88 protein-coding genes, 1 other RNA gene, 2 pseudogenes and 1 riboswitch (1 of these 92 running past the window's edge) are annotated in these 88660 nt (G+C 73.2%); of the genes and pseudogenes, 49 read left to right on the top strand and 42 right to left on the bottom strand.

Annotated features, from left to right (window positions below):
- On the bottom strand, positions 1-1006 hold a 1006-nt coding region (locus IG86_RS0105310), incomplete at its 3' end, for an AfsR/SARP family transcriptional regulator (protein WP_167751134.1).
- Positions 1007-1079: 73 nt separating this feature from the next.
- On the opposite strand from IG86_RS0105310, the gene IG86_RS0105305 reads away from it, so the two are divergent.
- Together IG86_RS0105305 and IG86_RS0105300 are read left to right on the top strand one after the other, a co-directional pair.
- The gene (locus IG86_RS0105305) at positions 1080-1880 is read left to right on the top strand and encodes a site-2 protease family protein (protein ID WP_030819700.1); all 801 of its coding nucleotides are present in this window, start codon (positions 1080-1082) and stop codon (positions 1878-1880) included.
- A 51-nt stretch (positions 1881-1931) separates the two neighbouring features.
- The gene (locus IG86_RS0105300; RefSeq protein WP_030819698.1) at positions 1932-2549 is read left to right on the top strand and encodes a DUF7691 family protein; all 618 of its coding nucleotides are present in this window, start codon (positions 1932-1934) and stop codon (positions 2547-2549) included.
- 20 nt (positions 2550-2569) lie between these two features.
- Here IG86_RS0105300 and IG86_RS0105295 read toward each other — a convergent pair whose 3' ends face one another.
- Positions 2570-2758 (bottom strand): hypothetical protein, encoded by a 189-nt coding sequence (locus IG86_RS0105295; RefSeq protein WP_030659233.1) that lies wholly within the window; start codon positions 2756-2758, stop codon positions 2570-2572.
- A gap of 98 nt (positions 2759-2856) precedes the next feature.
- Positions 2857-3561, bottom strand: a complete 705-nt coding sequence (gene npdG, locus IG86_RS0105290) for an NADPH-dependent F420 reductase (protein ID WP_030659234.1) — start codon at positions 3559-3561, stop codon at positions 2857-2859.
- Between the two features lie 84 nt (positions 3562-3645).
- Between npdG and IG86_RS0105285 the strand changes: the two genes are divergently transcribed.
- Positions 3646-4251: a hypothetical protein gene (locus IG86_RS0105285; protein WP_030894968.1), complete on the top strand. Its 606-nt coding sequence runs from the start codon at positions 3646-3648 to the stop codon at positions 4249-4251.
- A 15-nt stretch (positions 4252-4266) separates the two neighbouring features.
- Here the strand turns inward: IG86_RS0105285 and IG86_RS0105280 are convergent, their stop codons facing one another.
- Complete coding sequence (locus IG86_RS0105280; protein ID WP_030819694.1) at positions 4267-4509, bottom strand: hypothetical protein; 243 nt, start codon at positions 4507-4509, stop codon at positions 4267-4269.
- A gap of 93 nt (positions 4510-4602) precedes the next feature.
- Between IG86_RS0105280 and map the strand changes: the two genes are divergently transcribed.
- Positions 4603-5460, top strand: a complete 858-nt coding sequence (gene map, locus IG86_RS0105275) for a type I methionyl aminopeptidase (protein ID WP_030819692.1) — start codon at positions 4603-4605, stop codon at positions 5458-5460.
- A gap of 127 nt (positions 5461-5587) precedes the next feature.
- Positions 5588-6235 (top strand): biliverdin-producing heme oxygenase, encoded by a 648-nt coding sequence (locus IG86_RS0105270; RefSeq protein WP_030819690.1) that lies wholly within the window; start codon positions 5588-5590, stop codon positions 6233-6235.
- Between the two features lie 82 nt (positions 6236-6317).
- Here IG86_RS0105270 and IG86_RS0105265 read toward each other — a convergent pair whose 3' ends face one another.
- The 5 genes and pseudogenes from IG86_RS0105265 to IG86_RS0105245 form a co-directional block, all read right to left on the bottom strand.
- Entirely contained in the window at positions 6318-6638 is a 321-nt protein-coding gene (locus tag IG86_RS0105265) for a hypothetical protein (protein ID WP_030894965.1), read from the bottom strand.
- 71 nt (positions 6639-6709) lie between these two features.
- Positions 6710-7375, bottom strand: a complete 666-nt coding sequence (locus IG86_RS0105260) for a PhzF family phenazine biosynthesis protein (RefSeq protein WP_107051835.1) — start codon at positions 7373-7375, stop codon at positions 6710-6712.
- Positions 7376-7394: 19 nt separating this feature from the next.
- Positions 7395-8816, bottom strand: a complete 1422-nt coding sequence (locus IG86_RS0105255; RefSeq protein WP_030894960.1) for an HtaA domain-containing protein — start codon at positions 8814-8816, stop codon at positions 7395-7397.
- Positions 8817-8875: 59 nt separating this feature from the next.
- Positions 8876-9103, bottom strand: coding sequence for a hypothetical protein (locus tag IG86_RS39700; RefSeq protein ID WP_051784964.1), 228 nt, complete (start codon positions 9101-9103; stop codon positions 8876-8878).
- Between the two features lie 520 nt (positions 9104-9623).
- A pseudogene (locus IG86_RS0105245) lies at positions 9624-11048 on the bottom strand (HtaA domain-containing protein); the annotation flags it as partial.
- Between the two features lie 61 nt (positions 11049-11109).
- Here IG86_RS0105245 and IG86_RS0105240 point away from each other — a divergent pair.
- From IG86_RS0105240 to efeU, 6 genes are all read left to right on the top strand, one after another.
- A complete protein-coding gene (locus IG86_RS0105240) occupies positions 11110-12177 on the top strand; it encodes a heme/hemin ABC transporter substrate-binding protein (RefSeq protein WP_045937258.1) in 1068 nt (355 codons plus the stop codon).
- Between the two features lies 1 nt (position 12178).
- Positions 12179-13468, top strand: coding sequence for a FecCD family ABC transporter permease (locus IG86_RS0105235; protein ID WP_030894951.1), 1290 nt, complete (start codon positions 12179-12181; stop codon positions 13466-13468).
- A 68-nt stretch (positions 13469-13536) separates the two neighbouring features.
- Complete coding sequence (locus tag IG86_RS0105230) at positions 13537-14391, top strand: heme ABC transporter ATP-binding protein (protein ID WP_051784972.1); 855 nt, start codon at positions 13537-13539, stop codon at positions 14389-14391.
- A 186-nt stretch (positions 14392-14577) separates the two neighbouring features.
- Positions 14578-15726 (top strand): iron uptake system protein EfeO, encoded by a 1149-nt coding sequence (gene efeO / locus IG86_RS0105225; RefSeq protein ID WP_030659253.1) that lies wholly within the window; start codon positions 14578-14580, stop codon positions 15724-15726.
- Between the two features lie 43 nt (positions 15727-15769).
- Complete coding sequence (efeB, locus tag IG86_RS0105220; protein WP_030819677.1) at positions 15770-17062, top strand: iron uptake transporter deferrochelatase/peroxidase subunit; 1293 nt, start codon at positions 15770-15772, stop codon at positions 17060-17062.
- 26 nt (positions 17063-17088) lie between these two features.
- On the top strand, positions 17089-17952 hold the full coding sequence (efeU, locus tag IG86_RS0105215) for an iron uptake transporter permease EfeU (protein ID WP_030819675.1): 864 nt from the start codon (positions 17089-17091) through the stop codon (positions 17950-17952).
- A 4-nt stretch (positions 17953-17956) separates the two neighbouring features.
- Here efeU and IG86_RS0105210 read toward each other — a convergent pair whose 3' ends face one another.
- From IG86_RS0105210 to IG86_RS0105200, 3 genes are all read right to left on the bottom strand, one after another.
- Positions 17957-18520 carry a GNAT family N-acetyltransferase gene (locus IG86_RS0105210; protein WP_030819673.1) on the bottom strand — a complete coding sequence of 188 codons (564 nt, stop codon included), beginning with the start codon at positions 18518-18520 and terminating at the stop codon, positions 17957-17959.
- Between the two features lie 76 nt (positions 18521-18596).
- Entirely contained in the window at positions 18597-19460 is an 864-nt protein-coding gene (locus tag IG86_RS0105205) for a PhzF family phenazine biosynthesis protein (RefSeq protein ID WP_030894943.1), read from the bottom strand.
- Positions 19461-19519: 59 nt separating this feature from the next.
- Positions 19520-20281, bottom strand: a complete 762-nt coding sequence (locus tag IG86_RS0105200; RefSeq protein WP_030819669.1) for an SDR family oxidoreductase — start codon at positions 20279-20281, stop codon at positions 19520-19522.
- A 109-nt stretch (positions 20282-20390) separates the two neighbouring features.
- Between IG86_RS0105200 and IG86_RS0105195 the strand changes: the two genes are divergently transcribed.
- On the top strand, positions 20391-21707 hold the full coding sequence (locus IG86_RS0105195; RefSeq protein WP_030819667.1) for a Bcr/CflA family multidrug efflux MFS transporter: 1317 nt from the start codon (positions 20391-20393) through the stop codon (positions 21705-21707).
- A 69-nt stretch (positions 21708-21776) separates the two neighbouring features.
- Complete coding sequence (locus IG86_RS0105190; protein WP_030894939.1) at positions 21777-22790, top strand: small ribosomal subunit Rsm22 family protein; 1014 nt, start codon at positions 21777-21779, stop codon at positions 22788-22790.
- A gap of 3 nt (positions 22791-22793) precedes the next feature.
- Here IG86_RS0105190 and ddaH read toward each other — a convergent pair.
- Positions 22794-23621: pseudogene (gene ddaH / locus IG86_RS0105185) on the bottom strand (dimethylargininase); the annotation flags it as partial.
- A gap of 139 nt (positions 23622-23760) precedes the next feature.
- Between ddaH and IG86_RS0105180 the strand changes: the two are divergent.
- Positions 23761-24366, top strand: a complete 606-nt coding sequence (locus tag IG86_RS0105180) for a TetR/AcrR family transcriptional regulator (RefSeq protein ID WP_030894937.1) — start codon at positions 23761-23763, stop codon at positions 24364-24366.
- 170 nt (positions 24367-24536) lie between these two features.
- Positions 24537-25286 (top strand): bifunctional DNA primase/polymerase, encoded by a 750-nt coding sequence (locus tag IG86_RS0105175; RefSeq protein WP_030894935.1) that lies wholly within the window; start codon positions 24537-24539, stop codon positions 25284-25286.
- Between the two features lie 61 nt (positions 25287-25347).
- Here the strand turns inward: IG86_RS0105175 and yaaA are convergent, their stop codons facing one another.
- From yaaA to IG86_RS0105160, 3 genes are all read right to left on the bottom strand, one after another.
- Entirely contained in the window at positions 25348-26151 is an 804-nt protein-coding gene (yaaA, locus tag IG86_RS0105170; protein WP_030894932.1) for a peroxide stress protein YaaA, read from the bottom strand.
- Positions 26152-26229: 78 nt separating this feature from the next.
- Positions 26230-27066 (bottom strand): hypothetical protein, encoded by an 837-nt coding sequence (locus IG86_RS0105165; protein ID WP_030894930.1) that lies wholly within the window; start codon positions 27064-27066, stop codon positions 26230-26232.
- On the bottom strand, positions 27063-27797 hold the full coding sequence (locus tag IG86_RS0105160; protein ID WP_030894927.1) for a MerR family transcriptional regulator: 735 nt from the start codon (positions 27795-27797) through the stop codon (positions 27063-27065). The genes IG86_RS0105165 and IG86_RS0105160 overlap by 4 nt, the downstream gene beginning before the upstream one ends.
- Positions 27798-27874: 77 nt before the next feature.
- Here IG86_RS0105160 and rnpB point away from each other — a divergent pair.
- The 3 genes from rnpB (at position 27875) to IG86_RS39695 (ending at position 29369) form a co-directional block, all read left to right on the top strand.
- An RNA gene (gene rnpB, locus IG86_RS39705) (RNase P RNA component class A) lies at positions 27875-28278 on the top strand.
- An 86-nt stretch (positions 28279-28364) separates the two neighbouring features.
- Positions 28365-28553 carry a hypothetical protein gene (locus tag IG86_RS0105155; RefSeq protein WP_030819649.1) on the top strand — a complete coding sequence of 63 codons (189 nt, stop codon included), beginning with the start codon at positions 28365-28367 and terminating at the stop codon, positions 28551-28553.
- A gap of 465 nt (positions 28554-29018) precedes the next feature.
- Positions 29019-29369 (top strand): hypothetical protein, encoded by a 351-nt coding sequence (locus tag IG86_RS39695; RefSeq protein WP_157854768.1) that lies wholly within the window; start codon positions 29019-29021, stop codon positions 29367-29369.
- Positions 29370-29421: 52 nt separating this feature from the next.
- Here the strand turns inward: IG86_RS39695 and IG86_RS0105140 are convergent, their stop codons facing one another.
- Genes IG86_RS0105140 through IG86_RS0105130 form a run of 3 tightly spaced genes read right to left on the bottom strand, consistent with a single transcriptional unit; the run spans position 29422 to position 32344 of the window.
- Complete coding sequence (locus tag IG86_RS0105140; RefSeq protein ID WP_030894924.1) at positions 29422-30747, bottom strand: bifunctional RNase H/acid phosphatase; 1326 nt, start codon at positions 30745-30747, stop codon at positions 29422-29424.
- Positions 30747-31490 (bottom strand): zinc ribbon domain-containing protein, encoded by a 744-nt coding sequence (locus IG86_RS0105135; protein ID WP_030819645.1) that lies wholly within the window; start codon positions 31488-31490, stop codon positions 30747-30749. The genes IG86_RS0105140 and IG86_RS0105135 overlap by 1 nt, the downstream gene beginning before the upstream one ends.
- A complete protein-coding gene (locus IG86_RS0105130; protein WP_030819642.1) occupies positions 31487-32344 on the bottom strand; it encodes a Nif3-like dinuclear metal center hexameric protein in 858 nt (285 codons plus the stop codon). Before IG86_RS0105130 ends, IG86_RS0105135 begins: the two co-directional genes overlap by 4 nt.
- A gap of 224 nt (positions 32345-32568) precedes the next feature.
- Between IG86_RS0105130 and IG86_RS0105125 the strand changes: the two genes are divergently transcribed.
- Positions 32569-33663, top strand: coding sequence for a hypothetical protein (locus IG86_RS0105125; RefSeq protein ID WP_030819640.1), 1095 nt, complete (start codon positions 32569-32571; stop codon positions 33661-33663).
- A gap of 72 nt (positions 33664-33735) precedes the next feature.
- Here IG86_RS0105125 and IG86_RS0105120 read toward each other — a convergent pair whose 3' ends face one another.
- From IG86_RS0105120 to IG86_RS0105110, 3 genes are read right to left on the bottom strand one after another with little or no spacing between them, the layout of a single operon-like run.
- Positions 33736-34677 carry a 3-oxoacyl-ACP reductase gene (locus tag IG86_RS0105120; RefSeq protein ID WP_030894921.1) on the bottom strand — a complete coding sequence of 314 codons (942 nt, stop codon included), beginning with the start codon at positions 34675-34677 and terminating at the stop codon, positions 33736-33738.
- A gap of 42 nt (positions 34678-34719) precedes the next feature.
- Positions 34720-35796 carry a Zn-dependent alcohol dehydrogenase gene (locus IG86_RS0105115; RefSeq protein WP_030819635.1) on the bottom strand — a complete coding sequence of 359 codons (1077 nt, stop codon included), beginning with the start codon at positions 35794-35796 and terminating at the stop codon, positions 34720-34722.
- 35 nt (positions 35797-35831) lie between these two features.
- Positions 35832-36686: a MaoC/PaaZ C-terminal domain-containing protein gene (locus tag IG86_RS0105110; protein ID WP_030819633.1), complete on the bottom strand. Its 855-nt coding sequence runs from the start codon at positions 36684-36686 to the stop codon at positions 35832-35834.
- 207 nt (positions 36687-36893) lie between these two features.
- On the opposite strand from IG86_RS0105110, the gene IG86_RS0105105 reads away from it, so the two are divergent.
- The 4 genes from IG86_RS0105105 (at position 36894) to IG86_RS0105085 (ending at position 38774) form a co-directional block, all read left to right on the top strand.
- Positions 36894-37247 carry a response regulator gene (locus tag IG86_RS0105105; protein WP_045937326.1) on the top strand — a complete coding sequence of 118 codons (354 nt, stop codon included), beginning with the start codon at positions 36894-36896 and terminating at the stop codon, positions 37245-37247.
- 157 nt (positions 37248-37404) lie between these two features.
- Positions 37405-37956 carry an RNA polymerase sigma factor gene (locus IG86_RS0105095; RefSeq protein WP_030659285.1) on the top strand — a complete coding sequence of 184 codons (552 nt, stop codon included), beginning with the start codon at positions 37405-37407 and terminating at the stop codon, positions 37954-37956.
- Positions 37937-38215 (top strand): hypothetical protein, encoded by a 279-nt coding sequence (locus IG86_RS0105090; RefSeq protein WP_338116723.1) that lies wholly within the window; start codon positions 37937-37939, stop codon positions 38213-38215. Before IG86_RS0105095 ends, IG86_RS0105090 begins: the two co-directional genes overlap by 20 nt.
- Positions 38216-38348: 133 nt before the next feature.
- Complete coding sequence (locus IG86_RS0105085; protein ID WP_030894913.1) at positions 38349-38774, top strand: hypothetical protein; 426 nt, start codon at positions 38349-38351, stop codon at positions 38772-38774.
- A 70-nt stretch (positions 38775-38844) separates the two neighbouring features.
- On the opposite strand, the gene IG86_RS0105080 is transcribed toward IG86_RS0105085, so the two are convergent.
- Together IG86_RS0105080 and IG86_RS0105075 are read right to left on the bottom strand one after the other, a co-directional pair.
- Positions 38845-40035, bottom strand: a complete 1191-nt coding sequence (locus tag IG86_RS0105080) for a lipid-transfer protein (RefSeq protein WP_030894910.1) — start codon at positions 40033-40035, stop codon at positions 38845-38847.
- A gap of 15 nt (positions 40036-40050) precedes the next feature.
- Entirely contained in the window at positions 40051-42183 is a 2133-nt protein-coding gene (locus tag IG86_RS0105075) for an acyl-CoA dehydrogenase family protein (protein WP_030894907.1), read from the bottom strand.
- A 108-nt stretch (positions 42184-42291) separates the two neighbouring features.
- On the opposite strand from IG86_RS0105075, the gene IG86_RS0105070 reads away from it, so the two are divergent.
- Positions 42292-42633 (top strand): hypothetical protein, encoded by a 342-nt coding sequence (locus IG86_RS0105070; protein WP_030894904.1) that lies wholly within the window; start codon positions 42292-42294, stop codon positions 42631-42633.
- 37 nt (positions 42634-42670) lie between these two features.
- Here IG86_RS0105070 and IG86_RS0105065 read toward each other — a convergent pair whose 3' ends face one another.
- From IG86_RS0105065 to IG86_RS0105060, 3 genes are read right to left on the bottom strand one after another with little or no spacing between them, the layout of a single operon-like run.
- Positions 42671-44251 carry a serine/threonine-protein kinase gene (locus tag IG86_RS0105065; RefSeq protein ID WP_030894900.1) on the bottom strand — a complete coding sequence of 527 codons (1581 nt, stop codon included), beginning with the start codon at positions 44249-44251 and terminating at the stop codon, positions 42671-42673.
- 35 nt (positions 44252-44286) lie between these two features.
- Positions 44287-44553, bottom strand: coding sequence for a DUF397 domain-containing protein (locus tag IG86_RS40830; RefSeq protein WP_078905802.1), 267 nt, complete (start codon positions 44551-44553; stop codon positions 44287-44289).
- Positions 44513-45361, bottom strand: a complete 849-nt coding sequence (locus tag IG86_RS0105060; protein WP_030894897.1) for a helix-turn-helix domain-containing protein — start codon at positions 45359-45361, stop codon at positions 44513-44515. The genes IG86_RS40830 and IG86_RS0105060 overlap by 41 nt, the downstream gene beginning before the upstream one ends.
- A gap of 111 nt (positions 45362-45472) precedes the next feature.
- Here IG86_RS0105060 and IG86_RS39690 point away from each other — a divergent pair, with 111 nt between their 5' ends.
- The 6 genes from IG86_RS39690 to IG86_RS0105025 all read left to right on the top strand — a co-directional run bounded on the left by IG86_RS39690 (position 45473) and on the right by IG86_RS0105025 (position 53969).
- Positions 45473-47275, top strand: a complete 1803-nt coding sequence (locus IG86_RS39690) for a serine/threonine-protein kinase (RefSeq protein ID WP_051784962.1) — start codon at positions 45473-45475, stop codon at positions 47273-47275.
- Positions 47276-47367: 92 nt separating this feature from the next.
- Positions 47368-48009, top strand: a complete 642-nt coding sequence (locus IG86_RS0105050) for a class I SAM-dependent methyltransferase (RefSeq protein WP_030894891.1) — start codon at positions 47368-47370, stop codon at positions 48007-48009.
- An 83-nt stretch (positions 48010-48092) separates the two neighbouring features.
- On the top strand, positions 48093-49088 hold the full coding sequence (locus IG86_RS0105045) for an N-acetylmuramoyl-L-alanine amidase (RefSeq protein ID WP_030819611.1): 996 nt from the start codon (positions 48093-48095) through the stop codon (positions 49086-49088).
- Positions 49089-49243: 155 nt separating this feature from the next.
- Positions 49244-50068 (top strand): hypothetical protein, encoded by an 825-nt coding sequence (locus IG86_RS0105035; protein WP_030894889.1) that lies wholly within the window; start codon positions 49244-49246, stop codon positions 50066-50068.
- A gap of 183 nt (positions 50069-50251) precedes the next feature.
- Positions 50252-52861, top strand: a complete 2610-nt coding sequence (locus IG86_RS39685; RefSeq protein WP_051784961.1) for a peptidoglycan recognition protein family protein — start codon at positions 50252-50254, stop codon at positions 52859-52861.
- 97 nt (positions 52862-52958) lie between these two features.
- On the top strand, positions 52959-53969 hold the full coding sequence (locus tag IG86_RS0105025) for an LLM class F420-dependent oxidoreductase (RefSeq protein ID WP_030819604.1): 1011 nt from the start codon (positions 52959-52961) through the stop codon (positions 53967-53969).
- A 33-nt stretch (positions 53970-54002) separates the two neighbouring features.
- Here IG86_RS0105025 and IG86_RS0105020 read toward each other — a convergent pair whose 3' ends face one another.
- The 3 genes from IG86_RS0105020 to IG86_RS0105010 all read right to left on the bottom strand — a co-directional run bounded on the left by IG86_RS0105020 (position 54003) and on the right by IG86_RS0105010 (position 55613).
- The gene (locus tag IG86_RS0105020; protein WP_030819602.1) at positions 54003-54434 is read right to left on the bottom strand and encodes a hypothetical protein; all 432 of its coding nucleotides are present in this window, start codon (positions 54432-54434) and stop codon (positions 54003-54005) included.
- A 159-nt stretch (positions 54435-54593) separates the two neighbouring features.
- Positions 54594-54887, bottom strand: coding sequence for a hypothetical protein (locus tag IG86_RS39680; protein ID WP_157854767.1), 294 nt, complete (start codon positions 54885-54887; stop codon positions 54594-54596).
- Positions 54888-55046: 159 nt separating this feature from the next.
- Entirely contained in the window at positions 55047-55613 is a 567-nt protein-coding gene (locus IG86_RS0105010; RefSeq protein ID WP_173429176.1) for a hypothetical protein, read from the bottom strand.
- Between the two features lie 178 nt (positions 55614-55791).
- On the opposite strand from IG86_RS0105010, the gene IG86_RS0105005 reads away from it, so the two are divergent.
- Entirely contained in the window at positions 55792-56094 is a 303-nt protein-coding gene (locus IG86_RS0105005) for a hypothetical protein (RefSeq protein WP_078658826.1), read from the top strand.
- Between the two features lie 92 nt (positions 56095-56186).
- On the opposite strand, the gene IG86_RS0105000 is transcribed toward IG86_RS0105005, so the two are convergent.
- The 3 genes from IG86_RS0105000 to IG86_RS0104990 all read right to left on the bottom strand — a co-directional run bounded on the left by IG86_RS0105000 (position 56187) and on the right by IG86_RS0104990 (position 59378).
- Positions 56187-57269, bottom strand: a complete 1083-nt coding sequence (locus IG86_RS0105000; protein WP_030819596.1) for a prenyltransferase/squalene oxidase repeat-containing protein — start codon at positions 57267-57269, stop codon at positions 56187-56189.
- Positions 57266-58000, bottom strand: coding sequence for a class I SAM-dependent methyltransferase (locus tag IG86_RS0104995; protein ID WP_030037395.1), 735 nt, complete (start codon positions 57998-58000; stop codon positions 57266-57268). Before IG86_RS0104995 ends, IG86_RS0105000 begins: the two co-directional genes overlap by 4 nt.
- A gap of 64 nt (positions 58001-58064) precedes the next feature.
- The gene (locus IG86_RS0104990; RefSeq protein WP_030819593.1) at positions 58065-59378 is read right to left on the bottom strand and encodes a glycosyltransferase family 4 protein; all 1314 of its coding nucleotides are present in this window, start codon (positions 59376-59378) and stop codon (positions 58065-58067) included.
- A gap of 217 nt (positions 59379-59595) precedes the next feature.
- Here IG86_RS0104990 and IG86_RS0104985 point away from each other — a divergent pair, with 217 nt between their 5' ends.
- The 3 genes from IG86_RS0104985 to IG86_RS0104975 all read left to right on the top strand — a co-directional run bounded on the left by IG86_RS0104985 (position 59596) and on the right by IG86_RS0104975 (position 62120).
- Entirely contained in the window at positions 59596-60231 is a 636-nt protein-coding gene (locus IG86_RS0104985; protein ID WP_030819590.1) for a TetR family transcriptional regulator, read from the top strand.
- An 842-nt stretch (positions 60232-61073) separates the two neighbouring features.
- Positions 61074-61664 carry a hypothetical protein gene (locus tag IG86_RS0104980; protein WP_244305770.1) on the top strand — a complete coding sequence of 197 codons (591 nt, stop codon included), beginning with the start codon at positions 61074-61076 and terminating at the stop codon, positions 61662-61664.
- Between the two features lie 84 nt (positions 61665-61748).
- Positions 61749-62120, top strand: a complete 372-nt coding sequence (locus IG86_RS0104975) for a VOC family protein (RefSeq protein WP_030894877.1) — start codon at positions 61749-61751, stop codon at positions 62118-62120.
- Between the two features lie 196 nt (positions 62121-62316).
- On the opposite strand, the gene IG86_RS0104970 is transcribed toward IG86_RS0104975, so the two are convergent.
- Both IG86_RS0104970 and IG86_RS0104965 read right to left on the bottom strand, forming a co-directional pair.
- Positions 62317-62550: a ferredoxin gene (locus tag IG86_RS0104970; protein ID WP_030819583.1), complete on the bottom strand. Its 234-nt coding sequence runs from the start codon at positions 62548-62550 to the stop codon at positions 62317-62319.
- Positions 62550-64013 carry an aldehyde dehydrogenase gene (locus IG86_RS0104965; protein WP_030894875.1) on the bottom strand — a complete coding sequence of 488 codons (1464 nt, stop codon included), beginning with the start codon at positions 64011-64013 and terminating at the stop codon, positions 62550-62552. Before IG86_RS0104965 ends, IG86_RS0104970 begins: the two co-directional genes overlap by 1 nt.
- A 184-nt stretch (positions 64014-64197) precedes the next feature.
- Between IG86_RS0104965 and IG86_RS0104960 the strand changes: the two genes are divergently transcribed.
- The 7 genes from IG86_RS0104960 to IG86_RS0104930 all read left to right on the top strand — a co-directional run bounded on the left by IG86_RS0104960 (position 64198) and on the right by IG86_RS0104930 (position 72104).
- Complete coding sequence (locus IG86_RS0104960) at positions 64198-65247, top strand: MBL fold metallo-hydrolase (protein ID WP_030894872.1); 1050 nt, start codon at positions 64198-64200, stop codon at positions 65245-65247.
- A gap of 63 nt (positions 65248-65310) precedes the next feature.
- A riboswitch (cobalamin riboswitch) is annotated at positions 65311-65412 on the top strand.
- A 158-nt stretch (positions 65413-65570) separates the two neighbouring features.
- Positions 65571-66845 (top strand): prenyltransferase/squalene oxidase repeat-containing protein, encoded by a 1275-nt coding sequence (locus tag IG86_RS0104955; protein WP_030894870.1) that lies wholly within the window; start codon positions 65571-65573, stop codon positions 66843-66845.
- Positions 66845-67510 (top strand): SCO2322 family protein, encoded by a 666-nt coding sequence (locus IG86_RS0104950; RefSeq protein ID WP_030819575.1) that lies wholly within the window; start codon positions 66845-66847, stop codon positions 67508-67510. The genes IG86_RS0104955 and IG86_RS0104950 overlap by 1 nt, the downstream gene beginning before the upstream one ends.
- A complete protein-coding gene (locus tag IG86_RS0104945) occupies positions 67507-68727 on the top strand; it encodes an energy-coupling factor transporter transmembrane component T (protein ID WP_030894867.1) in 1221 nt (406 codons plus the stop codon). Before IG86_RS0104950 ends, IG86_RS0104945 begins: the two co-directional genes overlap by 4 nt.
- Positions 68724-70559 (top strand): ABC transporter ATP-binding protein, encoded by a 1836-nt coding sequence (locus IG86_RS0104940; protein ID WP_030894864.1) that lies wholly within the window; start codon positions 68724-68726, stop codon positions 70557-70559. The genes IG86_RS0104945 and IG86_RS0104940 overlap by 4 nt, the downstream gene beginning before the upstream one ends.
- Positions 70556-71410: an ECF transporter S component gene (locus IG86_RS0104935; protein ID WP_030819567.1), complete on the top strand. Its 855-nt coding sequence runs from the start codon at positions 70556-70558 to the stop codon at positions 71408-71410. Before IG86_RS0104940 ends, IG86_RS0104935 begins: the two co-directional genes overlap by 4 nt.
- Positions 71411-71699: 289 nt before the next feature.
- Positions 71700-72104 (top strand): aggregation-promoting factor C-terminal-like domain-containing protein, encoded by a 405-nt coding sequence (locus tag IG86_RS0104930; protein WP_030819565.1) that lies wholly within the window; start codon positions 71700-71702, stop codon positions 72102-72104.
- Positions 72105-72275: 171 nt separating this feature from the next.
- On the opposite strand, the gene IG86_RS0104925 is transcribed toward IG86_RS0104930, so the two are convergent.
- A complete protein-coding gene (locus IG86_RS0104925) occupies positions 72276-73445 on the bottom strand; it encodes a steroid 3-ketoacyl-CoA thiolase (protein WP_030894861.1) in 1170 nt (389 codons plus the stop codon).
- Between the two features lie 242 nt (positions 73446-73687).
- On the opposite strand from IG86_RS0104925, the gene IG86_RS0104920 reads away from it, so the two are divergent.
- Positions 73688-74932 (top strand): cytochrome P450, encoded by a 1245-nt coding sequence (locus tag IG86_RS0104920; RefSeq protein ID WP_030894859.1) that lies wholly within the window; start codon positions 73688-73690, stop codon positions 74930-74932.
- A gap of 219 nt (positions 74933-75151) precedes the next feature.
- Here IG86_RS0104920 and IG86_RS0104915 read toward each other — a convergent pair whose 3' ends face one another.
- Entirely contained in the window at positions 75152-75667 is a 516-nt protein-coding gene (locus IG86_RS0104915; RefSeq protein WP_030819558.1) for a PaaI family thioesterase, read from the bottom strand.
- A gap of 108 nt (positions 75668-75775) precedes the next feature.
- On the opposite strand from IG86_RS0104915, the gene IG86_RS0104910 reads away from it, so the two are divergent.
- Positions 75776-76717, top strand: a complete 942-nt coding sequence (locus IG86_RS0104910) for a GlxA family transcriptional regulator (protein ID WP_030894856.1) — start codon at positions 75776-75778, stop codon at positions 76715-76717.
- Between the two features lie 22 nt (positions 76718-76739).
- On the opposite strand, the gene IG86_RS0104905 is transcribed toward IG86_RS0104910, so the two are convergent.
- On the bottom strand, positions 76740-78818 hold the full coding sequence (locus IG86_RS0104905; protein WP_078905797.1) for a bifunctional glycosyltransferase 87/phosphatase PAP2 family protein: 2079 nt from the start codon (positions 78816-78818) through the stop codon (positions 76740-76742).
- 107 nt (positions 78819-78925) lie between these two features.
- On the opposite strand from IG86_RS0104905, the gene IG86_RS0104900 reads away from it, so the two are divergent.
- Positions 78926-79267, top strand: a complete 342-nt coding sequence (locus IG86_RS0104900; RefSeq protein WP_030894852.1) for an antibiotic biosynthesis monooxygenase family protein — start codon at positions 78926-78928, stop codon at positions 79265-79267.
- Positions 79268-79451: 184 nt separating this feature from the next.
- On the opposite strand, the gene IG86_RS0104895 is transcribed toward IG86_RS0104900, so the two are convergent.
- Positions 79452-79847, bottom strand: a complete 396-nt coding sequence (locus tag IG86_RS0104895; RefSeq protein WP_030819550.1) for a nuclear transport factor 2 family protein — start codon at positions 79845-79847, stop codon at positions 79452-79454.
- Between the two features lie 107 nt (positions 79848-79954).
- On the opposite strand from IG86_RS0104895, the gene IG86_RS0104890 reads away from it, so the two are divergent.
- Complete coding sequence (locus IG86_RS0104890; protein ID WP_051784958.1) at positions 79955-80467, top strand: GNAT family N-acetyltransferase; 513 nt, start codon at positions 79955-79957, stop codon at positions 80465-80467.
- 26 nt (positions 80468-80493) lie between these two features.
- Here IG86_RS0104890 and IG86_RS0104885 read toward each other — a convergent pair whose 3' ends face one another.
- Positions 80494-82563 carry an MFS transporter gene (locus IG86_RS0104885; protein WP_030819546.1) on the bottom strand — a complete coding sequence of 690 codons (2070 nt, stop codon included), beginning with the start codon at positions 82561-82563 and terminating at the stop codon, positions 80494-80496.
- A gap of 950 nt (positions 82564-83513) precedes the next feature.
- On the opposite strand from IG86_RS0104885, the gene IG86_RS42135 reads away from it, so the two are divergent.
- Together IG86_RS42135 and IG86_RS0104875 are read left to right on the top strand one after the other, a co-directional pair.
- The gene (locus tag IG86_RS42135) at positions 83514-83687 is read left to right on the top strand and encodes a peptidoglycan-binding domain-containing protein (RefSeq protein WP_078958520.1); all 174 of its coding nucleotides are present in this window, start codon (positions 83514-83516) and stop codon (positions 83685-83687) included.
- Between the two features lie 180 nt (positions 83688-83867).
- Positions 83868-84569 carry an HAD-IA family hydrolase gene (locus tag IG86_RS0104875; protein WP_030894843.1) on the top strand — a complete coding sequence of 234 codons (702 nt, stop codon included), beginning with the start codon at positions 83868-83870 and terminating at the stop codon, positions 84567-84569.
- A 27-nt stretch (positions 84570-84596) separates the two neighbouring features.
- Here IG86_RS0104875 and IG86_RS0104870 read toward each other — a convergent pair whose 3' ends face one another.
- Entirely contained in the window at positions 84597-85118 is a 522-nt protein-coding gene (locus IG86_RS0104870; RefSeq protein WP_030894841.1) for a DinB family protein, read from the bottom strand.
- A 213-nt stretch (positions 85119-85331) separates the two neighbouring features.
- Positions 85332-85913 (bottom strand): TMEM165/GDT1 family protein, encoded by a 582-nt coding sequence (locus IG86_RS0104865; protein WP_030894837.1) that lies wholly within the window; start codon positions 85911-85913, stop codon positions 85332-85334.
- Positions 85914-86454: 541 nt separating this feature from the next.
- Here IG86_RS0104865 and IG86_RS0104860 point away from each other — a divergent pair.
- Both IG86_RS0104860 and IG86_RS0104855 read left to right on the top strand, forming a co-directional pair.
- Positions 86455-87099 carry an HNH endonuclease family protein gene (locus IG86_RS0104860; RefSeq protein ID WP_107051840.1) on the top strand — a complete coding sequence of 215 codons (645 nt, stop codon included), beginning with the start codon at positions 86455-86457 and terminating at the stop codon, positions 87097-87099.
- A gap of 151 nt (positions 87100-87250) precedes the next feature.
- Positions 87251-88660, top strand: the 5' portion of a protein-coding gene (locus IG86_RS0104855; RefSeq protein ID WP_030894834.1) for an alkaline phosphatase D family protein. 249 nt of this gene lie beyond the right edge of the window; 1410 of the gene's 1659 nt are visible here — the first part of the coding sequence; its start codon is at positions 87251-87253; its stop codon lies beyond the right edge, outside the window.

Raw genomic sequence — 88660 nt, 5'->3', positions numbered from 1 at the left:
GCGGGGATCCGGTGGCTCCGCCCGCATCGGGTCCGGTCTGCGGGCCGGGGGCCCGGGAGGCTGGACCACTGCCGACGGCAGGAGCGTGGCCCGCAGCCGGGCCGTGGGTCGGGGCCGGGGCGGGGGTCGGGGCCGGGGCGTGGGCACGGCCCGGAGCGTGGGCACGGCCCGGGGCCGGAACGTGGCCCGCAGCCGGGGCGTGGCCCGCAGCCTGGGCGCCGGCCGGGTGTTCCGGGCCGGCGGGATGCACGAACCTCGGCCCGGCGGCCGCGGGCCAGGTCACCGGGGCGGGGTCGGCCGGCTCCAGGAGTTCGGCGTGCAGGGCGCGCAGGGCCGGGCCGGGGTCCGTGCCGAGCCGGTCGGCGAGGTCCCTGCGGACCTCGTCGTAGGCGGACAGGGCCTCCGCCGGGCGGCCCGCGTCGCGCAGGGCGCGGATCCGCAGCGCCTGGAACGGCTCGTCCAGCGGCTGGCGCGCGCACAGCGCGGTCAGCTCCGGCAGGCACTGCTCGGCCTGGCCCAGGGCCAGGGCCGCCGTGAGCCGGCCCCGGCGCGCGTCCATCCGTACGGCCTCCCAGCGCGCGGCCTCCGCGGCCGGGTCGGGCAGGTCCGCGAGGGCCGGGCCGCGCCACAGGGCGAGGGCCTCCTCGTACCGGGCGGCGGCCTCGGCCGGGTCCCGTGCCTCGGCGCCGGCCCGGGCCAGCCGCTCGAAGCGGTACAGGTCGACGTCCTCCCGCTCGGCGGCCAGCTGGTAGCCGCCCTCGGCGGACAGCACGGCCGTGTGCCCCAGCGCCCGGCGCAGCCGGCCCACCAGGGCCTGCAGGGCGGCCACGGCATCGGCCGGCGGGTCGGCGTCCCACACCTCGTCGACCAGCAGCCGCACCGGCACCATCCGTCCCGGGCGCAGCGCGAGCGCCGTCAGGAGGGCGCGCAGACGCGCGCCGCCGACGGGTACGGGGGTCCCGTCGTCGCGGAGGGCCTGGGCGGAGCCGAGAATCGCATAGCGCACCGGCCCATTGTCCCCGGAGCCCGGCCCGGCCCCGAACCGTTTTCCGTACGCGGCCCGGGATAGGTTTCCCCGCATGGGTCATCAGGGTGCCCGCCACGAGCGGCGGATCAGTTCGGTATTCCTCGGCATCTTCGCCGTCATGGCCGTCACCGGCTGGGCGGTGTGGACGGGGTACTCGACGAGCACCGGGCTCGCGGTGTTCCTCTTCGTGACGTCGGCGTGGATCGTCTCCCTCTGCCTGCACGAGTACGCGCACGCCCGGACCGCCCTGCACGGCGGCGACCTCACGGTCGGCGCCAAGGGCTACCTGACGCTGAACCCGCTCAAGTACACGCACGCGCTGCTCAGCATCGTCCTGCCGGTGGTCTTCGTGATCCTGGGCGGGATCGGCCTGCCGGGCGGCGCCGTCTTCATCGAGCGCGACCGGATCCGGGGCCGCTGGAAGCACAGCCTGATCTCGGCGGCGGGACCGCTCGCGAACGTGGCCTTCGCGGTCGTCTGCACGGCCCCGTTCTGGCTGGACGCGCTGGACGGGGTGCCGCTCGCCTTCCGCTACGCGCTGGGCTTCCTCGCGATGCTCCAGGTGACGGCGGCGATCCTGAACTTCCTGCCGGTGCCGGGCCTCGACGGCTACGGGGTGATCGAGCCCTGGCTGTCGTACCGGGTGCGGCGCGAGGTCGAGCCGCTGGCGCCGTTCGGCCTGATCGCCGTCTTCGCGCTGCTGTGGATCCCGGGGGTCAACGCCGTCTTCTTCGACGCGGTGTACGGCGTGCTGTCGGCGCTGGGCGTGTCGGGTCTGGAGACCGACTGCGGCCGCGAGCTCTACCGCTTCTGGCAGGAGGGCAGCGGCTTCTGCGAGGTCCCGCAGGGCTAGAGGTGTCCGCAGTCGGCGATCATGAACGTCGACGACGGAGGGAATGGGTCCATGGGGAACCTGGAGATGAGCACCGGCGACATGCGGGTCGTGATCCGGCTGCTGACGGCGGTGGAGCGGACGCCCGAACAGGATCGCGTCCTCGCCATCGCGCGGGACCGGTGCGCGCGCACCGACGCCCGCCTCGCGGACCACGGCATCACGCTGGGCGTGCCGGTCGCCCGGGCACTGGAGGAACTGCTGGCCGACGGCCCCAGCACGGACATGGAGCCCGGCTACCGCTACGCCTTCCAGGCGCTGGTGGCGGTGAACTTCTCCGACACCTACGACCTCGGCCACTGGCGGCGGCCCTCCTGGTTCCACACCGTCGACGAGGAGATGACCCGCCACGGGGTCCCGGCCGACCTGGCGCCCGCCGAACTCCTCTTCTCGGGCCCGCCGATCCGCCTCCCCCACCCGGGCGACGCCCTCCCGGCCATGGGCACCTTCCCGGCCTCCCGGGCCGCAGAACTGGTCCGGGCGTACGAGGCGGTCCTGGACCGGCTCGACCCCGAGGTGCGCGAGACGGCGCAAGTGCTGCTGGAGCCCATGCGGGTGGAGGCCGGGGAGTGGGAGCGGACCAAGAAGGCCGGCCGCACCGAGGACACCGTCTTCTTCTGGCTCCACTGAGCGGCGGCGGCCGCCGCGGCTCAGACGTTGCGGGCGGTGGCGGCCTTCTCGGCCTTGGCCTTGCGCATGTAGTACCAGGCCATGTTGGACGTGAGGCCCGCCAGCAGCACCCACACGATCCCGAGGAAGCTGCCCTCCACGAAGGCGACGACGGCCGCGGCCACGGCGAGGGCGCAGACGACAACGGCGAAGACGGCAAGGCGGGGCATGGGAAGAGCTCCTCGGGAACACGGAAGGCGGTAGAGCCCCTCCAGTGTCCCCCATGCCCCGCAGTGCTGCCGTAAAGGACCCGGCCGGGGCCGGGTGGTCAGACGTCCGTCGTGCGGAGGCCCGCGTGGGCCTTGTAGCGGCGGTTGGTGGAGATCAGGTTCGCCACGAGGGCCTCGACCTGGTGGGCGTTGCGCAGGCGGCCCGCGAAGATGCCGCGCATGCCGGGGATGCGGGCGGCCAGGGCCTGGACGATGTCGGTGTCGGCGCGGGATTCGCCGAGGACCATGACGTCGGTGTCGATCTCGTCGATCGACTCGTCCTGGAGGAGGACCGCCGAGAGGTGGTGGAAGGCCGCGGTGACGCGGGAGTCCGGGAGCAGGGCGGCGGCCTGCTGGGCGGCGCTGCCCTCTTCGACCTGGAGGGCGTAGGCGCCCTGCTTGTCGAAGCCGAGCGGGTTGACGCAGTCGACGACGAGCTTGCCCGCGAGGTCCTCGCGGAGTGCTTCGAGGGTCTTGGCGTGGCCCTCCCACGGCACCGCGATGATGACGATGTCGCTGCGGCGCGCGCACTCGGCGTTGTCCGCGCCCTCCACTCCGTGCCCCAGTTCGTCGGCGGCGGTGCGGGCGCGGTCGGCGGCACGGGAGCCGATGATCACCTTCTGGCCGGCGCGGGCGAGCCGGTAGGCGAGGCCCCGGCCCTGGTCGCCGGTGCCGCCGAGGACGCCGACGACGAGGCCGGACACGTCCGGCAGGTCCCAGGGGTCCTTGGCCTGGGGCTTCTGCGTGCTGTCTGAGGAAGTCATGGGGGCGAGAGTACTGCCGGGTAGCCCAAGGTCGAAGAGCCGGGAACCGCCCCCCGTGTCGGCGTGATGCGGCAGGATGCCGCCATGGATGCCGTCAGGGTCGCCCTGCTGCGCGAGGTGCTCGCCGGTACGCAGTGGCCGGGCGACGCGCGCCGCTTCGCCGGCTCGCTGCGCCGGTCCGTCGTTCCGGCCAGCGGGAACCTCCTGCTGGTGGGGACCGAGGGCTACGAGCCCTGGCACCTGGCGGCGCACCTCGTGGACGAGGCCGCCTGGTCGGGCAGCCCGGAGCTGGCGCCGACGCTGGTGCGCCACCGGGTACGGCCCGGGGAGCCGCCGCACCTGTCGGTGGGGCTGGGCCGGCTGGCGGCGGCCGGGCGCGGGCACACCGTACTGGTGGTGGCGCCCCGGGAGCCCGGCGAGGGGCTGCTGGAGCGCGTGCACGACGCCCGGCGCGCGGGGGCGACCGTACTGTCCCTGGACGGCGGGGACCCGGACCTGGGCGCGCTCTCGCACGATGCGCTGTCGGTGCCGGAGGGCGGCGCCGAGCTGGATCTGGACACCGTGCAGCACCTGGTCAGCGCGGCGGCCGGGGAGAACGGCCCGCCGGCGCCGCGCGGGTCCCGCCGGCTGCGGGACCGGCTGGCGGGGCTGGCCGACCGGCTGACCGCGCCGCCCCCCAGCCGCTGGTAGTCGCCTGCGGGCCCGTCAGCCGGCCGTGCCCGTGCCCTCTTCTTCCTCGCGGGTCTTGTCGTTCCAGTTGGGGTCGTTCTGCCACTCGAGGTTGCGTTCCTGCGCCGTCTCCATGGCGTGGGCGGCCTCCTCGGGCGTTCCGTAGGGGCCGAACCGGTCCTTGGCCGGGCACTCGGGGCCTTCCTCGACCTTGTGGTGGACCAGGCAGTAGTACCACTCGCCGGCTTTGCCCACCTGGCGCTTCTTGAACAGGGCCATCGTCGTCCAGGCTCCTCTCGATGCCTCCGCAAGCCGCTGTGTGCCGCTCTATCCCGCCATGCTGCCCCATCCCCGCTGGATACACTCGCTTGCATGTCCGGTCAGTCGCTGCTCGTACCAGGCGAGCTCTCTCCCGCCCGTTCCGTTCCCGGAAACATCCGCCGTCCCGAGTACGTCGGCAAGCCCGCGCCCACTCCGTACACCGGACCGGAGGTGCAGACGCCCGAGACCATCGAGGCGATGCGCATCGCCGGCCGGATCGCCGCCCAGGCGATGGAGGAGGCCGCCAAGCTGATCGCGCCGGGGGTGACCACCGACGAGCTCGACCGGGTCGCCCACGAGTACATGTGCGACCACGGCGCCTACCCCTCGACGCTCGGCTACCGCGGCTACCCGAAGTCGCTGTGCTCCTCGGTCAACGAGGTCATCTGTCACGGCATCCCCGATTCCACCGTCCTGCGCGACGGCGACATCGTGAACCTCGACGTGACGGCGTACATCGGCGGGGTGCACGGCGACAACAACGCCACCTACCTGTGCGGCGACGTGGACGAGGAGTCGCGGCTGCTGGTGGAGCGCACCCGCGAGGCGCTGAACCGGGCGATCAAGGCCGTCAAGCCGGGCCGTCAGATCAACGTCATCGGCCGGGTCATCGAGTCGTACGCGAAGCGCTTCGGCTACGGCGTGGTCCGGGACTTCACCGGCCACGGCATCAACTCGTCCTTCCACTCCGGCCTGATCATCCCGCACTACGACAGCCCGCACGCCACCACGGTCATCGAGCCGGGGATGACCTTCACGATCGAGCCGATGCTGACCCTGGGCACCCACGACTACGACATGTGGGACGACGGCTGGACGGTCGTCACGAAGGACCGCAAGCGCACCGCGCAGTTCGAGCACACCCTGGTGGTGACGGACTCCGGGGCGGACATCCTGACCCTTCCCTAGCCGGTCCCCCGGCCGGATTTTTTACCGACAAGGCGTCGGGAACTCATTGACTTAGGCAAGCCTAAGTAGGAGTATCGGGCGTGGCGGCAATGCCGCCACGCCTGTTTCCTCTTCCTGGAGGTCCGCCTTGGACGCCTTCTCTACGGTCATCCGCGTCGCGTCGCACGAGCAGCACACCGAGGCCGAGACGTCGACCTTCATGAGCGACCTGCTGGGCGGACGGCTCGGGGTGGACGCGTACACGCGGTACACCGAGCAGCTGTGGTTCGTGTACCGGGCCCTGGAGGAGGCGGCCGAGTCCCTGAAGCACGACCCGGTGGCGGGCCCGTTCATCCGGCCCGAGCTGATGCGCGTCGCGGAGATAGAGCGGGACCTCGCCCACCTGCTGGGCCCGCAGTGGCGCGAGAACGTGGTGGCGCTGCCCGCGACCGAGGCCTACGCCGCACGGGTGGCCCAGTGCGCGGCCGAGTGGCCGGGCGGGTACGTCGCCCACCACTACACCCGCTACCTGGGCGACCTCTCCGGCGGCCAGATCATCCGCGACAAGGCGGAGCGCACCTGGGGCTTCGAGCGCAAGGGCGACGGCGTCCGCTTCTACGTCTTCGCGGACATCTCCAACCCGGCGGCCTTCAAGCGGACCTACCGCGAGCTGCTGGACGCGATCGCCGCGGACGACCTGGAGAAGCAGCGCATCATCGACGAGTGCAAGCGCGCCTTCGACTTCAACGGCGCGGTCTTCCGCGAGCTGGGCGAGGAGTTCCCCCTCAGCGCGTGACCCCGGGTGCGGGTACGAGTACGGGGCCGGGCCGGGCGCACAGTGCGCCCGGCCCGGCCCCGCGGCCGTTTCAGGGGCCGTTTCAGGGGCCTGCCGCGATCACCCAGAGGACGAGCCAGGTGACGAGCAGTACGTTCGGGTAGAAGAGGGCCATGAGGCAGCCCGCGCTCCCCAGCGCGAGGCGCCGCCGACGCTGCGCGTCCGTCCGCGGCGGGATCCAGGTGGTGGCCACCAGCGCCAACGGGATGACGTAGAACAGGGCGTAGGGGCCCCGGGCACCCGGCCCGTACGAAAGCGTCTGGCCGAGCCACACGGCGGCCGGCGCGAGCACGGTGAAGAGCAGTGCCACCGGCAGCCACGGCCGCCGCCCGTCGGGGTGCGCGGGCATCGAGTTCGACGTCATGGCGCCATTGCACCGCGGCACGCCGGTGCGCCGACAGCGCCCGCGTACTCAGCTTCCCGGGTGCGGGATACCTAGGCGGGGTGCGCGGGCGGGGCGAAGCGGACGCGGCCGCCGACCTCGATGGTGCCGTCCGCGCCGGGGGCGGTGAGGATCTGGGAGCCCGCGCCCTGGGTGATGTTCAGGGCGCGGTCGAGTTCGGCCGTCAGCAGGATCGCGGCCGAACCGGTGGCCTCGTCCTCGGCGATGACGCCGTCGGGGCGCCGCGGGAAGCCCCGGGCGCGGACGCGTCCCGCGGCCTCGTCCTCCCACGCCCAGGCGTAGAGCCAGCCCTCGCCCGGCGGCGGCGCGGGGAGCGCCTCGACCTCGGCGACGCTGTCGTACTGCCGGGTCCGCTTGCCCTCGACCCATTCGGGCCGGGCCGTGATCCAGGTGAACTCCCCGTCGTCACGGGCCCATACGGAACCGACGGGCGGCTGGAGCTCCTCGATGTCCAGCAGCCACGCGACCCCGACCAGCGGGTGTCCCGCGAAGGACATCCGCGTGCCGGGGGTGCGGATGTCGACGACCCCGCGCTCGGGGTCGTCGACGAACACCGTCTCGCTGTAGCCGAGTTCGGCGGCCAGCGCCTGGCGGGACGCGTCGTCGGGGCAGGTCCTGCCGTCACGCACGACACCGAGCAGGTTGCCGTACCGGCCGTCACCCGCGCAGAAGACCCTCAGCACATCGAGATCGTTCACGCGGGAATTCAAGCACGGTTCAGACCTGGGCCGTACGCCGCCTGCGCGCGAGGAGGACCGCGCCCGCGCCGGCCGCGATCACGACACCGGAGGTGGTGAGCAGGGCCCCGGCCGGGATCTCGGCGCCGGTGTTCGCGAGGTTGCCGCCGACGGAGCCGCCGCCCGCGGTGCCGCCCGTACCGCCGGCGGTGCCGCCCGTCGAGCCGCCCGTGGCGCCGCCGTCGGTGCTGCCGCCGGTGGAGGGCAGGGTGGCGTCCTTGTCCACCGCCACCGAGAAGGTGAGCGGGTCGATGGCGTCGCCCGCCTTGTACATGGAGCCGGTGGTGTCGTTGGCGAAGGCGGCCGCGCCGTCGGCGGTGAAGGCCGCCGGTACGGCGTTCAGCGCCAGCACGCCGTTCTTGGTCCTGTAGTCGGTTTTCGACAGGTCGAGCGTGGCGAAGGCGACGCCGGTCCTGCTGCCGGCGGCGTTCTTGACGTCGACGTAGAGGGTGCCGGACTTGCCGGTGGCGTCGACGCGGGGGTTGGCGAAGGTCATGTCGATGCCGTGGGCGGCGTACTGGAAGCGGAGGTTGCCCTCGAAGGAGGCGTTCAGCTTCTGCTTCTTCACGTCCAGCTCGCCCTTGCCGAAGGCGAAGTCGAAGAGGTCGCCGTTCTTGGCGGCGCCGCCGGCCGGGGTGATCGAGCCCGCACCCAGCACGTAACGGCGGAAGGACTCCTTCACGCCCCACGTCAGCTTGCCGTTCAGGACCTTCTGCGTTCCGCCGGCGGGAACGGTGGGGCTCGGGTCCTTGGTGGGGGCGGGGTCCTTGGTGGGCGTCGGCTTCGTCGGGGTCGGCTCGGGGGCCGGGGGCTCCTCGAACTTCAGGTTCGCGGTGAGCGGGTCGCCGGCCTTGCCCTCGTAGCCCGCGGAACCGAGCGCGTCCGCGGCCTCCTTGGTGAGGGTCGTCGCGAGGCCGGTCATCGACTGGCCGGCGAAGGCCACCGTGGCCAGCGGCACGTCCTGGGCCGTGGCGCCGGACTTGGTGACGTCGGCGGTCAGCTTCTTGGTACCGGTGTCGATCCGGATGTCCGAGAGCTTGACCTCGAAGCCGTGGCCGGTCGGCGGGGCGGGCGAGGAGAAGGTGACGCTGCCCTTGAAGGCGGCCTTCACGACGTGGCCGCCGGCCGGGTCGTACTGGCCGGTCGGCTCGACGAACCGCAGGGTGCCGTCCGCGTTCTGCTGGGCGCCGTCGGCGACGGTGATGGTGCCCTTGGCCATGCCGGTGACGTAGGCGCGGTAACTGGCGAGGACGCCCCAGTCGAGGGACCCTCCGACGATCTTCACGGGCCCGGTCGGGGGGCCGCCCGCGGCGGTGGCCGGCAGGGCGAAGGCGGTGGCGCCGAGGGCGGCGGCGGTCAGGACGGCTGCCGCGAGGGAGATCGGGCGGCGGATGGACGACATGGCGGGCAACTCCTGGGAGAGGGATGGGGGCAGGGGGCACAGGGGGCAGGGGTGGGGCACTACTTCGAGGCGTCGGCGGCCGCCTCCGAGGCCCGGACCGGGTGCTCCGCCCGGGCAGCGCCCGAGTCAGCGACAGCCACCGCGGGAGTGACCGGGTCCGGGCTCTCCACCCCGGCCGAAGCAGCCGCCCCACCGCCGTCCGGCTCGGCGGCCGCAGCCGGTGCGGGCTTCGCGGTGGCGGGAGCGGCAGCGGCCGGTGCGGGTGCCGTGGTCGTGCCGGTCGGCATCGACGGCTCCACGACAGCGGACGGCGCCTCAGCCGACGCCGACTCCGCGGTGGCGGCAGCGGCCGGGGTCGCGCAAGCAGAGCCGGAGGCCGGAACCGATGCCGAGGCCTGGGCCGAACCGGAGGCCGAAGCCGGAGCGGACGCCGGGGCGGCCGAGCTTGAAGCCGACGCCTGGGCCGCAGGGGCGGCCGAGCCCGAAGTCGACGCCTGGGCCGAACCGGAGGCCGGAGCCGGAGCGGAAGCCCGGGCCGAGGCCGGCATCGTGCCGGTGGCCGGGGCGGGCGCCGGGGCCGCGGAAGCCGGTGCCGAGCCCGAAGTCGACGCCTGGGCCGAACCGGAGGCCGGAGCCGGGGCCGAGGCCGGCATCGTGCCGGTGGACGGGGCGGGCGCCGGGGCCGCGGGCAGGGGCGGCCGAGCCCGAAGTCGACGCCTGGGCCGAACCGGAGGCCGGAGCCGGAGCGGAAGCCCGGGCCGAGGCCGGCATCGTGCCGGTGGCCGGGCCGGAGGCCGGGGCCGGGGCAGGGGCGGCCGGGGCCGGGGCCGCGGAGGGGGCGGGCTTGGGGGGTGTCTTGCGGCGCTTGCGCAGCAGGAGGGCTCCGGCGCCGGCCAGCAGCAGGACGGCCGCGGCCAGGCCGGCGTAGAGCCCGGGGTGCGAGGCCGAACCCGACTCCGCGGCGGGGGCGGGTCCGCCCGCCGACGGCGCGGTCGCGGGCGCCGCCGACGGCGGGGCCGTGGAGCCCAGGTCGGGCAGGGCCGGCAGCTTCGCGGTCGCGTCGAGGGCGACGGCGAGCGAGACGGGGTCCATCTCGGTGCCCGCCTTGTACATGGAGTTGAAGGCCTGGGAGCCGCCCTCGGTGAGGGTGGCCGGGGCCTCGGTCAGGGTGACCAGCGCCCCCTCGCTCGTGAGGCCCTTGGCGTCGAACTCGACCAGCGGGACGGCCCTCTTCGTCGTGCCCGCGGTCGTGACGTCCGCGGACAGCACGCCCTTGCCGCTCTCCACCTTCACGCCCACGGCGCCGAGCGTCAGGTCCAGATGGGCGCCGGTGAACCGGACGGCGCCGGCGAAAGCGGCCTCAAGGGTGCCCTTCCCGCCGTCGTACGCGCCCCTGCCCTGCGGGAAGCGGAACAGCGCGCCGCCGTCCTGGGCCCCTTCGGCCAGCGTCCACGCGCCCTGACCGATCGAGCCGGTGACGTACTCGCGGAAGGTGCGGCGCACCCCCCAGTCGACGGCGGCGTCGGCGAAGCCGCCGGGCGCCTGCGACGGCTGCGACGCCTGTGCCGTGGCGCTCGGCTGCGGGGCCACCGGCGGCGAGGACTGGGCGGCCGGGGCCGTCCTCACGTCGGCCGACAGGGAGAGGGGGTCGAGCTGCGCACCGGCCGCGTAGTAGCCGGCGAACGCCCGGGCACCCTGGGCGGTGAGGGTGACCGGGATGTTCGTGAGGGTCAACGGGGTCGCGCCGCCCGCCATGTTGATCCCGCCGACGCCCAGCGTCGCGAAGGGCACCTGGCTCTGGTTGCTGACCGTGCCGGTGTCCTTGGCCTTGCTGGAGACGTCCACGTACAGCGTCCCGCTGCCACCGCTGATCTTGACGGTGGGGTGGCTGACGGTCATGTCCAGCTCGTACACGCCGTCGGACTTCTGGTGGCCCTGGAAGGTGACTCCGCCTGCGTACGAGGCTTCGAACGCGCCGGTCCCGGGGTCGTAGGAGCCGATCGCCGAATGGAAGCGGAACAGGCTTGCGCCGACCGTGGCGGCTCCGCCCTTCAGCTTGAAACCGCCTTTCGCCACCGGACCGGTGACATAACTCTGGAAGGACGACTTGATGCCCCAGTCCAGCCGGCCCCCCTGCACGGCGCCCGCGTGGGCGGCGGTCGCCGGGAGCAGGGCCCCCAACAGGCCCGCCAGCAGGGCGATGGTGAGCGCACGGACGGGTCTCGCGGGCATGAATGCCCCCTCCAAGGTCTGGCAAGCAAGGTTAGGCTAACCTAAGCTAAGCCTCGGCCGGATGAAAACCCCCCGGTCCCCAGAACCTCAGTCGGACGATCAGGACGGTGCCTTCGTGCCTACGCCCGCCGCGTCACACCGCTTCCCCCGTCTCGCAGTTGCCGTGGCAGCACTGGCACTCGCGCTGACGGCTTGCGGAGGTACGGCCACCCCTTCGGGCTCATCCGCCCCCGCCCCCGCCCCCGCCCCGGACCGGGTGGAGCCCCTCGCCGCGACGCCGCGGCCCGCCCTGCCGGTGACCGTGGCCTCGGCCGACGGCACCCAGGTCACCGTCGCGTCCGCCGACCGGGTGATCCCGCTGACCGGCAGCCTCAACGAGATCGTCCACACCCTGGGCCTCGGCGAGCACGTCGTCGCCCGGGACATCACCGCCACGTTCGAACAGGCCGCCGCACTGCCGGTGGTGACACGTGGCCACGACGTCTCCGCCGAGAGCGTGCTCTCCCTCCGCCCGACGCTCGTCCTGGCGGAGGCCACCACGGGCCCCGCCGAAGCGGTCCAGCAGATCCGCGACGCCGGCATCCCGGTCCTCGTCGTGGCTCCCGCCAAGGGGCTGGACGACGTACCGAAGCGGATCGACACCGTGGCCGCCGCACTCGGCGTCGAGGACGCCGGTGCGCAGCTGAACCAGCGCACCGCGGACCGGATCGCCGCCGCCCGCAGGAACGTCCCCGCCGCCACGGCCGAGCACCCCCGGGTGGCCTTCCTCTACCTCCGCGGCACCGCCTCCGTCTACCTGCTGGGCGGCTCGGACTCCGGAGCGGCCTCACTCCTCGAAGCGGCCGGCGCCGTCGACACCGGCAAGGAGTCCGGCCTCGGCAAGGACTTCACCCCGATCACCAGCGAGGCCCTGGCGGCCGCCGCCCCCGACGCGATCCTGGTCATGTCCAAGGGCCTCGAATCGGTCGGCGGCATCGACGGCCTGGTGAAGATCCCGGGCGTCGCCCAGACCCCGGCCGGCATGGACCGCCGCGTGGTGACCGTCGACGACGGCGTCCTCCTCAACTACGGCCCCCGCACGGACCAGGTGCTGTCCTCCCTGATCACCCAGCTGTACGGCAAGGGCTGACATGACGCTCCCTCACGAGGCCGAAACGGCGGCGCCCGAAAGCGGACCGGAGCGATCCCCGGCCGGTCCCGGCGGGGCCGGGAGCGCGTCGCGGCGATCCCCGCAGGGCGCCGAACGCACCGCCGCCGCACCGTCCGACGCCGAGAACCGTTCGGCTCCCGAGGAGACGCCCCGGCGCGCGCCCGGCCCCGCCGAAGCCACCACGACCAAGGCCGACCCCGCCAAGCCCGCCAAGCCCGCCAAGCCCGCCGCAGGCGTACGGCGCGGCCGGAAGGCCTTCTGGCTCACCCTCACCCTCCTCGCCACCCTGCTCCTCCTCGCGCTGGTCTCGGCCGGCACCGGCGCCTACCGCATCCCCACCGCCGACGTACTCGCCTCCGCCCAGCACCGCCTGGGCCTCGGCGGGGCGCCGCTCGACCGCGTCGGCGAGAGCGTGCTGTGGAACGTACGCCTCCCCCGCGTCGTGCTCGCGCTGCTCGTCGGCGCCAGTCTCGGCTGCGCGGGCGCGCTCATGCAGGGCGTCTTCGGCAACCCCCTCGCCGAGCCCGGCGTCATCGGCATCTCGGCGGGCGCCGCGGTCGGCGCGGTCGCCGCCATCGGTCTCGGCCTCAGCTTCTTCGGCAACTGGACCATCACCGTCTGCGCGTTCGTCGCCGGGCTGATCACCGTCAGCTCGGTCTACCTCCTCTCCCGCAACGGCGGGAAGACCGAGGTCGTCACGCTCATCCTCACCGGCATCGCCGTCAACGCCTTCGCCGGCGCCCTCATCGGCCTGTTCGTGTTCTTCGCGGACAGCGGCCAGGTCAACCAGATCACCTTCTGGCAGCTGGGCTCCCTCGCCCAGGCCACCTGGCCCAAGGTGCTCGCGGTCCTCCCCTGCGCCGTCGCCGGCCTGCTCGTCGCCCCCTTCTACGCCCGTCGGCTCGACCTGCTCTCCCTCGGCGAGCGGCCCGCCCGCCACCTCGGCATCGACGTCGAACGGCTGCGCCTCGCCCTCATCCTGGTCGTCGCGCTGCTGACGGCGGCCGCCGTGGCCGTCGCCGGCGTCATCACCTTCATCGGGCTGCTCGTGCCGCACCTGCTGCGCATGGCCAACGGTCCCGGCCACCGCTTCCTGGTCCCCGGCAGCGCCCTGGCCGGCGCCGTGGTCCTGGTCGCCGGCGACCTCGCCGCCCGGACCCTCGCCCAGCCCGCCGAGCTGCCCCTCGGCGTCCTGACCGCCCTGATCGGCAGCCCGTTCTTCTTCTGGCTGCTGCGTCGCACCCGCCGCAAGCAAGGAGGCTGGGCGTGAACCGCACGACCGGCACGCCGACCCGCACCACCCGCACGTCGGCCCGCACCCCCCGCACGCCGGCCCGCCTGTTCGCCCGCGGCCGCCGCACCGTCCCGGCCCGGCCGGTCCCCGGCTCGGCCCTGGCCGAGGCCGTCGACCTGCACGTCCGGCTCGGGCAGCGCGACGTGCTCGCCGGCATCGAGCTGACCGCCCGCGCGGGGGAGGTGCTCGCCCTGGTCGGCCCCAACGGCGCGGGCAAGTCCACCCTGCTGGGCGCACTGGCCGCCGACCTGCCCGCCGCCTCCGGCGAAGTGCGGATCGACGGCCGCCCGGTCGGCGACTGGAGCGCCCCCGACCTGGCGCTGCGCCGCTCCGTCCTGCCCCAGTCGGCCGCGCTGTCCTTCCCCTTCCCGGTGGAGGACGTCGTACGGATGGGGCGCGCGCCCTGGGCCGGCACCCCCTTCGCCGAGGCGGACGAGGAGGCCGTGGCCACCGCGATGGCCGCCGCCGAGGTCACCGAGTTCGCCGCGCGCCCCTTCTCCGCCCTCTCCGACGGCGAGCGGGCCCGGGTCGCGCTGGCTCGCGTACTGGCCCAGCGGGCCCCGCTCCTGCTGCTCGACGAACCGACGGCCGCCCTCGACCTGCGCCACCAGGAACTCGTGCTGCGCATCTGCCGCGAGCGGGCCGCGGCCGGTGACGCGGTCGTCGTCGTCCTGCACGACCTGGGGCTGGCCGCCGCCTACGCGGACCGGGCCGCCGTCCTGCACGGCGGGCGGATCGCCGCGGACGGTCCGCCCGCCGAGGTGTTCGAGGACGCCCTCCTCAGCCTCGTGTACCGGCAGCCGGTCGAGGTGCTCCCGCACCCGCGCACGGGGGCTCCGCTCGTGGTCCCCGTACGGGCAGCGGGCGACGACCGCATACCGCGCGGTCTGCCCTCTTGACCCCCGCTTGACCGGCCCATGGGCTTGCCGTGGAACGTCCGTGACTCGGCTGTGTCCGTGGCCGGAACGTGAGAGCTGAATCACTGCACGAGGGGGTATGGGTCAAGTAAGGCTCGGTTAAGTTAGGTCCGCCTCACTGGCCTCTCCCCCTCGGGACGGCCCTCGCCCGACGCCCAGGAGCCCCCTATGCGCCCCGCCCGCCTCACCGTCGTCGCCACCTCCGTGGTGGCCGCCCTGACCGTCGTCACCGGCTGCTCCGAGAAGAGCGACAAGGGCGACGACGCGATCCGCGTGGCGGCTTCCGACAGCGCCTGCGACGTGTCGAAGACGGAGTTCCCGGCCGGCAAGGTGCAGATCGACGTCGAGAACAAGGGCTCCAAGGTCACCGAGGTCTACGTCCTCTTCCCGGACGCCCGCATCGTCACCGAGCGCGAGAACATCGGCCCGGGCACCAAGGCGTCCATCACCGCCGAGATCAAGGCGGGCGACTACGAGATCGTCTGCAAGCCCGGCATGAAGGGCGACGGCATCGCCAAGAAGGTCAAGGCGACCGGCGCCCAGGCCGGCGGCGAGAAGCGCAGCCCGGAGGCGGACGCCGCCGTCGCCGCCTACCGCGCGTACGTCGTCGCTCAGGCCGAGGAGACCCTCCCCAAGGCGCAGGCCTTCGCGGACGCGGTCAAGGCCGGCGACGTCGAGGCCGCGAAGAAGGCGTACGCGCCCTCCCGCATCGGCTGGGAGCGCACCGAGCCGGTCGCCGAGTCCTTCGGTGACATCGACCCCAAGGTCGACGTCCGCGAGGACGGCCTGGAGGCCGGCCAGGACCCGGCGAAGGACTGGACGGGCTGGCACCGCCTGGAGAAGTCCCTGTGGGCCGACAACAAGATCGACGACAACGACAAGAAGCTCGCCGACACCCTGATCGCGGACCTGACCGACTGGCAGAAGAAGGTCGGCCAGGCGGAGATCACCCCCACCTCGATCGCCAACGGCGCCAAGGAACTCCTCGACGAGGTCGCCACCGGCAAGGTCACCGGTGAGGAGGAGCGTTACTCCCACACCGACCTGGTCGACTTCAAGGCCAACGTCGAGGGCGCGCAGAAGGCGTACGAGCTGCTCAAGCCGATCGCCGAGAAGAACGACCCGGAGCTGTCCAAGCAGCTGGACACCCAGTTCGCCGCCCTGAACACCCTCCTGGACAAGTACCGCGCCGACAAGACCTCCTACGAGTTCACCTCGTACGACAAGGTCGGCGAGACCGAGCGCAAGGAGCTCTCGGACGGCGTGAACGCGCTCGCCGAGCCGCTCTCCAAGCTCGCCGCCGCGGTCGCCAAGTAACGGGCGCACCGGAAAGCAGACGGACAGCAGACGGGAGTAGATGATGACCGAGTCGGACGCGGCCTCCGGACAGCCGCAGCAGGACGGCGGCAACCCCGCCGCGGCCCCCGGGGCCGCCCCTTCCCGTCGTGCGGTGCTCGGCTGGGGCGGGGCCGGGCTCGCGCTCGGCGCCGCCGCGGCCGGCGGTGCGGCCGCGGCCTTCGGCGGCGGCACGGACATGGTGTCGGCGTCGGCCGCCGGCGCGGCCGTGCCCTTCCACGGCGAGCACCAGGCCGGTATCGCGAGCGCCGTGCAGGACCGTCTGCACTTCGCGGCCTTCGACGTGAAGACGAAGGACCGCGCGGAGCTGGTCAAGCTCCTGAAGGAGTGGACCGCGGCGGCCCGCCTGATGACGGCGGGCCTCCCGGTCGGCGACGTGTACGAGGGCCTGCCGGAGGCCCCGCCGACCGACACCGGCGAGGCCCTGGGCCTGAAGGCGTCCCGGCTCACCCTGACCGTCGGTTTCGGGCCCGGGCTGTTCGCCAAGGACCGGTTCGGGCTGGAGGGCAGGCGCCCCGAGGCGCTGGTGGACCTGGAGCTGTTCCCCGGCGACAACCTGGACCCGGCCCGTTCCGGCGGCGACCTGTGCGTCCAGGCCTGCGCCGACGACCCGCAGGTCGCCGTGCACGCCATCCGCCAGCTGGCCCGGATCGGCTTCGGCCGGGTCGCGGTGCGCTGGTCGCAGCTCGGCTTCGGAAAGACCTCCTCGACGACGCCCGACGAGCAGACCCCGCGCAACATGATGGGCTTCAAGGACGGCACCCGGAACATCTCGGGCACCGACCGGGCGGCCCTGGACAAGCACGTGTGGGTCGGCGCGGGCGACGGCAGCGACTGGCTGACGGGCGGCTCGTACCTGGTGGCGCGCCGGATCCGGATGAACATCGAGACCTGGGACCGGACCCCGCTGCAGGAGCAGGAGGACATCTTCGGCCGCGACAAGGGCGAGGGCGCCCCCGTGGGCAAGTCCAAGGAGCGCGACGAGCCCTTCCTGAAGGCGATGAAGCCGGAGGCGCACGTACGTCTCGCGCACCCGGACTCCAACAGCGGTGCGACGATCCTGCGGCGCGGCTACTCCTTCACCGACGGCACGGACGGCCTCGGCCGCCTCGACGCGGGCCTGTTCTTCCTCGCCTACCAGCGTGACGTCCGCAAGGGCTTCGTCCCGATCCAGCGCAACCTGGCGAAGTCCGACGTCCTCAACGAATACATCCAGCACGTGGGTTCGGCCGTCTTCGCCGTCCCGCCGGGCGTCCGCGACAAGGACGACTGGTGGGGCCGGACGCTGTTCGCCTGAGTCCCCGCCGGAGAGGAAGAACCAACGTGTTCGGCAACTATCTGATCGGCCTGCGCGAGGGGCTGGAGGCCAGCCTGGTCGTCTGCATCCTCGTCGCGTACCTGGTGAAGACGGAGCGCCGCGACGCCCTGCGTCCGGTGTGGCTCGGCATCGGGATCGCGTGCGCGCTCTCGCTCGCCTTCGGCGCGCTGCTCGAATTCGGCTCCCAGGAGCTGACCTTCGAGGCGCAGGAGCTGCTGGGCGGCAGCCTGTCGATCATCTCGGTGGGGCTGGTGACGTGGATGGTCTTCTGGATGAAGCGCACCGCGCGGCACCTGAAGGCCGAGCTGCACGGCAAGCTCGACTCGGCGCTCGCCATGGGCACCGGCGCGCTGGTCGCGACGGCCTTCCTGGCGGTCGGCCGGGAGGGCCTGGAGACCGCGCTGTTCGTGTGGGCGTCCGTACGGGCCAGCGGCGAGGGCTCCTCGGCGCCGCTGATCGGGGTGCTGCTGGGCATCGCGACGGCGATCGTGCTGGGCTACCTGTTCTACCGGGGTGCCCTGCGGATCAACCTGGCGAAGTTCTTCCGGTGGACCGGCGCGATGCTCGTGGTCGTGGCCGCGGGCGTGCTCGCGTACGGCGTCCACGACCTCCAGGAGGCCCGCTTCCTGAGCGGCCTGAACGACAGGGCCTTCGACATCAGCACGGCCGTCCCGCCGGACAGCTGGTACGGGACCCTGCTCAAGGGAGTCTTCAACTTCCAGCCGGACCCGACCGTCCTGCAGCTGACCGTGTGGGCGCTGTACCTGGTTCCCGTGCTGGTGTTGTTCTTCGCCGAACGCGGCGGCCGCCGCCGCCCGGCGAGCGCGGCCACGCCCTCCGACAGCCCGACCTCCGCTCCCGCCGCCTGACGGTTCACCAGAGCCGGTCGACGCTCCCGGGGTGGAGCGGGACGCGCACGCCGGTGAAGGCCTCGCGGTCCCCGGCCGGGTCGTCGGTGAAGAAGGCGGCCACCACCACCTTGTCGAAGCCGGGGGCGTCGGTGGCCAGCGGGTCCCCGGGGGTGCCGCCGACGAGGACCGTGCCGGGCAGCGGGGCGAAGCCGGCCGCCCCGTAGAACGGCACGAGGGGCCGGTCGCAGCTGAACAGCGCCAGGTCCACGGCCGGGTCCGCGGCCAGCTCGGCGCGGGCCGCCGCGACCAGTCGGCCGCCGAGCCCGCGGCCGCGCAGTTCCGGCAGGGCGACCACGGAGCTGAGTCCGGCGGCCCGGTACGTGCGGTCCGCGAGCGGGACCGGCTTGTACAGCAGCGACAGCGCGGCGGTCACCGTACCGACCGCGTCCACGAGCAGCATCGTCCTCGGGTGCAGCGCCGGGTCGTGGCCGGGAGCTGAGCCGGGCCACACCCGCGCCTCCAGCTCGGTGACCTGCCGCGCCAGCCGTGCCGGCAGGTCCGCCTCGGCGTATCCGATCACCCTCACGAATCCAGCCCCTCCGGCGTTCGAGGAGCGGGGTCCGGGGCGGAGCCCCGGGAGTCCGGGCCGATGGGTTCGCCGCTCACGGGATGCGGACGCCCTCGCCGCCCACGCGGACGCGGGGGTCGCCCTCGCGCAGTTCCACCGTGAGCACGCCGGGGCGGCCCATGTCCGCGCCCTGGTGGAGGGTCAGCTCGGCCTCCTCCGGGACCAGGCCGAGCTCCCGGGCGTACGCGCCGAAGGCGGCCGCCGCGGCCCCGGTCGCCGGGTCCTCGACGACGCCGCCGACCGGGAACGGGTCGCGTACGTGGAACTCCGCCGGGCCCGCGCGGTGCACCAGCTGGACCGTGGTGAGGTCCAGGCGCTGCATCAGCGCCTCCAGCCGGGCGAAGTCGTAGTCGAGGTCCGCGAGGCGGGCCCGGGTGGCGGCGCCGAGCACCAGGTGGCGGGCTCCGGCATAGGCGATTCGCGGCGGGAACGCCGGGTCGAGGTCGGCCCGCGGCCAGTCCAGCGCGGCGAGTGCCTCGGTGAGGTCGGCGTCGCCGATCTCCTCGGTGTGCGGTTCCACGCTGGTCAGCGTGGCGCGCAGGCGGCCGTCCTCGACGGTGACGGACACCGGCACGGTGCCCGCCGGGGTGGCGAGGAGGAGCTCACCGGGTCCGATCCGCTCCCCCAGCGCGACGGCCGTGGCGATGGTGGCGTGGCCGCAGAAGGGGACCTCGGCCTTCGGGCTGAAGTAGCGGGCGGTGAAGGAGCGGCCCTCCGGCCCGCCGAGCCCCTCCGGCGGTGCGGTGAGGAAGGCCGTCTCGCTGTAGCCCAGCCCGGCGGCGATCTCCAGCATCGCGGCGTCGTCCAGCCCGGCGGCGTCGAGCACGACCCCGGCGGGGTTGCCGCCGTTCGGGTCGCCGGAGAAAGCGGTGTAGCGCAGTACCTCGGTATCGGTCATGCGTTCATGATCGACGCCCGCCCCGCGCGGTGGCAACGGAGATCGGGAGGGGAAGGTGCTCAGCCGCGGCCGATGTACGGCATGGACGTGGCCATCACCGTCGCGAACTGCACGTTCGCCTCCAGCGGCAGCTCGGCCATGTGCAGGACCGTGCGGGCCACGTCGGCGGCGTCCATGACCGGTTCGACGGCCAGCTGCCCGTTGGCCTGGAGGATGCCGGTCTGCATCCGCTCGGTCATCTCGGTCGCCGCGTTGCCGATGTCGATCTGGCCGCAGGCGATCCGGTACGGCCGCCCGTCCAGCGACAGGGACTTCGTCAGGCCGGTCATCGCGTGCTTGGTCGCGGTGTAGGCGATCGAGTTCGGGCGGGGCACGTGGGCGGAGATGGAGCCGTTGTTGATGATGCGGCCGCCCTGCGGGTCCTGCTGCTTCATCTGCCGGAAGGCGGCCTGCGCGCACAGGAAGGCGCCGGTCAGGTTGACGTCCACGACCGAGCGCCAGGCCTCGTAGGTGATGTCCTCCAGCGCGACCCCGCCGGGCCCGAAGGTGCCCGCGTTGTTGAAGAGCAGGTCGAGGCGGCCGTACCGGGCGCGCACTGACTCGAACAGCCGAGTCACGCCGTCCGGATCGCTCACGTCGGCCGGCACGCACAGCACGTCGGCCCCGGTCCCGGCCGCGGCGGCGGTCTCCTCCAGTGGTTCGGACCGGCGGCCGGCCAGGGCCACGGCCCATCCCGCCGCGGCCAGGGCCAGCGCCACGGAGCGGCCGATTCCGGAGCCCGCGCCGGTCACCACGGCGATCTTCTTCGTACGTTCGTCCATGGGGCCGCAGGGTACGTCACAGCGCGCTCCGGTCCCGGGACGTTCCGATTGCTGAGAGCATGGGTCGGTCAGGGGTGCATAAAAGCAGATGAGAAGACTGGAGTTCCGCATGTCGGAGAGAGGCCCCGCGACGGCACCCTCGCACGACTCGTCGCCCGAATCGCCCTCCGCGCCCACCACCGCGCCCCTGAAGGCGGCACGCCGTACGAGCCTGCTCGTCACCTTCGTACTCGGCGGGCTCACCGCCCTCCCCCCGCTGTCCATGGACATGTACCTGCCGGCCCTGCCGCAGGTCACCGACGCCCTGCACAGCCCCGCCGCGACGATCCAGCTGACCCTCACCGCCTGCCTCGCCGGCATGGCCCTCGGCCAGCTCGTCATCGGCCCGATGAGCGACAAGTGGGGGCGCCGCCGGCCGCTGCTCGTCGGCATGGTCGTCTACGTCCTGGCCACCGCGATCTGCGCGCTCGCCCCGACCGCCGAGCTGCTGATCTCCTTCCGGCTGCTCCAGGGGCTGGCCGGGGCCGCCGGTGTCGTCATCGCGCGCGCCGTCGTGCGCGACCTGTACGACGGCGACGAGATGGCCCGCTTCTTCTCCACCCTGATGCTCATATCCGGGGCCGCCCCGATCGTCGCGCCGCTCATCGGCGGGCAGGTGCTGCGCTTCGCCGACTGGCGGGGCGTCTTCGTCGTCCTGACCGGCGTCGGCACGGTCCTCACCCTGATGGTCTGGCGCGGCCTCGGTGAGACCCTGCCTCCCGAGCGGCGGCACACCGGCGGTGTCGGCTCCGCGCTGCGGACCATGCGCGGGCTGCTCGGCGACCGGGTCTTCACCGGCTACACCCTGACCGGCGGCTTCGCCTTCGCCGTCCTCTTCTCCTACATCTCCGCCTCCCCCTTCGTGGTCCAGGAGATCTACGGGGCCTCGCCCCAGACCTTCTCTCTGCTCTTCGGCCTGAACTCCGTCGGCCTGATCCTCGTCGGCCAGATCAACGGCAAGCTGCTGGTCGGCCGGGTGCGCCTGGACAAGGTGCTGGCCGTCGGCCTCGCGGTCGTCCTGTCCTCCGCGGTGTCCCTGCTGCTGATGGCGACGGGCGTCTTCGGCGAGGTCGGGCTGATCCCCATCGCCACCGCGCTGTTCGTCCTCATGTCGGCGATGGGCATCGTGCTGCCGAACACGAACGCGCAGGCGCTGATGCGGACCCCGCACGCGGCCGGATCGGCCTCCGCGCTGCTCGGCACCTCCTCCTTCCTGGTCGGCGCGATCGCGTCACCGCTGGTGGGCATCGCGGGCGAGGACACGGCCGTTCCGATGGCCCTGGTGCAGCTGGTGTGCGCGGTGCTCTCCGCGAGCTGCTTCCTGGTCCTGTGCCGGCCGTGGCAGCAGCGCGACGCGCAGACCGCGCCCGCTCCGGCCGGCGACTGAGCCGAGGGGCCGGGGCCGGGTCGGCGCCTCGCTGACGGCGCCGGCCCCGGCTCGCCGTAAACTCGGCAGGTGAACGTCTCCGCCCCCACCACCGCCGAGACCCTCCGCAGCACGCTCGGCGGGCTGCTCGACGGTCTTCCGCCCAAGCAGGCCACGGCCGCCGTCGAGCGGCTCATCACCAACTACCGGGGGCGGACCCCCACCGACGCGCCCGTACTGCGCGACCGCTCGGACGTCGCGGCGTACGCGGCCTACCGCATGCCGGCCACCTTCGAGGCGGTACGGGCCGCCCTGGACGCCCTGGCCGAGGCGGCGCCCGACTGGGCGCCGGGCTCGCACGTGGACGTGGGCGGCGGCACGGGTGCGGCGACCTGGGCGGTGGACGCCACCTGGGAGGGCCCCCGCCAGACCACGGTGCTGGACTGGGCCGAGCCCGCACTTGCCCTCGGCCGGGAGCTGGCGGCGGCCTCCGGCTCGCCGGTGCTGCGCGGCGCCGAGTGGCGGCGGGCCGTCATCGGCGCCGGGATGTCCGTCCCCGACGCCGACCTGGTGACGGTGTCGTACGTACTCGGCGAGCTGAACCCGCAGGCCCGCACGGCCGTCGTCGCCGAGGCGGCGCGGGCCGGCCGGGCGGTGGTGCTGATCGAGCCGGGCACGCCGGAGGGGTACCTGCGCATCCGCGAGGCCCGCGACCAGCTGATCGCGGCCGGACTGCGGGTCGCCGCACCGTGCCCGCACGACGGGACCTGCCCCATCGAGGTCGGCCAGGACTGGTGCCACTTCTCGGCGCGGGTCAGCCGCTCCTCCCTGCACCGGCAGGTCAAGGGCGGCTCGCTCCCGTACGAGGACGAGAAGTTCAGCTACGTCGCCGCGACCCGCTTCCCGGTGGAGCCGGCCGCCTCCCGGATCACGCGCAGGCCGCAGATCCGCAAGGGCCTCGTCCTGCTGGAGCTGTGCGGCCCCGAGGAGGGCGACGGGGCGGGCCTGACCCGGGTCAACGTGACCAAGCGCCACGGCGGCCTCTACAAGGCCGCTCGGGACGCCGACTGGGGCCAGGCCTGGCCGCCGCCCTCCGAGGACTAGGCCCTACGGGCGCAGCTCCTGGGTGCAGCACTTCACGCTGCCGCCGCCCTTGAGCAGTTCCCCGAGGTCCATCGGGACCGGTTCGAAGCCCCGGTCACGCAGCGGGCCGAACAGCCCGGTGGCCCCCTGCGGGAGCAGCACGTGCCGGCCGTCGGACACCGCGTTCAGGCCGAGGGCGGCCGCGTCGCGGCCGTCGGCGATCAGCGCGTCGGGGAAGAGCCGCCGCAGCACGCCCTGGCTGCCGGGCGAGAAGGCGTCGGGGTAGTACATGACCTCGTCGCCGTCGAGGACGCTGAGCGCGGTGTCCAGGTGGTAGTAGCGCGGGTCCACCAGGTCCAGGCCGATGACGGGGCGGCCGAAGAACTCCTGGGCCTCGGAGTGCGACAGCGGGCTGGAGCGGAAGCCGCGGCCGGCGAGGACGAAGCTCGCCGTGACGGCGAAGTCTCCCTCGCCCTCGTTGACGTGGGCGGGCTCGTGGACGTCCTGGTAGCCGTGGTCGCGGAACCAGTCGAGGTGGATGCGGGCCTCGGGGCCCCGTTCCGGGTAGGCGAACCGGGCCCCGAGGACCCGGCCGTCGACCACCAGCGCCCCGTTCGCCGCGAACACCATGTCGGGCAGCGCGGGATCGGGTACGAGGGTCTCGACGGTGTGACCCAGGGACACGTACCGGTCCCTGAGGTCTTCCCACTGCGCCTGGGCCAGGGGCAGGTCCACCGGTTTCGTGGGATCCATCCACGGGTTGATGGAGTACGTGACCTTGAAGTGTGCGGGTGGGCACATCAGGTAGCGCCGGGGTGTGGCGTCTCTGCGCAAAGAAGGCTCCTCACGACTTTCACGACTCGGGACGAGTGCTGGAACGAATCGTCTCTCCTGGACCGGTACGACGCAGTGGACCGATGGGGTGGTTTACGAAATCGATGAACACCGGGCACGCCGAGGAGACGAGACGTCTCGCTGCGATACTTCGGGCATGACCAAGACCCCTGACGCCACGCGTCGCAGCGACCGCTCCCGGCGCGCCATCCTCGACGCCGCGCTCGCCCTGGTCGGGGAGGTCGGCTACAACAAGCTGACCATCGAGGCCATCGCCGCCCGCGCCGGCGTCGGCAAGCAGACCATCTACCGCTGGTGGCCCTCGAAGGCGGCCGTCCTCCTCGAGGCCTCCCTCGCCGGGGACGCGGAGACGGACGCCGAATGGACCGGCTTCCCCGACACCGGGGACCTCGCCGCCGACCTGAAGCACGTACTGCGGGCGACGGTCGACGAGTTCAACGACGAGAAGTACGAGGCCCCCGCGCGCGCCCTGACCGCGGCAGGAGCCACCGACCCCGAGCTGGGCGCCCGCTTCACCGAGCAGCTGCTGGAGCCGCAGCTCGCCCTGTACGAGGCCCGGTTGCGGACGGCCCGCGAAGCCGGCCAGCTCGCGCCCGACACCGACCTGCGGCTGACCGTCGAGATGCTGGTCGGGCCGCTGACGTACCGCTGGCTGATGCGCACCGCGCCCCTCACGCACGCGTACACCGACGCGCTCGTGGACAGGGTGCTCGGCGGGGTGGCAAACGTCACCGCCCGCTAGCCGCCCGACAACCTGCGTTCACCCGGGAATGTTTGCCCTGATTCTGTGGGTATGTTGGGGTTGGCGCTCACCCGTCCCCGGCCCCCCGGTCGTCGAGAGCGGTCACCCGGGGCGCAGGATGGTGGGACCATGTGAAGGTCTGCCGGGGCAACGGTGAGGTGAGGGGATAGATGGGGTCTGATTCCGGCCGCGTCAAACGCGGCGAGCAGAGCAGGATTTCCCAGTGGCTGCGCCGGCGGCAGAAACCCACCGCCGAGGACCCCGCACGAGAGCGCGAGGCGCTCCTCCTGGCCGTCGCCGCCGCCGGTATGCCGCTCGCCCCCGCCGCCCATCCCGTCGGCTACCGATGTTCGTGCGACCGCATCGGCTGTCCGACCCCGGCCCGACATCCGGCCTCCTTCGCCTGGCAGACGCAGTCGACCACCGACCGCGCACAGATCGAGCGGTGGGCGCGCAACGAGCCCCAGGCCAACTTCATCACCGCGACCGGCATGGTCCACGACGTGCTCGACGTCCCGCTGGAAGCCGGCGCCGCCGCCCTCGCGCGGCTCCTGGAGGCCGGCATCAAGGTCGGCCCCGTCGCCGAATCGGGCGGCAGCGGCGACCAGGCCCGGATGCTCTTCTTCACCGCCACCCGCGGCACCCCCGAGGACGAGGACGAGTGGTGGCCGTGTGCGCTGGACTGCCACCCCGAGACGATGGACGAACACCCGGGCCTGCGCTGGCACTGCCGCGGCAGCTACGTCCTGGTCCCGCCGGCGGCCCTCCCCGGCGACCAGGCGGTGACCTGGGTCCGCGGCACGGAGCACCCCCTCCCGGACCCGCTCACCCTCCTGGAAACCCTGACCGACGCCTGCGCCGCGTACGCGGACACCTCCGAGCGCACCCCGGCAACGGTGGCCTGGCCGCTGGGGCGTTGAGCCGCGGGGCGCCGGGACGGGAGGCACCGGGGGCCGTGCCCCCGGCCACGATCACGGCGCGTCAGTGGTGGATCTGCGTCACGACGACGTCGAGGGACCAGGCCCGGCCCGCCTTCGCGGGGGCTTCCGTCTCGACGACGTAGCCCAGGTCCCGCAGGGCCGTCACCAGCTCGGCCGGCGAGCCGGGCACGGCCCCCGCCACCAGCAGGTCCCGGACCAGCCGGCCCTTGGTCGCCTTGTTGAAGTGGCTCACCACGGACCGCTTATCCACGCCGTCCACCATCTGCGAGTGCAGCACCCGCACGGTCGCGGTCCGGCCCGCGACCTCACCCTTCGGCTTCCAGGCGGTCGCGTACGCCGCCGAACGAAGGTCCAGCACCAGCCCGTCCCCGGCGGCCGCGGGCAGCACCTCGGCCATCGGCCCGCGCCAGTACGCGCCGAGCGCGCCCAGCCCCGGGAGCTTCACACCCATCGAGCAGCGGTACGAGGGGATCCGGTCGGTGACCCGCACCGCGCCCCACAGCCCCGAGAAGACGAGCAGCGCGTCCTCGGCGCTGGCCCGCGCCGCCGCGGGCAGGTCGGCCAGGCCCAGCGCGTCGTAGAGCACGCCGGTGTAGATCTCCCCCGCCGGGCGGGCCGCCGCCGAGCGCAGTTCGGCGTTCTTGGCGACCTCGCCTCGCAGGCCCTCGCTCAGGCCCAGCACGTCACGGGCCTTGAGCTCGTCGCCCGCGCACAGCTCGACCAGTTCCTCCAGCACCGCAGCCCGGGCCGGCGCCAGACCGGGCAGCGACAGCTCCTGCGGCTCCAGCGGTGCGCCGGAACCGCCGGCGGCCTTTCCCTCGGAGGGCGGCAGCAGCACGAGCACGGTGGTTCTCCTTCAATACGACACGACGCGAGGGATGCGGCCCCCCGGCCAGCCTAGACGCCCGCCCGCCCCCACCGCCTACGCCGGCCGGCGGAGGGCGGTGACCAGGGTGCGCGGGTCGTCGGCGTGGAAGCGGATGGTGCGGGCCGTCGCGCGGGCGCCGAGCGGGCGGGTGAAGGTGAGCGGGCGGTTCAGTTCCAGGGTCACCGTGGTCTGGCTGCCGACGACGAGGTCGAGCACCCCGTCCTCGGAGAGCGAGACGAGCCGTCCTTCGGGGTAGCGGCGGTCCACCCGTACCGAGGCCACCGCGTCCTGCGGGACGGCGAGGTCGAAAAGGGCGCCGTAGCGGATCCGCAGCGAGCCGTCGGCGCCGACCACGTGCGGCCGGGTGACGCAGGCCGCGTGCAGGGCGAGCAGCAGCACGACCCCGTACACGTCCAGCACGAGCACCACCCGGTGCACCGCCGGCCAGGGGATGAGCAGGGCCAGCGCGAAGGTCTCGATCACCGACACGAAGACCATCCCGTACATCATGGCCGTCTGCGGCCCGGTGTAGCCGGCGGCCAGGTCCCCGGGGCGCACCCCGTGCTTCCTGCGCAGGACCCACCGGCCGAGGGAGGCGCCGGCGCGCAGCTCGTGCCGCAGCAGCCGCCGGACCTGGACCGGCACCACGGCCCGGACCGCGCCGCGCAGAGCCTCCCCGCGTGCGGCACCTGCTGCCCGGGCGGCGGCGTACAGCGCGCGCAGCACCCACGCCTCCAGCAGGAGCGCCCCCAGCACCAGGGCCTCCGCGGCGGCGAGGGCCGGCGCGGGCAGCCGCACCCCGGCCGCGGCGCACACCACGAGTGCCAGCTCCGCCGGCAGGACCGCGGCCACCGCGATCCGTGCCGCCCGCACCCCGCGCACGGCGCTCATCTCCCACCCCTGTCCATGAAGGCCTCCATGACCCGGCGGACGACCTCCGCCTGTGCGGGCGCGTACTCGGCGAGCAGCGCCTCCTTGAACCCGGTCACGACCGCCCCGTCCCGGGGGATCGCCGCGAACACCTCCTCGGGGACCGCCGCCACCAGCTCGGCCGCCAGGCCCGGGATCCGCGGGTCGTCCACGGGGGCGTCGGCGAGTTCGTCCAGCCGCTCGTACAGGGCGAGCACCCCGGGGTCCTCGGCCAGCGGCCCGAGCGCGGCGTAGACCTCCTGGCCGCCCGCGCCCGACGCGTCGAGGAGGGTCAGGTGTTCGCGGTCCTTCGCGGCGGTCGGGGACGTCGTGCGCGGCGCCTTCGCCAGCAGCGCGGCGAGCGCGGGCGAGAGGGGCTCGCCCTCCCCCGGCCCGGCGGCCAGGAGCACCGCGAGCCGCCGCCGGCGCTCCTTGATCTCGGCCTCCTGCCGGGCGAGGTCGGCGTCGAGCTCCTCCAGCACGTCGGCCAGCTCGCGCCCGGCGTCGTCCGCGAGGACGTCGCGCACCTCGTCGAGGCTGAGCCCCAGTTCGGTGAGCCGGCGTACGCGGGCCAGCAGGACGGCGTCGCGGACGCCGTAGGCCCGGTATCCGTTGGGGCGCCGCTCCGGTTCCGGGAGCAGGCCGACATGGTGGTAGTGCCGGATCGCCCGGGTGGTGACCCCGACGACCGCGGCGATCTCTCCGATCCGCATGCCCCCAGTAGAAACCCTGCCGTTGCGGCAAGGTCAAGCGGCGACGGCACAGCCGGTAACATGGTCGCCACGGCAGACGAGTCGGCCGGGCGGCCGCGTCGGGGTCCTCAAGGATCCCGCCGAGGAACGTCCGGGCTCCACAGGGCAGGGTGGTGGGTAACGCCCACCCGGGGTGACCCGCGGGACAGTGCCACAGAAAACAGACCGCCGGGGGCTTCGGCCTCCGGTAAGGGTGAAACGGTGGTGTAAGAGACCACCAGCGCCTGGGGTGACCCAGGCGGCTAGGTAAACCCCACCTGGAGCAAGGTCAAGAGGATCCGTCCCCGGACGGGTCTGCGCGAACGCTTGAGGGCTGCCCGCCCGAGTTCGCGGGTAGACCGCACGAGGCCGGCGGCAACGCCGGTCCTAGATGGATGGCCGTCTCCCCGGCGACCGCGAGGTCTCCGGGCGACAGAACCCGGCGTACAGGCCGGCTCGTCTGCCGCCTCCACGCCCCGAACCGGGCTTCTCCGGTCCGGGGCGTTTGCGTAGCATCGGTCCCCCGGCAGAGACCATGAGGTGGGCAAGATGAGCGTCATATTCCTGCTGCTCCTGGCCGCCGCCGTCGGCGGGGCCGCGTGCGTGGCGTGGGCGGAACGCGGCGGACCCCGCTGGGTCCGCATCGTGGCGAGCGTCACGCTGGGCATCACCTCGATGGTGCGCGGAGCGCAGAAGAGCAGCCGCCGACGCACGACCAGCGGCGGCAGCAGCGACTAGGGGTCGTCCGGCGGGTCAGGACCGGACCCGCCGGTAGGAACTGCGCGCGGGCCCTCGTCCGGCTGCCGGAGTCCCGGCGCGACCGCGGATCCGCCCTGGGTGGTTCGGCGGTGTGCGGGGTGGGGCGGTGCCCCGCCGGAATGTCTCCTCGGCTCGGCGCGTGCCCGCTTGGCTCCCGCCGGGGGTGGCCGCGCTTGGCTCCCGCCGGGGGTGGCCGGGGCTTCCGCGGGCCGGGAGCGCCTGGTGTGGGGCGGTGCCCCGCCGGAATGTCTTCTCGGCTCGGCGCGCGCGGGCATGTCGCGGCCGTCGGGGGATGGTTGCGCGCTCGTCCTGCGGGGACACTCCGCCGTGTCCCCACCCCACGCCAGTGCTTCGACGACCCGGGGGGCGGTTCCGGGCGCGGCGGACGGTGCCCGTTGGCGCTGATGACTGTCGGCGGGCCCGCCGATGCGGCACGCTCGGCTCATGAGCGACCACTCCGAGCGCGCGGCCGCTGCCGCCGCGCACATACGCGACCTGGCCGAAGCGACGACCGACCCCCGCAACTCCTACGCGAGCCCCGCCGAGATCACCGCGGTGACCGGGGGCCTTCGCGAACTCGCCCGCCATCTCGAAGACGCGCTGCGTCATCTGGAGGTCCACATCGGGCGGCGTGCCGACGGCGACTGGGTCGCACCGGACGGGGAAGGGCCCCCGAACGCCCGCCAGGTGCGCGGAGCCGTCCAGTCGGCCCAGGCCGACGCTCGGAACATGGTCCGCGCCCTCGACCGGGCGCTGGAGACCCTCGGCCGCCCCGGGCCCGCGCGGAAGCAGTGACGGCCCGCCCCCGCCACGGGCTGCGTCGGCGGGGGCGGTGCGTCGGCAGGGCCTACCGCAGGTGGGAGGTGTCGTTCAGGAGGCGGACCGAGGCGTTGCCGTCCGCGTAGTAGGCGACCGCCGAGAGGGACGCCGCCGAGAGTTCCATGCGGAAGAGTGATTCCGGCGGGGCCCCGAGGGCGAGGCGGACCAGGATCTTGACCGGGGTCACGTGGGTGACCAGCAGGACCGTGCGGCCCGCATGCTCGGCCAGCAGGCGGTCACGGGTGGCCGAGATCCGGCGGGTGGCGGCCGCGAAGCTCTCCCCGCCGCCGGTGGGGGCGGCCTTCGGGGAGTCCAGCCAGGCCTGCAGGTCGTCCGGGAAGCGTTCCCGGACCTCGGCGAAGGTCAGGCCCTCCCAGGCACCGAAGTCCACTTCGCGCAGGCCCTGTTCGACCGTCACGTCCAGGCCGAGGCGGTCGGCGACGGCCTGCGCGGTCTCGCGGCAGCGCAGCAGCGGGGAGCTGATGACCGTCTGGACGGTGCCGCGGGCGGCGAGCGCCTCGGCGACGGCCGCCGCCTGGCGGCGGCCCGCAGGGGACAGCTCGGGGTCGCTCCCCCCGCTTCCGGAGAACCTCTTCTGCGGGGTGAGCGCGGTCTCGCCGTGGCGCAGCAGCACGAAGGTGGCCGGCGCCCCCATGTCGGGGGCCCAGCCCTGCCCCGCTGCGGGGGCGGTGGGTGCCGCCGTGTGACCGGCCCGGTCGCGCACCTCCGCGGGCGCCGTGGCGGTTCCCGCCGGGCCCGGCTCGGCCTCCGCGAACAGCGTGTCGGCACCGGCGGCGGTGCCGCGGGAGGCGGCCAGGGCGGCGCGCGCCGCCGCGGCGCCCGCGGCGGCGTCCCCGGGCGGGCCGGACGGCGGCGGGGTGGACAGGGACCGGGCCGCGGACGCGTCGAGGGCGGCCGAGGAGGCCGACGGCTCCCACTGCTCGCCGCGCTTGCCCGCGTCCATCGCCTCGTTGGCGAGCCGGTCCGCGTGCTTGTTGCGCTCGCGCGGGATCCACTCGTACGTGACCTGCGCGCGCGGCAGGATCCGCGCGGCCTCGGCCGCGAGCGGCTTCATGTCCGGGTGCTTGATCTTCCAGCGGCCCGACATCTGCTCGACGACGAGCTTGGAGTCCATCCGGACCAGGACCTGCGCGTCGGGCGCGAGGTCACGGGCCGCCGTGAGTCCGGCGATCAGGCCCTTGTACTCCGCCACGTTGTTCGTCGCGACGCCGATGTACTCGGCGCGTTCGGCCAGCGTCTCGCCCGAGGCCGGGTCGAGGACGACGGCGCCGTAGCCGGCGGGCCCCGGGTTGCCCCGGGACCCGCCGTCCGCCTCCACGACAAAACGCGGCATCAGATGCCCGAGTCGGCCGTACGGACCAGGATGCGGCCGCAGTTCTCGTGACGGACGACCTGATCACGGGCCGCGGCCTTGATCTCGTTGACCTCTGCCATGTCGAGCTCCAGCCGGCAGCCCTCGCAGCGGCGCTGGTAGAGGCGCGCCGCACCGACGCCGCCCTGCTTGACGCGGATCTTCTCGTACAGGGCCATCAGGTCGGCCGGCATGGAGGTGACGATCACCTCGCGGTCCTTGGTGACCTTCGCGACCTCGGCGTCGATCTCGGCGGTGGCCGCGTCCCGACGGGTGGTGGCGTCCGCGACCTTCGCCTCCAGGGCGGAGACGCGCTCGGTCAGCTCGGAGACGCGCTCCTGCGCGGCCTCCAGGCGCTCCATGACCTCCAGGACCACGTCCTCCAGGTCGCCCTGGCGCTTGGCGAGGGAGACGACCTCGCTCTGCAGGTTCGCCAGGTCCCGGGCCGAGATGCCCACGCCGGAGTCGAGCCGCTGCTGGTCGCGGACCGCGCGCTGGCGCACCTGGTCGACGTCCTGCTCCGCCTTGGTCTGCTCGCGCGCCGTGTCGCTCGCCTGGGTCTGCGCGGCGACCAGCAGGTCGCGCTGCTGCGTCAGGTCCTTGGTGAGCGTGTCGAGCTCGGCGTGCTCGGGCAGCGACTTGCGCTTGTGGGTGAGCTGAGACAGCCGGACGTCCAGCGCCTGGACATCGAGAAGTCGGATCTGGTCGGCGGGCTCGGCGTTCAGTTGGGGGCTCCAGAGATAGAAGGGGAGGGTACGGACGGCGCGTGCACCGTCCACGGGTCGGTGACGGTGCGCGAGACATGGGTGCGCAGACCCCAGGCGTGGCGCTCGGAGATCGCGTCGAGCTGCGCGGCGGCCTGCTCGCACCAGGGCCATTCGGTGGCCCAGTGGGCGGCGTCGACGAGGGCCAGCGGGCTCTGCTCGCGGGCCTCGGACACCGGGTGGTGACGCAGGTCGGCGGTCACGAACGCGTCCACACCCGCGGCGCGGACCTCGGCGAGGAGGCTGTCGCCGGAGCCGCCGCTGACGGCGACGCGCCGGATCATCGCGTCCGGGTCGCCGGCGACGCGGATGCCCTGGGCGGTCGGCGGCAGCCAGGCCGCGCAACGGGCGGCGAACTCCCGCAGGGGCTCGGGGCGGTCCAGCTCGCAGATCCGGCCGAGGCCGCGGCGGCCTTCGGGGTCGCTCGGGTCCGGCACGAGCGGACCGGTGATCCGCAGGTCCAGGGCGCCGGCGAGGGCGTCGGACACGCCGGGGTCGGCGGTGTCGGCGTTGGTGTGGGCGACGTGCAGCGCGATGTCGTTCTTGATCAGCGTGTGGACGACGCGGCCCTTGAAGGTGCCGGCCTCGACCGTGGTGGTGCCCCTCAGGTAGAGGGGGTGGTGGGTGACGATCAGGTCGGCACCCAGTTCCACGGCTTCGTCGGCGATCTCCTGGACGGGGTCCACCGCGAAGAGGACCCGGCTGACCTCGGCATCGGGGTCGCCGCACACGGTTCCGACCGCGTCCCACTGCTCGGCCCGCGAGGGGGGCCAGAGAGCGTCCAGCGCGGCGATGACTTCAGAGAGACGGGGCACGGGCCAAGGCTACCGTCCGTGGCGGCCGGCCCGGTCAGCACCGGTACCTGCGAAGCGGCCCGCCGCCCGCCCGCACCGCCTGCCTTTCGATGCCGCACAGCACAACCGCATCGCCCATCACAGACGAATCGCCGCCCGGACACCCTTACGTGTGAAGCCGCCTTGGTCGTGTTGTTCGGCGGGAATCCCGAAAACTAGCTTCCTCACCGGAGGTGACGGCCCGGATGACTGTCTGTGCCATCGAGATGACGACCACGGCCCCGTTCACGATCTCTGCGGACGGGTCGTACGCCGCCCGGCTCGCCGGGGACGGCGAGGCGCGCTACGCGGAACGCTGGACCCTCGCCGGTCCCGAGCCGTACGCGGTGCCGCTGCCCCTCGCACAGCCCGAGGAGGCGGACAGCGAGCTCCTCCCGCTGGCCGACGGGCGCGTGCTGATCCACCGCCGCGTCGCGGACCGGCACGCCTTCGCCCTGCTCTACCCGACGGGCGCCGCGGCCGGGCCGCGCACCGGGGAGCTCCAGCTGGGCGGCGTGGACGCGGAGGAGGGCGTACGGGTCTTCCTGCTCCCGCCGGCCCCGGACGGCTGCGGCGCCTTCGCCGTGGCCGCGTCGGACACCGTGACCACGCTGTGGCAGGTGGCCGGGTGCGCCTTCGGGCCGCAGCGGGTGGCCCGGATCCCGGGGCGCTGCTCCGGCGGGGTGTGGCTGGACCGGACGGGCCGGCTGCTGGCCCTGGACCGCGAGCTGGAGGGCACCGCCAAGGCCGTCGCCGTGGACCTGGGCGGCGACGGCAGGGTCACCCCGCTGCTGCAGATCACCGAGGACAGCGACGACCGGCTGCTGCTGGCCGACCCGGACAGCGGGCTGCTGCTGATCCGCTCCGACGCCCCGGGCGAACCGCGCTTGGGCTGGGGCGTGCTGGGCAGCTCGCGTCCGGTCCGCTTCCCCGAGTGCCTGCGGCTGGGTGAAGCCCTGCCCTTCGCCGTCCAGCCGGGCCAGGCCCTGATGCCGGAGACCTGCGGGGTGGCGCTTCGGCTGCCCGAGGGGGACATCGGCCTGTGGCGCCCCGCCGACCGGCACGTCTTCCGGCTGGCCGCCCCGGCGGGGTGGCTCGGCGGGGCGGGCCTGTGGAGCCCGCAGGGCCGCCTGCACCTCCCGTACGCGATCCCGGAGGTGCCCTGCGGGATCGCCGGGATGGCCCTGCCCGCGTCCCCTCCCCCGCCGGTCCACGTGGAGCCGCCGGTCCGCAGGGATCCACCGCCCCCGCCCTCACCGCGGCCCGTCCCCCTGCAGCAGGCTCCGCTGGCGGGGCGGTAGCGCCTGTTCCGCCGTGCGCCCGCCGTCGTCAGCCGTGCGCGGGCCGTGCCTCAGCCGTGCGCGGGCCGTGCGTCAGCCGTGCTTGAGGCCCAGGACCTCCGGCGCGGCGAAGGTCTCGTTCGCCGGGCGGGAGTCGTAGTGCGGGGTGAGGAGCCCGTCGAGCTCCTCGTAGGAGAAGGACTCCTTGCCCGTGTCGAACTTGGCGGCGACCTTCGGGCGTTCCATGACGACCACGATGCCGCCGTGGACGACGAAGAGCTGTCCGTTGGCCTTGGCGGAGGCGGGTGAGGCCAGGTAGCCGACGAGCGGCGCGACGTGCTCGGGGGCGAGTGCGTCCAGCTTGCCGTCCTGCGGGACCTCGAAGCCGGCGAAGACGTCCTCCGTCATACGGGTGCGGGCGCGCGGGCAGATGGCGTTGGCCGTCACCCCGTACTTCGCCAGGGCCAGGGCGGTCGAGGTCGTCAGGCCCACGATGCCGCCCTTGGCCGCCGCGTAGTTCGGCTGACCGGCCGAGCCGCCGAGGAACGCCTCGGAGGAGGTGTTGACGATCCGGCCGTAGACCGGGCCGCCCGCGGCCTTCGACCGTTCGCGCCAGTGCGCGGAGGCGAAGTGGGTGGTGTTGAAGTGGCCCTTGAGGTGGACGCGGATCACCGAGTCCCACTCCTCCTCCGACATCGAGAAGATCATCCGGTCGCGCAGGATGCCCGCGTTGTTGACCAGGACGTCGAGCTTCCCGTACGTGCTCACCGCCAGTGCGACCAGCTCGCGCGCCTGCTCGAAGTCGGCCACGTCTCCGAGGTGCGCGACGGCCTGCCCGCCCGCGGCGCGGATCTCCTCGGCCACCTCCTGCGCCGGGGCGGCCGAGGCCTCGCCCGAGCCGTCCCGGCCGGGCTGGCCGAAGTCGTTGACGACCACGCTCGCGCCCAGCCGCGCGAGTTCGATCGCCTCGGCCCGGCCGAGCCCGCGGCCCGCGCCCGTGACGATGGCGCAGAGCCCCTCAAGTGGGAGTGACATCCGTGGTGTTCCTCTCAGAGCGGGTCGGATCCGGCAGAGCGGTCAGAGTTCGATGCAGGTGCGCAGGGCGACGCCCGTGCGCATCTGGTCGAGGGCGTCGTTGACCTCGGCCAGGCCCACCCGGTGCGTGATCAGGTTCGCCAGGTCGATCCGGCCGGCCCGCCACAGCGCGATGGTGCGCTCGTAGGAGCGCAGCACGTCTCCGCCGCCGTACATCGAGGGCAGGATCTTCTTCTCGTCGAAGAACAGCGAGAACATGTTGATCTGGAAGTTGTCGTCGAGGGCTCCCGCCCCGACCACGACGACCGAGCCGCCGCGCCGCGTCATCTCGTACGCCTTCTGCGCGGTCGCGGACTTGCCGACGACCTCGAAGACGTAGTCGAAGCCCTCGCCGGCGGTGATCCGGTTCTTGGCGTCGGCGAACTCCTCCGGGGAGACCGCCTCGGTGGCCCCGAACCGCAGGGCCGCCTCGCGGCGGGACTCGACGGGGTCCACGGCGATGATCTGGGCCGCGCCCTGCACCTTGGCGCCCTGGATGACGGATATGCCGACGCCGCCGCAGCCGATGACGGCCACCGAGGAACCGGCCTGCACCTTGGCGGTGTTGATGGCCGCGCCGAGGCCGGTGGTGACGCCGCAGCCGATCAGCGCCGCGATGTCGAAGGGGACGTCGTCGGGGATCGGGACGGCGCAGGCGGCGGGGACGACCATCTCCTCGGAGAAGGTGCCGGTGCCGGCGAAGCCGAAGACGGCGCCTTCGCCCCGCTTGAAGTTGGGGGTGGCGACGTTCCCGAAGGCCTCCAGGCACAGGTGGCCCTGGCCGCGCCCGCAGGACGGACAGTGGCCGCACGGCGGCAGCCAGCAGACGAGGACGCGGTCGCCGATCGCGTGGCCGGTAACGCCGTCGCCGACGTCGGTGATCACGCCGGAGCCCTCGTGGCCGGGGATGAAGGGGGCGGGCTGCGGCAGCACTCCGCTCATCGCGGACAGGTCCGAGTGGCACAGGCCGGTGGCCCTGACCCGGATCTTCACCTTGCCGGGGCCGAAGCCCACGGCCTCCATGTCGTCGACGACTTCCAGCTTGTCCTGGCCGATCTCGCTCTGCAGTGCTGCGCGCACGGTGCGGCTCCTGTCGGTGCTGTCGGGGTGGAGGATTACGCGTGTTCGACGACCGTGTCGGCGAGAACCGGCGCGTCGTCCCGTTCGACGGCGGTCACCGACACCAGGACGCGGCCGGGCTCCTGCCACATCCGGATGCGCAGCGTCTCGCCCGGGAAGACGATCCCGGCGAAGCGCGTGCGGTAGGCGCGGACCCGGGAGACGTCCCCGCCGAGGGCCGTGTCGACGACGGCCTTGAGGGTCATCCCGTACGAGCACAGGCCGTGCAGGATCGGCTTGTCGAAGCCGGCCAGTTTGGCGAACTCGGGGTCGGCGTGCAGCGGGTTCCAGTCGCCGGAGAGGCGGTAGAGGAGCGCCTGGTCCTCGCGGATGTGCCGTTCCTCGACCCGGTCTGGGGCGCGGCCCGGCCGTTCCTCCTTGACGGAGGGTCCGCGCTCGCCGCCGAATCCGCCCTCTCCCCGTACGAAGATCTGCGCGTCGCTGGTCCACAGCGGCCCGTCGGCGTCCGCGACCTCGGTGCGCAGCACGATCACGGCCGCCTTGCCCTTGTCGTACAGGGCGGCGACCTTGGCGGAGGAGGTGGCCTTGCCCTTGACGGGGATGGGCCGGTGCAGCTCGATGGACTGGCCGCCGTGCAGGACGTGGGCGAGGTTGACGTCGATCCCGGGGGCGGCGAGGCCGCCCATCATGGCCATGCCGGCGCCGGCGACGGTCGCGAAGCTGGGGAGGACGTGGAGCTTGGATTCGAGGGTGTAGCGCAGCTCGTCCGGGTCGGTCGCCGGCAGGCCCGCGCCGAGGCCGAGGTGGTAGAGCTGGATGTCCTTGTGGTCCCAGCCGATGTCCCCCTGGCGGGGGTCTGCGGCGAGGGCCCTGGCGGCATCGATCGGCATGAGGACGCGGCTCCCTGTCGTTGGAAAATCGCTGCCTGGAAGACCTCGGCGCGGTCGTCCGCACCGTCGGCCGCACCGAGGTCGTATGCGGGGCGGCTGGCTCTAGAACGCGTTCTAGGATCGGCCGGTGAGGGAATGTATAACGCACGCCCCCGCACTTGGGAAGACTCTTGACTCCCCGTCAGATAGGCTTGTCGGGTGGACGAAATGCCCGTGGAACACCGTCAGGCCCGCGCCCTGCGGGTCCTGCTGGACCCGCACAATCCGGCCCTGGCGCTCCAGCTCGGCCTCCAGCCCGACATCGAGGTCGTGCGGGACCCGACGGCCCGCCCGGCGGTGGCCCTGGTGGAGGAGCTCGCGGCGGTGAACGCCCTGCTGGAGGACGATCCGGAGTGCCGGATCCTCGTCATGACGGGCTCGGCGCACCCCGGCCTGAGGGAGGCGGCGCTCGCCGCCGGTGCGGCCGGTCTGGTCCTGCGGGACGGCCGGGTGGAGGACCTGGCGGACGCGGTCCGCCGCGCCTCGACGGGCGAGACGGTGGTCGATCCGGCCCTGGGGTGAATCCTTTCGGGGTGCCCACGCCTCTTGTGTATGTTGCCGACGCCGAGGTCGGCACCTGACCTGGAGGTTTCCGTGATCACTGTTGTCATCGTCGCCGGCGCGGCCGTCCTGCTCTGCGCGTGCACCGTCGCCGTCCTGCGCCGCCGGGGCCGGGCCCGTGGCTGACCGGACGGACTGGCCGGGCGAGGCCCTGATCGTCGCCGCGCAGGGCGGTGACCTCGATTCGCTCACCGCCCTGGTCGCCGGCTCGCATCCGAACGTACGGCGCTTCGCGCACTCCCTGTGCGCGTCGCGCGAGGACGCCGAGGACGCGGCCCAGGAGGCGCTGATCATCCTGTACCGCAGGATCGGGATGCTCAGGGCGTCCGGGGCGCTGGCGTCGTGGATGTTCCGCATCGTCCGCAACGAATGCCTGCGCCGGGCCCGGCTGATGCCGAGGGAGCGCCCGCCGCTGCCGGACACGGCCGTCATGTCGGCGGAGGACGAGGTCCTGCGGCGCCTGGAGGCGGGGCGGGTGGCGGAGGCCATCGCCGAGCTGCCGGCGGACCAGCGGCGGGTGTTGATCATGCGGGACGTCCAGGGCCACAGCGGCCGGGCCGCCGCCGAGGCCCTCGGCCTGAGCACCGCCGCGATGAAGTCGCGGCTCCACCGGGCGCGTGCGGCGCTCCAGCACACCTTGGGAGACACCCGTGCCTCTGCTCACCACTGACACCACCTCCGGCTTCGCGAGCGCGTCCGTGCCGCGGCACCTGGCGCGCGGCGCGGTGGGATTCGGCTCGCTGATCGCGGCCTTCGCCCTGATCCCGGCCTTCGGCCCGGTCACCCTGCTCCTGGCTCCGGTCGGCGTGGTCGCCCTGCGCGGCTGTCCCATGTGCTGGGCGATCGGCCTGGCCGAGACCGCCTCCCGGGGCCGGCTCCGCCGCGAGTGCACGGACGGGCGGTGCGAACTGAAACCGGCGTCCCGCTGACCCCGGCACGGCCCGGCACGGCGCGGACCCGACCGTTCGTTCCGGGCCACCGATTGACGGATTCCGCCGCAGCGCGCGCCCGCGCACTGGACCAGGATGAGGCTCCTCAACCCGGTTCGTGGAGAGGTCCGTCATGCGCTTGTCCGCCCTGCCCGCCGCCGCGCTCGTACTCGCGACCCTTGCCGCAGGCGCGGCTCCGGCCACCGCCGACGCTCCGGTCGGCCCGGTCCTCCCGGTCGACCTGGAGGCCGGCAAGGGCCGCCACCACAACACCGCGACGGTGCTCTACGAGCGCGTCGACGGCGCGGTGAACTCGGTCAGGATCAAGTCGGTGTCGATCACCAGCGGCGAGCTCGACTGCGCCTGGGTGGCGTGGAACGATCCGCACGGCACGGACGGCTGGTCCAATCTGACCACCGAGCCCTCGTGCAACGGCACCGGTCTGGGCGAGCACCCCGACATCATCATCAAGGCGCCGGCCGGGCACCCCCTCAAGGTGCGCCTGGCCGCCGACCACCTCGGCTCCGACGTCGTGCACAAGGACATACAGAAGCTCTGACCCGGCCCCCCGCCTGCGGCTCACGGGGGCGGAGCCCGGCTCTCCGCCCCCGTGGGCCCAGTGCTCGCCCCTATCCCCGGCGCAGCATCGTGACGACCGCCGCGCCGCCCAGGCCGATGTTGTGGGCCAGGCCGACCCGGGCCCCCGGCACCTGCCGCGGCCCCGCCGCGCCCCGCAGCTGCCACACCAGTTCCGCCGCCTGCGCCAGCCCCGTCGCGCCGAGCGGGTGGCCCTTGGAGATGAGTCCGCCCGAGGGGTTGACCACCCACCGCCCCCCGTACGTCGTGGCCCCGCTCTCCACCAGCTTGCCCGCGGCCCCGTCCTCGCACATGCCGAGCGCCTCGTACGTCAGCAGCTCGTTGATCGAGAAGCAGTCGTGCAGCTCCACCACGTCCACGTCCTCGATGCCGAGCCCGGAGGACTCGTACACCTGCCGCGCCGCGGCGGCCGTCATCGGCTTGCCGACCACGTCGATGCAGGAGCCCGACGCGAACGACTCCTCCGTGTCCGTCGTCATCGCCTGCGCGACGATCTCCACCGCCTTGTCGTGCAGCCCGTGCGCCACCAGGAAACGTTCGGACACCACCAGGGCGGCCGCCGCGCCGTCCGAGGTCGGCGAGCACTGGAGCTTCGTCAGCGGTGCGTGGATCTCCTTCGCCGCGAGGATCTCCTCCACCGAGTACACGTCCTGGAACTGCGCGTTCGGGTTGTCCGCCGAGTGCCGGTGGTTCTTCGCGCCGACCGCCGCCAGCTGCGCGGGCGTGGTCCCGTAGCGCTCCATGTGCTCCCGCGCCGCGTTGCCGAAGATCTGCGCCGTGGGCGGGGACATCTCGAAGCCGTGGCCCGCGGCCATGATCCCGTAGTGCCGGGCCACCGGCGAGGTCTTGAAGTCGCCGCCGCCGGCCCCGCCCCCGAGTGCCCCGCGCTTCATCTTCTCGAAGCCCAGCGCCAGCACGCAGTCGCTCAGTCCGCCCTCCACGAACTGCCGCGCCATCATCAGCGCCGTCGACCCGGTCGCGCAGTTGTTGTTGACGTTGTAGACCGGCACGCCGCTCAGCCCCAGCTCGTACGCCGCGCGCTGGCCGGCGGTGGAGGCCTGGAAGCAGTAGCCCACCGGCACCTGCTGCACCAGCCCGTAGTCCACGCCCGCGTCGGCGAGCGCCGCGGACCCGGCCGCCTTCGCCATGTCCCAGTACTGCCAGTCCCGCGACTCGGGCTTCTCGAACTTCGTCATGCCGACGCCCACGATGTACGACTTCATGCCCCTGGTGTCCCTTCAGTCCCTCGGGAGGCCGAGAATCCGCTCGGCGACGACGTTGAGCTGGACCTGCGTGGTGCCCCCGGCGATGGTCAGGCAGCGGGACATGAGCATCCCGTGCACCGCCCGCTCCCCCGCCCCCTCCCGCACCGCGCCCGCCGGCCCCAGCAGTTCGAGCGCCAGCTCGGCGGTCCGCTGCTGGTGCGGGGTCTGGACGAGCTTGCGTACGGACGCCCCGGCGCCCGGCTCCAGCCCCGACACCTGCTGCAGCGTGGTGCGCAGCCCGATGCAGGCCAGGGCGTGCGCCTCGGCTGCCAGCGCGCCGATCCGGGCTCGGTGGGCGCCGTCGAGGGCGGCGGCGCGTGCGAGGAGCGCCTCCAGTCCGGTGTCGAAGGTCATCTGGTCGGCCATGTGCACCCGTTCGTTGCCGAGGGTGTTCCGGGCCACCTTCCAGCCGCCGTCGGCCGCGCCCACCAGTGCGTCCGCCGGCAGCTCGACGTCGTCGAGGTACACCTCGTTGAAAAGGGCCTCGCCGTTGATCTCCTTCAGCGGCCGGACGTCGATGCCGGGGGTGTTCTTCATGTCGACGACGAAGTAGCCGAGGCCCTTGTGCTTGGGGGCGGCCGGATCGGTGCGGGCCAGCAGGATCCCGAAGTCGGCGCTGTGCGCGGAACTCGTCCACACCTTCTGTCCGTTGACCAGCCAGGAACCGTCCTCCCGCCGCTCCGCCCGGGTCCGCAGCGAGGCCAGGTCGGAGCCGGCGCCCGGCTCGGAGAAGAGCTGGCACCAGGTGATCTCGCCGCGCAGGGTGGGCAGGGCGTAGGCGTCGCACTGCGCCTGCGTCCCGTAGGCCAGCAGGGAGGGCACGATCCAGGTGGCGATGCCGAGGTCGGAGACCTTGACCCCGGCGGCCGCGAGCTCCTGCTGGACGACGAGCTGCTCGACGGGTCCGGCGCCGAGCCCGTAGGGCGGCGGCAGGTAGGGGGCGGCGTAGCCGGTGGGGGCCAGGATCCGCCGGGCGGCGGCCGGATCGAGCCCGCGCGCGTCCTCGATGGCGGCCCGGGCCTTCGCGCGGTACGCCTCGGCCCGCGCCGGCAGCTCCAGGCGCAGCTCGCGCCGCGCGCCACCCGCCGCGCAGCGCACGGCCCGTACGCGGTGCCCGTCGCCGGGACCGAGCAGCTGGCGGGCGACGATCGCCCGCCGCAGGTGGATGTGGGCGTCGTGCTCCCAGGTGAAGCCGATCCCGCCGAGGATCTGGATGCAGTCCTTGGCGCAGGAGTAGGCGGCGTCCAGGGCCGTCCCGGCGGCGAGGGCCGCGACCAGCGAGCGCACGTCGGCGGGCTCGTCCATGGCTTGAGCTGCGTCCCAGGCCAGCGCGCGGGCCTGTTCCAGCCGTACGAGCATGTCGGCGCACAGGTGCTTGACGCCCTGGAACTTCCCGATGGGCCGGCCGAACTGCTCGCGCACCTTGGCGTACTCGGCGGCCGTGTGCAGGGCCCAGGCGGCGGTGCCACAGGCGTCGGCGGCGAACAGGGTGCAGGCGAGGTCGCGGACGAGGGCCGCGTCGAGCTCCAGCAGCCGCCCGGCGGGGACGACCGCGCCGCGCGCCCGCACCTCTGCGGTGGGGCGGGTCGGGTCGGCGCTCTCGTGCGTACGGATGTCCAGCGCGGAGGCGTCCACGGCGAACCAACGGGTCCCGTGCGCGGCCTCGGCGGCGAGCAGCACGAGGTCGGCCTCGCCGCCGCCGAGCACGGGCGGCGCGAGTCCGTCGAGCAGGTGCCCGCCGCCCTCGGTGGCCACGGCGGTCAGGGTCCCCGGCCCCAGCGCGACCGCCCCGACCCGGCCGGAGAGCGGCTCGGCCCCGGCCCGGTCCAGCAGTACGGAGGCCAGCGCGCTCGGCAGGTACGCGCCGGGCAGCGCCCCCCGGGCCGCCTCCTCGACGACGACGGCGAGATCGAGCAGGGTCCCGCCCTCCAGGTGCGGCTCCAGGAGCCCCGACGCGGTCAGCGCGTCCCAGTAACCGGGCCGCACCCCGGTGCGCGGCGGGGAGTCGAGCAGCTTGCGCACCTCTTCGGGCGGCGAGACCCGCGCCACCCAGCCGCGCACCGCCTCGGCCAACTCCCGCTGCTCCTGCGTGATTCCGATGCCCATGCGCGGCAGATTAGAACACGTTCCAATCTGACGGAAGGTCAGATGGGCGTGTTCTTCTCACGGGGGTGGACCATGGCGAGAGGCTCCACCCCGGAAAGGAAGGTCCGCATGGCCACCCCCGACTGCCCGCGCTGCGGGCGCACGCTGACGCCCTTCAGCGTCATGCTCCGCCGCAACCGCTGGGGCGGAGCGGGACCGGCGCCGCGCCCCGAGGCGTGGTGGGAATGCCCCGGGTGCGGCTGGCTCGGCTGCGAGCGCCGCGCGGGCGCACCACCCGCCCGCATGCGGCGCCTGGAGGGCGAGGACGCGGACTGCGTGTTCTGCGGCGAGGAGGAGTCGAACGTCGCGTCCGAGCCGCACCTGCGGGAGGACGGCCTGCTCGGCGACTGGATGGTCTGCCTGGCGTGCGGCACGAGCAACGGCCGCCGCCTGGGCCCGCCCTCCCGCTAGGCCGTGCGCGGCCGGCGGACGGCGGGCCGGGCCCCGGTCAGCGGCGCGTGGCGGTCTTCAGGGCGGCGCGGGCGGCTTCCTTCGCCTTCGTCTCGCAGGCGCCCTTGGCGTACGGCGTGGCCTTCAGGCCCACCCGGACCGACAGGTTGCCCTCACGTACGGCGAGGACGCAGGTCCAGTCGGCGCTGGAGGACTCCCAATAGGCCTCGGTGCCGAACCCGAGGCGGGTCGCCGCGCGCTGGCCGGCCGCCTCCGCCTGGAAGTGCCGCCGCTGCGTGGCCGCGTTGGTCTCCGCGTTCCCGCCGAGGCTCAGGTTCCACCTGACCCTCGCGGTCGGCGACGCGGCGGTACCGGCGCCCCCGCTGCACGACATCTGCGCGCCGTCGACCGTCCCGATCCAGCTGTCCGTGCCCGACGGCCGCAGGTCCAGGGGCACTTTCTCGCGCGCCTCCTGGCATCTGGGGACCTCCGCGTAGGCGACGGGGGCGTTCATGCGGTCCCGTACGTACAGCGCACCGCCGGTACCGGCCACGAGGAGGACCCCGGCCGCCACCAGCGCCGCGACCCGGCGCCCCCGGGCGCGCCGCGGGCCGCCGGAGCGGGTTTCCTCCGGTGGCGCCTGCGGGACGGGCGTCGGCGTGTCCTGCGTCGGCACCGTGACCGGATCGACCTCGGTCACGGATGCGGGCACGGGCGAGGACTCCGGCTCCTCGGCGGGAACGCCGGCCAGGAGGCCGTCGATCCGGGCCCGTTGCTCGGCGAGCATCCCGTAGACGGCCGACGGCCACTGGCGGCCCGCCGGGGTCACCGGGCCGATCAGCTCGTGCAGCTCCGCCGGGGTCGGCCTGGCCGCCGGGTCCTTGGCCAGGCAGCGCGCGACGAGGTCGCGCAGCCCCGCCGGTACCGCGCTGAGGTCCGGCTCGCCGTGCGCCACGTCGTACAGCGTCTTGAGCGTGGAGGTCCCGGCGAAGGGGCTGCGGCCCGTCAGCGCCATGACCAGCACGGAGCCGAGGGAGAACACGTCGCTGGCGGGCGTGAGCGGCATGCCCTCGGCCTGCTCGGGCGACATGTACGCGGGCGATCCGACGACGAACCCCGTACGCGTCAGCCCCGTGTCGCCCTCCGGCTCGCCCTCGGTGGCCCTCGCGATGCCGAGGTCGATGACGCGGACGCCGTCCTCGGCGAGGAGCACGTTGTCGGGCTTGAGGTCCCGGTGGACGAGCCCGGCCCGGTGGATCTCGGCCAGGGCGGACGTCAGGCCCGCGGCGAGGCGGCGTACGACGTCCTCGGGCAGCACCCCGACCGCCTTGACCACGGCTCCGAGGGAGGGCCCGGCGACGAAGACCGAGGCCAGCCAGGGCGTCGGGGCGTCCGGGTCGGCGTCGATCACGGCGGCCGTGTAGGCGGCCGAGACCTTGCGCGAGGCGGTGATCTCACGGCGGAAACGGGCTCGGAAGCCCTCGTCGTCGGCGAAGTGCGCGAGCACCTGCTTGACGGCGACGAGCCGCCCGTCCGGGCCGGCCGCCAACAGCACCCGCCCCATCCCGCCCTGCCCGAGCACGCCGACGACCTCGAACGGCCCGACGTGCGTCGGGCCCCCCGGCCCTACCTGCTCCATGTCCCCCGCCCCCTACTCCCCGAGTCGGGAGCGGATCATACCGAGACGGCCCTCACGAACGCCTCGAAAGCGGCGGGGCGAACGGCGAAAACGGGCCCCTCGGGATTCTTGGAGTCCCGCACGGCGACGAGGCAGGGCTGGGCCGCGACCTCAACCCATTCGGCGCCTGTGGTACCGCTGTACGAGGACTTACGCCACGCCAGGGCGCCGAGCGGGGCGCACTCGACACATTCGCCACCGGTGTCGCCGCTGTACGAGGACTTACGCCACTTCGCGCCCGTCAGGTGCTGGTTGGTCTCCATAGCGCTCCTCCAATACGCGGGCGATCAGCGCCGCCGAGTCCTCCAGGGAGAGCGCGGCGGCCTGCAAATGATCGTATCGGAGCGAACCCTCCCTGAGAGCTTGCGGATTGGCCGTCATATGTCCTTGCACGAAGTCCTCGGTGTAGACGATGTCCGGGTCGTCGTCGAACCGCAGGGCGGTGAACGAACCCATCTGTCCGGCATGTGCGCCCGCCTCGAACGGCAGGATCTGCACCCGCACCCACTCCCGCCTCCGCAGCTGCAGCAAGTGGGCGAGCTGGTTCCGCATGACGTCCCGGCCACCGATCTCCTGGTGCAGCACGGCCTCGCTCAGCACGACCCACATCAGTGGCGGGTTCTCACGGTCGAGGATCCGCTGCCGCTCCATCCGGGCGGCCACCTTCGGGTCGAGGTCCCCCTCACTCCGCACACCCAGCACCGCCCGCGCGTACTCCTCCGTCTGCAACAGCCCGTAGACCAACTGCGCCTGGAAGGTCGAGATGTAAGCCGCCCGTGCCTCCATCTCCGCGTACGCCTGGAACCACGTCGGCAGCTGATGCCGGAGCACCAGCCCGACCAGCCGCGAGAACACCCCGCCCGTGCCCAGCGCCGCGTCCACCCGTTCCGAGAAGTCCCGCGTCGGGACCCTGCGCGTGGTCTCGACCTGGCCGATCAGCGAGCCCGTGCAGAAGACGATGCTGCCGAGCTGCGCCTGGTTGAGCCCCGCATCCTCTCTGAGGCGGCGCAGTTCGGAGCCGTAGTAGTCCAGCGGTGAGGCGCTGGGATCGAGATCGCGCACGCCGACCATGGACGGTCACCCCCAAGGCAGTTGCCGGTTCCGTGGCCGAGCGTAACCATGCGGCCACACTCCGGTGGCTCGATTTATCCAACGGGTTACACGGTCGGCGATAATGCGCACGTGGGGGAACTGATCGAAAACCGGTACGCGCTGCAGGAGTTGCTCGGCCAGGGCGGCTTCGGCGAGGTGTGGCGGGCAGATGACGGCCGGGTGGGGCGCAGTGTGGCCGTCAAGATCGGCTATCCGCAGACGCCCGAGGAGACCCGCCGCTTCGAGCGGGAGGCCCGCCTCGCCGGGAACCTCGCCCATCCCAACATCGCCACCGTCCACGACTTCGGCCGCATCGAACGCAACGGTCGCGATGCCGTCTTCCTCGTCATGGAGCTGTTGCGGGGCCGCAGCCTGGCCGACGTGCTGGAGGCCGGCGTGCCGCCGCTCGTGGACGCTCTGGAGTGGGCCGGGCGGATCGCGGACGCGCTCGGCGCCGCCCACGCCGCCGGGATCGTCCACCGGGACGTAAAGCCGGCCAACGTGATGGTCACCGGGACCGGGGTGGTGAAGGTCCTCGACTTCGGGATCGCCAAAGCCGGAGCCGGGTCGGGGGCCGGCACGGATCTGACCGGCACCGGAATGGTCATCGGCTCGTTCCCGTACATGGCTCCTGAGCGCTGGACCGGTGGGGCGAACGGGGTCCCGGTCGACGGCCGGGCCGACTTGTACGCCCTCGGCTGCGTCCTCATGGAACTGCTTACCGGGGCCCGGCCGTTCACAGCCCGCGAGATGCACGAACTCCTCACCCAACACCTCACCGCCGAGCCGCCCGCGCCGAGTTCGCTGCGGGCGGGGCTGCCTGCCGCGCTGGACACCCTCGTACGGGACCTGCTGGCGAAAGACCCGAGCGACCGGCCCGCGGACGCGGCGGAGGTCTCCCATCGGCTCGCCGAGATCGCCCGCGGCGAGGCACGCGTCACGGGGGCGGCCGCCTCGTACCCGCCGCCGCCCGCGTACGCCCCGACCGTGCACACCGCCGCGGGCGACCACGTCCGCACGATGCTGGACCGTCGGCTGACGCAGCTGCTGGAAGACTCCCCCAGCGACGTCGTCGACCGGCTCGCCATGCTGGTAGACGACCTGACCGATGAGCTGGGCGCGCAGGACGCGCTCACGGTCCGGGCCGCCTACCACCGGGCCGTGCGGGTCCGCCGGCAGTCCACGACCGATCTGGAACGGATCCTGCCCCGCATGGTGCGGGTGCTGGGCCTGGAGCATCCGGACACGATCACCGCCCGCGTCACCTGCATTGGCGAGGCCGCGGCCTTCGGGCCCGGCGACGGCCGCCGCCACGAAGAAGAGCTGCGCGAACTCATCGGGCAGGCCGGGAGGGTGTTCGGCGCGCACGGCGTCGTCACGCTGACCGCCCGCTACCACCTGGCCTCGGCGATGCACCGGGGCGCCGGCGACCGCGACGGCCAGTGGGACGCACGCACCCGTGAGCGGGCGGAGAGCGAACGCGCCTGGCTGGGGCCACTCCTGCCCGATCTGGAGTGGGCCCTGACCGCCGACAGCCCCGTCCTGCTCGACGTCCGGCGCCGGCTGGCCCACGACGCCTGGCTGGTCGAAGACTTCGCGGGCGCCGCCGAGCTGTATTGGCGGCTCTTCCCGAACCTCGCCGAACTCGCCGAGCACGGCGATCCCGAGGTGGCCCACCGCGTGCTGCTCAGCATCGGCGAGGCAGGTGATCCCGTGAGCGCGCTGGCGCACATGGACCTGCTGCTGCACCGGCTGCCCTTCTTGAGCGGCAGCCAGCGGCTGGCGCAGAAGGTCTCCGACACCCGGTCGGAATTCCGGCGTGCCGTACGCGAGCGGCGGCGTGCAGAGGGGACGGGCGGGACCAGCGGCCTGTCGCGGCTGTTCGGCCGCTGACCCGTCGCGTATCCGCGGCGACCCCGCCATGGACCCCTACCAGCGGGTAGGGCAGCATGGGCCGCCACACGCAGCTCAGCAGGAGGAACGACATGGCCAGCCCCAAGCCGGAGACCCTCGCCGCCTTCGAGACGGCCAAGGGGTTCATGCCCGTACGGGAGGGCCTCGCCCTGTACGAGGCGGCCGCCGCGGCCGGGGCGCTCGGGCTGCCGCTGCTGGAGGTCGGCACGTACTGCGGGCGTTCGACGATCCTGCTGGCCGACGCGGCCCGTGAGGCCGGCGTGGCCGCGATCACCGTGGACCACCACCGGGGCAGCGAGGAGCAGCAGCCGGGCTGGGAGTACCACGACCCGACGGTCGTGGACCCCGAGATCGGGCTGATGGACACCCTCCCCACCTTCCGCCGGACCCTCCACGAGGCAGGGCTGGAGGAGCACGTGATCGCGATCGTCGGCCGCTCCCCGCAGGTCGCCGCGACCTGGGGCGGCAAGCTCGGCTTCGTGTTCATCGACGGCGGGCACACCGACGAGCACGCCACCGGCGACTACGAGGGCTGGGCCCCGCACGTCGCGGAGGGCGGCACGCTCGTCATCCACGACGTGTTCCCGGACCCGGCGGACGGCGGCCAGGCCCCGTACCGGATCTACCTGCGCGCCCTCGCCTCGGGCGCCTTCGAGGAGATCTCCGTCACCGACTCGCTGCGCGTGCTGCGCCGCACCGGCCCGGGCATCTGACACCACCGTTCATATAAGCGCACCACGCCCCCGGATGGCGCAGTCCCGGCCGGGCGGGCGGACGGCGGTCTAGCATCGCGGACGTGCGCTACGACGACAGCCCCCCGCCCCCCGAGTCCGGCTCCTCCGCGAATCCGGACCGGCACTGGTTCACCCGACGCTCCACGCTCGTGGTCGGGATCGCCGCGCTCGCCCCGGCCTGCCTCGCCGGCTGGGTCCTGACCCAGGCGCTGTCCGGCGCCGGGCCGGACGAGAACCGGCCCCGCTCGGCCCCGCAGCCCGCCTCGCACTCCACCGTCTCGCCGGGCCAGCGGGACGCGAAGCCGGGCTCCACCCCCAGCGGCGGCCCGAGCACGGAGGCGGGCGCACCCGCCGCGGCCCCCGCACCGGCGCCCGCCAAGGGCCCGCTCACCGGCAGGACCGTGGTCGTCGACCCCGGGCACAACACCGGAAACTTCAAGCACACCGACGAGATCGACCAGCAGGTCGACATCGGCACCAACCGCAAGGAGTGCGACACCACCGGGACCACCACGAACTCCGGCTACATGGAGGCCGAGTTCACGATGGACGTGTCGAAGCGCCTGCGGACCGCCCTGGAGGCCCAGGGCGCGAAGGTGGTCCTCACCCACGAGACGGGCGCCCGCGCCTGGGGTCCCTGCATCACCGAGCGCGCCCGCATCGGCAACGACGCGAACGCCGACGCCGTCGTGTCCGTCCACGCCGACGGCGTCTCGGCCGGCAACCGCGGCTTCCACGTCATCCTCCCGGCCAAGGTCAAGAGCGGCGCCGCCGACACCGCGAAGATCGTCGAACCCTCGCGCGATCTGGGCGAACGGATCGCCGGGAACTTCGCCCGCACCACCGGCTCGGCGCCCGCCAACTACCTGGGCGGCGGGACCGGTTTGGTGGTCCGCGACGATCTGGGCGGACTGAACCTGTCAACTCGGCCCAAGGTGTTCATCGAATGCGGCAACATGCGTGACGCCAAGGACGCGGCGCAGCTGACGAGTCCGGAGTGGCGGCAGAAGGCGGCCCAGGGCATCGCGGACGGCATCGTCGGCTTCCTCGGCGGGTAGTCCCTCTCGGGCGTCCCGCCGGGACGCCCGCCGCCCCGATCCTCTCGGCCGCGGGGAACCTCCGTACCATGGTGCCGCCCGCCCTGCTGCAGGCACGATCTGCGCTGCGACCGCGGCACCACGAGACGACCGAGACCGAGAAGGACACCTAAGACGTGAACATCCGCTCCCTCACTCGAGGCGACGGCGTGGTGATCGGAGCAGCGGCGCTGCTGTTCATCGCCTCGTTCTTCGATTTCTACTCCACCACGGGTGGCGACCTGCCGAGCGCCTGGGACACCGACGCCTACCGCCTGGTGCTCCCCAGCGTCTTCCTGCTCGGGTTCATCGCCGCGGGTCTGCTCGTCGCCGGCCGCTTCCAGCCGGAGAGCCGCAAGGTCATCGGCATGCCGCTGTCGGCGTGGGGCACCGTGCTCGCCGTCTCGGCCGCCTGGTCGGCGCTGTGGGCGCTGATCACCTGCCCGAGCACGCTCGACCTGGGCGCGGGCGCCGTCATCGCCTTCCTCGCCACCCTGGCCCTGGCCGGCGTGGCCGTCTTCGGCGCGAAGGTCCCGGCGCTCGCCGGGTCCCTGGTGCCGGAGGCGCGGCCCGCCGCCCCGCAGCCGTACGGCGGCCAGCCGCAGCCGGGTGCCGGGTACGGCTACCCGGGCGGACAGCAGCAGCCCTACGGTTCCACCCCGCAGCCGGTCCCGCCGTACGGCGGTACGCCGACTCCGGCGCCCGGTGCGCACGACTCCGGCGCCGGTCACCAGGCGGCCGCGGCGCCCGCCCCGGCGGGGGACTTCAGCCCGTTCTGGTTCGCGGTGCCGGTGGCCCGTCCCCTCTTCGCCGAGGACGGCTCGCCCACGCAGATCGCCGAACTCGCGCCGGGCACCTGGTACCTGGCCGTCGAGCAGCGCGGCGCGGCCGCCCTCGTCGCGCAGACCCAGGACGGCCGTCGCGGCATCCTGAGCGACACCTCGGGGATCCAGCGCGGCTGATCCGCGTACGCCGTTCCGCTCCACGCTTGCGTTCCACCACGACGCCCCACCGGTCCACCGGTGGGGCGTCGTGCGTTCGAACTGCGTTCGGATCTGTCGGTCCGGGTCAGTAGCATCGGCCCCAACCAGTACTCATATTCGATGAGTTGCAAACGGGTGGGGAACTACGTGATAGCAAGTCGCATGCGCGGAACGGCTCTCGCCGCCGCGCTCGGCGTCGTCGCGACGCTGTGCCTGCCGGGCGTGGCCGTGGCCGCCGGACCCGGTCCGGACCGGGCGGGCAGCAGCGCGTCCGGCGCTTCCGCCGGGACGGGCGGCCCCGTCGAGGGCACGGTCCGCAGGCTCGCGCTGGAGCCGAAGGGCACCACGGAGGCGACCGTCTCCGCGCACGGCACCGAGCGGTTCGGCCTCATGGGCGTGTCCTGGAAGGACGCCGCCGCCGAGGTGCAGGGGAAGATCGAGGCCCGCAGCCGGAACGCCGTGACCGGGGCGTGGACGCAGTGGGTCACGCTGGAGCCGCTCAAGGCCGGCCTCGACGGCAACCGGCCGGGCGCGCGCGGTGCCACGGAGCCCGTGTGGGTCGGCGCCGCCGACGGCGCCGAGGTCCGGGTGAGCGGCGGCACGGCCGCGCTGCCCGCGGGCCTGGAGCTGGACCTGGTGGACCCGGGTACGGCCGGCCGTGACGGAGCGGCGAAGTCCAAGCCGGGCCAGGGCGCTGCGGCCTCGGGCGCGCGGGCGGCGGCCGCCGCGGTCGCGCCCGGCCCGGAGTCGACGGCTCCGCGACCGGACGTCGTCTCCCGCGCCCAGTGGGGTGCCGACGAGTCCCTGAACAACGAGGGCCCGATCTATCTCGCGGGCGGGAAGATCAAGGCCCTGTTCGTGCACCACACGGCGGCGACCGCCCCGTACGAGTGCACCGACTCCGCGGCCATCGTCCGCGGTCTGCACGTCTACCACGTGAAGACCAACGGCTGGCGCGACCTCGGCTACAACTTCCTCGTCGACAAGTGCGGCACCCTCTTCGAGGGCCGTCAGGGCGGCGTGGACCAGCCCGTGATGGGCGCCCACACCTACGGCTTCAACTCGGAGTCGACGAGCGTCGCGGTCCTCGGCGACTACACGAACGCCGGGGCCTCGCCGGAGGCGCTCGAAGGCATCTCCAGGATGGCGGCGTACAAGCTGGGCCAGTACGACGTCGACATGAACGGCACGACGACGCTGACGGCCGGCGCCACGCAGAAGAACTACGCCGGCACCAGCTTCACCGCCGGTCAGCCGTACCAGTTCAGGACGGTCTCCGGCCACCGGGACGGCTTCAACACCGAGTGCCCGGGCCACCAGCTGTACCCGCAGCTGGACACGATCCGGAAGTCGGGGCCCGCGGCCCAGCTGAAGATCGTTTCCGTGAACGAGAAGCCCGTCGCGCCGGGCGGGACGGCGAAGACCCCGGGACAGCTGGTGGTCGGCTTCTCCACCAGCACGGCCGCTCAGCTGCTGAGCTCCTTCGAACTGCTGGTGGACGGCGCCCCGGCCGCGACGGTCGCGGGTGACGCCACGAGCGCCGCCACGATGCTGAGCCTGGGCAGCCACCGGATCCAGATCCGGGCGACCGCGAAGAACGGCAAGGTGTCCACGAGCCTGCCGGTCACCGTCGACGCGGACGTCTCGGACGTCAAGTACGTCCCGGTCCAGCCCAAGCGCCTGATGGACACGCGCGAGGGCCTGGGTGTGCCGCAGGCCAAGGTCGGGCCGGGCGGCGTGGTGGCCCTGAAGGTCGCGGGCGTCCAGGGCGTCCCGGCGTACGGGGTGACCTCCGTGGTCCTGAACGTGACGGCGACCAACCCGACGGAGGCCGGCCACGTGTCGGTCTACCCGAACGGCACGGTCCGCACGAGCGCGTCGAACCTCAACTTCACCCCCGGGCAGACCGTCCCGAACCTGGTCGTCGTTCCCGTCCAGGACGGGATCGTCCAGTTCTACAACAGCGCGGGCAGCGTCGACCTGATCGCCGACATCACCGGCTACTTCCTCGCGAGCGGCGAGGGCGGCACCCACATGAACGTCGGCCCGAAGCGGGTCCTGGACACGCGGGACGGCACGGGCGGCGTGCCGACCGCACCGGTCGGCCAGGGCGGGGTCCTGGACCTCGACCTCTCGGCCGTCGACGGGCTCCCCGCACCGGACGGCCTCACCGCGGTGGTGCTCAACGTGACGGCGACCAACCCGACGCAGCCGAGCTTCGTGTCCGTCTACCCGACCGGCACGACCCGCACCAGCGCCTCGAACCTCAACTTCACCGCCGGCCAGACCATCCCCAACCTGGTCATCGTCCCCGTGGTGAACGGGAAGGTCAGCTTCTACAACAACGCGGGCAGCGTCGACCTCATCGCCGACATCACCGGCTACTTCACCACGTCGAGCGCGGGCGCCAAGCACTCCAACCTCGGCCCGAAGCGCCTGATGGACACCCGCGAGGGCCTCGGCGTCGCCAAGGCCCCGGTCGGTCAGGGCGGTGTCGTCACCCTGACCGTCGCGGGCGTCGAGGGGGTGCCGGCCACCGGTGTCACCGCGGTGATCCTGAACGTGACGGCGACCAACCCGACCACGTCCAGCCACGTGTCGGTCTACCCCAGCGGCACGACCCGCACCAGCGCCTCGAACCTCAACTTCACCGCCGGCCAGACCATCCCCAACCTGGTCATCGTCCCCGTGGTGGACGGCAAGATCAGCTTCTACAACAACGCGGGCAGCGTCGACCTCATCGCCGACATCACCGGCTACTTCAGCAAGTAGCCGGGCCCGGAGCCACGGCCCCCCACCCTTCCGGGCGGGGGGCCGTTGCCCTACAGTCACCTGACGCACCGTCAGTTCCGGCTGGAGGGACCCGCTCATGCGCCTCGGACTCGCACTCGGATACTGGGGCCGCGGCCCCTCCCCGGCCCACCTCGACCTCGCCACCGAGGCCGAGAACCTCGGCTACGACTCGGTGTGGACCGCCGAGGCCTGGGGCTCCGACGCCTTCACCCCGCTGACCTGGATCGCCGCGCACACCTCGCGGATCCGCCTGGGCACCGCCATCGCACAGATGGCCGCCCGCACCCCGACCGCGACCGCCATGCACGCCCTGACCCTGGACCACCTCTCCGGCGGCCGGATGATGCTGGGCCTGGGCCTGTCCGGCCCGCAGGTGGTCGAGGGCTGGTACGGGCGCCCGTTCCCCGCGAGCCCGCTGACCGCCACCCGCGAGTACGTCGACGTCATCCGCCAAGTGCTGCGCCGCGAGGGCCCGGTCGCGCTGGCCGGCCGCTTCCACAGCCACCCGTACCGCGGCGCGGACGCGGCCGGGATCGGCAAGCCCCTCAAGCCCATCACCCACCCGCTCCGCGCCGACCTGCCCCTCCTCCTCGGCGCGGAAGGGCCGAAGAACATCGCCCAGACCACCCGCATCGCGGACGGCTGGCTGCCCCTGTACTGGTCACCGACCCGCACCGACGTCTACCAGGCCTCGCTCACGGACCTCCCCGACGGCTTCATGATCGCGCCGATGGCCCGCGCCAAGGTCTGCGACGACGTCACCGAGGGACTGCTCCCGGTCAAGGCCATGCTCGGCTTCTACATCGGCGGCATGGGCCACGCGGCCCGCAACTTCCACGCCGACCTGATGGCCCGGATGGGCTACGAGGAGGAGGCCCGCCGCATCCAGCAGCTCTTCCTCGCGGGGCGCAAGGAGGAGGCGGTACTCGCCGTCCCTGACGCCTTCGCCGACGAGATCTCCCTGGTCGGCCCGCGGGAGCGGATCGCGGAACGCCTCGACCTGTGGCGCAAGGGCCCGGTCACGGACCTCCTCGTGACCGCCCCCGACCCGCACACCCTGCGCGTCCTGGCGGAACTCAACAGCTGAGGGCGGCGGGCGGCGGGCGGCGCCACGCGAGCCTCAGTAGCGGTACACCGAGGCCGGACCCGCCATCTTGGTGCACCCACCACCCGGGGCGACGGCACACAGATAGAGGTTCGCGTTGATCGCCGGTCCCTCGTAGCGGACGGCAACGGTCCCGGGACCGCATATCCTCCCCGCGTCGTGCACGGCACTCGGGAAGCCGAAGACGGCCTCCGTGACCACCGCGCTGTAGCAGCCGGAGCCCGTGTTGGACAGCGTCCCGCCCACGGTGAGGGTCCGCGAGAGCGTGTAGCCGTCCTCCCGGGTCACGGTGGTCCAGTGGCTGACCCCGCTGCCACTCGCCGTCTGGAGGTTCAGCGACCAGGGCAGGGGCGTGGTGGTCACGGTGTCGGCGGCGGCCGACGGGGCCAGCCCGACAGCGGTGGCCGTGAGAGCGGCGGCGGCGAGCGCCGTGGTACGGGTGCGCACAGGCGTACTCCTGAGACTCGGGATGCACTGCTCGGGCGACCATCGTGTGGCGTGCGCCCCGACCCCTCAAGGAAATCCCGGACATCCGCTCCCAGAAGCGCGGAATTCCGGCGTCCGGTGGACGGGACGCCGGAAATGCGGCAGGGGACCGGACACCCCCTAGTCCGCCTTCGGCACGGCCTCCAGCAGTTCCCGCACGTCCAGCGGCATCACGGCGATCTCGATGCTCCCGCCGCCGTCGTAGGAGCAGGTCACGATCCGCGACCCGGGATTGATGGAGATCCCCTCCTTCATCGACGGCACCCGCAACCCGGTGGCCCGCCCCCCGGGCAGCTCAACGGCCTCTCCGCGCTCCGGAACCCAGCGGGCCGCGCCCCCGTCGACGTACACCCGCCCCGGCCGCCACCGCCCCTGCCCGGCCGGCATCCGCGCCATCCCGGGAATCCCGGGCACGGGCCCGGCTCCCGCGCGCGCCCGATGCCTGCGCCGCACCAGCCACCCGATTCCGACGACCCCACCGGCAAGCAACACGTACTCGATCACACGCCCATTCAAACAGCCCCACGGCCGGGGGCGCCGTGACGCCCGCCCCGACCGTGGGGCCGTCGAGCCCTAGCCGCCGAGCTGGGAGGCGCTGGGAACCTTGTCGGTCACCGTGGCGCCCGCGCTCTTGCCGGCCTCCTTCACACTGCTGATGACATCGTCGAAGGACGAGATGTCGGCGTCACCCGCCTGGCCCTTGCGCAGCTTGGTGCCCAGCCCCTTCAGAGACTCGATGCCCGCCGTCAGCGGGGCCATCGCCTTCGACAGCAGCGGGTCGCCCTTGGCGTTGTCGGCGGCCGCCTTGAGCCGGTTGTACGCGAACGCGCCCGCCAGGCCCGCCTTGATGAGCGCGAAGGTGCGGCCCTTCGCACCCTTCTTGAACTTGCCCGCCCGGTACGGCTTGACGATCCACTGGTACGTCGCGCCCGCCGCGAGCCCCGCGTTGGCGACGAAACGCGTCTTGGCGAACTTCTGCTTCTCGGCGGACGTGCTCGGCGACGGCGTGGCCGCGGCCAGCTCGTCGGCCTCCGCCGCCGCCGGCTCCGCCGCGGCGAGCGCGGCCAGCTCCCCCATCGAAGCGGCGGACAGTTCCTCCCGCTGGGTACCACCGCCACCGCAGGCGGTGGCACCGGCCAGCAGCGCGGTCGACAGGACCACCGCCGTGAGGGCGCGACGGAATCGGACGGTCGAGGGTACGGACACGGTTTCCTCCGGGGACTCAGGCGTCCCCCGCAGCCTCACCCCGCCCCCACCGGCCCGCCACCCGGTGGACCCGTTCGGGTTTGCGACGCGCCCGGGCGGCAACACGCGCAGCATGACCTCACACACGCGAGTACGCACCCGAGGAAGCAGTCAGGCAGGCCGGGCCGTCGCTCTGGTGGCGGACGTGCTTGCCTTCGTGATCGTCCTGTGGATCCTTCTCTACTTCCTGGACGCCAACCAGGGCAACGAGCTCGTCAACTTCATCCACGACACCGCGAGCTGGCTGGCCGGCTGGTCCTACGACCTGTTCACCTTCAGCCGCGAATGGGTCCAGGTCGTCATCGGCTACGGCCTGGCCGCCGTCGTGTACGTCCTGGTCGGCCACGCGATAGCCGGCTGGCTCTACCGCCGCTGACGCGCTCGGCCGCCGCGGGCACGAGCGACGCGAAGGGGCCCTCCCCCGCCGACCGGCGGGAGGGGCCCCGTTCGTTCACCTGCGGGTGCGGATCAGCCGCAGCAGTCCGGCTCCAGCCCGGCCGGGAGCGAACCCCCGCCGAACACCTCCGTGGTGGCCTCGTCCCCGCCCAGCGCCGCGACCGCCAGCAGCAACGACCCGGCGGTCCACGTCGTCTGCTCCACCGGCCACACCGCCCTGTCCTGGAAGACGTACCCCGTCCAGTACATGCCGTTGTCCGCGCGCAGGTGCCCGATCGACCGCAGGATCTCCAGCGCCCGGTCCGACTCCCCCGTCGCCCACAGCGCGAGCGCCAGCTCGCAGGACTCGCCGCCCGTCACCCACGGGTTCGGCAGCACGCAGCGCACCCCCAGGTCCGGGACCACGAACTCGTCCCAGCGCGCCTCGATCCGCGCCGTCGCCTCCGCGCCCGTCAGCGCGCCCCCGAGGACCGGGTAGTACCAGTCCATCGAGTAGTGGTCCTTGTCCAGGAACCGCTCCGGATGACGGCGGATCGCATGCCGCAGCGCGCCCGCGGCGAGCTCCCAGTCCGGCTGCGGCTCCTCCCGGTGCTCGGCGATGGCCAGCGCACAGCGCAGCGCCTGGTGGATGGAGGACGACCCCGTCAGCAGCGCGTCGGTGACGGCCGTGCCGTCCGCCTCACGCTTCCAGCCGATCTCGCCGCCGGGCTGCTGCAGCGACAGGACGCACTCCACGGCCGCGTACACGGACGGCCACATCCGGTCGAGGAAGGTGTCGTCACCGGTCGACAGGTAGTGGTGCCACACACCGACGGCTATGTAGGCGGTGAAGTTGCTCTCGCGGCTCGCGTCCTGCGGCTCGGCGGTGTCCACGCCGTCGGGCCGGTCGGCGTAGGCCGCGTACCAGGAACCGTCCTCGTTCTGGTGCCGGGCCAGCCACACGTACGCCCGCTCGGCGGCCTCGTGCTCGCCGGCCGCGTCCAGCGCCATCGCCGCCTCGGTGTGGTCCCACGGGTCGAGGTGGTGACCCCGGAACCACGGGATGGCGCCGTCGTCGCGCTGCACCGCCAGGATGCCCGCGACCGTCTCGGCCGCCTGCTCCGCGGTCAGCACGCCGTCCAGGACGAGGTGTTCGGTACGCCCGGGCGAGCTCACTGGGTCGCGCCGACGGGGAGGTGGGGCTTGGTCGCGTACGCCACGAAGCTCTTGCCGATGAGCGGGTTGAGGGCCTGCTCCGCCACGCGCGTCGCCAGCGGCTTCTTCATGATGTCCCAGACCAGGAGCTTGTGGTACGCCTTCACCGGCAGCGCCTTGTCGTTGTCCACGCCGAAGGCGCACTTGAGCCACCAGTACGGCGAGTGCAGCCCGTGCGCGTGGTGCGTGCCGTACGGCTTGAGGCCCGCCGCCCGCATCTTGCCCAGCAGCTCGTCCGCCTTGTAGATGCGGATGTGGCCGCCCTCGACCTCGTGGTAGGCGTCGGACAGCGCCCAGCAGATCTTCTCCGGGCCGTAGCGCGGCACGGTCACGGCGATGCGGCCGCCGGGCTTGAGGACGCGAACCATCTCCGCGAGCACGCCCTTGTCGTCGGGGATGTGCTCCATCACCTCGGAGATGATGACGACGTCGAAGGACTCGTCGGGGAAGGGCAGCGCCAGCGCGTCGCCCTCCATCGCGGTGGCGGTGGCTCCGACCGGGGCCTCACCGGCCTCCTTCATCGCGGCGAACCACTTGGCGACCTCGCGGATCTCCTCGCCGTTGCGGTCGACGGCGACCACCTGGGCGCCTCTCCGGTAGCACTCGAAGGCGTGCCGGCCTGCGCCGCAGCCAAGGTCGAGTACGCGGTCGCCTGCGGCGAGCGGGAACCGGGAGAAATCGACGGTCAGCACGGGGTCCTGCCTTCGCGGTCGCGGGGGTGTACGGGGGTGGGGACGGTGTGGATGAGGCGGAAGGTCACCGCGCGCGGCGGGCGCGGGCGGCCTGCTCGATGGCGGCGCGGTAGTGCGCGGCGGTGCCCTTGGCCGCCGCGGCCCAGGTGAAACGGGTCAGGACGCGTTCACGTCCGGCAGCGCCGACGCGGGCCCGCAGCTGCGGGTCGCCGAGCATCCGGCCCAGCGCGGCCGCCAGGGCGCCGGCGTCGCCGGGCGGCACGGCGAGGCAGGTCTCACCGTCGGTACCGGTGACCTCGGGAATCGCGCCGCCCGTGGTGGCGACCAGCGGAGTGCCGGTGGCCATGGCCTCGGCCGCCGGGAGCGAGAAGCCCTCGTACAGCGACGGCACGCACGCCACCTGCGCGCTGCGCACCAGGTCGACCAGCTCGGCGTCGGTGATGCCCTTGACGAAGCGGACGGCGTCCTGGAGGCCGTACGTCTCGATGGCGCGGGCGACGGGGCCCTGCTCGGCGCGCTTGCCGACCACGACGAGGTGGGCGTCGGGCTGCTCGGTGCGCAGCTTCGCGAGCGCCTCGACGAGGAACACCAGGCCCTTGAGCGGGACGTCGGCGCTGGAGGTGGTCACGATGCGGCCGGGAACCTCGGCCACGGACGGGTCGGGCGACCAGAGGTCGGTGTCGGCGCCGATGTGCACGACGTGGATGCGCTCGTCCTGCACGCCGAGGTGGTCTGCGATCTCCTGCTTGGAGGATCCGGAGACGGTGAGCACGGAGGGCAGCTTGCGGGCCACGCGGCCCTGCATGCGGGTGAAGGCGTACCAGCGGCGTACGGAGGCACGCTTGACGCGGCCCTGCGCGGCGTCGAGGTCGAGCTTGCGGTCGACGGTGATGGGGTGGTGGATCGTCGTCACCAGCGGCGCGCCGAGGTCGCCGAGCAGCCCGTAGCCGAGGGTCTGGTTGTCGTGGATGACGTCGAACTCCCCGGCCCGCTCCCGCAGATGGCGGCGGGCGCGCAGCGAGAAGGTCAGCGGCTCGGGGAAGCCGCCGGTCCACATCGTGGCGACCTCGAGGGCGTCGATCCAGTCGCGGTACTCGTCGCGTCCCGGTGTCCGGAAGGGGTCGGGGCTGCGGTACAGGTCGAGGCTCGGGAGTTCGGTGAGCGTGGCGCCCGTGTCGAGCACCGGGTAGGGCTGGGCGCCGATGACCTCGACGGAGTGCCCGAGGCGGACCAGCTCGCGCGAGAGGTGCCGGACGTAGACGCCCTGACCGCCGCAGAACGGGTTCCCCTTATAGGTGAGGAGGGCGATGCGCAGCGGACGCTCGCCGTCGTCGGCGGAACCCGCGAAAGGGCTCGTCACCACGGCCTCAGCGGTCACTCTCGGCCCCCTTCTCGCTGCACTTTCGCCGGAGCGTAACCGCTCGGATAATGTAGAACAAGTTTCAGACTTGATCCGTCTAAGAGCATTGAATCTACCGGCCGGAAACCACACCGTAAGAGGTGGAGCAGGTGATTCACGCCACGACTGCGGCGCCTGCGATGCTGGCTGCGGATCACCCCGGAGACAGCCCGCGCAACGACACGGAACGGGACACATGACAGCGGAAGTGAAGGCCGTCACCACACCGGCGTCGCCTCCCCTGACGGAGCGCCAGGAGGCGCGCCGCCGCCGGATCCTGCACGCGAGTGCCCAGCTGGCCAGCCGGGGCGGCTTCGACGCCGTCCAGATGCGCGAGGTCGCGGAGGCGGCCGGCGTGGCGCTGGGCACGCTCTACCGCTACTTCCCGTCCAAGGTGCACCTGCTGGTCGCCACCATGCAGGACCAGCTCCAGCACATGCACACGACGCTGCGCAAACGCCCGCCGGCCGGTGACGAACCGGCGGCCCGGGTCGCGGAGACCCTGATGCGCGCCTTCCGCGCCCTCCAGCGGGAGCCGCAGCTGGCGGACGCGATGGTGCGGGCCCTGACCTTCGCGGACCGCAGCGTGAGCCCCGAGGTCGACACCGTGTCCCGTCTGACCACGGCGATCATCCTGGACGCCATGGGCCTCGAACACCCGCCGACGGCGGAGCAGCTGTCGGCGGTCCGGGTCATCGAGCACACCTGGCACTCGGCGCTGATCACCTGGCTTTCGGGCCGCGCCTCGATCGCCCAGGTCAAGATCGACATCGAAATGGTCTGCCGCCTGATCGACCTGACGTCCCCGGGAAAGTCCCCGGAAAAGTCCTGAACCGACCGCTGGGGGGGCGGGGGCGGGGCGGAGGTGGAAGGGCAAGGGGAGCTTCGGGAGATCGGCCACTCGGGCGGTAGTCAGAGACGTGCTGGGGGTTTCCCGTCAGTCCCATCGTCTCTCCGCGTCGGGCCGGCCCTTCAAGGGCGCTCCCTGCGGTCGCGTCACTTCGTGATGGCCTTCGGCCACCCTTGACCGCCCGTCCCGCCCCGGAAATCCGAAAGACTGCCGGGAAGCCCCCGAAGGAACGGGCCGGGTGTTCCTTTTCCGAGACGGGGCGGTCAGCGATGCGCGGGCGGAGCCCAGGGCGCCCCAAATCGCTACGCGCTCCTGCCGGACGGCGTCCGCGAGACGTCTGCGGCTGGACATAAGCCGCCTCAGATCGCTACGCGCTCCTCCCTCACGCGTCCGCAGCCCGTCCAGTCCGGGGCCGGCCGTGAGCCACCGGAATCCTTCCGTCGTTTTCCCAGCACGGGGAATCAGGGAGGGAATTTCATGAACATTGCCGGTGGATCCGCCAGAATGGGGAGTCGTGACGTTCAGGACGGACGCATCGACGGGCTCTTTCGGCGCGCAGTCACAGGCATGCATCAGCCCGTCCACCGGCGGCACCTGGTGTCAGCGTGGACTGGTTCCACTCGCCGCACCAAGCAGTAACTTCCGGGAGGGTGCGGTAGGTTGCGAGTCGCTCCGAGGCTGGTCGTCACGCGCGCGACCCCGGGGCGGCGCCACCTCCACGTCGGGCCCACCCATTGAACGGGGGAAGAACAATCACACGCTCAACACGTGCTCGCGTCGTGCGGGTCGCCGCGTCTCTCGGAGCCGGTCTCCTGCTTGGCCTCGTGGGCCCCGTTGCCGGGAAATGGGACAATCCATTTTGCGTCGCCGTGAGCATTGTTTTTTCCAGCGGCTGGCCGTGGGCCTGCTACGCCCTGGTGGTGGGGTACTTCCGTCCATCCAAGATCGAATCGGCATTGCTGGCAGCTTTGGGGCTGGCCATCGGTGTCGTCACATACTACGTTTTCAAGGACATCAACCCCACCATTCCCGCTGGAATGGAAGAAGCCACCTCCGTGCCGGCCGGAATGGAGCCTGACACCTCCGGCCAGGGGCAGATCCTTCTGTGGGGAACAGCGGCATTCGTGTTCGGCGCGCCCGTGGGACTCATGGGCAACGTAGCGCGAACACCCGGAGTCGGTGGCCTCCTGTTCCGTCTGGTTGTTCCTCTCACCGCCTTCTTCGAGGCGACTCAGCGGTTGAGCGTGGAGGCGGACTCGGAGGGGGCGGTTTTCGCTCTGACCTGGAACGTGACTCGTGTTGCGGCATGCGTCGCCGCCGTGGTTCTCATCGGGCACACCGTGTGGAGCCGGCGCGTTCGGCGTGGCCGGGTCGACGGGCCGCCGGAAGCCGCCGAGCCTGTGAGGCGCCTCTAAACCGGCGGGGGAAGGCCGTGGTTCGGGGTGCCACCCCGCAATCTCGGTGGACAGGAGTCGGTGGGCTGTTCGATAGTCCCGCCCATGGCTTCTCTCGTACGACACATCACAGTTGACTGCTCCGACGCCTACAGCCTCGGGCAGTTCTGGGCCGCCGTTCTGGACGGCTCGCTCGCCGACGACGACTTCCCCGGGGACCCCGAGGCGCTGGTCACGGCTCCCGGATCGACGCTGCTCTTCGTGACGGTTCCCGACGCCAAGAGCGTCAAGAACCGTGTGCACGTGGACCTCCAGCCGCAGGACCGCACCCGCGACGAGGAGGTGGAGCGCATCGTGGCGCTGGGCGCCACCGTCGTCGGCGACCACCGCAGGCCCGACGGCACCGGGTGGGTGACCCTCGCCGACCCCGAGGGCAACGAGTTCTGCGTCGAGCGGAGCGCCGCCGAGCGAGAGTAACCGCCCGTGCACGTCCTCGTGGACCGGGTCGCCGAGGACGGCCGGGTCGCGTTCCGCTGTACGGACGGGCGTGGAAGCGCGGTCGCCCACTGGATGGGCGACCGCTTCCGGCGCCGGGCACCGACGCCTTCGTGGAGCTCGCGGTCCCCGGCCCCCTCACCGAGTGGTCTCCCGCTCCGCCGACGGCCACGGCCGGCTACTCCTCCGGCGGGAAGACCGGTTCGCCCGTGGCGGCCAGGGTGATCATGATGGCTTCGACCGGGCAGCCCTCCGCCGCGGTGAGGACCGGTTCGTTCGCGTCCGACTGCGGGCTGCGGGGGTGGGACTGGCGCGCCGAGTCCAGGACGAAGCCCTCCGGGGCGTGGTTCACGCACATGCCCGAGCCGATGCACACCCCCCGGTCGACCTCGACCTGCCAGCGGTCGCCCATCAGGCACCCGCCTCGTAGCCCGCGGGCAGGTGGATCATCTTGTGCTCCAGGTACTCGCTCAGGCCCTCCGGGCCGAACTCCCGTCCCAGCCCGCTGTTCTTGTAGCCGCCGAACGGCCCGAGCATGTCCAGGCTGAAGGTGTTCACGTTGAAGGTGCCGGTGCGGATGCGCCGGGCGAAGTCGATGCCGTGCTCGACGTCGCCGGTCCAGACGCTGCCGCTGAGGCCGAAGTCGGAGTCGTTGGCGACGCGTACGGCCTCCGCCTCGTCCCCGTACGGGATCAGGCAGACGACCGGGCCGAAGATCTCCTCGCGGGCGATCCGCATGGTGTTGTCGACGTCGCCGAAGAGCGTGGGCTCCACGTACCAGCCCTGTTCGAGGCCCGCCGGGCGGCCGCCGCCCGCCAGGACCTTCGCGCCCTCCTCCTGGCCGATGCGGATGTAGTCCAGGGAGCGCTGCTGCTGGCGCCGGGCGACGAGCGGGCCGAGCTGCGTCGCCGGGTCGAGCGGGTCGCCGACGACGAGCGCGCCGGCCGCGGCCGCGAGGGCCTCGGCGACCTCCTCGTACCGGCTGCGGGGGGCGAGGATCCGGGTCTGGGCCACGCACGCCTGGCCGTTGTTCATCCAGGCGGCGGGCACGATCCCGGCGACCGCGGTCTCGATGTCGGCGTCGGGGAGGACGACGGCTGCGGACTTGCCGCCGAGTTCGAGGGTGACCCGGGTGAGGTTGCGGGCGGCGACCTCCATCACGCGCTTGCCGGCGGCGACCGAGCCGGTGAAGGCGACCTTGTCGACGCCGGGGTGGCCGACCAGGTACTCGCTGACCTCGCGGTCGGCGGGCAGGATCGACAGCACGCCCTCGGGCACTCCGGCCTCGCGCGCGATGTCGGCCAGGATGAAGGAGTCGAGCGGCGCCTCCGGGGAGGGCTTGAGGATCACGGTGGAGCCGGAGAGCAGCGCCGGCGCCAGCTTGGCGGCCGCGACGAACTGCGGGACGTTCCACGGGATGACGGCGGCGACGACGCCCACGGGCTCGCGGCGCACCAGGATCGGGCCGAGCACGCCCTGGCGGTGCTCCTCGTACGGGTAGTCGCGGGCGACGGTGATCGCGGCGTCGTAGACCATCATCGGGCCGAGGGCCTGGGCCAGGACGCTCCAGGAGTAGGGGGAGCCGTTCTGGGAGCTGATCGAGCGGGCGATCTCCTCGTGGCGGACGGCGATGGCGTCCTTGATGCGGGAGACGACCGCGATGCGCTCCTCCAGCGTCATCCGGGGCCAGGGGCCTTCGTCGAAAGCCTTGCGGGCGACGGCGACGGCGCGGTCGACGTCCGCCTCCGACGCGTGCGGGACGGAGCCGATGACCTGCTCGGTGTGGGGGGAGACGATCCGGATCGTGTCGGTGCCCAGCGGATCCGTCCACTCACCGCCGATGAACAGCTTTCCGTGTTCCACGAGCTCCGTCATGGCTGAGGCCTCCTGCGGCTTGGCGTTCCCGAACTGATACCAGTTCTAGTTCTAGGAGTCCACGGCCAGGACGGAAGAGCGGAGAAGATCCAACGACTAGTCAGAATCCCGCGAAGATGGTCGACTTGGGCTACTACTGGAACGCGTTCTCGTCGGAGGACGGCGGTCGACAGGCGGAGGGCTCATGCCGCAGGACACGTCACAGGTCACCGATCACGGCGGAGGCGTGTGGGGGATCAAGGTGCCCATCCCCGACAACCCCCTCGGACACACCCTCGTCCACGTCCTCGACACCGACCGCGGCCCGGTCCTCGTCGACACCGGCTGGGACGACCCCGAGTCCTGGGACACCCTCGTCGCCGGCCTCGCCGCACTCGGCATCGCGATCGCCGACGTCCACGGCGTGGTCATCACCCACCACCACCCCGACCACCACGGCCTGTCCGGCCGGGTCCGCGAGGCGTCCGGCGCGTGGATCGCCATGCACGCCGCCGACACCGAGGTCGTCGTGCGCACCCGCTCCTCCGAGCCCGGGGTGTGGTTCGACTACATGAGCGCGAAACTCGCCGCCGCCGGGGCCCCCGAGGAACACATCGCACCGCTGCGCGCCGCCCGCGCGAGCGGCCGCATGCGGACCCTGCCCGGACTGCGCGCCGCCGTCCCCGACCGGGAGATCGTCCCCGCCGAGCTGCTCCCCCTCGCCGGGCGCCGGCTGCGGGCGATCTGGACCCCCGGCCACACCCCCGGCCACGTCTGCCTGCACCTGGAGGAGGAGCATCCGGCGAACCTCCCCGGCAACGGCCGCCTCTTCTCCGGCGACCACCTGCTGCCCGGGATCTCCCCGCACATCGGCCTCTACGAGGCCCCCGAGGACACCCGCGTCACCGACCCCCTCGGGGACTACCTCGACTCCCTCGAACGCATCGGCCGCCTGGCGCCCGCCGAGGTGCTCCCGGCCCACCAGCACGCCTTCACCGACGCGCCCGCCCGGGTACGGGAACTGCTGGACCACCACGAGGAACGCCTGGCGGGGCTGTGGGCGCTGCTCGCCGAGCCGCTGACCCCGTGGGGGCTCGCGGAGCGGATGGAGTGGAACCGGCCCTGGGAGCAGATCCCGTACGGCTCCCGCAACATCGCCGTCTCGGAGGCGGAAGCGCATCTGCGGCGGCTGGTGAAGCAGGGCCGCGCCGAGGCGGTCCCGGGCACGGACCCGGTGTCGTACCGGGCGGTCTGAGGGGAGGCCCGCCGGTCGGACCGGGTGCCGGGCCCGGGCGTGATCCAGCCGACACCCCCGGGCCCGGGGGCTACGGGCCGGTAGAGTGAGGCGGTCGTCCACACCCCGTACGGGGGGAAGCCGGTGCGATTCCGGCGCTGACCCGCAACCGTGACCCGCCCCCGGCACCATCCGGGCGGGAAGCCGGAATGCCCCGTACCGGAGTGCGCGGCTCGTGCCGCCGGTCTTCCCGGCGGCCGGCACCGTCGAGGAAACACGGAGCCGGAGCCCGGTGCCTGTGCGTGCCTGCCCCGGTTTCCCCAGCAGGAGAGGCACCCTCCCCCATGACCGTCCGCCGCAGCGCCGCCGCGCTCGCCGCCTCCGCCGTGCTCTGCGTGGGTGTCGCCCCCGCAGCCCTCGCCGACACCGCGCCGCCCTCCCCCTCCGCGCCCCCGGTCATCCCCTCCGGGCTCTACGGCAAGAAGGACCCCGCCTTCGACGGCGTGTGGCGGCAGTCCTTCGCCCTGCTCGCCCAGGACACCGTCGGTGTGAAGCCCGCCGCGCAGGCCGTGGACTGGCTGGTCGGCCAGCAGTGCGCGAACGGCTCCTTCCCCGCCTTCCGGGCGGACACCACCAAGGACTGCGACGCGACGGCCTACATCGACTCGAACGCGACGGCCGCGGCCGTGCAGGCGCTGACCGCGCTCGGCGGCCACGACGAGAGCGTGAAGAAGGCGGTCGGCTGGCTGAAGTCCGTCCAGAACGAGGACGGCGGCTGGAGCTCCAACCCCGGCGGCTCCATGGACGGCGGCACCGACGCCAATTCGACCGCCATCGTGATCAGCGCCCTGACCGCGGCCGGCGAGAAGCCGGCCGAGACGAAGTCGAAGGCGGGCAAGTCCCCCTACGAGGCGCTGCTCTCCTTCCAGCTGGGCTGCGCCGCCGAACCGGCCGCCGACCGGGGCGCCTTCGCGTTCCAGCCCGTCGACGGCAAGCTGCTCGCGAACGCCGACGCCACGGCCGCGGCGACCCTGGCCGGCCTCGGCGCGGGCACGGCCGTCGTCCCGTCCGGTACGGACACCCCCGCGACCCCGCTGACCTGCCCGGCGGCGCCCGGCGCGGACCCGGCGGCCGGCGTCGCGGCCGCCGCCCAGGGCGCGGCGGGCTACCTGGCCGAGGCCCTCAAGAAGGACGGCCACCTGACGGCCGTGACCCCGGGTGCGGACCAGCCGACGGCGGACACCGGCAACACCGCCGACGCGGTGATCGCCCTGGCCGCGGCCGGGCACAAGCAGTCGGCGGCGGGCGCCCTGGAGTGGCTGAGGGCGAACTCCGCCGAGTGGGCCAAGGGCTCCCCGGCGGGTCTGGGCACCCTGATCCTGGCCGCGCACGCCACGGGCACCGACCCGAAGTCCTTCGGCGGCACCGACCTCGTGGCCGCGCTGAACGCGACGGGCCCGGCCCCGCAGGGCGCGGACACCGCCGCGACCGAGGTGGAGAGCGAGAAGGACGAGCCCTCCGGCGGCGCGAACCTCTGGTGGATCATCGGTGCGGGCGCCGCGGCCGGTGTGGGCATCGGCATCCTGCTGAGCGGCCGCCGGAAGAAGAACCAGCTCTGATGCGCCGCCGCCTGCCCGCCGTGGCCCTTGTCCTCGGCACCGTCCTGGCCCTGCTGGCCGCCGCTCCGGCGCTGGCGGCCGGCTACCGCTACTGGTCGTTCTGGGACGGCGCGGCGGGCGGCCAGTGGTCGTACGCCACTCAGGGGCCGTCGCTGGCCCGCCCCGCGGACGGCTCCGTCCAGGGGTTCCGCTTCGCGGTGAGCAAGGACGCGGCGGCCGAGGCGGCCAAGCCGCGGGCCGCGGCCGACTTCGAGGCCGTGTGCGGGGCCACCGCTGCGGCGGAGGGCCGCAAGCGGGTGGCCCTCGTCATCGACTTCGGTGTGCAGGCGGACGCCCCGTCGGGCGAGGTCGTGCCGCAGGAGGCCCCGCGCACGGCGTGCGCGCAGGTGGCGCCGGAGGCCACGACCGCCGAGGCGCTGGCGGCGGTCGCGAAGCCGCTGCGCTACAACAGCGCGGCGCTGCTGTGCGCGATCGCGGGCTTCCCGCAGCACGGCTGCGGTGAGCAGATCGCCGACAGCGGTGCGGCCGAGGCGTCCGCCTCGCCGTCCGGCTCCGCCCCGGGCGGCGGTGGCGGCGGCCCGTCCGCCGGACTGCTGGCGGGTATCGCCCTGGTCGCGGTCCTGGCCGCCGCGGGCGTCTGGCAGTCCCGCCGCCGGGGCCGATGACGCACCCCGCGTCCGGCTCGCCCACGGGAGCACCCACCGGAGCCGCACCCGCCCCCGTGCCCCCGGCCCGCCGGAGCGGGCCCGGGGAGCGGGGCTCCCCGCGCCGGTCGTCGTACGAACGATGGAGGGCGCCGCTGGGCAGCCGCGCCACCGCCCTGCACGCGGGGGCCTGGTGGCTGTGGGCCCTCGGGCTGGCCACCGCCGCGTCGCGCACCACCAACCCGCTCGTCCTCGGCCTGATCGTCGGCGTCGCCGGTTTCGTGGTCGCGGCCCGCCGCACGGACGCGCCGTGGGCCCGTTCCTACGGGGCCTTCCTCAAGCTCGGCCTCGTCGTCGTCGGCCTGCGCCTGCTCTTCTCCATGCTCCTGGGCTCGCCCATCCCGGGCACGCACGTCCTCTTCGTCCTCCCCGAGGTGCCGCTGCCCGCCTGGGCGCAGGGCATCCGGTTCGGCGGCAGGGTCACCGCCGAGCAGCTCGTCTTCGCCTTCTACGACGGTGCGAAGCTGGCCGCGCTCCTCGTCTGCGTCGGCGCCGCGAACGCCCTCGCCAATCCGGCCCGGCTCCTGAAGTCCCTGCCGGCCGCCCTGTACGAGGCCGGGGTCGCCGTCGTCGTCGCCATGACCTTCGCGCCGAACATGGTCGCCGACGTGGTGCGCCTGCGCACCGCCCGCCGCCTGCGCGGACGCCCCACGGGCGGGATCAGGGCGGTCCTCCAGATCGGCCTGCCGGTCCTGGAGGGCGCCCTGGAGCGGTCGGTCGCCGTCGCGGCGTCGATGGACGCCCGCGGCTACGGCCGTACGGCCGAGGTCCCGCCGGCCGTCCGGCACACCACCACCGTCCTCACCCTCGGCGGCCTGCTCGGGATGTGCGCGGGCACGTACGGTCTGCTGGCCGCGCAGGGCGCCGCGTACGGGCTGCCCGTGCTCGGCCTCGGCGCGGCGTCGGCCCTGGCGGGTCTGCGGCTGGGCGGGCGCCGGTCGGTGCGCACCCGCTACCGGCCCGACCGGTGGGGTGCGCGTGCCTGGCTGGTCGCCGGTTCCGGGGCGGCCGTCGCGGGGCTGCTGATCCGGGCCGGCGGTGTCGACCCGGCCGGTCTGCACCCGGGCGTGGTGCCGCTGGTGGCGCCCACGCTGCCGTTGTGGCCGGCCGCCGCGGTCCTGATCGGCCTGCTGCCCGCCTTCGTGGCACCCGTACCGCCGAAGGAGGCGTCGAAGTGATCCGGTTCGAGCAGGTGTCGGTCACCTATGACGGTGCGGCCGGCCCCTCGGTGCAGGGCGTCGACCTGGTGGTTCCGGAGGGCGAGCTGACGCTGGTCGTCGGCCCGTCCGGGGTCGGCAAGTCCACCTTGTTGGGGACGGTGAGCGGGCTGGTCCCGCACTTCACGGGCGGCACCCTGCGCGGCCGGGTGACGGTCGCGGGCCGTGACACGCGTACGCACCGGCCGCGCGAGCTCGCGGACGTGGTGGGCACGGTGGGCCAGGACCCCCTCGCGCACTTCGTGACGGACGTGGTGGAGGACGAGCTGGCCTACGGGATGGAGTCCCTGGGGCTGCCGCCCGCGGTGATGCGGCGCCGGGTGGAGGAGACCCTCGATCTGCTGGGCCTGAACGAGCTGCGCGACCGGCCTGTCGCGACGCTGTCCGGCGGCCAGCAGCAGCGGGTCGCGATCGGCTCGGTGCTGACCACGCACCCGAAGGTGCTGGTACTGGACGAGCCGACGTCCGCGCTGGACCCGGCGGCGGCCGAGGAGGTCCTGGCGGTCCTCCAGCGCCTGGTCCACGACCTGGGCACCACCGTGCTGATGGCGGAGCACCGGCTGGAGCGGGTGGTGCAGTACGCCGACCGCGTCCTGCTGCTGCCCGCCCGTGGCGCGGCCCCGGTCCTGAGCTCCCCGGCGGAGGCGATGGCGGTCTCCCCGGTCCACCCGCCGGTGGTCTCCCTGGGCCGCCTCGCGGGCTGGTCCCCCCTCCCCTTGTCGGTCCGCGACGCCCGCCGCCAGGCCGCGCCGCTGCGGGACCGCCTTTCGTCGGTGCCTGCCTCCGAGGGCGCCCGCGGCTCCGCTTCCCGGGCTCTGCCCGGACCCGCGCCTCAAACGCCGGCAGGGCTGAAATACCCAGCCTCGTCGGCGTTTGAGGCGCGGGGGTCCGGGGGCAGCGCCCCCGGGAGCGGCGCCGCACCCGGGCTGCTCGCCCGCCTGCTGGGCCGCGGCAGGCCGCAACCCGCCCAGCCCGCCGTCCCCGCCGAGCCCGCCGAGCCCGCCGAGCCCGCCGAGCCCGCCGCAGGCGAAACGGCCCGCGCCCGGAACCTCGGCGTACGCCGCGACCGCACCGACGTGCTGCGGGCCGTCGACCTAGCGGTGGCGCCCGGCGAGACCATCGCCCTGATGGGCCGCAACGGCGCCGGCAAGTCCACCCTGCTCGCCGCCCTCGTCGGTACGCTCCCCCCCGCCACCGGCGAGGTGACCGTCGGTGGCCGGACCCCGCACCGCACCCCGCCGCCCGAGATGGTGCGCCACGTCGGCCTCGTCCCGCAGGAGCCGCGCGACCTGCTCTACGCCGACACCGTGGCCGCCGAGTGCGCCGCCGCCGACTCCGACGCCGGCGCGCCCCCCGGCACCTGCCGCGACCTGGTCGCGGGCCTGCTGCCGGGGGTGCTCGACGACATCCATCCCCGGGACCTCTCCGAGGGGCAGCGCCTGGCGCTGGCCCTCGCGCTGGTCCTCACGGGCCGCCCCGCCCTGCTGCTCCTCGACGAACCCACCCGCGGTCTGGACTACGCCGCCAAGGCCCGCCTGGTCGAGATCCTGCGCGGCCTGGCCGCCGACGGGCACGCCGTCGTCCTGGCCACCCATGACGTGGAGCTCGCCGCCGAGCTGGCCGATCGCGTGGTGATCCTGGCGGGCGGGGAGGTCGTCGCGGACGGCCCGACGGCGGAGGTCGTGGTGTCCTCGCCCGCCTTCGCACCCCAGGTGGCGAAGGTGCTGGCGCCGGGCCACTGGCTCACCGTGGGCCAGGTCGCCGAGGCCCTCGGCGCGGAGGGGACCCGATGAGCCGCCCCGCGAGCCGCCCGGTCCGGATCGGCCCCCGGGCCGCCGCCGCCCTGGTCCTCGTCTCGCTCATCGGTGTGGCGGCGTTCGGGTGGCCGCTGCTCGCCGACCGGCAGTCGGGGCTGGCCCACTCCCAGGACGCCCCGTGGCTCTTCGCGGCGCTGCTGCCGCTCCTCGTCGCCGTCGTCGTGGCGACGATCGCCGACACCGGCATGGACGCGAAGGCGGTGGCGATGCTCGGCGTGCTCGCGGCCGTCGGGGCGGCGCTGAGACCGCTGGGCGCGGGCACGGCCGGGCTGGAGCCGATGTTCTTCCTGATGGTGCTGAGCGGCCGGGTCCTGGGTCCGGGCTTCGGTTTCGTCCTGGGGTCGGTGACGATGTTCGCCTCGGCCCTGCTGACGGGCGGGGTCGGGCCGTGGATGCCGTTCCAGATGCTGGCGATGGGCTGGTTCTCGCTGGGGGCGGGGCTGCTGCCGGGCCCGGAGCGGATCCGGGGCCGGGCGGAGCTGCTGATGCTGGCCGCGTACGGCTTCGCCGCCGCCTTCGCGTACGGGGCGGTCATGAACCTGCAGGGCTGGGTGATCATCCAGGGCATGGCGCAGGGCATCTCCTTCCATCCGGGGGAGCCGTTGGCCGCGAACCTGGTGCGCTTCGTCGCGTACTACCTGACGACGTCGCTGGGCTGGGACCTGGGCCGGGCGTCGCTGACGGTCGTACTGACGCTGATGCTCGGCGGCACGCTGCTGAGGGCGCTGCGGCGGGCGACTCGCAAAGCCGCCTTCGACGCCGCCGTCTCCTTCGATTCCGGCGAGCGTGCGGCCACCGAGGGTGAGTTCGGGGGGCTCCGCCGGTGAGGCGGCCCACAGGACGCAGGTCACATACGAGGGCTGGTAGTAGACCTCAAGGCGGCCGACAAGGGCCTGTTCGTCCGGTTCGGGGGGTTCGATGGGCCCGCATGTGCGGGGGGGGGCTAGTAGGCGGGGCCTTTGCCAGGGCACCGGAGCGTCTGTAGAACTGGATGAGTCGCAAGGCGGCAGGGGTTACTTCACCCGCCGCCGACGAACCCCTCTCCTTCGCGTGAGTGGCTCACGCATGTCCTCGGCATGCCCGCGACCGCCCTTGTCCCCTTCGGAAGGTTCATCCGTGTCCAACGCTGTCATCCGCCGCATCGCCGCTTCCAAGAAGACCCTCGTCGGTTCCGTCCTCGCCCTGGGCGTTGCCGGTTCCATGCTTGCCGCGGTTCCCGCGCAGGCTGCTCCGGCGGGTGCGAAGGCGATCGCCCAGCAGATGATCAAGGACCCGGCGCAGTTCGCGGCCTTCGACAAGATCGTCTCGCACGAGAGCGGCTGGAACCCCTCCGCGACGAACGCCTCCTCCGGCGCGTACGGCCTGGTCCAGGCCCTGCCGGGGTCGAAGATGGCCTCCGCGGGCGCCGACTGGAAGACCAACCCGGCCACCCAGATCAAGTGGGGCCTGGACTACATGAACGAGCGCTACGGCAGCCCGGTCGGCGCCTGGAACTTCTGGCAGGCCAACCACTGGTACTAAGCCGCCGCACCCGCTGTCGCAGGAGCGGTAGCAGTAGCAGTAGCAGCAGCAGCAGCAAGACATTCGAAGGCCCCGGTGGCCGGCCTCCCCAGGTCCGGCCCCGGGGCCTTCTGCATCCCATCCCACGGGATCGCGGGCGCCTGCGCGCGGGGGGTGTGCGCGCGTGCGCGGTCAGAGGCGCTGGATGATCGTGCCGGTCGCCAGTGCGCCGCCGGCGCACATGGTGATCAGGGCGAACTCCTTGTCGCGGCGTTCCAGCTCGTGCAGGGCGGTGGTGATCAGGCGGGCGCCGGTGGCGCCGACGGGGTGGCCGAGGGCGATGCCGCCGCCGTTGACGTTGACCTTCTCCAGGTCCTGGTCGAAGACCTTGGCCCAGCTGAGGACGACGGAGGCGAAGGCCTCGTTGATCTCGACGAGGTCGATGTCCTTGAGCGACATCCCGGCCTTGCCGAGCACGGCCCGCGTCGCGTCGATCGGCCCGTCCAGGTGGTAGTGGGGGTCGGCGCCGACGAGGGTCTGGGCGACGATCCGGGCGCGCGGCTTGAGCTTGAGGGCGCGGGCCATCTTGCGCGAGGCCCACATCACGGCGGCGGCGCCGTCGGATATCTGTGAGGAGTTGCCCGCGGTGTGCACGGCGGTGGGCATGACCGGCTTGAGCCGGGCCAGGGCCTCCATGCTGGTGTCGCGCAGGCCCTCGTCCCGGTCGACCAGACGCCACATGCCCTGTCCGGCGGCCTGTTCCTCCTCGGTGGTGGGCACCTGCACGGCGAAGGTCTCGCGCTTGAACCGCTCCTCGGCCCAGGCGGCCTGGGCGCGCTCCTGGGACTGCAGTCCGAGGCGGTCGACGTCCTCGCGGGTCAGGCCGCGGTTGCGGGCGATGCGTTCGGCGGCCTCGAACTGGTTGGGGAGGTCGACGTTCCACTCGTCCGGGAAGGGCTTGCCCGGGCCGTGCTTGGAGCCCGAGCCCAGGGGCACGCGGCTCATGGCCTCGACGCCGCAGGCGATGCCGATGTCCATGACCCCGCCGGAGATCATGTTGGCGACCATGTGGTTGGCCTGCTGGGAGCTGCCGCACTGACAGTCCACGGTCGTCGCGGCGGTCTCGTACGGGAGCCCCATGGCGAGCCAGGCGTTGCGGGCGGGGTTCATGGACTGCTCGCCGGCGTGGGTGACGGTGCCGCCTACGATCTGCTCGACGCAGTCCGGCTGGATTCCGGTACGGGCGAGGAGTTCGCGGTAGGTCTCACCGAGCAGGTAGGCGGGATGGAGGTTGGCGAGCGCGCCTCCGCGCTTGCCGATGGGTGTGCGTACGGCTTCGACGATGACGGGTTCCGCGGCCATGAGCTCGTCCTCTCCTGCACAGCGCCAGCGCGGCGGGCCGTCCCGGCGCCCCGCCCCGAACTAGTACGCGTTCTAGTTCTATCCGCAGTCTTATGACCTGGGACCCCGGCACGCAAGGGTCTTGCACGCGGCCTGCACGGATTCCACACGCAACAGTTGGCGCCCCGACCCTTGTCACTTCTAGAACTCGTTACTACCTTCGAGCCAACTTCTGATGGTCCGTCAGACTTTGGAGTTGCCCGATGTCCTGCCCCGCGCTCCCCGACGGCTTCGACGCCACCGACCCCGACCTGCTCCAAAGCCGGGTTCCGTACCCGGAGTTCGCGCAGCTGCGGCAGACCGCACCCGTGTGGTGGTGCCCGCAGCGGCGGGGGGTCACCGGTTTCGACGACGAGGGCTACTGGGCCGTGACCCGGCACGCGGACGTCAAGTACGTCTCCACGCACCCCGAGCTGTTCTCCTCGACCACCAACACCGCGATCATCCGCTTCAACGAGCACATCCAGCGTGATGCCATTGATGCCCAGCGCCTGATCATGCTGAACATGGACCCTCCGGAACACTCCCGCGTACGCCAGATCGTGCAGCGCGGCTTCACCCCGCGGGCCATCCGCGGCCTGGAGGAGGCCCTGCGCGACCGGGCCCGGAAGATCGTCGAGGAGGCCTCGGCCGCGGCCGCCGACGGCAGCTTCGACTTCGTCACCCAGGTGGCGTGCGAGCTTCCGCTCCAGGCGATCGCCGAGCTGATCGGCGTACCGCAGAAGGACCGCGCCAAGATCTTCGACTGGTCGAACAAGATGATCGCCTACGACGACCCGGAGTACGCGATCACGGCCGAGGTCGGCTCCAACGCCGCCATGGAGCTCATCGGTTACGCGATGAACCTGTCCGCGCAGCGCAAGGAGTGCCCCGCCCAGGACATCGTCACCCAGCTGGTGGCGGCCGAGGGCCAGGGCAACCTCGGCTCCGACGAGTTCGGCTTCTTCGTGCTGCTGCTGGCCGTCGCCGGCAACGAGACCACCCGCAACGCCATCAGCCACGGCATGCACGCCTTCCTCACCCACCCCGAGCAGTGGGAGCTGTACAAGGCGACCCGGCCCTCCACCGCCGCGGAGGAGATCGTCCGCTGGGCCACCCCGGTGGTGTCCTTCCAACGCACCGCCACCCAGGACACCGAGCTGGGCGGCCAGAAGATCAAGGCGGGCGACCGGGTGGGGATGTTCTACTCCTCCGCCAACCACGACCCCGAGGTCTTCGAGGACCCGGACGTCTTCGACATCACCCGCGACCCGAACCCGCACCTGGGCTTCGGCGGCGGCGGCCCGCACTTCTGCCTCGGCAAGTCCCTCGCCGTGATGGAGATCGACCTGATCTTCAACGCCCTGGCCGATGCGCTGCCCGACCTGCGGATGGCCGGGGAGGACCCGCGCCGCCTGCGGGCGGCCTGGCTCAACGGCATCAAGGAACTCCGGGTCAGCCACGGCTGACCCGTGACCCAGGACGGCAGGGGCCGCTCCTCCCACGCCCCGGCCCCTGCCGTCCGCTGGTCGCCCCTGACCGGTCGCGCCTGACCCGCCGTTCGAGTGGCGGACCCGCCCGAACGGGGTGACCCTTACTCACAGCGACGATCCGGCCGAAGGGGCGCCGGGGCATGGTGTGCCCCCGGCGCCCCTTCGGTCCGCGCCCGGCGCGACCCGGCGGCCGGGTCAGCGCGCGCGCAGGATCGCGCAGGTCGTGGTGGCGTGGGCGTACAGCTTGCCGTCGTGCGTGCCCGTGACCCGGGCCTCGGCGGTGGCGGTGGTCCGGCCCACGTGCAGGGCGGTGCCCTCGCAGCGCAGGGTGGGGGTGTCCGCCATGACCGGCCGGATCATGTGCACCCCCAGCTGCACCGTGGTGTAGGCGGTGCCCGCCGGGAGCAGGGTCATCACGGCCGAGCCGAGCGCCGAGTCGAGCAGGGTGGCCAGGAAGCCGCCGTGCACCGTCCCCATGGGGTTGAGCAGGTGGTCGCCGGGGTCGCCCTCGAAGACGGCGACGCCCTCGGCGGCCTCGGTGAGCCGGAAGCCCAGGGTGCTCATCATCGACGCGCCCGGCAGTTCGCCCTTCAGGCTCGCCCGGAGGATCTCCAGGCCGCTCATGCCGAGGATCTCCGGGGTCATGTCCGGCCGCGGCTGCCAGGTGTGCGTACGGCTGCGGACCGGGGCACTGGTGTCATACGTGGTCATGGCAACGACCCTAGGGGCGTCCCCGGCCGGACCGGGAGTGTCGGATCCGGCAGCTTCCGTACCGATTCCGACAGCCCGGGCGGGACCGGGCAGCGCTACCTTGGAGCGGTGAAAGTCGCCGTACTGGCCCTCGACGGGGTCTTCGACTCGGGCATCTCGGCCGTCCTGGACGTGCTGCACACGGCCGACGCGCTGCGCCGCCGAGTGGCCGGAGCCCCACCGCCCGCCTTCGACATCGTGACGGTGGGCGTGCGGCGCCGGGTCCGCACCGGGCTCGGCCACCGCATCGACACCGCGCCGGCCGCCGCGGCCGGGGACGCGGACCTGCTGGTAGTGCCCGCGTTGACGGAACGCCGCCCGGAGGCCCTGGTCGAGGCGGTCGCGTCGGCCGCGTACCGCCCGGCCCGCCGGCTCCTGGCGCAGGCGCGCGAGCGCGGCACCCCGCTCGCCACCTCCTGCACCGGAACGTTCCTGCTCGCCGAGGCAGGGGTGCTGGACGGGCAGCGGGCGACGACCAGCTGGTGGCTGGCCCCCCTCTTCCGGGACCGCTACCGCCGGGTCACGCTGGAGGAGACGCGCATGGTCGTCAGCTCCGGCGGGGTGACCACGGCGGGCGCCGCGTTCGGCCACCTCGACCTGGCCCTGTCGATCGTCGGCACGCGCAGCCCCGCCCTCGCGGACCTGGTCCGCCGCTACCTCGTCGTCGACGACCGGGCCTCGCAGGCCGCGTACGCGATCCCCAGCGCGCTGGCCCGCCACGACCCGCTCGTCGCCGCCTTCGAGCAGTGGGCGCGAGCCCGCCTCGCCGAGCCGGCGCCGATCGCGGACGCGGCCCGTGATCTCGGCGTCAGCGAGCGCACCCTGCAGCGCGCGGTCGCCCGTACCCTCGGCCGCACCCCGGTCGGACTGGTGCAGGACCTGCGGGTGGAGCAGGCCGAACACCTGCTGCGCACCACGGACCTGCCCCTGGCGGCGGTCGCCCGGCGGGTCGGGTACGAGAGCCCGGGACCGCTGCGCTCGCTGCTGCGCAGACGGCGCGGCGGAGGCTGACGGGACACCCGCCGGACACCCCTCAGGGGCGCGACCCCGCGACGGGCTGGGCGGCGGGTGCCCTGTCGGGCGGGACGGGCGCCTCCCGGTCCGCGCCGTCACCGCGCTGCGCCGGAAGGCTCGTGTGCAGGCCGCGCGGCCCGGACAGCACGTGGACGAGCCCGAAACCGGCGATGACGACGGCCGCTCCGCCGACCGCGTCCAGCACCCAGTGGTTGGCGGTGGCGACGATCGCGCACACCGTGATCAGCGGGTGCAGGGCCCCCAGCAGCTTCTGCCAGCCCTTCGGGGCCAGCACCACGATCACGATCCCGCACCACAGCGACCAGCCGAAGTGCAGCGAGGGCATCGCCGCGTACTGGTTGGAGATCGCCGTCATGGCCCCGTACGACGGGTTGGCCAGGTCCTGCGGGCCGTGCACGGTGTCGACGAAGCCGAGGCCCGGCATCAGGCGCGGCGGGGCGAGCGGGTAGAGCCAGAAACCGGCGAGGGCGAGGACGGTGGCCAGGCCCAGGGAGGCGCGGGCCCAGCGGTAGTCGCCGGGGCGCCGCCAGTACAGGACCGCCAGGATCGTCAGCGGCACCACGAAGTGGAAGGAGGTGTAGTAGAAGTTGAAGAAGGCCTCCAGCCAGGGCGTGTCCACCACGGCGTGGTTCACGGCGTGCTCGATGTCGATGCCCAGCGCCCGCTCGATCCCCAGGATCTGACTGCCGTTGCCCTCGGCGAGGGAGCGGCTGGTGGGGGCGGCGGCCCGGATGTGGGAGTAGAGCGAGTAGCCGACCCTTATCAGGAGCAGTTCCAGCAGGAGGTTGGGGCGGGACAGCACGCGCCGCCAGAACGGCAGCAGCGGCACGCGCGACCAGCGGGCCTGCGCCGGCCGCCCGTAGTCCGTCGGTACGGGGTCCCGCCAGTACGGGGACGAGCGCGGCAGGAACGGCACCGCGCAGGCCGCGGCGACCGCGGTGAGCAGCAGCACGTTGTCGCGTACGGGGGCCAGCGCGGTCAGGTTCGGCAGCAGCACCGCGCTCGGCAGGGTCATGGCGAGGACGACGGCCACCGGCCACACCCGGCGGTCGGCGGCTCGCTTGCCGACCTTGCCGGCGACGGCGAGCAGCACCCACAGCAGCTGGTGGCGCCAGCCGGTCGGGGACACGGCGACGGCCACGCAGCCGGTGACGGCGACGGCGAGCAGCAGCTGGCCGTCACGGGCGTAGCGGACCGCGCGGCGCAGGCCGAACCAGACGATGAGACCCGCGAGGGCGGCGTACAGCAGGACCTCGACCGGGCCGGTCAGGCCGAGGCGCAGCAGCGCGCCGTGCACGGACTGGTTGGCGAGGCCGTCGGGAGCCCCGCCGAGGCCCGTGCCGGCCAGGTGGTGCACCCAGTACGTCCAGGAGTCGCGCGGCAGGGCCGCCCACGACAGCGCGGTGACGGCGGCGAAGGTCACGGCGGCGGTCCGCGCGGCGGGGCGGCGTCCGGTCAGCCACAGCAGCGGGGCGAAGAGCAGCAGGGCCGGCTGGAGCGCGGCGGCCAGGCCGACGAGGAAGCCCGCGGGCCGGTCGCCGGGGACGCGGAAGACGGCCAGGAGCACCAGCAACACGGGAACGACCGCGGTCCGGCCGGGTGAGGCGGCCTCCCGGACGGGCAGCGAGACCATCATCAGGGCCGTCAGGACGGGCGCGGCGAGCAGCGCGGTGCGGCGTGGCACGGGGTCGGGCAGGCCGCGGGCGGCGACGAGCCCGATGGCGGCGACGAACAGCAGCGTCACGCAGGTCCAGGCGACCTCCAGGGAGGGGGCGGCGAGACCGACGAGCGGCTTGAGGACCAGCCCGGCGAAGGGGGTCCCGGCGAACTGCCCGACGTCGTAGACGGATGCGACCGCGCCGCCGCCGGAACCGCCGCCCGAACCAGGGAGGCTGCCGGGGAGGTGGAATCCGCCCAGCCACTCGGCGGGTGGCACGCGCAGCACCGCGACGGCCTGTCTGACGGCGAGCGCACCGGCCAGGGCCCACAGGAGGAGACGCGCCGCGCCGAGCCTGCTGTTACCGCCTATGACCCCGGCATGTCCGTCCGCTGTGCTGTGCTCTGCCGCGTTAGCCACGCCTCGCCGGCCTCCCGCCGTGTTGACCGCAACCCCGACTTCGCCTGGCTGCCGCGCTCCATTACCCGCACGACGATATCCCCCACGGGATCCCTAGGATGGCTCCCATGAGCATCGTGAAGATCAACGCACTGACGGTTCCCGCCGAGCAGCGGGAGGTCCTGGAGCGGCGCTTCGCCTCGCGCGCCGGGGCGGTGGAGAGCTCGGACGGCTTCGAGTGGTTCGAACTGCTGCGCCCCGTGGAGGGCACCGACCAGTACCTCGTCTACACGCGGTGGCGTTCGGAGGAGGACTTCCAGGCATGGATGGAGGGGCCGATGAAGGCCGCTCACCAGGGTGGCGGCGGCGAGGGCGGCGTGGCGGGCGCGGAGCGGCCGAAGCCGGCGGCCTCGGCGTCGACGGTGTGGTCGTTCGAGGTCGTGCAGCAGGCGGCGCCGAAGAAGGCCTGACGCGCGGAGCGCGGCTCGCGGCTCGCTCGCTGCGTTCCGGGCGCTGCGCGCGGACCGGACCCCGGGCGGGTGTCCCGGGGTCCTGGGTCTGGCGGTGCGTAGGCCTGTCGGTTCGTGGGTCTGGCGGTTCGTGGGTCTGGCGGTTCGTGGGGCCGGGGCCGTGGGGCCGTGTGCCCGGGTTCGATCAGCTCCAGAAGGCGTCTTCCTCGTCGATGTCCGCGGTGCACTGGTCGATGTCGGTGATCTTGTGGCCGACGATCGTGAAGAAGAGTCCTTCGCGGATCTCAATGCCGCGGTCGCCGCGGTCACCGCGCGCCGTGTGGAAGCTCATCACGTGCCCCCGGCCGTCCGCGAGCACGGATTCCAGGTGCACCTGGAAGGTGCCCTTCGTCTCCTCGCCGAGGCGGCGGTAGAAGTCGAGGACCTGGTCCCGGCCCTTGTGGTGTCCGGACATGGGGTTGTTGCCGGGCACGTGGTGGATGACGTCGGCGGTCATGAGCGCGGCCATCGCCTCCATGTCGCCGTTGCCGAAGGCCTCGTAGCCGCGGCGGATCAGGGCACAGTCCGGATGCTCTGCCATGGCGTTTCACACCCTCCGGGTATGCGGAATTGCCGTTTTTCCTATCATCAGCCCGCCAATGTGGATATTCCACGCGGGAGATCGCCCGCGGACTCCACAATGACGCCATGAGCACTCACAGCGAACACCGCACACCATCACCCACCTGGGCCGTGTCCCCCGAAGCGTTCAGCACGGGCGACGCCACGCGGCTGCGCCGCGCCTACTACGCCGAGGTCGCCGGCCGGTACTGGAAACGCGAGGTCACCGAGCCCGAGATCGACCAGGGGCTGCTGGACTTCCCGGACGACGGGCTGGAACCGCCGACGGGCCAGTTCCTCGTCGGCCGCCTCGACGGCGAGGCACTGGCGTGCGGCGGCATCCGCCTGCTCGACCCCGTGACCGCCGAGCTCACCAGGGTGTACGTGGACCGGCGCGCCCGCGGTACCGGCGGCGGGGCGGCCCTGCTCGGCGCCCTGGAGGCGCAGAGCCGTGCGTTGGGCGCCGAGCGGATCCGGCTGGACACCCGGTCGGACCTCGTGGAGGCCCGCGCGTTGTATGCGCGTCACGGCTACGCGGAGATACCCGCGTACAACTCCGGCCCGTATGCGGAGCACTGGTTCGAGAAGCGCCTGGTCTGATCCCGCACGTGAGGGGGAGGCTCCCCCTAGGGGGCGGCGTGGTCGCGCCGGGGCTCGGCGTCGTAGGGCTCTTCGGCGTCGGATCCGCACAGTTCGGTGTTGATCTCCTCGACCAGTTTGACCAGGTCGGTCGGCCGGTCGGGGCCCCACCAGTCGCCGAGCAGTTCGGCGAGGGACTCCTGCCGGGCGTCGCTGAGCTTCGCGGCGGCCTCGCTGCCCTGTTCGGTCAGGACCAGCGGGAGCCCGTCCCGGACGGCGAGTCCGCGTTCCTCGATCTGGCGGGCGGCGTCCGTGATGACCTTCAGCGGCACGTTGACGCGCTCGGCCAGCAGTGCGGGTTCCGCCGAGCCGTATTTGTTGATCCGCAGCAGCAGCCAGCTGGAGGCGGGCAGCAGGTCGTAGCCGGCCTTCTCGGTGATCTTCTCGTAGACGTGGCGTCGGCCTTCGCGGGTGCCGAGGACGGTCAGCGCGCGGGCGACCTCGTCGTGGGAGGAGCGGTGGACGGGGTTGGAGGCCAGGGTCTCGGTCACGTCGGGCGCGGTGACGGAGGCGCGGAGCTTGTCCTCCTTCAGGAAGCAGGCCAGCACGAAGGCGATCAGGACGACGGGCACGGCGTAGAGGAAGACGTCGGTGATGGCGGTGGCGTAGGCGTCGAGGACGCGCGGGCGGAGGTCGGCGGGCAGGGCGCCGATGGACCGGGGGTCCGCCTCCAGCTGGGGGATGCCGGCGTCGGCGGGCAGGGTGACACCGGCCAGCGAGGCGGCCAGTTTGTCGTCGAGCTGGTTGGTGAAGACCGTGCCGAAGATCGCGACGCCGAAGGAGGCGCCGATGGAGCGGAAGAAGGTGGCACCGGAGGTGGCGACGCCGAGGTCGGCGTAGCTGACGGCGTTCTGCACGACGAGGACGAGGACCTGCATGACCAGGCCGAGTCCGGCGCCGAAGACGAAGAAGTAGAGGCTCATCTCCCAGGTGGAGCTGGTGCGGTGCAGCTGATGGAGGAGGAGCAGGCCGATGGCGGTGACGGCGGTTCCGGCCAGCGGGAAGACCTTCCAGCGGCCGGTCCGGCTGACGATCTGGCCGGAGGCGGTGGAGGAGATGAGCATGCCGATGACCATCGGCAGCATGTGGACGCCGGACATGGTCGGTGAGACGCCCTGGACGATCTGGAGGAAGGTCGGCAGGTAGACCATCGCCCCGAACATCGCGAAGCCCACGACGAAGCTGATCGCCGAGCAGAGGGTGAAGGTGCGGATGCGGAAGAGCCCCAGAGGCAGGACGGGTTCGGCGGCCTTGCGCTCGACGAGGAGGAAGGCGGCGAGCAGCAGGACGCCGAGGAGGGCGACGCCGATGATCCGGGCCGAGCCCCAGCCCCAGGTGGCGCCGAGGGAGGCGACGAGGACGAGGCAGGTGGCGACGCATGCGATGAGGAAGGTGCCGAGGTAGTCGATGGTGTGTTTCGAGGGGCGTGCCGGTATGTGCAGCGCGGCGGCGATGACGACGAGGGCGACGAGACCGATGGGGAGGTTGATGTAGAAGACCCAGCGCCAGGAGAGGTTGTCGACGAACAGGCCGCCCAGCAGTGGGCCCAGCACGCTGGTCGCGCCGAAGACGCCGCCGAAGAGGCCCTGGTACCTGCCGCGTTCGCGGGGCGGGACGATGTCGCCGACGATCGCCATCGACAGCACGATCAGTCCCCCGCCGCCCAGGCCCTGGAGGGCTCGGAAGCCGATGAGCTGGGGCATGTCCTGGGCCAGTCCGCACAGTGCCGACCCGATCAGGAAGAGGACGATGGCGTACTGGAAGAGCTTCTTGCGTCCGTACTGGTCGCCGAGCTTGCCCCACAGGGGGGTGGCGGCGGTGGCGGCGAGCATGTAGGCGGTGACGACCCAGGACAGGTGGGCCATGCCGCCGAGGTCGCTGACGATGGTCGGCAGGGCGGTGGAGACGATGGTCTGGTCGAGTGCCGCGATCAGCAGGCCCAGGAGCAGTGCGCCGATGGGAACGAGCACCTCGCGTGCGCTGTGCTCGCCGGCGGGGCCGGACTTCTGCGGGCCGGGCAGGGGGTCCACGGCACCTTTGGTCGCATCCTGAGCCATCGATTCCTCCTCCGGCCGGATCAACATCTCCATCCTGAGCGGTGTGTCCGGTTATGGCCTCTCGGGCGGTTGGGAGGGCCGCGGCGGGTCTGCATAATCGCAGGCAATAAGCCAGGGAGGGAGTCCCAGTGAACGGTGAGCACTGTCCAAATTGCGACGCTGCCGGCGCCGCCTGCGGGTGTGCGCCGGGTGTGGGGTTCAACCCTCTGCGCATCCGTCCGTACGTGACGTTGTCCGACCCCGGTGAGCTTCCCGCCGAGCCCGGGCAGTCGTCCCCGCAGCCCGTGTCCGATGTGGTGACTCCCCCGCCCGCGCCCGCGCCTGCGCCCGCGCCCGCGCCTGCGCCGCAGTCGGCCGCGGCGGAGGACGACACTCCGGCTTACGGGATACCCGTGGCGCCTGCGGCGGGGCCGTGGCAGGACGGCCCGGCGCACGCGCCGCTCCCGGCGGAGACGATGCGGCTCCGCGCGGTCCCGTCAGCGGGCCGCGCGTCGGGCCCCGCGTCGGGCGGAACACAAGAGGGATGGGGCGGGGGCGGGGGCGGGGGCCCGGAGGGGCGGTCCGGTTCCGCTTTCCGCCGCCGGCCGTTGGCGCTGCTGATCGGGGCCGCGGCGACGGTGGCCCTCAGTGGCACGGCCGTGGCGGTGTGGGTGCTGCCCGCTTCCACGGACGGTGATGCGACGTTGCTGGACGCGAAGGCGTCTGCGCCCGCCGTGAGCGCGGCTCCGGTCGCACCGTCCGGCAGCCCGAGCAACGGCAGCGCGTCCCCGTCGGCCTCCAAGTCGCCGACCGCGTCGAAGTCGGCGTCGCCGTCCGCGTCGCCGAGCCCGTCCCGTTCCGCGTCCTCCGCGCCCCCGTCGCCGAGTGCTTCGCCCAGTGCGACCCGTGCGTCCAGTTCGCCGCCGCCCGCGCAGGCGCCCGTTCTCCGCTACGGGGACTCCGGTCCGGAGGTGGAGAAGCTCCAGCGGCTGCTGGCGGCGCAGGGGCTGTACCGGGGCAAGTTCCACGGAAAGTTCGACTGGAGGGTCGAAGAAGCGCTGTCGGACTTCCAGTACGACCACCGGATCGACCCGCAGGAGTGGGGCGTCTACGGACCCCTCACCCGCAAGGCGCTGGAGGGGTAGGTCGCGGGCGGGGGCCGAGCGGGGCATGGGCCGGACGAGGCGACAGGGGTCACACGCCCGCGAGTGGCGCAGACCATCCCCAGTTTTGTATCGTGTGGGAACAAAGTGGTTCCGTCCTCACTCCCTGACCGGTGGACGGAACCACTTGTTCTCTTTTCCCGCCCGTCTGGAGCCCCGTCTATGCCGGCCAGCACCACCACCGCACCCGCAGTACTCACCGCCAAGGCCCTGCTCCTCGACATGGACGGCACGATCGTCAACTCCGACGCGGTGGTCGAACGCTGCTGGCGCGACTGGGCGGTCTCCCACGGGCTGGACCCGCAGGAGGCCCTGAAGGTGGTCCACGGCCGCCAGGGCTACGCCACCATGGCCGTCCTGCTGCCGGACCGCCCCATGGAGGTCAACCTCGCCGAGAACGCGGTCATGCTGGCGCGCGAGACCGCCGACACCGACGGTGTGGTCCCCGTGGCGGGCGCCCCCGCTTTCATGGCCGCGCTCGACGGCCTGCCGCACGCCCTGGTCACGTCCGCCGACGCCGCTCTCGCCACCGCCCGGATGACGGCCGCCGCGCTCCCGATGCCCGCGGTACGGGTGACGGCCGAGTCCGTCGGCGCCAGCAAGCCGGACCCCGAGGGCTTCCTCAAGGGTGCCGCCGCCCTGGGCGTGGACCCGGCCGACTGCATCGTCTTCGAGGACTCGGCCGCGGGCATCACCGCCGGCCGCGCGGCGGGCATGCGCGTGATCGGCGTGGGTCCCCGCGCCGCCGCGCACGGCCCGACGGTGCACGTCCAGGACCTGACGTCCCTCGCCGTCACGAGCGGCCCAGACGGCTCGATACGCATCACGGTGCGGCCGGAGCCCCAGGACGCGCCCGCACGGTAGCGGCGCCCCGAACGGGCACATGCCGGCCTACTGCCCCACGCGCCCGTCGATGCGCTCCCGCAGCAGGTCCGCGTGGCCGTTGTGCCGCGCGTACTCCTCGATCATGTGGACCAGTACCTCGCGGAGCTCCATGGGCTCGCCGCCGCAGTCGCCCGTGACGCCCATGCCGGGAGCCTGCGCGACGAGCCGTTCGGCGAAGGCGACCTCGGCCCGCCAGGTCGCCCACGCGTCCGCGACCAGCGCGGGATCGGCCGCCGCGCCGGTGAACTCCCCTGCCGGCTCCGTCTCCGAGCGGTAGTGCCGGCGTACCTCCTGGCCCGCCATGACCTGCCGGAACCAGTACTGCTCGACGCCCGCGAGGTGGCGTACGAGACCCAGCAGGGACAGGTCGGAGGGTTCCACCGAGCGCCGGGCCAGGGCTTCCGCGTCGAGGCCCGCGCACTTGAGCTCCAGCGTGATCCGCTGGTCGCGCAGGTAGCCGGCGAGCACGTCCCGCTCGCCCCGGAACCCTCCGTCGGTACGGGTGTCCTCGTCGGGGTGGACGAACATGTTGGACCAGCCGAAACGGCGGTCCGGGGCGGGCGCGGGACCGGGGCCGGGGCCGGGGCCGACGGCAGGGCCGGGCCCGGCGGGGGAGGTCGAGTCGATCACGCGCCGAGCGTGCCCCTCGGCCCCGCCCTCCGCAACGGAGTTTCCGCCACCGCCACCCGGCCCCGGCCCCGGTCCCGGACCGGGACCGGGACCGGGCCCGGGCCCCGTACGTCAGCCCGCGATCGCCTCGTACAGCGAGAACGCGGCCAGCGCCGCCATCACGGCCGCAGCGACCTTGGTGATCAGCCGCAGCGGTACGTACTTCATCAGCGTGCGGCCGCCCAGGATGCCGATGCCCGCGACCGCCCACAGGGCCAGCACGGCGCCGCTGCCGACGGATACGGGGTCGTCGTACCGTGCCGCCAGGTTGGCCGTCATGATCTGGGTCAGGTCACCGAACTCCGCGACCAGGATCAGCATGAAGCCGGCCCCCGAGACCTTCCAGAACGACTGGTCGGCGGGCGGCTTGATCTCCTCGTCCCCGTCGTCCTTCTTCAGGAGCAGCATGGCCGCGCCCAGGAGGAAGAGGACGCCGACGACGGCCTGGACGAGGCGGTGCGGGAGCAGGGTCAGCACGCTGCCCGCGGCGATGGCGAGGGCCACGTGCACGGCGAAGGCGGCGGCGACGCCCGCGAAGACGTAGGAGGCGCGGTAGCGCGTGCCGAGCATCAGGCCGGCGAGGGCCGTCTTGTCGGGAAGTTCGGCAAGGAAGACGACGCCGAAGGCGATCGCCGTGATGCTGAAGCTGAACACGGGGGTGGAACCTCAATCGGTCGGGCAGGGCGCCATCGGTACCGAGAGACCTAGGGGTGTGTCAGGGGTCGCTTCGGCTCGGCGGCGCCCTGGCTTGCGCGTGCGCGTACGGAACGCGCCCACGCCGGGACAGGACACTGCGGCCAAAGGTCTCGCTGGCCGACCGCTGTGCGCGGTCTGCCTCCGGGCGCCGGCTGGGTGACCCAGCAGTATGTCGACGGTCCGGCGAAGAGCTACTCCCCTTCTGCTCCGAACAGAGTACGCGACGCCGGTGGCGGGCCGGAATGGGCCTTTGGTCCCGGCCTGCCCCGCCCTGCCCGGGCCTCGTCCGCCTCCCTGCGCCGGTCGAGCCACCCGATCACGTCGGAATCTCAACTTCCATTTAAATCAGGGGCCTTGCGCGGCTTGATGTGACGTGCTCATGTCGCCACGCTGTCACCTGGCGCCCATCCCCTCGCAACCCGGTGGCGCCAGCATGGCCACGCCCCGCCGGGGCGACACGGCCCGACCCCCCGCACCCAGGGAGCCCCTCATGGCACTCATACCCAACGTCTACGCGCGTCGAATTGGCGTGCTCGCGTCAGCAGCTGCGCTGGCCGCGCTCACCTCCCTCGTCAACGCCCCGACCGCCGCGGCCGCCCCGCCCACCCCCATGAGCGCCTCGGCCGCCCGCGCGTACCTGGCGACGGTCACGCCGAAGACGGAGGGGTCCACCAGCGGGTACAGCCGCGACCTCTTCCCGCACTGGAGCACCGTCTCCGGCTCCTGCAACACCCGCGAGACCGTGCTGAAGCGGGACGGCGTGAACGTCGTCCAGGACTCCGCCTGCGCCGCGGTGAGCGGAAGCTGGTACTCGGAGTACGACGGCGCCACCTGGACGGTCGCCACCGACCTCGACATCGACCACGTCGTCCCGCTCGCCGAGGCCTGGCGTTCCGGCGCCTCCTCCTGGACCACGTCCAAGCGCCAGCAGTTCGCCAACGACCTCACCCGCCCCCAGCTCATCGCGGTCACCGACAACGTCAACCAGGCCAAGGGCGACCTCGACCCCGGCAAGTGGCTGCCGCCGCGGACCGCCTACCGCTGTACGTACGCGCGGATGTGGGTCAACGTGAAGCAGTACTGGGGCCTGAGCATGGACTCGGGCGAGAAGACGGCACTGGTGAACGTCCTGAACGGCTGCTGACGGACCACTTTTCGCCCCGGCAGGCACGCCGCCGGCTCGCTGCCGGCTCGCCGCCGGCCCTGCGGGTCGATCTCTCCCCCGCCAGGGGGAGGCGTCGCTCCCCCTCCCCGTCGTACCGTGATCGAAGGGGCTACGGAGGAGGGGGAGTTGCATGGCCGGATTGCGTCTGGGGCCGCTGCTGCGCCACGTCGACTGGGAAACGGGCGGGGCGGCCACCATATGGGTCGAGGCCGACCGCCCGTGCACGGCCGAGGTGCGGTGCGCGGACGGGGCCGGCGGCAGCGCGCGGACCTTCCAGATAGCCGGACACCACTACGCGCTGGTGCCGGTGACCGGTCTGACCCCGGGCGCCACGACGCCCTATGAGGTGCTGCTCGACGGACGGCAGGTGTGGCCACTGCCCGACAGCGGCTTCCCTCCGAGCACGATCAGCACTCCGGTCGTGGCGGGCCCGGGGCGGCCCGGGCCCGGGCTGCGCGTCAGCTTCGGTTCCTGCCGTCAGGCCGCGCCGCCCGCCGGCCGGCGCGGGCCGCACGGCGCGGACGCGCTCGACACCCTCGCGGCGCGGCTGGCCGCGGATCCGGAGTCGGAGCGCCCGGACCTGCTGCTCCTGCTGGGCGACCAGGTGTACGCCGACGCCCTGTCGCGGGAGACCCGCCAGTGGCTCGCCGCCCGCCGGGATCTGCGGGAGGCGCCCGGCGCCCAGGTCGCGGACTACGAGGAGTACACCCGGCTCTATTACGAGTCGTGGCTCGACCCGGAGATCCGCTGGCTGTTGTCGACGGTGCCGAGCCTGCACATATTCGACGACCACGACGTCATCGACGACTGGAACACGAGCGCGGCGTGGCTCGCGGAGATGCGGGCGACGCCGTGGTGGCGGGAGCGTGTGCTCAGCGGCCTGATGTCGTACTGGGTGTACCAGCACCTGGGCAATCTCTCGCCGGCCGAGCTGGCGGCCGACGGGCTGTACGGGGCGGTCCGTGAGGATCCCGACGGCACCGACGCGCTACGGGCCTTCGCGTCCGCGGCGGACGCCGATCCGGCCACGGTGCGCTGGAGCTACCGGCGTGACTTCGGGCGGACGCGGCTGCTGATGGTGGACACGCGCGCCGCGCGGGTGCTGGCCGAGGACGGGCGCGCGATGCTCGATCCGGCGGAGCAGCAGTGGCTGCGCGAGAACGCCCTCGCCGGGCACGGGGGTTACGACCACCTGCTGATCGGGTCCTCGCTGCCCTGGCTGATGCCGCCGCTGATCCATGACGCGGAGACGTGGAATGCGGCGCTGTGCCGCGGGGAGCGCGGGCCGCGGTGGGCCCGGATCGGTGAGGACCTGCGGCGGCGCAGCGATCTGGAGCACTGGGCGGCGTTCCCGGCGTCGTTCGCGGCGCTGACGGATCTGATCGAGGAGGTGGGGACGGGGCCGCGGGCGCCGGCGACGGTGTGTGTGCTGTCGGGGGACGTGCACCACGCGTATGTGGCCGAGCCCCGAATACCGAGCACGGCGCGGGTGTTCCAGCTGACCTGCTCGCCGGTTCACAATTCCATTCATACCGTGGTG

This window comes from Streptomyces virginiae, from assembly GCF_000720455.1.
Lineage (GTDB): Bacteria > Actinomycetota > Actinomycetes > Streptomycetales > Streptomycetaceae > Streptomyces > Streptomyces virginiae.
This window is presented reverse-complemented; position numbering and strand designations above follow the sequence as displayed.

Coding starts and splice junctions, on each gene's coding strand:
- IG86_RS0105075 (WP_030894907.1), bottom strand. CDS start 42,183: ATGGGCATCGGAATCACGCAGGAGCAGCGGGAGTTGGCCGAGGCGGTG.
- IG86_RS0105235 (WP_030894951.1), top strand. CDS start 12,179: ATGACGCTCCCTCACGAGGCCGAAACGGCGGCGCCCGAAAGCGGACCG.
- IG86_RS0105285 (WP_030894968.1), top strand. CDS start 3,646: ATGGATGCCGTCAGGGTCGCCCTGCTGCGCGAGGTGCTCGCCGGTACG.
- IG86_RS0105050 (WP_030894891.1), top strand. CDS start 47,368: ATGGCCAGCCCCAAGCCGGAGACCCTCGCCGCCTTCGAGACGGCCAAG.
- IG86_RS0105060 (WP_030894897.1), bottom strand. CDS start 45,361: ATGGTCGGCGTGCGCGATCTCGATCCCAGCGCCTCACCGCTGGACTAC.
- IG86_RS40830 (WP_078905802.1), bottom strand. CDS start 44,553: ATGGAGACCAACCAGCACCTGACGGGCGCGAAGTGGCGTAAGTCCTCG.
- IG86_RS0105080 (WP_030894910.1), bottom strand. CDS start 40,035: ATGAAGTCGTACATCGTGGGCGTCGGCATGACGAAGTTCGAGAAGCCC.
- efeO (WP_030659253.1), top strand. CDS start 14,578: ATGCGCCCCGCCCGCCTCACCGTCGTCGCCACCTCCGTGGTGGCCGCC.
- IG86_RS39700 (WP_051784964.1), bottom strand. CDS start 9,103: ATGCCGACCGGCACGACCACGGCACCCGCACCGGCCGCTGCCGCTCCC.
- IG86_RS0104885 (WP_030819546.1), bottom strand. CDS start 82,563: ATGGCTCAGGATGCGACCAAAGGTGCCGTGGACCCCCTGCCCGGCCCG.
- IG86_RS0104950 (WP_030819575.1), top strand. CDS start 66,845: ATGCGCCGCCGCCTGCCCGCCGTGGCCCTTGTCCTCGGCACCGTCCTG.
- IG86_RS0105025 (WP_030819604.1), top strand. CDS start 52,959: ATGCGCCTCGGACTCGCACTCGGATACTGGGGCCGCGGCCCCTCCCCG.
- IG86_RS0105280 (WP_030819694.1), bottom strand. CDS start 4,509: ATGGCCCTGTTCAAGAAGCGCCAGGTGGGCAAAGCCGGCGAGTGGTAC.
- IG86_RS39685 (WP_051784961.1), top strand. CDS start 50,252: ATGCGCGGAACGGCTCTCGCCGCCGCGCTCGGCGTCGTCGCGACGCTG.
- IG86_RS0104970 (WP_030819583.1), bottom strand. CDS start 62,550: ATGGGCGACCGCTGGCAGGTCGAGGTCGACCGGGGGGTGTGCATCGGC.
- IG86_RS0105005 (WP_078658826.1), top strand. CDS start 55,792: ATGACCTCACACACGCGAGTACGCACCCGAGGAAGCAGTCAGGCAGGC.
- IG86_RS0104945 (WP_030894867.1), top strand. CDS start 67,507: ATGACGCACCCCGCGTCCGGCTCGCCCACGGGAGCACCCACCGGAGCC.
- IG86_RS0105205 (WP_030894943.1), bottom strand. CDS start 19,460: ATGACCGATACCGAGGTACTGCGCTACACCGCTTTCTCCGGCGACCCG.
- IG86_RS0105165 (WP_030894930.1), bottom strand. CDS start 27,066: ATGAGCGCCGTGCGCGGGGTGCGGGCGGCACGGATCGCGGTGGCCGCG.
- IG86_RS0104965 (WP_030894875.1), bottom strand. CDS start 64,013: ATGACGGAGCTCGTGGAACACGGAAAGCTGTTCATCGGCGGTGAGTGG.
- IG86_RS0105180 (WP_030894937.1), top strand. CDS start 23,761: ATGACCAAGACCCCTGACGCCACGCGTCGCAGCGACCGCTCCCGGCGC.
- IG86_RS0104925 (WP_030894861.1), bottom strand. CDS start 73,445: ATGGCCGCGGAACCCGTCATCGTCGAAGCCGTACGCACACCCATCGGC.
- IG86_RS0105295 (WP_030659233.1), bottom strand. CDS start 2,758: ATGCCCCGCCTTGCCGTCTTCGCCGTTGTCGTCTGCGCCCTCGCCGTG.
- IG86_RS0104890 (WP_051784958.1), top strand. CDS start 79,955: ATGAGCACTCACAGCGAACACCGCACACCATCACCCACCTGGGCCGTG.
- IG86_RS0105085 (WP_030894913.1), top strand. CDS start 38,349: ATGCGCTTGTCCGCCCTGCCCGCCGCCGCGCTCGTACTCGCGACCCTT.
- IG86_RS0104900 (WP_030894852.1), top strand. CDS start 78,926: ATGAGCATCGTGAAGATCAACGCACTGACGGTTCCCGCCGAGCAGCGG.
- IG86_RS0105240 (WP_045937258.1), top strand. CDS start 11,110: ATGAAAACCCCCCGGTCCCCAGAACCTCAGTCGGACGATCAGGACGGT.
- IG86_RS0104915 (WP_030819558.1), bottom strand. CDS start 75,667: ATGACCACGTATGACACCAGTGCCCCGGTCCGCAGCCGTACGCACACC.
- IG86_RS0104870 (WP_030894841.1), bottom strand. CDS start 85,118: ATGTTCGTCCACCCCGACGAGGACACCCGTACCGACGGAGGGTTCCGG.
- IG86_RS0104960 (WP_030894872.1), top strand. CDS start 64,198: ATGCCGCAGGACACGTCACAGGTCACCGATCACGGCGGAGGCGTGTGG.
- IG86_RS0104985 (WP_030819590.1), top strand. CDS start 59,596: ATGACAGCGGAAGTGAAGGCCGTCACCACACCGGCGTCGCCTCCCCTG.
- IG86_RS0105110 (WP_030819633.1), bottom strand. CDS start 36,686: ATGCCGATCGATGCCGCCAGGGCCCTCGCCGCAGACCCCCGCCAGGGG.
- IG86_RS0105065 (WP_030894900.1), bottom strand. CDS start 44,251: ATGGAGCAGGTAGGGCCGGGGGGCCCGACGCACGTCGGGCCGTTCGAG.
- IG86_RS0104875 (WP_030894843.1), top strand. CDS start 83,868: ATGCCGGCCAGCACCACCACCGCACCCGCAGTACTCACCGCCAAGGCC.
- IG86_RS0104920 (WP_030894859.1), top strand. CDS start 73,688: ATGTCCTGCCCCGCGCTCCCCGACGGCTTCGACGCCACCGACCCCGAC.
- IG86_RS0105155 (WP_030819649.1), top strand. CDS start 28,365: ATGAGCGTCATATTCCTGCTGCTCCTGGCCGCCGCCGTCGGCGGGGCC.
- IG86_RS0105070 (WP_030894904.1), top strand. CDS start 42,292: ATGGCCACCCCCGACTGCCCGCGCTGCGGGCGCACGCTGACGCCCTTC.
- IG86_RS0105140 (WP_030894924.1), bottom strand. CDS start 30,747: ATGCCGCGTTTTGTCGTGGAGGCGGACGGCGGGTCCCGGGGCAACCCG.
- IG86_RS0104895 (WP_030819550.1), bottom strand. CDS start 79,847: ATGGCAGAGCATCCGGACTGTGCCCTGATCCGCCGCGGCTACGAGGCC.
- IG86_RS0104955 (WP_030894870.1), top strand. CDS start 65,571: ATGACCGTCCGCCGCAGCGCCGCCGCGCTCGCCGCCTCCGCCGTGCTC.
- IG86_RS0104935 (WP_030819567.1), top strand. CDS start 70,556: ATGAGCCGCCCCGCGAGCCGCCCGGTCCGGATCGGCCCCCGGGCCGCC.
- IG86_RS0105175 (WP_030894935.1), top strand. CDS start 24,537: ATGGGGTCTGATTCCGGCCGCGTCAAACGCGGCGAGCAGAGCAGGATT.
- IG86_RS0105305 (WP_030819700.1), top strand. CDS start 1,080: ATGGGTCATCAGGGTGCCCGCCACGAGCGGCGGATCAGTTCGGTATTC.
- IG86_RS0105105 (WP_045937326.1), top strand. CDS start 36,894: ATGCCCGTGGAACACCGTCAGGCCCGCGCCCTGCGGGTCCTGCTGGAC.
- IG86_RS0105265 (WP_030894965.1), bottom strand. CDS start 6,638: ATGACGTCGAACTCGATGCCCGCGCACCCCGACGGGCGGCGGCCGTGG.
- IG86_RS0105255 (WP_030894960.1), bottom strand. CDS start 8,816: ATGTCGTCCATCCGCCGCCCGATCTCCCTCGCGGCAGCCGTCCTGACC.
- IG86_RS39695 (WP_157854768.1), top strand. CDS start 29,019: ATGAGCGACCACTCCGAGCGCGCGGCCGCTGCCGCCGCGCACATACGC.
- IG86_RS0105300 (WP_030819698.1), top strand. CDS start 1,932: ATGGGGAACCTGGAGATGAGCACCGGCGACATGCGGGTCGTGATCCGG.
- IG86_RS0104975 (WP_030894877.1), top strand. CDS start 61,749: ATGGCTTCTCTCGTACGACACATCACAGTTGACTGCTCCGACGCCTAC.
- IG86_RS0105120 (WP_030894921.1), bottom strand. CDS start 34,677: ATGTCACTCCCACTTGAGGGGCTCTGCGCCATCGTCACGGGCGCGGGC.
- IG86_RS0105200 (WP_030819669.1), bottom strand. CDS start 20,281: ATGGACGAACGTACGAAGAAGATCGCCGTGGTGACCGGCGCGGGCTCC.
- IG86_RS0105160 (WP_030894927.1), bottom strand. CDS start 27,797: ATGCGGATCGGAGAGATCGCCGCGGTCGTCGGGGTCACCACCCGGGCG.
- IG86_RS0105125 (WP_030819640.1), top strand. CDS start 32,569: ATGACTGTCTGTGCCATCGAGATGACGACCACGGCCCCGTTCACGATC.
- efeB (WP_030819677.1), top strand. CDS start 15,770: ATGACCGAGTCGGACGCGGCCTCCGGACAGCCGCAGCAGGACGGCGGC.
- IG86_RS0105195 (WP_030819667.1), top strand. CDS start 20,391: ATGTCGGAGAGAGGCCCCGCGACGGCACCCTCGCACGACTCGTCGCCC.
- npdG (WP_030659234.1), bottom strand. CDS start 3,561: ATGACTTCCTCAGACAGCACGCAGAAGCCCCAGGCCAAGGACCCCTGG.
- map (WP_030819692.1), top strand. CDS start 4,603: ATGTCCGGTCAGTCGCTGCTCGTACCAGGCGAGCTCTCTCCCGCCCGT.